This window comes from Reichenbachiella sp. (assembly GCF_965223055.1).
GTDB lineage: Bacteria > Bacteroidota > Bacteroidia > Cytophagales > Cyclobacteriaceae > Reichenbachiella.
Genome location: NZ_CBDCVM010000005.1, coordinates 115344 through 230686 on the forward strand (window position 1 = coordinate 115344; position 115343 = coordinate 230686).

Annotated in this window: 98 protein-coding genes (2 of these 98 cut by a window edge); 40 read left to right on the forward strand and 58 right to left on the reverse strand. The window is 40.1% G+C overall.

Annotation, left to right across the window (positions count from 1 at the left end):
- Positions 1–72 carry the end of a hypothetical protein gene (locus ACOQO5_RS03545; RefSeq protein WP_420580301.1) on the forward strand. The gene continues 324 nt to the left of window position 1, outside the view, so only the last 72 of its 396 coding nucleotides appear in the window; its start codon lies beyond the left edge, outside the window; its stop codon occupies positions 70–72.
- Positions 73–76: 4 nt separating this feature from the next.
- The gene (locus tag ACOQO5_RS03550) at positions 77–2008 is read left to right on the forward strand and encodes a tetratricopeptide repeat-containing sensor histidine kinase (protein ID WP_420580302.1); all 1932 of its coding nucleotides are present in this window, start codon (positions 77–79) and stop codon (positions 2006–2008) included.
- A gap of 621 nt (positions 2009–2629) precedes the next feature.
- Here ACOQO5_RS03550 and ACOQO5_RS03555 read toward each other — a convergent pair.
- Positions 2630–4414, reverse strand: a complete 1785-nt coding sequence (locus ACOQO5_RS03555; RefSeq protein ID WP_420580303.1) for a glycoside hydrolase family 15 protein — start codon at positions 4412–4414, stop codon at positions 2630–2632.
- Between the two features lie 171 nt (positions 4415–4585).
- On the opposite strand from ACOQO5_RS03555, the gene tpiA reads away from it, so the two are divergent.
- From tpiA to ACOQO5_RS03575, 4 genes are all read left to right on the forward strand, one after another.
- Entirely contained in the window at positions 4586–5341 is a 756-nt protein-coding gene (gene tpiA, locus ACOQO5_RS03560) for a triose-phosphate isomerase (protein WP_420580304.1), read from the forward strand.
- A 27-nt stretch (positions 5342–5368) separates the two neighbouring features.
- Positions 5369–5707: a DUF6150 family protein gene (locus ACOQO5_RS03565; RefSeq protein ID WP_420580305.1), complete on the forward strand. Its 339-nt coding sequence runs from the start codon at positions 5369–5371 to the stop codon at positions 5705–5707.
- On the forward strand, positions 5708–6541 hold the full coding sequence (gene prmA / locus ACOQO5_RS03570; RefSeq protein WP_420580306.1) for a 50S ribosomal protein L11 methyltransferase: 834 nt from the start codon (positions 5708–5710) through the stop codon (positions 6539–6541).
- A gap of 63 nt (positions 6542–6604) precedes the next feature.
- Positions 6605–11575, forward strand: coding sequence for a hypothetical protein (locus tag ACOQO5_RS03575; RefSeq protein ID WP_420580307.1), 4971 nt, complete (start codon positions 6605–6607; stop codon positions 11573–11575).
- 1 nt (position 11576) lies between these two features.
- On the opposite strand, the gene ACOQO5_RS03580 is transcribed toward ACOQO5_RS03575, so the two are convergent.
- From ACOQO5_RS03580 to ACOQO5_RS03590, 3 genes are all read right to left on the reverse strand, one after another.
- Complete coding sequence (locus ACOQO5_RS03580; protein WP_420580308.1) at positions 11577–12134, reverse strand: EF-hand domain-containing protein; 558 nt, start codon at positions 12132–12134, stop codon at positions 11577–11579.
- A 12-nt stretch (positions 12135–12146) separates the two neighbouring features.
- Positions 12147–12680 (reverse strand): peroxiredoxin-like family protein, encoded by a 534-nt coding sequence (locus ACOQO5_RS03585; RefSeq protein ID WP_420580309.1) that lies wholly within the window; start codon positions 12678–12680, stop codon positions 12147–12149.
- A 145-nt stretch (positions 12681–12825) separates the two neighbouring features.
- Positions 12826–13953 carry a hypothetical protein gene (locus ACOQO5_RS03590; protein ID WP_420580310.1) on the reverse strand — a complete coding sequence of 376 codons (1128 nt, stop codon included), beginning with the start codon at positions 13951–13953 and terminating at the stop codon, positions 12826–12828.
- A 94-nt stretch (positions 13954–14047) separates the two neighbouring features.
- Between ACOQO5_RS03590 and ACOQO5_RS03595 the strand changes: the two genes are divergently transcribed.
- Both ACOQO5_RS03595 and ACOQO5_RS03600 read left to right on the forward strand, forming a co-directional pair.
- Positions 14048–14620, forward strand: coding sequence for a DNA-3-methyladenine glycosylase I (locus ACOQO5_RS03595; RefSeq protein WP_420580311.1), 573 nt, complete (start codon positions 14048–14050; stop codon positions 14618–14620).
- Positions 14621–14668: 48 nt separating this feature from the next.
- A complete protein-coding gene (locus tag ACOQO5_RS03600) occupies positions 14669–14800 on the forward strand; it encodes a hypothetical protein (protein WP_420580312.1) in 132 nt (43 codons plus the stop codon).
- Positions 14801–14874: 74 nt separating this feature from the next.
- Here ACOQO5_RS03600 and ACOQO5_RS03605 read toward each other — a convergent pair whose 3' ends face one another.
- On the reverse strand, positions 14875–17250 hold the full coding sequence (locus ACOQO5_RS03605; RefSeq protein WP_420580313.1) for a GAF domain-containing protein: 2376 nt from the start codon (positions 17248–17250) through the stop codon (positions 14875–14877).
- 157 nt (positions 17251–17407) lie between these two features.
- Between ACOQO5_RS03605 and ppk1 the strand changes: the two genes are divergently transcribed.
- Positions 17408–19504 (forward strand): polyphosphate kinase 1, encoded by a 2097-nt coding sequence (gene ppk1 / locus ACOQO5_RS03610; protein WP_420580314.1) that lies wholly within the window; start codon positions 17408–17410, stop codon positions 19502–19504.
- A 3-nt stretch (positions 19505–19507) separates the two neighbouring features.
- Here the strand turns inward: ppk1 and ACOQO5_RS03615 are convergent, their stop codons facing one another.
- Positions 19508–20731 (reverse strand): Pycsar system effector family protein, encoded by a 1224-nt coding sequence (locus ACOQO5_RS03615; RefSeq protein WP_420580315.1) that lies wholly within the window; start codon positions 20729–20731, stop codon positions 19508–19510.
- Positions 20732–20861: 130 nt separating this feature from the next.
- On the opposite strand from ACOQO5_RS03615, the gene ACOQO5_RS03620 reads away from it, so the two are divergent.
- From ACOQO5_RS03620 to ACOQO5_RS03640, 5 genes are all read left to right on the forward strand, one after another.
- Positions 20862–21758, forward strand: a complete 897-nt coding sequence (locus ACOQO5_RS03620) for an SdiA-regulated domain-containing protein (RefSeq protein ID WP_420580316.1) — start codon at positions 20862–20864, stop codon at positions 21756–21758.
- On the forward strand, positions 21758–24307 hold the full coding sequence (locus tag ACOQO5_RS03625) for a metallophosphoesterase (protein WP_420580317.1): 2550 nt from the start codon (positions 21758–21760) through the stop codon (positions 24305–24307). The genes ACOQO5_RS03620 and ACOQO5_RS03625 overlap by 1 nt, the downstream gene beginning before the upstream one ends.
- Positions 24291–25418, forward strand: a complete 1128-nt coding sequence (locus tag ACOQO5_RS03630; RefSeq protein ID WP_420580318.1) for a BamA/TamA family outer membrane protein — start codon at positions 24291–24293, stop codon at positions 25416–25418. Before ACOQO5_RS03625 ends, ACOQO5_RS03630 begins: the two co-directional genes overlap by 17 nt.
- A 60-nt stretch (positions 25419–25478) precedes the next feature.
- Positions 25479–26945: a hypothetical protein gene (locus tag ACOQO5_RS03635; protein WP_420580319.1), complete on the forward strand. Its 1467-nt coding sequence runs from the start codon at positions 25479–25481 to the stop codon at positions 26943–26945.
- Between the two features lie 98 nt (positions 26946–27043).
- Positions 27044–27529, forward strand: coding sequence for a hypothetical protein (locus tag ACOQO5_RS03640; protein ID WP_420580320.1), 486 nt, complete (start codon positions 27044–27046; stop codon positions 27527–27529).
- A 9-nt stretch (positions 27530–27538) separates the two neighbouring features.
- Here ACOQO5_RS03640 and ACOQO5_RS03645 read toward each other — a convergent pair whose 3' ends face one another.
- Complete coding sequence (locus ACOQO5_RS03645; RefSeq protein ID WP_420580321.1) at positions 27539–28006, reverse strand: hypothetical protein; 468 nt, start codon at positions 28004–28006, stop codon at positions 27539–27541.
- Positions 28007–28041: 35 nt separating this feature from the next.
- Entirely contained in the window at positions 28042–28923 is an 882-nt protein-coding gene (locus tag ACOQO5_RS03650) for a hypothetical protein (RefSeq protein ID WP_420580322.1), read from the reverse strand.
- A 112-nt stretch (positions 28924–29035) separates the two neighbouring features.
- Here ACOQO5_RS03650 and ACOQO5_RS03655 point away from each other — a divergent pair, with 112 nt between their 5' ends.
- The 4 genes from ACOQO5_RS03655 (at position 29036) to ACOQO5_RS03670 (ending at position 34807) form a co-directional block, all read left to right on the forward strand.
- Complete coding sequence (locus ACOQO5_RS03655; protein ID WP_420580323.1) at positions 29036–29671, forward strand: hypothetical protein; 636 nt, start codon at positions 29036–29038, stop codon at positions 29669–29671.
- Positions 29672–29780: 109 nt separating this feature from the next.
- Entirely contained in the window at positions 29781–30107 is a 327-nt protein-coding gene (locus ACOQO5_RS03660) for a PadR family transcriptional regulator (protein ID WP_420580324.1), read from the forward strand.
- Positions 30104–32740, forward strand: coding sequence for an ABC transporter permease (locus tag ACOQO5_RS03665; RefSeq protein ID WP_420580325.1), 2637 nt, complete (start codon positions 30104–30106; stop codon positions 32738–32740). Before ACOQO5_RS03660 ends, ACOQO5_RS03665 begins: the two co-directional genes overlap by 4 nt.
- Positions 32741–32962: 222 nt before the next feature.
- On the forward strand, positions 32963–34807 hold the full coding sequence (locus ACOQO5_RS03670; RefSeq protein ID WP_420580326.1) for a hypothetical protein: 1845 nt from the start codon (positions 32963–32965) through the stop codon (positions 34805–34807).
- A 257-nt stretch (positions 34808–35064) separates the two neighbouring features.
- Here the strand turns inward: ACOQO5_RS03670 and nqrE are convergent, their stop codons facing one another.
- The 5 genes from nqrE to ACOQO5_RS03695 are packed head-to-tail and all read right to left on the reverse strand — an operon-like array spanning position 35065 to position 39775.
- Positions 35065–35676 (reverse strand): NADH:ubiquinone reductase (Na(+)-transporting) subunit E, encoded by a 612-nt coding sequence (nqrE, locus tag ACOQO5_RS03675; RefSeq protein ID WP_420580327.1) that lies wholly within the window; start codon positions 35674–35676, stop codon positions 35065–35067.
- Between the two features lie 25 nt (positions 35677–35701).
- Positions 35702–36385 carry an NADH:ubiquinone reductase (Na(+)-transporting) subunit D gene (locus tag ACOQO5_RS03680; RefSeq protein ID WP_420580328.1) on the reverse strand — a complete coding sequence of 228 codons (684 nt, stop codon included), beginning with the start codon at positions 36383–36385 and terminating at the stop codon, positions 35702–35704.
- 42 nt (positions 36386–36427) lie between these two features.
- The gene (gene nqrC / locus ACOQO5_RS03685) at positions 36428–37240 is read right to left on the reverse strand and encodes an NADH:ubiquinone reductase (Na(+)-transporting) subunit C (RefSeq protein ID WP_420580329.1); all 813 of its coding nucleotides are present in this window, start codon (positions 37238–37240) and stop codon (positions 36428–36430) included.
- The gene (locus ACOQO5_RS03690; RefSeq protein ID WP_420580330.1) at positions 37227–38417 is read right to left on the reverse strand and encodes an NADH:ubiquinone reductase (Na(+)-transporting) subunit B; all 1191 of its coding nucleotides are present in this window, start codon (positions 38415–38417) and stop codon (positions 37227–37229) included. The genes nqrC and ACOQO5_RS03690 overlap by 14 nt, the downstream gene beginning before the upstream one ends.
- 2 nt (positions 38418–38419) lie before the next feature.
- Positions 38420–39775: a Na(+)-translocating NADH-quinone reductase subunit A gene (locus ACOQO5_RS03695; protein ID WP_420580331.1), complete on the reverse strand. Its 1356-nt coding sequence runs from the start codon at positions 39773–39775 to the stop codon at positions 38420–38422.
- Positions 39776–40012: 237 nt separating this feature from the next.
- Here ACOQO5_RS03695 and ACOQO5_RS03700 point away from each other — a divergent pair, with 237 nt between their 5' ends.
- Both ACOQO5_RS03700 and ACOQO5_RS03705 read left to right on the forward strand, forming a co-directional pair.
- Positions 40013–40690, forward strand: coding sequence for a hypothetical protein (locus ACOQO5_RS03700; RefSeq protein WP_420580332.1), 678 nt, complete (start codon positions 40013–40015; stop codon positions 40688–40690).
- 41 nt (positions 40691–40731) lie between these two features.
- Complete coding sequence (locus tag ACOQO5_RS03705; protein ID WP_420580333.1) at positions 40732–42048, forward strand: tetratricopeptide repeat protein; 1317 nt, start codon at positions 40732–40734, stop codon at positions 42046–42048.
- On the opposite strand, the gene ACOQO5_RS03710 is transcribed toward ACOQO5_RS03705, so the two are convergent.
- From ACOQO5_RS03710 to cmk, 3 genes are read right to left on the reverse strand one after another with little or no spacing between them, the layout of a single operon-like run.
- Positions 42045–42941, reverse strand: coding sequence for a 4-hydroxy-3-methylbut-2-enyl diphosphate reductase (locus ACOQO5_RS03710; RefSeq protein WP_420580334.1), 897 nt, complete (start codon positions 42939–42941; stop codon positions 42045–42047). The two genes, ACOQO5_RS03705 and ACOQO5_RS03710, sit on opposite strands and share 4 nt — an antisense overlap.
- Positions 42942–42968: 27 nt before the next feature.
- On the reverse strand, positions 42969–43571 hold the full coding sequence (locus ACOQO5_RS03715) for a hypothetical protein (protein WP_420580335.1): 603 nt from the start codon (positions 43569–43571) through the stop codon (positions 42969–42971).
- Positions 43564–44247, reverse strand: a complete 684-nt coding sequence (gene cmk / locus ACOQO5_RS03720) for a (d)CMP kinase (RefSeq protein WP_420580336.1) — start codon at positions 44245–44247, stop codon at positions 43564–43566. The genes ACOQO5_RS03715 and cmk overlap by 8 nt, the downstream gene beginning before the upstream one ends.
- A 409-nt stretch (positions 44248–44656) precedes the next feature.
- Here cmk and ACOQO5_RS03725 point away from each other — a divergent pair, with 409 nt between their 5' ends.
- A complete protein-coding gene (locus tag ACOQO5_RS03725; RefSeq protein WP_420580337.1) occupies positions 44657–45760 on the forward strand; it encodes a hypothetical protein in 1104 nt (367 codons plus the stop codon).
- Positions 45761–45803: 43 nt separating this feature from the next.
- On the opposite strand, the gene ACOQO5_RS03730 is transcribed toward ACOQO5_RS03725, so the two are convergent.
- From ACOQO5_RS03730 to mazG, 7 genes are all read right to left on the reverse strand, one after another.
- On the reverse strand, positions 45804–46898 hold the full coding sequence (locus tag ACOQO5_RS03730; protein WP_420580338.1) for a prolipoprotein diacylglyceryl transferase: 1095 nt from the start codon (positions 46896–46898) through the stop codon (positions 45804–45806).
- Positions 46899–46904: 6 nt separating this feature from the next.
- Complete coding sequence (locus ACOQO5_RS03735) at positions 46905–48362, reverse strand: TrkH family potassium uptake protein (RefSeq protein ID WP_420580339.1); 1458 nt, start codon at positions 48360–48362, stop codon at positions 46905–46907.
- Entirely contained in the window at positions 48359–49699 is a 1341-nt protein-coding gene (gene trkA / locus ACOQO5_RS03740; protein ID WP_420580340.1) for a Trk system potassium transporter TrkA, read from the reverse strand. The genes ACOQO5_RS03735 and trkA overlap by 4 nt, the downstream gene beginning before the upstream one ends.
- 101 nt (positions 49700–49800) lie before the next feature.
- Positions 49801–50493 carry a tRNA (5-methylaminomethyl-2-thiouridine)(34)-methyltransferase MnmD gene (gene mnmD, locus ACOQO5_RS03745; protein ID WP_420580341.1) on the reverse strand — a complete coding sequence of 231 codons (693 nt, stop codon included), beginning with the start codon at positions 50491–50493 and terminating at the stop codon, positions 49801–49803.
- Positions 50486–50974 carry a 2-C-methyl-D-erythritol 2,4-cyclodiphosphate synthase gene (gene ispF, locus ACOQO5_RS03750; protein ID WP_420580342.1) on the reverse strand — a complete coding sequence of 163 codons (489 nt, stop codon included), beginning with the start codon at positions 50972–50974 and terminating at the stop codon, positions 50486–50488. The genes mnmD and ispF overlap by 8 nt, the downstream gene beginning before the upstream one ends.
- Positions 50971–52014, reverse strand: a complete 1044-nt coding sequence (locus ACOQO5_RS03755; protein ID WP_420580343.1) for an acyltransferase family protein — start codon at positions 52012–52014, stop codon at positions 50971–50973. The genes ispF and ACOQO5_RS03755 overlap by 4 nt, the downstream gene beginning before the upstream one ends.
- Positions 52015–52020: 6 nt before the next feature.
- Positions 52021–52821 carry a nucleoside triphosphate pyrophosphohydrolase gene (mazG, locus tag ACOQO5_RS03760; protein ID WP_420580344.1) on the reverse strand — a complete coding sequence of 267 codons (801 nt, stop codon included), beginning with the start codon at positions 52819–52821 and terminating at the stop codon, positions 52021–52023.
- An 84-nt stretch (positions 52822–52905) separates the two neighbouring features.
- On the opposite strand from mazG, the gene ACOQO5_RS03765 reads away from it, so the two are divergent.
- Both ACOQO5_RS03765 and glmM read left to right on the forward strand, forming a co-directional pair.
- Complete coding sequence (locus ACOQO5_RS03765) at positions 52906–53133, forward strand: hypothetical protein (RefSeq protein ID WP_420580345.1); 228 nt, start codon at positions 52906–52908, stop codon at positions 53131–53133.
- A 144-nt stretch (positions 53134–53277) separates the two neighbouring features.
- The gene (glmM, locus tag ACOQO5_RS03770) at positions 53278–54675 is read left to right on the forward strand and encodes a phosphoglucosamine mutase (RefSeq protein ID WP_420580346.1); all 1398 of its coding nucleotides are present in this window, start codon (positions 53278–53280) and stop codon (positions 54673–54675) included.
- 50 nt (positions 54676–54725) lie between these two features.
- On the opposite strand, the gene ACOQO5_RS03775 is transcribed toward glmM, so the two are convergent.
- From ACOQO5_RS03775 to ACOQO5_RS03785, 3 genes are all read right to left on the reverse strand, one after another.
- Positions 54726–55448: a dienelactone hydrolase family protein gene (locus ACOQO5_RS03775; protein ID WP_420580347.1), complete on the reverse strand. Its 723-nt coding sequence runs from the start codon at positions 55446–55448 to the stop codon at positions 54726–54728.
- Positions 55449–55460: 12 nt separating this feature from the next.
- Positions 55461–56345 (reverse strand): hypothetical protein, encoded by an 885-nt coding sequence (locus ACOQO5_RS03780; RefSeq protein ID WP_420580348.1) that lies wholly within the window; start codon positions 56343–56345, stop codon positions 55461–55463.
- A gap of 122 nt (positions 56346–56467) precedes the next feature.
- A complete protein-coding gene (locus tag ACOQO5_RS03785) occupies positions 56468–58876 on the reverse strand; it encodes a TonB-dependent receptor (protein ID WP_420580349.1) in 2409 nt (802 codons plus the stop codon).
- Between the two features lie 234 nt (positions 58877–59110).
- On the opposite strand from ACOQO5_RS03785, the gene ACOQO5_RS03790 reads away from it, so the two are divergent.
- Together ACOQO5_RS03790 and ACOQO5_RS03795 are read left to right on the forward strand one after the other, a co-directional pair.
- Positions 59111–60175, forward strand: coding sequence for a sensor histidine kinase (locus ACOQO5_RS03790; protein ID WP_420580350.1), 1065 nt, complete (start codon positions 59111–59113; stop codon positions 60173–60175).
- Positions 60156–60917, forward strand: a complete 762-nt coding sequence (locus ACOQO5_RS03795) for a LytR/AlgR family response regulator transcription factor (protein WP_420580351.1) — start codon at positions 60156–60158, stop codon at positions 60915–60917. The genes ACOQO5_RS03790 and ACOQO5_RS03795 overlap by 20 nt, the downstream gene beginning before the upstream one ends.
- Before the next feature lie 23 nt (positions 60918–60940).
- On the opposite strand, the gene ACOQO5_RS03800 is transcribed toward ACOQO5_RS03795, so the two are convergent.
- Positions 60941–62743, reverse strand: coding sequence for a YHYH protein (locus tag ACOQO5_RS03800; protein ID WP_420580352.1), 1803 nt, complete (start codon positions 62741–62743; stop codon positions 60941–60943).
- Positions 62740–63219 carry a DUF6702 family protein gene (locus tag ACOQO5_RS03805; protein ID WP_420580353.1) on the reverse strand — a complete coding sequence of 160 codons (480 nt, stop codon included), beginning with the start codon at positions 63217–63219 and terminating at the stop codon, positions 62740–62742. Before ACOQO5_RS03805 ends, ACOQO5_RS03800 begins: the two co-directional genes overlap by 4 nt.
- 477 nt (positions 63220–63696) lie before the next feature.
- Here ACOQO5_RS03805 and ACOQO5_RS03810 point away from each other — a divergent pair, with 477 nt between their 5' ends.
- The 3 genes from ACOQO5_RS03810 (at position 63697) to ACOQO5_RS03820 (ending at position 67357) form a co-directional block, all read left to right on the forward strand.
- Entirely contained in the window at positions 63697–65820 is a 2124-nt protein-coding gene (locus ACOQO5_RS03810) for a nitrite reductase (protein WP_420580354.1), read from the forward strand.
- 163 nt (positions 65821–65983) lie between these two features.
- A complete protein-coding gene (gene cobA / locus ACOQO5_RS03815; RefSeq protein ID WP_420580355.1) occupies positions 65984–66754 on the forward strand; it encodes a uroporphyrinogen-III C-methyltransferase in 771 nt (256 codons plus the stop codon).
- A gap of 12 nt (positions 66755–66766) precedes the next feature.
- Complete coding sequence (locus tag ACOQO5_RS03820; protein WP_420580356.1) at positions 66767–67357, forward strand: precorrin-2 dehydrogenase/sirohydrochlorin ferrochelatase family protein; 591 nt, start codon at positions 66767–66769, stop codon at positions 67355–67357.
- 371 nt (positions 67358–67728) lie between these two features.
- Here the strand turns inward: ACOQO5_RS03820 and ACOQO5_RS03825 are convergent, their stop codons facing one another.
- The 4 genes from ACOQO5_RS03825 to ACOQO5_RS03840 form a co-directional block, all read right to left on the reverse strand.
- Positions 67729–68361 (reverse strand): hypothetical protein, encoded by a 633-nt coding sequence (locus ACOQO5_RS03825; RefSeq protein ID WP_420580357.1) that lies wholly within the window; start codon positions 68359–68361, stop codon positions 67729–67731.
- A gap of 194 nt (positions 68362–68555) precedes the next feature.
- Positions 68556–68996, reverse strand: a complete 441-nt coding sequence (locus tag ACOQO5_RS03830) for a hypothetical protein (RefSeq protein WP_420580358.1) — start codon at positions 68994–68996, stop codon at positions 68556–68558.
- Between the two features lie 253 nt (positions 68997–69249).
- Positions 69250–70086, reverse strand: coding sequence for a hypothetical protein (locus tag ACOQO5_RS03835; protein WP_420580359.1), 837 nt, complete (start codon positions 70084–70086; stop codon positions 69250–69252).
- Positions 70087–70967: 881 nt separating this feature from the next.
- Positions 70968–72857 (reverse strand): DUF4153 domain-containing protein, encoded by a 1890-nt coding sequence (locus ACOQO5_RS03840; RefSeq protein ID WP_420580360.1) that lies wholly within the window; start codon positions 72855–72857, stop codon positions 70968–70970.
- Positions 72858–73048: 191 nt separating this feature from the next.
- Between ACOQO5_RS03840 and ACOQO5_RS03845 the strand changes: the two genes are divergently transcribed.
- On the forward strand, positions 73049–73414 hold the full coding sequence (locus ACOQO5_RS03845) for a hypothetical protein (RefSeq protein WP_420580361.1): 366 nt from the start codon (positions 73049–73051) through the stop codon (positions 73412–73414).
- A 44-nt stretch (positions 73415–73458) separates the two neighbouring features.
- Here the strand turns inward: ACOQO5_RS03845 and ACOQO5_RS03850 are convergent, their stop codons facing one another.
- Together ACOQO5_RS03850 and ACOQO5_RS03855 are read right to left on the reverse strand one after the other, a co-directional pair.
- The gene (locus ACOQO5_RS03850) at positions 73459–74658 is read right to left on the reverse strand and encodes a succinylglutamate desuccinylase/aspartoacylase family protein (protein WP_420580362.1); all 1200 of its coding nucleotides are present in this window, start codon (positions 74656–74658) and stop codon (positions 73459–73461) included.
- Positions 74651–76498, reverse strand: a complete 1848-nt coding sequence (locus ACOQO5_RS03855) for an HPP family protein (protein WP_420580363.1) — start codon at positions 76496–76498, stop codon at positions 74651–74653. Before ACOQO5_RS03855 ends, ACOQO5_RS03850 begins: the two co-directional genes overlap by 8 nt.
- Positions 76499–76739: 241 nt before the next feature.
- On the opposite strand from ACOQO5_RS03855, the gene ACOQO5_RS03860 reads away from it, so the two are divergent.
- On the forward strand, positions 76740–78224 hold the full coding sequence (locus tag ACOQO5_RS03860; RefSeq protein WP_420580364.1) for a 7TM diverse intracellular signaling domain-containing protein: 1485 nt from the start codon (positions 76740–76742) through the stop codon (positions 78222–78224).
- Between the two features lie 270 nt (positions 78225–78494).
- On the opposite strand, the gene ACOQO5_RS03865 is transcribed toward ACOQO5_RS03860, so the two are convergent.
- Positions 78495–81839: an amidohydrolase family protein gene (locus ACOQO5_RS03865; protein ID WP_420580365.1), complete on the reverse strand. Its 3345-nt coding sequence runs from the start codon at positions 81837–81839 to the stop codon at positions 78495–78497.
- 108 nt (positions 81840–81947) lie between these two features.
- Entirely contained in the window at positions 81948–82877 is a 930-nt protein-coding gene (locus ACOQO5_RS03870; protein ID WP_420580366.1) for a polysaccharide deacetylase family protein, read from the reverse strand.
- Between the two features lie 104 nt (positions 82878–82981).
- On the opposite strand from ACOQO5_RS03870, the gene ACOQO5_RS03875 reads away from it, so the two are divergent.
- The 3 genes from ACOQO5_RS03875 to ACOQO5_RS03885 are packed head-to-tail and all read left to right on the forward strand — an operon-like array spanning position 82982 to position 84619.
- Positions 82982–83404 carry an SRPBCC family protein gene (locus ACOQO5_RS03875; protein WP_420580367.1) on the forward strand — a complete coding sequence of 141 codons (423 nt, stop codon included), beginning with the start codon at positions 82982–82984 and terminating at the stop codon, positions 83402–83404.
- Positions 83405–83406: 2 nt separating this feature from the next.
- Positions 83407–83712: a DUF1330 domain-containing protein gene (locus ACOQO5_RS03880; RefSeq protein ID WP_420580368.1), complete on the forward strand. Its 306-nt coding sequence runs from the start codon at positions 83407–83409 to the stop codon at positions 83710–83712.
- 40 nt (positions 83713–83752) lie between these two features.
- Positions 83753–84619 carry a helix-turn-helix domain-containing protein gene (locus ACOQO5_RS03885; protein WP_420580369.1) on the forward strand — a complete coding sequence of 289 codons (867 nt, stop codon included), beginning with the start codon at positions 83753–83755 and terminating at the stop codon, positions 84617–84619.
- Positions 84620–84687: 68 nt separating this feature from the next.
- Here ACOQO5_RS03885 and ACOQO5_RS03890 read toward each other — a convergent pair whose 3' ends face one another.
- The 4 genes from ACOQO5_RS03890 to ACOQO5_RS03905 form a co-directional block, all read right to left on the reverse strand.
- Positions 84688–85305, reverse strand: a complete 618-nt coding sequence (locus ACOQO5_RS03890; RefSeq protein ID WP_420580370.1) for a hypothetical protein — start codon at positions 85303–85305, stop codon at positions 84688–84690.
- An 11-nt stretch (positions 85306–85316) separates the two neighbouring features.
- Positions 85317–86864 (reverse strand): YHYH protein, encoded by a 1548-nt coding sequence (locus ACOQO5_RS03895; protein WP_420580371.1) that lies wholly within the window; start codon positions 86862–86864, stop codon positions 85317–85319.
- A 145-nt stretch (positions 86865–87009) separates the two neighbouring features.
- The gene (gene speB, locus ACOQO5_RS03900; RefSeq protein WP_420580372.1) at positions 87010–87792 is read right to left on the reverse strand and encodes an agmatinase; all 783 of its coding nucleotides are present in this window, start codon (positions 87790–87792) and stop codon (positions 87010–87012) included.
- Positions 87793–87839: 47 nt separating this feature from the next.
- Positions 87840–88421, reverse strand: coding sequence for a class I SAM-dependent methyltransferase (locus tag ACOQO5_RS03905; RefSeq protein WP_420580373.1), 582 nt, complete (start codon positions 88419–88421; stop codon positions 87840–87842).
- 207 nt (positions 88422–88628) lie between these two features.
- Between ACOQO5_RS03905 and ACOQO5_RS03910 the strand changes: the two genes are divergently transcribed.
- Positions 88629–90182, forward strand: a complete 1554-nt coding sequence (locus tag ACOQO5_RS03910; RefSeq protein WP_420580374.1) for a M20/M25/M40 family metallo-hydrolase — start codon at positions 88629–88631, stop codon at positions 90180–90182.
- A 27-nt stretch (positions 90183–90209) separates the two neighbouring features.
- On the opposite strand, the gene ACOQO5_RS03915 is transcribed toward ACOQO5_RS03910, so the two are convergent.
- Together ACOQO5_RS03915 and ACOQO5_RS03920 are read right to left on the reverse strand one after the other, a co-directional pair.
- Positions 90210–90527, reverse strand: a complete 318-nt coding sequence (locus ACOQO5_RS03915) for a type II toxin-antitoxin system RelE/ParE family toxin (RefSeq protein WP_420580375.1) — start codon at positions 90525–90527, stop codon at positions 90210–90212.
- Positions 90524–90742: a hypothetical protein gene (locus tag ACOQO5_RS03920; RefSeq protein ID WP_420580376.1), complete on the reverse strand. Its 219-nt coding sequence runs from the start codon at positions 90740–90742 to the stop codon at positions 90524–90526. Before ACOQO5_RS03920 ends, ACOQO5_RS03915 begins: the two co-directional genes overlap by 4 nt.
- A 260-nt stretch (positions 90743–91002) precedes the next feature.
- On the opposite strand from ACOQO5_RS03920, the gene ACOQO5_RS03925 reads away from it, so the two are divergent.
- On the forward strand, positions 91003–91377 hold the full coding sequence (locus ACOQO5_RS03925; RefSeq protein WP_420580377.1) for a BlaI/MecI/CopY family transcriptional regulator: 375 nt from the start codon (positions 91003–91005) through the stop codon (positions 91375–91377).
- Positions 91370–93082, forward strand: a complete 1713-nt coding sequence (locus ACOQO5_RS03930; RefSeq protein WP_420580378.1) for a M56 family metallopeptidase — start codon at positions 91370–91372, stop codon at positions 93080–93082. The genes ACOQO5_RS03925 and ACOQO5_RS03930 overlap by 8 nt, the downstream gene beginning before the upstream one ends.
- 47 nt (positions 93083–93129) lie before the next feature.
- Here ACOQO5_RS03930 and ACOQO5_RS03935 read toward each other — a convergent pair whose 3' ends face one another.
- From ACOQO5_RS03935 to ACOQO5_RS04000, 14 genes are all read right to left on the reverse strand, one after another.
- On the reverse strand, positions 93130–93651 hold the full coding sequence (locus ACOQO5_RS03935; RefSeq protein ID WP_420580379.1) for a DUF3124 domain-containing protein: 522 nt from the start codon (positions 93649–93651) through the stop codon (positions 93130–93132).
- 41 nt (positions 93652–93692) lie between these two features.
- A complete protein-coding gene (gene bla, locus ACOQO5_RS03940) occupies positions 93693–94427 on the reverse strand; it encodes a subclass B1 metallo-beta-lactamase (RefSeq protein ID WP_420580380.1) in 735 nt (244 codons plus the stop codon).
- Between the two features lie 17 nt (positions 94428–94444).
- Positions 94445–94822, reverse strand: coding sequence for a hypothetical protein (locus ACOQO5_RS03945; protein ID WP_420580381.1), 378 nt, complete (start codon positions 94820–94822; stop codon positions 94445–94447).
- Positions 94823–94831: 9 nt separating this feature from the next.
- Positions 94832–95413 carry a nicotinamide riboside transporter PnuC gene (gene pnuC / locus ACOQO5_RS03950; RefSeq protein WP_420580382.1) on the reverse strand — a complete coding sequence of 194 codons (582 nt, stop codon included), beginning with the start codon at positions 95411–95413 and terminating at the stop codon, positions 94832–94834.
- Between the two features lie 2 nt (positions 95414–95415).
- A complete protein-coding gene (locus tag ACOQO5_RS03955; RefSeq protein WP_420580383.1) occupies positions 95416–96192 on the reverse strand; it encodes a 2OG-Fe(II) oxygenase family protein in 777 nt (258 codons plus the stop codon).
- Between the two features lie 6 nt (positions 96193–96198).
- Complete coding sequence (locus tag ACOQO5_RS03960; protein ID WP_420580384.1) at positions 96199–97767, reverse strand: amidase; 1569 nt, start codon at positions 97765–97767, stop codon at positions 96199–96201.
- A 25-nt stretch (positions 97768–97792) separates the two neighbouring features.
- Positions 97793–98824 (reverse strand): adenylate/guanylate cyclase domain-containing protein, encoded by a 1032-nt coding sequence (locus ACOQO5_RS03965; RefSeq protein WP_420580385.1) that lies wholly within the window; start codon positions 98822–98824, stop codon positions 97793–97795.
- Between the two features lie 182 nt (positions 98825–99006).
- Complete coding sequence (locus ACOQO5_RS03970; RefSeq protein WP_420580386.1) at positions 99007–99477, reverse strand: YybH family protein; 471 nt, start codon at positions 99475–99477, stop codon at positions 99007–99009.
- Positions 99478–99489: 12 nt separating this feature from the next.
- A complete protein-coding gene (locus ACOQO5_RS03975; RefSeq protein WP_420580387.1) occupies positions 99490–100419 on the reverse strand; it encodes a hypothetical protein in 930 nt (309 codons plus the stop codon).
- Entirely contained in the window at positions 100419–100910 is a 492-nt protein-coding gene (locus tag ACOQO5_RS03980; RefSeq protein ID WP_420580388.1) for a nuclear transport factor 2 family protein, read from the reverse strand. The genes ACOQO5_RS03975 and ACOQO5_RS03980 overlap by 1 nt, the downstream gene beginning before the upstream one ends.
- 83 nt (positions 100911–100993) lie before the next feature.
- Positions 100994–101317, reverse strand: a complete 324-nt coding sequence (locus tag ACOQO5_RS03985; protein ID WP_420580389.1) for a winged helix-turn-helix transcriptional regulator — start codon at positions 101315–101317, stop codon at positions 100994–100996.
- Positions 101318–101350: 33 nt separating this feature from the next.
- Positions 101351–101848 carry a DinB family protein gene (locus tag ACOQO5_RS03990; protein WP_420580390.1) on the reverse strand — a complete coding sequence of 166 codons (498 nt, stop codon included), beginning with the start codon at positions 101846–101848 and terminating at the stop codon, positions 101351–101353.
- Positions 101824–102171 (reverse strand): 5-carboxymethyl-2-hydroxymuconate Delta-isomerase, encoded by a 348-nt coding sequence (locus ACOQO5_RS03995; protein WP_420580391.1) that lies wholly within the window; start codon positions 102169–102171, stop codon positions 101824–101826. Before ACOQO5_RS03995 ends, ACOQO5_RS03990 begins: the two co-directional genes overlap by 25 nt.
- 165 nt (positions 102172–102336) lie before the next feature.
- Positions 102337–103707 (reverse strand): M20/M25/M40 family metallo-hydrolase, encoded by a 1371-nt coding sequence (locus tag ACOQO5_RS04000; RefSeq protein WP_420580392.1) that lies wholly within the window; start codon positions 103705–103707, stop codon positions 102337–102339.
- A gap of 221 nt (positions 103708–103928) precedes the next feature.
- Between ACOQO5_RS04000 and ACOQO5_RS04005 the strand changes: the two genes are divergently transcribed.
- The 4 genes from ACOQO5_RS04005 (at position 103929) to ACOQO5_RS04020 (ending at position 109006) form a co-directional block, all read left to right on the forward strand.
- A complete protein-coding gene (locus ACOQO5_RS04005; protein ID WP_420580393.1) occupies positions 103929–104576 on the forward strand; it encodes a hypothetical protein in 648 nt (215 codons plus the stop codon).
- A gap of 98 nt (positions 104577–104674) precedes the next feature.
- The gene (locus ACOQO5_RS04010; protein WP_420580394.1) at positions 104675–105106 is read left to right on the forward strand and encodes an RrF2 family transcriptional regulator; all 432 of its coding nucleotides are present in this window, start codon (positions 104675–104677) and stop codon (positions 105104–105106) included.
- A 70-nt stretch (positions 105107–105176) separates the two neighbouring features.
- On the forward strand, positions 105177–107183 hold the full coding sequence (locus ACOQO5_RS04015) for a hypothetical protein (protein WP_420580395.1): 2007 nt from the start codon (positions 105177–105179) through the stop codon (positions 107181–107183).
- Between the two features lie 32 nt (positions 107184–107215).
- Complete coding sequence (locus ACOQO5_RS04020) at positions 107216–109006, forward strand: hypothetical protein (protein ID WP_420580396.1); 1791 nt, start codon at positions 107216–107218, stop codon at positions 109004–109006.
- A 68-nt stretch (positions 109007–109074) separates the two neighbouring features.
- On the opposite strand, the gene ACOQO5_RS04025 is transcribed toward ACOQO5_RS04020, so the two are convergent.
- Together ACOQO5_RS04025 and ACOQO5_RS04030 are read right to left on the reverse strand one after the other, a co-directional pair.
- Positions 109075–111453 carry a penicillin acylase family protein gene (locus ACOQO5_RS04025; RefSeq protein ID WP_420580397.1) on the reverse strand — a complete coding sequence of 793 codons (2379 nt, stop codon included), beginning with the start codon at positions 111451–111453 and terminating at the stop codon, positions 109075–109077.
- A 146-nt stretch (positions 111454–111599) separates the two neighbouring features.
- Positions 111600–115343: the 3' portion of a putative Ig domain-containing protein gene (locus ACOQO5_RS04030; RefSeq protein ID WP_420580398.1), read on the reverse strand. 972 nt of this gene lie beyond the right edge of the window; the window shows 3744 of its 4716 coding nt (coding positions 973–4716); the start codon falls outside the window, past its right edge; the stop codon is at positions 111600–111602.

The window sequence follows — 115343 nt, forward strand, 5'->3', positions numbered from 1 at the left end:
ATAAAATTTAATGTCGTGGGTAACACTAACAGTCCGTTTACTCTTGATCCAGAAGTAGAAATTTGGCCATAGCCGAATGAAATACAAAAAGAAAATATTGATATTGGCCTATGTTCTTATAGGCCTTTTTCTTTCATTCTCAACACAAGGTCAACAAATATTGGTCGCTGACAGCATTATTAGCAGACTTGACGAGTCAAAAAGAAAGAACGATTCTTCTTACTTTGAGGTCTTATTAGAAATCTGTAAAAGCCACCCAAGCCCAAAATTTCGAATTAACTGTGCGAAAAAGGCCAAGGAAATAGCGAAAAAAAAGAATAATCTCTTATGGCTTAGGCAAAGTACGCTGGGTTTAGGATATGCATATAAACTAGCTGGAAATCTAAACGAAGCTCTTAAAAGCCACTTTGAAAGTCTTGAATTTGCCAGTCAACTAAATTCTCCACTTTTAGAAGCTAATTCGTACAATGCGATTGCAAGCGTCTACAGACTACAAGGCAATTATGCTTTGGCATTTAAATATTACGACAAAAGTATCCCGATTTACATAAATCAACGTGACACATTGAGGTTAGCTAGCTCAATTCTGAACAAAGGTGAGCTATTCAGAATAGTCGATAAATTGGATTCAGCAGAAATCGCCTTCCAAACATCAAGTCAATACTATACGATAGTAAATAATAGAAAATACAAGGCATACGCTGATGGCAATCTTGGCCTCGTTTATGCAAAAAGAGGTGAATTTCTTAAGGCCGAAACTCAAATCGCTGAAGCCATTTTGTTATTAGAAAAATTTCAGGACTTCTATCCAATTGCAGCTTACCAAACCTCTCTCGCCGAAATCTATGCCGAAAGAGGAGACTTAAAAAGAGCTTTAAACTACGCCCACAGTGCCCTCTCTATCGGTGAAGAGGAAGGCCTTAAAGAACAAATCCGAGACGCCAGCATCAAACTTTCTGAACTTTACCAAACTCAAGGTGACTATCGAAAAGCTTACGATTACCAAAGCCAGTACATCACCTATCGCGACAGTATCAATAATGAAGAGGTGATCCGCAAGATGGCTGACCTCCGCACAGAATATGAAGTATCCCAGAAACAAGCTGAGGTAGACCTCAAGCAAACAGAAGTAGATCTACTCAATGAGCAAGCCAGAAACAATCAAATAGTTCTTTGGAGCGTGATTGTAGTTTTGGTGTTGGTCCTATGCCTAACGTATGCACTTCTTAAGGTATATCGCGTTAAAGCTCGTGCAGTCAGAATCGTGCGACAAAGGCGAAGGGTCATCGCTGCACAAAGAGATCAGCTCGAAGATGTCAATCGCACCAAAGACAAATTCTTCTCCATCATCTCTCATGATATTCGTGGTCCTATTAGTAATTTTCAAGGGGTCTCTCAGCTGATTCAATTATTGGTAGAAAGTAAGGACTATGACGCGTTACTCAAACTAGGTACCATGCTAGATACTTCCACAAAGGAAGTTTCTTCTCTATTAGATAACCTCTTGGAATGGGCCATGAGCCAACAAGGCCGAATGCCCTACAAACCTGAAGAAATCAAACTCCATGAACTTTGCAATTCTAATTTGAAAATCATGGAGAATTTGGCCACTGCCAAACAGATCTCGTTGACCAAAAAAGTAAAAGAAAAAGTAGCCATCACCGCCGACAAAAACAGCGTCTCTACGATCATCAGAAACTTGCTTAGCAATGCCATCAAATTTACCCCTGAAGGCGGACGAGTAGATTTAGATCTTTCTTACGACCTGAATATGGCAGTACTGACCGTCAAAGACTCTGGAATCGGCATACCCAAAGAAAAGATGCAACACCTCTTCGACTTCAAAGGCGAACGTAGTCGCTGGGGTACGGGTGGTGAAAAAGGTGTGGGTCTTGGTCTTACGCTCATACACGAGTTTGTAGAGCTCAACAAAGGCAAGATCGAGGTGGATAGTGAGGAAGGAACGGGCACTACTTTTAGAGTTTATTTGCCTTTGGTTATCGAATAAGATGACTTCGTCATTCACGATGACCTCTGTTCAGCGTATTATCACCACACGCCATGACTCGAGTCTTCACGAGGCATAATCAAAGTAATATTCGTGATGACATGAACTTGAGCTGTTTACATATTCTTAGGGGATTATCTACAAGTACTCTGCGGATAGCCATCAATCTCCCCAACCCTCTTCTCCAAGAGGGAGTTTTCGCTCTCCGTTGTGCGATCTGACAGAAAATATAGCAGTTGTCAAAGAAACAGATGCAGCAAATAGTGCGACAAATAATTTCCCCCTTAGTAAAAGGGGGCTAGGGGGATTATCAATTGTCTATGGCTAAAGCCAGGAAAATCATGCTACTCAAAAACACACTCTCGCCATGGCTCGTGAGTCACGAGCCATAATCGAAGTAAGGTTCGTGAGGACACAAACCTGGGCCGTTGGCTAAAATCAGCAAAATCGATCTGCCCAAAAACAACCCTTTGCGGACCCCGTTCCACGACGTGCCTGAAGAAATTGCTGTCGTATCACCAGGGTTGCTGCAAGTATTTTCTCTTTAGAAAATAGGACTAGGAAGGTTTTCGGAAGATTAACATTTCCAAATTTTAAAACTTTGGAAATGTTGTCTCGTCATTATCTAAAATCAGGCTTATCCAATTTTTTGGCAATTCGGTGTGCTGCATTCAATAGACCTACGTGACTATAGGCTTGCGGGAAGTTACCCCACATACTGCCGTCCTTTTCATTGACGTCCTCACTGAGTAAGCCCACATGGTTAGAATACCCCACCAGATTGTCGAAATATTCAATGGCCTCGTCCAGTCGACCCACACAAGCCAAAGCCTCCACGTACCAGAAAGCACAGATCAAGAAAGTAGTTTCAGGCTCACCGAAATCATCCTGATGTTTGTATCTATAGAACAGTCCATTAGATGCTTTCAGGTCTTTCTCCATGGCCTTAAGATGCTCTTTAGCCCGATCTGAATTATTGTCCAGATAGCCCATGTTGATCAGCTGCAAACAGCTCGCATCCATCCTGTCCGTACCAATCGCCTGGCTGTACCCTTTTTTAGCAGGGCTGTAACATTCTTCAATCTTGCCTTTGGCAATTTTGCCTAGCTTCTGAGCCAATTTGCCCATCTTTTCATCCTTTAGGACAACGGCAATTTTCTCAGCAGCCATACTGCCTGCCCAGTGAAACAAATAGGTATAACAGTGGTGCTGACTCAGGTTTCTAAATTCCCAAAGCCCCGCATCGGTTTGCTCCATTGTTTTTTCTATCAGACCCAGCGTTTTGTGAATCAAATCTCCCGAATCGTACCTTTCGGTAAACAAAATTCTTTGATCATAGTAAAGCGGTAACAGAGAAAGCAGGACCTGACCATATACATCATTTTGTATATGCTCATAGGCCTGATTCCCAACTCGTACAGGTTGGTTTCCTTTATAACCTTTAAGGTTAGTTTCTATCTCTACTAAATCTTTTTCCCCACCAATACCAAAAAGCGGCTGATACCTATCGTTTTCTGCACTGGTGATATTCATGATGTAATGAAAATACTTTTCTAATTCCTCAAAGTGACCCGCATGATTGAAGGCATTGAGGGTGTAGTAAGTGTCGCGCATCCAGCAAAACCTATAGTCCCAGTTTCGGGTGGAGCCTGGAGACTCGGGCAAGCTGGTGGTAGTAGCGGCCACAATAGCACCTGTATCCTCAAACTGATGAATCTTTAGCGCAAGTGCAGAGCGAATCGCCGCTTTCTGGTAGAAATTGGCAATGCTGGCCGTTTTCACCCATTTGTGCCAGTAGTTTACAGTACGATCCAGAAATAGCTGTGCTGTTTCCTTTAAATCTGATTCCATTGGGGGACCAAAAGTAAGTACCAGATATTTGGTTTCGTTCAACACAAAATCCTGATCCTTCATCAGATAACTCAAAGAAATATTTGTGGTCAATCGAACTTGAGCTTCTAAACCAGTGTAGCGAATGTGATTACTACCGAAGCTTCTTTCAGGTCGGATATTGCCATAGTCCCCCACAGGATCGCACACCACTCTAATATTGGGGTGGTCGGATATAGGTTCGATTTTTCTAATAAGCATGAGTGGTTTATAGCTACGCCCATGTTGCAAATATCTTGGAGCAAAATCCGTCACTCTATATTTCCCTGTGGCACAGGCGATTTCTGTGACCAACACATTGGTGTTTTCGAGGTAATACTGTTTCGAATCATAATTACCTTCAGCTGGCAAGGCCGAAAACTCACCTCCTTTTTCGTCATCCAGTAAATTGCCGAAAATGAAACTGCTATCGAATCTAGGCCAGCACATCCAAGCGATATTGGTATCTGTTTTGATATGAGCGGTATATGCACAATTGCCGATTACACCATAGTCATAGGTATGTCTTTTTTCCATTGGATCAGAAATTAAGGATTCAAGAAAATTGTTTTGGATCGTGCGTTGTAGAGATTGAATATTATTCTGGCCAATTCAATCAATACGCTAAAATGATGAAATATTATCAATTAATGCCATAATTATTGCAACTTTGTTCAGCGAAAATTCACATTTATTAATAAACACACAATGAGAAAGAAAATAGTAGCGGGAAACTGGAAGATGAACAATGACTTGGCGGCGGGCAAAAAACTAGCACAAGAAGTGCTGGACAAAGCCACTGGAAACGAAGAAGCGCAAATCGTTTTGGGTACTCCATTTATTCATCTTACATCTTTAGCAGAATCTGTTGTTGGAAAGAAAGGAATAGAAGTAGCTGCACAAAACTGTAGCGACAAAGCATCAGGAGCATACACAGGCGAAACTTCTGCAGAGATGATCAAATCTACTGGCGTCAACTATGTGATCCTGGGTCATAGCGAAAGAAGAGAATATTTCAATGAAACCAACGCACAACTGGCGGCAAAATTGGATTTGGCTTTGGCCAATGGATTGACGCCTATCTTCTGCTGTGGAGAGCCTTTGGAAATCAGAGAGGCAGATACACAATATGACTACGTAAAACAGCAATTGACTGAAAGCTTGTTTCACCTGTCGGCAGAAGACTTTGCTAAAATTGTAATTGCTTACGAACCAATTTGGGCAATTGGTACAGGTAAGACGGCGACTTCGGCACAAGCACAAGAAATGCATGCAGAACTAAGGAGCCACTTAGCCAGCAAATTTGGACAAGAAGCTGCCGATGCATGCCCGATCTTATATGGTGGTAGCTGTAAGCCTTCAAATGCCAAAGAAATTTTTGAAGGTGCAGATGTAGATGGCGGACTCATCGGCGGAGCATCTCTGAATGCAGATGACTTCTTAGCCATCGTCAACTCATTCTAAAAGTGAATTAAGCAACATTTTCCCGTTATGATTTCATTTATAATTTCGCTGTTAATATGGAGCTGGGGTAGTACCCCTACCTTGAAATCCCAAATTGACCCTTGTGACATCTATGGTAAGATATATATCGAACCTCACCCTCGTTTTGCTCACTTTCGAGTATATGAGGATGAATCGGAAGCTTTTGCAGACATCATCGTGTTCGAAGAAGAAAATTCTTTGTTTGCCGATGAGGTAGGTCACTGGTCTTTTGTGGATGACCGAGATTTTGCTGATGTTTACATATACTTTGAAAAAGACAGAAACATGGCGGACTTTTCGGTGTACTATACCGAGTATGCTTCCTTTGCCGGCTGCAATAGATAAATGACCTTTACCAAAATAATATTCCAAACTAACCAAGAATTCGCTGACATCCTTACGGCGGAACTGGCAGAAATGGGCTTTGATACTTTTGAAGAAACTGAAAAAGGAATTGACGCCTATATTCTTACCGAGAGATATTCGAGTCGTGGCGTAGCTGAAATGGTGGAAAAGTATAAGTCCCTGGCCTCTATCGAATACAAGGTAGAAACCATTGAAAAGGAAAACTGGAACGAAGAGTGGGAAAAGAACTACGATCCTATTGTTGTCGATAGTAGGTGTAGAGTAAGAGCCACTTTTCATGAACCTGAGGATGCTTATGATCACGAAATTGTCATCACTCCCAAAATGTCTTTTGGCACAGGTCACCACGCAACTACACAGGGCATGTTGGAGCTTCAACTCGATGGTGACTTTGCAAATAAGTCCGTACTCGACGTGGGTTCTGGCACAGGAATTTTAGCCATCATGGCTGCAAAGCTTGGCGCTACCTATGTGGAAGCCACTGACATCGATCAATGGTGCGTGGAGAATGGTCTGGAGAATTTTCAGTTAAACGACCTTCGAAATATTGATTACCACAAAGGTGCAATCAGTACCCTCCAACTCAACAAACCGAAATATGATGTGGTCATTGCCAATATCAATAAAAATGTGTTGTTAGATGAAATGTCTTATTATACCAACCTACTGGATAAAGGAGGACAACTTTTTCTAAGTGGCTTCTATGAGGAAGACATCCCAGACATAAAAAATAGCACAGACACTTATAATCTTTTGCTAGAAAAATCAGTTATTAAAGATAACTGGACGGCGCTGATGTTCAGTAAATACTGATAAAGCCCTTAGCATATCGCCATCGGTTTACTATCTTTAGCCGTTGATTCAGAATAGCATTGAATGGTCTGGCATAGGCGTATATATTTTCTTCTTTTTTTTACCCTTTATACAGGATTAGCGCAAGCACAATATTTCAGGTTTTCATCTGAGCCAGATCAGTTTGTGGAAGATGTAGTGAGTAACATTTCGGGCATCGGTACTGAGCCTGCAGAAAAAGTGTCTTACGATTTTCGAAATGTATGGACCTCGCAACTCACAGACGATCAAAAGGCTTCAATCATTGAGCTTTGCCGCAAAATGGAAGACCGTAGATTTGGCACTCGCCCATATCACGAATACTTCTTCAGCCTAATCACATATGCGCTGACGCAAGAAAACACCAGTACAGATCAGATGTCTGAAATTTTAAACATCTGTCATTACGCTGTAGATCACTTTGGCAAGGACGAGGTTTCAGAATTCTTCAAATCCCTCACTTTCTTCTTTGCTAGAGGAGCACTTTATCATTCTCATTACAATAAGTTATCTACTACGGGTGGCTCATACAAAGTGGTACTCCTAGAGGAAACATTGCCCGAGCCGGAACCTGGAGAATCAGAAGAAATAACGGAAGAAGAATTTATCTCTGAAGAAGAAATCGAAGATACTCAGGAAGAAGAATATGTGGAAGAAGACACCGGTTCTGATGACTGGGCTTCGGACGACGGATGGGGAAGCGATGACAGCTGGGGCTCTGATGATGGATGGGGAAGCGACGACAGTTGGGGCAATGACGATAGTTTCAGCAGTGAGGATAGTTTTGGAAGTGAAGATGCTGCAGAGGAATCTTTCGAAGAAGAAAAAAAACCACTCGTGCTAGAGCGTCAAACTTTTTCTCTTGAAAAAGTAGATCACGTAGCCGAAATGCAAAACAATGACGTAGACCCCATACTGGCTGGCCCAGCATTGGAATTAACTGGGATTGATTTTAAAATCTCTACTCCGTACGACACATTGTCCATTACCAATGCATCAGGTACTTTTCTTATAAAAGATCAGGTTTTTGTAGGCAAGTCCGGGGAGGTAGATTGGCCTGATGACTTGCGAGGTACTGATGGAGCTGTGGTCAGTTTGGAAGGCTATTCATTCAATGTGAGATTACCAAGGATAAAGACATCTAGAGCAAAATTGAAGTATCCAGCATTGTTCAGCGGGGAAGCACCTGGAGCTTTCTCATTCAAAAGCGGAAAGCGGCTGGAACATGAAGAAAAATTGTTCCCGCAATTCATTTCTCATTACTCAGATTTGGAGTTGAATCTTCCGGACGACCATCTTAAATACAAGGGTGGATTTGCCATGAAAGGGGCAAGAAAATTTGGCACTTCGGTTTCAAAAAACCCTTCTGTAGTAGAGGGAACAGGCAAAGGAAGGTCTTTCAAAGTAGAAGCTGAAGAATACATTTTTAAAGACTCCCTTATTCTATCAAACAAAGCTGCTTTTGTGCTACATCACGGTGAAGACTCTATTTACCACCATGTAGTTCGTTTTGATTATGATCAAGCCATTTCCAAACTCACATTGCTCAAAGATCGGGGTGCTTACAAAAACACCTACTATTACTCTTCATTCTTCAAACTAGAATTCAAAGCTGATCTGCTTCAATGGATGCTCGAATCGGACAGCGTTAGTATTTCAATTTTAAATGCCAAAAATCGAGTGCCTGCTCTATTTGAATCAGAAGAATATTTCAATCCTCTTCGATACAAAAAGATGACAGGTATGTATGAATTTCATCCTTTGCGGGCAGTTGTAGAATTTGCTCGATTAGTTCAAAGTTCAGAGTACAATTTATTGGAAATGCAAGAACACTTTGGACTTAAGCCTGAGCTAGCACAATCGGCCATGATCTTCTTAAAGCAAAACAATTACATCCTGTTTGATGAAGAAAATTTACAAATCAAAGTACTGAGAAAGGCCTTCCACTATGTGATGGCCTACACCCGTCAAAAAGATTTTGATAATATTCTGATTTCTTCTCTTAACCCTCCAGGTGCAAATGCAATATTGAATTTTGAAACCGGAGAAATGGAAGTTCAGGGAGTGAGTAAAATTGTGGTTACGCCCGACGAGGATGTACGTATCACACCAGATTCCACCAGGATCACGTTGCTTCAAGACAAAAACATGAAATTTAGTGGAGGTGTAAATGCCGGAGACTTCAGCTATCAAGGCAAAGAGTTCTTCTTTAATTATGATGAGTACCTGATTGAAATGCCTGTGATTGATTCGATGAGGATTCAGGTCGATTTTCATGACGGAGAAGATGAGGAAAAAACGTCACTGAACAATCATCTGACGCAGACCTCGGGCACTTTGTATATCAACCACCCCAAGAATAAGGCCGGGGTAAGAAATTTTGCACAATATCCTTTCTTTGTATCAGACTCCGAGGCTATCGTCTACTTCGACAGTCCAGGTATTTTGGATGGAGCCTATGACAAGTCCATCTACTTTGTAGTTCCTCCATTTGAAATGGATAGTATCAATAGAGATGATCCAGATGGCATTGCTTTCAAAGGAACTTTCATCACAGGAGGAATTATTCCACCAATTGAAGAAAATCTAGTGATTATGCCCGATCGATCTTTAGGTTTTGAACACATTATTCCAGCAGAAGGGTATCCTTTATACAAAGGAGAAGGTGTGCTTTATGATAGTTTGACATTATCTGCCGATGGATTAAGAGCTGATGGGCGCATCGATTATCGAACCACAACTGTGAATTCTGATGATTTTATTTTCTACATGGATTCCGTTTCTGCGGTAGGTCAGGAAGGAGTCATTCGCGAAGGTAAAATGGATTTGGCATCATACCCAGAAGCTGTATTAGCGGATTATAAAATGCTGTGGAAACCACTTAAAGACAGCATGTACATTGCCAATAGAAATGAGCCATTCCAATTTTATAATGCTACTGCATCTTTGGATGGAAAGGCGAACATAACCGCAGGAGGTGTCTATGGGTCCGGCACTATGCTATCCCGAGGGTCAAAATCTATTTCTGACGAATTCCATTTTAGTCAAACCGAATACTCCGGAAGACATGCAGAGTTTGAGATCCTTACGGATAACCCAGAAAAGCCAGCAATGAAAGGCGATGACATTGCACTCAATTTTGATTTGTTCGAGAACATAGCAACTGTAAGGCCTGAGCAGGAAGGTGTAGCCGCGATAGATTATCCCTATGCACAAATGAAAACATCTATAACTGAAGCCACATGGTATTTGGATTCGGACCGTATCGCTATGGTAAAACCTGATGAAGTAGATATCATGTCTTCTTATTTCTATACCACACGTGAGGAATTGGACTCTTTAGCTTTCAATGCTACCAACGCTATTTATGACATCAACACATATGAGCTTAATGTGCAGGGAATTCCTTATATCAAAGTAGCTGATGCTGAGATCACTCCCGATAATAATGAAACCACAATTTATGAAAACGCCGTTTTGAGGACATTTGAAAATGCTAAACTCAAAATAGACACACTGAATGGTTATCACCATTTATTCGACGGTAATATCACGATCATATCTAGTAAGAAGTTTGAAGGCTATGCCACCTACGAATTAGTCAATGCTGCGCAAGATACGTTCGCGATCAAATTTGATAGTTTTGAACTCAAAGGGTTTCAGGTCGGAAGAAATGAATATGATAGTATGACCGTTTCTGGCGGAACAGTACTAGAGTCGCAAAAGGTTCAGCCATCACCTGGGTTTTTCTTTGCTGGTGATGTCACGATGTACGCTGACAGAAAAAACTTGGAAATGGAAGGGCAAGTACGACCAAACATTACCAGTTTAGGCGAATTCGACTATTGGATCAACTACAATGTTCCAGAAGGGCAAGATGAAGTAATCATAGATATAGATACCGCCACTACGACAACAGGACAGCCAATCGTAGCTGGGCTATTGTACAACAGTGTAACGTATGATGTTTACATGGCTTATGTGCATGATAAAATTCGTGCTGCTGATGAATACATATTTAAAGCAGGAGGATTGTTCACTTATACAGATTCTTTGTCAGAGTTCAGAATAGAAGATCCTTTGAAGACAACGAATGAATCTTATTCCGGAAGGAGTTTTATTTATAATGATAAGTCACGTCAGCTGCTATTTGAAGGGTCCGTCGATCTAATTAAAAATATTCCTGAGTTTTCGATGGAAGCCACAGCTATAGGAATTGCTAAACCAGATTCCAATTCATACTTCATGGACGCCATGCTGGCTTTAAACATGAAATTGCATCCTACAGTCATCACTGCCATGACTAATGACATCACAGATGTTGTAGCTCAAATTGGTCCCGATGTAGCACATAGCAATAGCATAGAAGTGATGTACAAGCTAGCAGACATGATTGGCGACCCTGCTACAAAGAATTATGAAAACAACTCTATGAATGAGTACATGGCTTTAGTGGAAAGCTCACCAAAGCTCACTAAAACACTATTTATTTCTAATGTTAACTTATCGTGGTCTCACAGACATCGAGCTTTTTACAACACATCCAAATTAGGGTTGTCTCATATTTTGCAAACAGACATAAATGCGCTCTCAGATGGATTCTTAGAAATAAAGAAGTCTGATGATGGAGATGATATCGTTCATTTGTTTCTACAAATCGCACCCTCTACTTGGTACTTCTTCAGTTATGAACATGGTCGATTGATGATGTTTTCTTCCAATACCGATTTCAATAACTTCGTAAGTGAAAATTCGACTGTTTCCAGTGCAGGATTGGGTGAGTATACCACCGTTGTAGGTGATGAGTTCGAAGTACTAAAGTTCGTGAATGACTTTAGAAACAGATACTATGGAATCAATGAAGCCTATAGTCTGGAATACCCTGAAGAAACCCATCTGGAAGAAGACAGCTATGAGACTATTGAAGAGGGAACAGACCCTCTACAAGAGGAGCCTGTAGAAGAAGATTATAATACGTTCGAAGAATTAGATGAGGACGAAGATGATGGATTCTAAATTAAACCTTGCTTTCTTCCCATCCACCAAATAACCAGTTGCCTGCTGCATTGGGGTTGTCACTTCTCATAAATTGATCCACAGATCGAATCATTTCTTCTTTTGACAAACGACCATCTTGGTTCGTGTCTAAATTTCTAAATGCCTTTGGCGCAAAACGAACTTCAATCCGCATACCAATAAACAAATCAATATATTCCGTTTGAGAAATGTATCCATCATCATTGATGTCAAACATCTTGAAAATTGTCGTCACAAAATTATTCAAGTACTGTTTATAAGTTTCAATGTTTTTAGGGTCTAACAAAACAGTCATAAACTGTAACCACTGCTGTTCTGTTCCTTCACCATTTTCAACATATGGAGTTAATTTATCCCAGATACCATTCGTCATTGCCATGACAACTTCATACTCTGGAGTATCTAAATCAATGTCTCGAATGATGGCCAGGTTCTCGCCGATTGCTTCAAAATCGTCAGCTTCGATAGATCCATTTTTATCAAAATCTAGGATGTTGAAAAAATGACTGAGTTTCTTTATTTGTAGTGGTGTTAGCATAATACTTCAAACTTATAGATTCTGTAAGATTTTACCTACGGTTGCTCGTTTCTTATAGTCGGGATCAAAGAATGCGTACATGATTTTTTTATCCTGGCCAATGATATAGGTAGCAGGAACAGGCAAATTCGGCCCATTGTCTCCATTAGCTGCATCCAGGTCAATCCCCCATTTTTTATACTTTTTTAATAATACCTCTTCCATCTTGAAAGCCACGTGATAAGTGTTCATGATGGACAAGTCTTTATCATGAATGATCTTGAATGAGGCACCGGTTTTATCTACTGTCTTAGCAATACTTTCCGGTTTTTCAGGTGTTACTGCAACCACGATACCCCCTTTTTCGGTAATAAAGCTGAGTGAGTCTTCCATTTGCGAAAGTTGTTTGTTGCAATGTGGACACCAGAAGCCACGGTAAAACATAAGTACTACCGGTCCTTTATCTAATGCTTCATAAAATTCAAATGACTTTCCATTCTGGTCTATGCCCTGAAAGTTTAGTGCTTTGTCACCTTCACTGAGTTGGAAAGGTCCTTCCTGAGCCATCAAGGGTAGGGATAGGAAACAGACAAATATTAGTATGGCACAATTAAATTTCATTCTTATCAGTAACGCCTTATTTATTAAGCTAATATAGCCTTTAATCCTCTTCATTAACAAATTTTCAGATGATTTGAATCATTGAGGGTAGCTATTGAACTTTCAAAATATCCTTCATGTGGAAGATAAAATTTTGAAGCGCCTGTTCCCAAGTCAAATCAGCATCCCATCGGGATCCCAAGTAGGCATCTTGAGTATAGACATGCTTGACATAATATTTATAAACTACTGCATCCACTGGCAAAGTATTAAGTGTACTTCCCGCGCGAATTGTCACATAGTCGGTTTCATAAGGCTCAATTTCATAATTCAACATTTCCTTAATGGTCTTACCTGAACCTTGCATCATCAACAACACAAATTGATGTCCTTGATTGTAAATATCAATATCCGAAGAAGTTTCCGAAAATTCATAACCCAACGGATAATCTAGCATGATCTCTTCTAGCCTCTTATTCTTTCGTTCAACCTCAGCATTGTATGCTGCTATTTTGCTCAACGCAACGGCATCAAGGGCCGAGCTATCTTCCATGATATATTTCTGAAACCTGGGAACTACCAATTTATCCACCTTTAGATCCATGGCATAAGTAGGTATTCTTTTGCCCTTGAGAATTTTGGCGTCAGTGAAGAACTCTGGAATATCTGGGATCAGATAATTTTCCCTTTCCATTTCTGCTCGGATCACATCCTTTCTCATTTCACTTAAGAGCACCTCTAAATCAGGCCCTTGGGTCTGCCAAGCTTTCTGCCTTTCAGAGATAAATGAGGGTTTGTCATTAAACCCGCTGATAGATATCCGATACGACTCTACCCCTGCAAGATTGGACGCAGATTGCTCAAGTACTATGATGTATTTGATCTCGCGTTTTTCCATTTCCTTGGCGAAAGACTCATTGGCATCAGGGCTAGCAAACATGTCGTCCAGGTAGTAATAGGCCACCGCATCGATTTTCATTTTTTTGAATGCCTTGTGCACTGTTCTAGAAAGGAGTTTCCAGTCAGCTCTAAGGTTTGGGTCGTTTTTGGATCTAGGGACAGATACCAAAACAACTGATTTTCTTGAAAGTAAATATTTAGGAAGATGAGGTTGGATATCCAGACTTTTCATGTCCAACCAATCTTCTCCGCTAGGCTGCGCGTTTAATGTACCGCTTAACGGAATTAAGGTAAGACAAAAAATCAGAGAAACAAATAGAGATTTGGTGCGTGTTTGCAAGGGTCAATTTTACTTTTCTAATGAAAAATGAACGTTGAAAATTAGCCAAATTGGTGCACAACGCCGTATTTTTATTTGAAATAATCTAAACAACATGAGTAAAACAAAATGTGAGTGGGCCTTAGGGCATTTTGAAGCCTATGAACAATATCACGATGAAGAATGGGGAGTGCCTATCCATGACGATCAAGTGCATTTCGAATTTTTGATTTTAGAAAGTTCACAAGCCGGACTCAGTTGGAGTACTGTTTTGAAAAAAAGAGAAGGGTATCGAGCGGCATTCGCTAATTTCGATGTCAACAAAGTAGCTAATTATAGTGAAGAAGATATCCAAGCATTGATATCGAATCCTGGCATTATTCGTAATCAGCAGAAAATTCGAGCAGCTGTAAATAATGCGATCAGGTTTATTGAGGTTCAAAAAGAATTTGGCTCCTTTTCAAAATACATTTGGTCATTTGTTGGTGACAAGACTATTGTTGGTCATTGGTCCACTAAAAATCAAGTTCCTGCTACGAGTCCTGAATCCGACAAGTTGAGTAATGATCTAAAAAAAAGAGGATTCAAATTTGTTGGGAGTACCATCATGTACGCCCACATGCAAGCCACCGGTCTAATCAACGATCACACCACAGATTGCTATAGATACAAGGAACTTTTGAGTTAATTGTATTCTTACTTAACTTCGCCATGTTAATTAAAAAGAACTAAGATTATGTTTAATCCAGCAGTTACTTCAGGAGTTGATTTGTTTGTGAATATTGTTATTGTATTGGCAAGTTTTGCTGCCGCCGTCTCATTTATCGACTTCAGAAACACAAATAAGAAAGAGGAAAACGAGGCTTAATAAAAGTCCATTCTAAAAAATATTAATCCCACTTCTCCTTCCAAATAATTATCAGGAATGAGAAGTGGGATTTTTTATGCTACTTCCAGCAATTTCTTTACTTCGTCCATGATGGATGTGGAGCCTGTGTTCACAGCTATTCTTAGTGCCTTTAGGCCACTTACTCCTTGTAATTCCTCCAGTTCCAACTTCTCGATATTTCCAGTCAATAGATCCTTGCTCTTTAGATAATCGATGTATTTCAAATATTCATCAGCCTCTTTTTCCTGAGAATATATGATGGCAATTTTTCCTGGTTGTGTTATTCGTTCGTCGGAATCTTTCACAAGCGCCTTATCTATTCGTTTCTTGGTTATTTCATATCGAATATTATACGCACCGTCTACATCAAATTTTTTTTCCTCTTGCCTAAATCGAATAGACAATGGGTTAGAATGAACCAAAATAAGGTGAGTGGTTTCCAATGGCTTGGCTAAGTCTTTGACCATAGTGGCTGTTCGATTGGCAATTTCTGCGGTAACTACCAATTGCCACAACCTTAAATTTCTAAGGTAGACTTCATCAAAATCTAAGTGCTCAACCATAGAAGCACCTATATAGATATTGTGCTCTACTCCATCCGTTTTGTACTTTTCGAAATAATGCGGAAACATCTTCTGTGCAGATTTCTCCTCTTCATCTAAAATACTTCCAATTGCATTATTGATGGCGGTCAAACTATCTTCGAAATGCTTTCTATGTTCATATACCACCCCTATTGTGGGATCCAACGCTTCCCAATAAGCTTTAGAAAACACTTTGTCTTGAGCATGATTCGATTCTATGTTTTTAATGATTGGCTCAACTTCTTTTTGTAAAAATTCCAGAATGATAGACTCATCGCCAGTCACCAACTTGTTTTTGATCTTTGTTTTGAAACTTTGCAAACGGAAAATAGTCTCATCCAAAATTGGCAAATTGGTCAATTCCATGGCTTTTCCCAGAACCTCTTTTGCCAATTGAAGCTGACGGTTGAGATCTTTGTATATACATTCATGTCTTTCGACAGAAGAGTTTCTAATATCAGAAGCAGCATACAAAGGGTACACATCGTTAAATACGATTTGTGGTGCAACAGTATTTTTTTGCTGGGCTATTTGATCCAACATCTGATGAGCTGCATCATTGAACTTCCACTCTACTGTCGGGTGAATCGAAGTATATTTTTCTTTGATGAGGCTCTGAATGGTATTCTCTAATTCTTCTGAACTTCGCTTGACAGCTATCGCAAATAGAGGTAATACTTCTCTGATTTTTGTCAGTGTCAGTGTATTAAGGTCTCCCTTGTTTGGAGACGCCAATTCCAACAAACCGACAAATTCATCATTATAAAATAATGGATTAAGAATGAGGTTTTGAACTCCACTCTCTTGGAGTGCTTCCGATTGTGGTTCCAATGGCATGCAACATGCTGACATGTCTTCTACCACCATGGGCTCTGCTTTCGCTGCAAATCTCTCAAACAAGTTGGCTGTTGCATGAGGACATTCTATTTTATCATGATCTCCAATGAGTATGCTTCGCCTTGTATTTCGTCCAAAATTGAAAAACTTGTTTTTACTTTTTTGATATGCTGATATGCCCAATCGAAGATCTGAGAGTTGAAGCAGTGATCTGAATTTCTGTTCCAAATCATCAAAACTCTTTTCTTCAGTGATGCTATCCTTTTCTAGTAGATTCTCTTTCATACGAGAAAGCACCTGATCTTTGGTCACCTCGGTCAATTTGAAAACTATCAGCCCCTGAAACTCAAATAATTCAGTTGGCAATTTTTCCATCCAGACATCCACGTCTTCTACGTGATCTGTTAGATACTTTAAATCATCTTCTGTCAACTCAGGCAAATCACCATGAAGAACAATTTCACAGAATTTTGGATTTATTTGAATTTTGAAATATCGCTTGAGACCAGTGCGCTGATCGGATAGTGTATAGATGATATCCTTATTCAGTTCTATAGTTAGTCCATAATAGACCTGCATAATGGCAAAATAGGCCGCCATTGTCTTATGTAGCATGATTTGAGCCATTTCCTCCGGGTCTAGTAATGCTTCATAAGATCCGGCCTGAGTCATCAAGTCTCTATAACCTTTAGTAGAATGAACATCCTGTTTTTTGAAGGGGGCCATGGCAGACACCATTTCTTCTTCTTCAACAAATGGCGAAAATATAGCCGTCATTAGAAGATCAACGGTTTCTCTATGTTTATCAAGAATTTCAAGGTCTACTATAGGCGCAAGAAGCTCGGGTGCTTGACTCACTTGCTCCATGATAACTTTAGCTGTAGAAGCCAGGTGAGCGTTTGGGTCATTTATTCTCATCCCCCAATACCCTATTAAATTAGCAAGGCTCAATTTACATTCAAAAGGGAATTCCAATCCCATATCGCACCGGTCTAGTTCCGCGTCCATAGTTATTGTTAAAGCTCCTAATTGCGAACGAGAGCGCATATTTTTTAGTTTCATTTAGATGAAAATACATTTCCATAGAATTAACATAGATATCACAGTCATCTCAAAGGAATTGAATTCCGTTTGACTTATATTTCTTACTCAATTGGAAAAGGCATTGGAAGCAAATCAGAATACCGAACAAGAAAAACAGGAAGTTGTTAACACTTATTTCAACAGAGATTTAAGTTGGCTCACCTTCAATTATCGTGTCTTACAAGAGGCGCAAAGCAGCGAAGTACCACTTTTTGAAAGACTTCGATTTTTGGCCATTTATTCTTCAAACCAAGACGAATTTTTCAGGGTTCGGGTAGCCAATATTCGCCGCTTAGTTGAGATTGATAAAAAGAAAATCAACAAAGCACTGGATATCCTTCCCAAAATATTACTCGACAAGATTCATGACAGAATTCAAATTCAGCTGGATGAATATGGCAATACGCTTCGAAATCACGTGCTGAAGGAGTTAGAGAAAAATGGCGTTTTCATTTTGGACCCCAGCCAACTCAATGAAGATCAAAGAGCGGCCTGCCTCTATTACTTCAAGACTAAAGTGCTTTCCTTTTTACAGCCGTATCACTTTGATTTGGCTATAAGAGAACCGTTTCTAAATAATCGGGAATTGTACTTTGCACTCAAGCTGAAAAACAATTATTCACAAGGTATCAAGTTTGCTTTTCTAAATATTCCATCAAACAGATTACCTCGGTTCTTCAAAATCCCGTCTCCAAATTTCCAATTTCATTACATATTTTTAGATGACATCGTAGCCATGCATTTGGACTTTGTATTTCCAGACTATGAAGTATTAGAATGCAAGAGCATTAAAATGAATAAAGACGCCGATCTGAATATTGAAGACGAATTTAGTGGCGATCTGGTAGAGAAAATTCAAAAGCAGATACAAAAGAGAAATTTGGGAGTCCCCTCTCGTTTTTTGTATGATCGCACCATGTCCCCAGAACTATTAGGGAATTTTCAGGATGTATTTCATCTATCCGAAAATGATTTGGTATCCGGCGGCAGATACCATAGTCTTTTCGACTTTATGGAATTTCCTAACCCTGTTGGCCAATCGCTGGAATTCGAACCACAAGAGCCTTTAAGAAACCACAAGATCGACCGACACAGATCCATATTCACTGCCATTGATGAGTCCGATCAAATGCTGCACTTTCCTTATCACAGCTACAACTATATTCTTCAGTTTTTCAACCAGGCAGCCATTGATCCTCACGTAGCTGAAATAAAAGTGGCTTTTTATAGAATGGCTTCTGATTCTCTGATTGGAAATGCATTAATTTCCGCTGCTAAGAATGGTAAAAAAGTGACCGTGTTCATTGAGCTAAAAGCTCGATTCGATGAAGAAAACAATTTGCTATGGGCAGAGAAAATGCAAAAAGAAGGAATACGAATCATTTACAGTATTCCTGGACTAAAAGTTCACGCCAAAGTAGCATTAGTCAAAAAGAAAACGGATGAGGGGTTGAATAAAATATATTGTTTCTTCGGAACGGGTAATCTTAACGAAAAAACAGCGAGCATCTATTGCGATCATGGCATGCTCACCTGTCATGATAAAATGGGTCAAGAATTAGATGAGCTGTTTAAGTACCTATATAAAAGAAAACAACCAAAGGCGTTCAAGCATTTGCTTGTTTCACAATTCAACATAGTCGATGAATTCAATAAACTCATTCAAAGAGAAGTCGACCATGTGAAAAATGGAAAGGAAGGTAAGATCATTATCAAACTCAACAACATCGAGGAGCGTGGCATGATAGACAAGCTCTATGAAGCCAGTCGCGCAGGAGTCAAGATTGAGATGATTGTAAGAAGTATCTGTTGTTTGATACCGGGAGTTGAAGATATGAGTGAAAACATCACGGTGCGAAGAATTGTAGGGCGATACCTCGAACATGCACGAGTTTTTTGGTTCAATAATAATGGCAAGGATGAACTATTCATGGGTTCAGCGGATTGGATGAAGCGAAACCTCAAGAGCAGAGTAGAAGTAACGTTTCCAATCTATGATGATCAAGTGAAACAAGAAGTAAAAGAAATATTGGGCCTTCAGCTACAAGACAATACCAAAGCAGTGATGCTGGATAAAACGCTCAGAAATATTAAGGTAGAACCTATAAAGGGTGAGAAATTATATAATGCCCAAGTGGATACTTACGCAATGGTGAAGAAATGGGAGCAAATTTCCTGAAGTTTAATACATATACTGATTCTTGAAGAACACCTCAGCGACAATAAAAGAGAGCACAGCTACGACAAAACCAAACATAAAAACGGTATAAGCAACTCTTAGCCTTTTGTATTTCTTACCCAACACAGCTCCCAAGTAATAAATATCCTTGATCAAACTTCCGTATAGGTAATTGCTGTTTTTCATCAACTCATTCATACCCCACTCATATTCTTCCAAGCTCATTTTGTGAAAATTGCCAAAGAAGAGCAGATTAGTACGTTGGTTCTTAATATCACTTTGCGTGAATTTGCCATTTGATATATTCGGCCTGGTGGCCAATATGCTCAACACGATAGTCACTAAGCAAATAACCGTCATAATCATTGTGGGGATGATAAAATGAGGGTACTCTTCCAGTTTTCTTATTAAAACAGAAACGATGATTGACAAAATGATTGAATTGATAGAGATCATGATGTTGGCTTTATTATCAGCCATAGCACTCAGATCCAAGTGGTTTTTTGAAGTGGTCCGAAACATGGTTTCTATACCACGGGTCGGCTTATTATCTTTAGACGTTGCCTTTTCCAGTTTCTCTTCAAGGCTCGCAATTTTTTTCTTTAGGTCTGCATTTCGCTCTCTCTTCCCTTGCGCCATTTGCTCTTTTAGAATGGCCAGGTTCTTTTGTTTTCCTTCTTCAAAATGCGTACGTGCGTATACAGTAAAATATTCATGGCCTTTTAAGAAATCGGCATTAATCTTTCTCCATGAAGAATTTTTAAATTCCTCCTCTTTGATGTCTTCCCACTCCTTTCTTAACAATGTAGCCCTTGCTTCAAATTGGTCCGTAGAAAGGTGATATAAATCCGCATCACAAAGCACTTCCTCAAGTTGATTGAGTGGGCGTTGGGGCATCATAGTCGCCATTATACATCCTTCCACTTGAGAAATTCGTTCGGCTGGAAAATTCTGTTTCTCCAAAAATTCTCTCGCCATTTCAGCGCTTCTTTTTTCATGGCAATCACAATCGTCCACATGTCCCATGTCATGAAACCATGCCGCTATCTCAACTGTTTCCTTTTCTTCCTCTTTTAACCCTTCGCCTTGGGCAATCAATCCTACAGCGTTTACCACTTCCTCCGTATGAGTCAAGTCATGGTACACGAAGCTTTTAGGTAGGGCTTTATTCAAAGAATCCCTAACATAGGCTTCCACCTTTGACAAGATTGAATTATTTGTTGCCATGATTTATCGGTTAAACTACAAATTAACAAAAAGGAGTTGAAACAAATTCCTTAGAAATGATGTAACATACCAAACGCATTTCATAATTTTAGTGTGAGACTAAACAATCACTCAATATAATCGAGAATTCATGCCAAAAGCAAAAATCATCCTGTTGGTCTGCTGGACCTTTACTTTAGGCTGTCAATACAACTCTCGACCTACAGCAGAGGCATTATTTCACCAAACAACGACAGGTTTTGACCATTATGACCTCAAAAAACCAGACGCCAAATACTTTCTTCCTTATGTTCTAGAAGAAATTTCCGGCATGACCTATTATAAGCCAGGAATAATTGCATGTGTACAAGACGAAGATGGAAAGGTTTTTTTCTATAATCACAAAACACGAAAAGTAGATAATACTGTGCGGTTTGCAGGCTCAGGAGATTATGAAGGCATCGCTTCTAATGAGGAAAAAATTTATGTGGTCGAAAGCAACGGCCATATTTATAAGTTTGAAGAAGCTGCAGATGGCAAAGTAAAAAAACTGAAAAAATATAAAACTGACCTAAAAAAGAATAACGATGTAGAAGGGTTGGCCTATGATCCATTGTCTGATAAACTCTATGTGGCCTGCAAGGGCGATGCAGGCCTCAAAGGGAATAAGAAAAAAGGTAAGTCAATTTATTACTTTGATTTAGATGAGAAAGAAATACAAAAAAAGAATGCATTCAACATCTCGAAGAAAAACATAAAAGACTTTCTAGAATCTTATAAAGACTTTGAGTATGAGGTCAAAAGAATAAATTTCAAGCCTTCAGGAATAGCTGTTCACCCCATCAATGGTCACCTTTATATCATAGCTTCAATTGGTAAATTGATGATCATAACAGATCGAAAAGGAGGAATCAAAGCCACCATTCCACTTGACCCTAGATTATTAGGCCAGCCAGAAGGCATCTGTTTTGCACCCAATGGGGACCTTTTTATCTCAAGCGAAGGACAAGGGGATAAAGGTTACATTCTTAAGTTTAACATGAACTGATGCTCAGGTCAATCACAATATTTATCTTCTTAGGCTTTGCGACTTTTTTTGCAAAATCTCAATCTCCAAACTCTAAGCACCAGGTTTTTTTAATTGGAGATGCTGGTGAACCAGCGCTCGCAAAAGAAAATCTTTCTCTCCTTAGAGATCAACTTTCATCAGCAGGAAAAGATGCTACTCTTATATTCTTAGGCGACAATATTTATCCAAAAGGATTGCCACCTCAAGGTCACCCTCACCGAAAAGAAGCTGAAGAAAAACTCAAATTACAATTTGACATTACTAAAAATTTTCAAGGTAGAACGATTGTGATACCAGGCAATCACGATTGGGCGAAGGGCCAAAAAGAGGGCTGGACCCACGTCAACGAACAAGAAAAGTTCGTGAAAAAATATTTTGACAGTAAAAAGGTGTTTTATCCAAAAAATGCCGAACCAGGTCCTGAGGAAATTAAATTGGCCGAGGGACTATATCTCATTGTTTTTGACATGCAATGGATCCTGCATGCCTGGGAAAAGCCTTTAGAAAGTGACCCACTGAACAAAACTGAACCAACAGATGTACTTGTTGATATTTCTTCACTTTTAGAGAAACATAAAAACGACCATGTCATTTTAGCTTCTCATCACCCAATATATAGTTATGGGCCACATGGGGGAAAATTTCCCTTTAAGGCACATCTCTTTCCTTTAACTGAATTAAACAAAAACTTATACATTCCTATTCCAATTGTCGGATCAATCTATCCTGGTTATAGAGCCACTGCCGGATCTATACAAGACATTCCACACCCTGAATACAAGACTATTCGCAACTCATTAGAAGTACTACTTCAACAATATCCGAATACTATATATGCAGCAGGGCATGAGCATTCGTTGCAACATATTCGAAAGGATGGTGTCAACTATGTGGTGAGCGGGTCAGGTTCTAAAACCACATACCTCAAAGAAACAGGCCAATACTTAAGCTTTGGGAGGTCGACCGTCGGATTTGGCGAGGTCTCCTACAAAAGAAGCAATGTTTCTTTGAATTTTTGGTCTCCTAGTGAACAAGAGAATGGGGGGAAAATTTACTCTACTGAACTTTATAGGTTCAAACACCTGATTGACTCCAATGCCAACTACCCAAGGTATGAATTTAAAGAAAATTCAAAAACTACTTCCGCCTCTTTGCAATATCAGGCCTCAAAAAGCAAACGTAAGTGGATGGGGGCTAACTATAGAGATGTTTGGAGTTTACCTGTTGAAGTCCCGATTTTTAATATCTCCGAAGAAAAGGAAGGATTGGAGGTCATCAAAAGAGGAGGAGGTATGCAGACCAACTCACTGCGACTTGAAGCTAAAGACGGAAAACAATATGTCTTACGCTCAGTAGAAAAATATGCTCAAAAAGCGCTTCCACATGTGTTGCAAGAAACATTTGCTGTGGGAGTTGTGCAAGATCAAATTAGTTCGAGCCACCCTTACGCTGCCTATGTCATTCCTCCTATGGCTGAAGCCGTCGGTATTTATCATACCAACCCACGCTTGGTATATGTACCGGACGATGGCGCCTTTGGCGAGTACCGAGAAGTTTTAGCCAATGAGTTGGCCTTATTTGAGGAACGACCGAGCAGGAATTGGTCTGATGCTAAATTCTTCGGTTTTTCAGATGATTTAATCAGTTCACCGGATGTTCAAGAAGAACTGATGGAAGACAATGACAACGAGGTAGATCAGGATTTTGTACTTAGAAATAGATTGTTTGATATGGTCATAGGTGACTGGGATCGACATGAAGACCAATGGCGCTGGGCAACGTTCGAAAAGGACAAAGGAAAAATGTACAGGCCTATCCCAAGAGATCGAGACCAGGCATTTTTTATGAATGAAGGAATTCTGCCGAAAATAGCCAGTAGGCGATGGGCCATGGCAAAAATCGAGGGCTTCAATGATGAAGTGAGGTGGTCTCCAGGATTTAATTTTAATGCGCGATTTTTCGATCGTATTTTCTTGAATGAGCCTGACAGGGAAGATTGGCAAAAAATGATTCATCTGATACAGGATAGCTTAACAGATAAGTCCATCGAAGATGCCATCAAACTTTGGCCTGAAAATGTCTATGCACTTACTGGAGAGAAAACCATTCACACCCTGAAAGCTCGAAGAGATAATCTTGAGGATTACGCTATGGAGTTTTATGAAAGTCTGGCTAAAAATGTGAACATCACAGGCACAGACAAAAAAGAACTATTCTTAGTAGAGAATTTGACTAAGGATGAGGTAAAAGTCACTGTTCACAAAATCTCAAAAAAGGGTCACACAAAGCAAATTATATATCAAAGGATTTTTCAGTCTGATGATACCAAAGAAATTAGAATCTATGGCATGGGAGACGATGATCATTTCAAAATGTTAGGTGAGACAAAAAGTAAAATTAAAGTCAGAATAATCGGGGGAAAAGGCAGTGATGAATATTTTGATAATTCTTCAAATACAGCTAAAAATGTTCGTGTTTATGATCGAAAAAGGTCGTCACTCATTGTTACAGATGACTATAGTTTTTAAATCCAGGTTGAGCAAGAATCCTGCAATAAACGACTATAATAAATATGAGTTTAAATACGACGTGCTCCTCCCGCTCATTTACGGGTCATATAACCGCGATGACGGTGTATTTTTAGGAGGAGGCTTTCAATATACCCAACATGGGTGGCGGAAAGAACCATTTGCATCCCGTCATCGACTGTTGGCTGATGTGGCAGTCGCTACTGGCGCGTTCAATATCGAGTACAAAGGAGAATACACTAACGTAATTGGCAATTGGAATTTGGAAACGGTGATAGATATTCAACAACCAGTGGTAAACAATTTCTTCGGAATAGGTAATGAGTCAGTGTATGATCTAAGCCAGGATATAGACTATTATAGACTGAGGATAAAAGACAACTCATTCTATTTCGCCTTATATAACAAAATAGGCAATACTGGAAAATTTCTTTTAGGAGTGCATCAAAAGTCTATAGAGATAGATGAAAGAGAAAATACTTATATCACATCACCAGGCTTTAATGAATTCCCTACAGATGTATTGTTTAATGACAGAAGGTATTACGGTGGTTTTTTTACCACATTGGAGTTTGATACTCGTGATGAAAAACTCTTGCCTACTCAAGGTCTATATTGGGATAACGAAGTATCGAGTTATCAAGGGTTAAGCAAGAATGCTAACGACTTCACTCATTTTCATTCTAATTTGGCCCTTTATTATAGCTTTCAGTTTCCTGCTATTGTAACATTAGCCTCACGAACTGGTTACGCACATAATTTTGGAAAATTTGTTCATGATGAGTTTTATAATGCAAACACACTTGGTGGAAGAAGCAACTTAAGAGGGTATAGAAAAACCCGATTCTATGGTCGTACTACTTTTTACCAAAATGTTGACATGCGTATCAAATTGTTGGACTTCTCTTCTATCCTATTTCCTGGAAAATTCGGCATACATGGATTCTATGATATAGGTAAAGTCTGGACAGATGTTCCATCCAGCATTTGGCATCGATCGGCAGGGTTTGGAATTTGGGTAGCGCCCCTTAGCAAAGCAGCCGCATCACTATCTTACGCTTTCTCTCCTGAAGAGAATTTGATCTCCTTCGATTTTGGGTTCTTCTTTTAGAAAAAAGGGTTTGTAATGGCTTTATTTTACTATTTTTAACTTAATAAACTTAAAAATAGTATGCCTCTCAATATGCGATTCTTCCTTCTACTATCACTTTTTTTTATTGTCCATTTCAGCTTCGCTCAAGACGCTCACTATTGGACTGAACAATATGGTAACAAGTCCACGCTGATGTCTGGATCGGTAGTCGGCAGTGTCGACGATTTGGGAGCTATGTATTACAACCCTGCTCGGCTAGCACTGCAAGATGACCCAACCTTTTTGATTAGTGCAAAGGCTTACCAAAACGTATCACTAAAAGTAAAAGATGGTGTAGGACAAGCTGATTTAGGATCTTCAGTTTTTGGTTCCGCCCCAACTTTAGCAGCCGGATCTTTTAATTTGGATTCGGTAGAATTTTTAAGCTTTTTTCATGGTCATAAATTTGCCTATGGGTTTTTGTCAAGAACTAATATGGACTACACCTTGAATCTTTCACAAGTTGAAACTCTAGACTTCAACGATGCCTGGATAGGAGAAGAGACTTACCTATCGGATGTCAATTGGAACAAAAGAATAACGGAAGAATGGATGGGACTTACTTGGGCCATTCCATTAGATGATAAGAAAAAATGGACTGTTGGACTTTCGCAGTTTCTAGCCATTCATAGTATGTCTGCTAAATATTCGCAAAATATAGTAGCTAAAGAAGATGGAAGTGGCTGTATAGAATGTGAAGTCGTTACTTATGAAATGACAAGGGACAGGAGTATTACTAGTTATGGGTATGTCGCCAAGATAGGATTGAATTATAGTAGCAGGCTCCTTGAGATTGGTTTGACATATACGACTCCAAAAGCTTCGCTAAATGGCAAAGGCGACACCTATTACAGACAAATTCTCACCAACTATAATAATAGTTCGTCAGATCATTCCAATTTAGCAGAAATTGGGTGGGGTGATGCACAAAGTGCTACTCACAAGGCACCGATGTCTGCTGCATTAGGAGTTGGAATCAATATTGGAAAAAATGTGATTAGCTTAAGTGGAGAATGGTTTGATAAAGTAGATGCGCATTATGCCCTTGTTCCTACTCCCTTTGAAAGGCAAGCACCAGAAGATGGTACTGTGATTCTAAATCGATACGTCGACAAAAGAAAATCAGTAATCAATTATGGGATTGGAGTGGAATGGTATCTGAGTAAAAAAGTGAATGCGTATACCAGCTTTTCCACTGATTTTTCATCTTTGGTTCGCACATTTGAAGGAGATGCTTTTGAAGAAACAGATGGATTCGACAATAACTTGTTTTCTGCAGATATATATCATTATGGTGGTGGTTTCTCATTAGAATTAAGGAAAATGAATTTTACCATTGGCGCAGTGTACTCCAGAGGAACACAGGCTGTGGGGAGAATAGCCAGAATTCCGGGAGAAAATAATCCCGATTCAGGTATAGATAAAAATGCAACAACTGATATGCTCTGGGAAAGGTGGAAAATTCTCATTGGGTTTTCTTTGCCTTTCTATTCGTTTGGAAGCTAATTATATACCTGCCCCTCTCTTTGTAAAGGAGAATGAATCAACTGGGGGAATCTAAAGAAGGAGTTATGCGTAAGTACTAAGACTCAAAGACAATTAATATGTTGTGGAAAAAAATTTTCTTATTTGTAGCACTTTCATCCTTTAGTTTCAAGCCGGAACTTCCAGAGCTCAACGCCAAAATCATCACTTATGTAGATAGTGTGATGGGAACAAAAGTGGCACGCGGAGAATGTTGGGATTTGGCCGCAGGTGCACTTTCCTATTCGGGTGCTTATTTTGATAGAAGCTCTATGAAAACTGTAACCATTTATGGCAGAAGGCTCAATCTCAAAAAAGAAGAAATCCTACCTGGCGATCTGATCCAATTTGAAAATGTGCAAATGAAATGGACCGATGGAAATACAACTTATTCCTCTTCGATGGGCCAGCATACCGCTATTGTTTATAAAATTAATGGCCCAGGCGATTTTGAAATGGCACATCAAAACACCAGTGACTGGGGTAAGAAAGTAGGCGTGAGCAATTTCAACCTAAACCACGTTACTAAGGGCAAAGTGATGATTTATAGACCAATAAGCAAATAGGGATTTTGGTTATTCGATTTCTCCTATGAATGGAAGGTTTTCTGTAATAACTAAAGCTATTGTACTATTGAAATAATTTTCAATTTGATAGAACTGTGCAGCCACTTTGGCCCCACATGCTTTACTCATCTTCTTATAGTATTTTGTCATCATTTTAGTTTCCTGCTTCCTAATTGACAACGCTTTTTTCATTAATGTTCCAGCTTTTTCATTGTCGATGTCATAATAACTTTCGACATAATTATTCAAAAGTGCGTACTTCTCTTTGGCCAAGTTTTTTTGAACACTTGCATATTCATCGTAAATTTTATTAAAGCTTTCACCTTTCATTTTATCAAGTGGTATCAATTCCTTGACGACAGTTTTTCTGGCCTTACCAAAAGTGGATCTGAACACATCATTTTCTTCGTTAACCTGCTGAGCTTGTGTTGACAAACTTGTCAACATGGCTAATAGTATTAATATCGCACTTTTCATATTATGTGTGTCTTAAATGAATCTATACCTCAGAATTATTGATAGCTGAAATAAAATACTTGGCCATTGATGTAAAATTGATTATCTCGCTTTTCTAAAGGCAAAGTGACTTCAGGCAATTTAGAAAAGAGTAATACTAATTTAGCGGGCTCTCCATTTTTCTCATTATATATCAAATAAGAACCCTTTTTGGTTCCTTTGTATTTTCCTGTTTGTTCTTTAAACATCCCAGTACTCTTCATCTTACTTTTAAAAGTTCCATCTAGGTTTAACCAAATTTGACCTTCCTTTTTAGAAGCTTTATCTCTATCATAAGAAAACAAATATTTGCCTGTAAGTTCTTTTTGCCAATCAAAAACATCTAACTCGCTAATCGGAATTGGTTTCACGAATTCTATCTCAGAAATGACTGATTCCAATTTACCATAGTAATTGATCATTTCTGTTTTTTGACCAAAGACCATGGCTGTTATACAATACTCATACTCCCCACACCTTGCTTGTAAAAATCCTTCTACCATATCATTTCCAGCCACTATTATCTTGGCGGATAATATATCTCCTTTCTTTGATGTGCCACCATCCAATTCTATTGAAAGACCTTGAGCCAGAGGGAAACCTTTTTTCCAATTGGAAGCTAATTTTTTAAGAGTGGTTTGATTGGCGAAATACATACAAGTAATATCCACTGATGTATCGTTAGCCATAGTAAAAATTTCGCTGTTATGAGGGTAAAACCCCTTCCAATTCTGTGGAATTGTCACTTTCATCCCTGCAGCTGGAGCCAAGAATGACTCTCCTGCAAGATAAGGCCTGCCACCTTGAGTCGGTCTTGTGCCATAACCTGGCCAATAAGGAAGAAACAAAACAGAGTGAAATAATATCTTAACCTCATATTCATGATGATTTTTAACCATAATTTGGATAACGAATTAAGTTAACCTTAATTTTTCAATATGATCCTGTAACTGTTCAAATATTGTTGCTAACTTCTGTCTAAATAGAATACTCACTACTTACACTTTTGACATGAAACAATACTTTTTAACAATTCTCTTAGCTGGTGCCTTCTTTTCTAATCTTTATGGGCAAGCGATCGAACTTTCAGGATACGGTGGTTATATGGTGAGTGGTAAAGCCAACTATTACGATGGAGAAATCGATGTTTACGATGGACAAGTATTTGGAGGTACGCTGGGGTATGACATGGGAGACGGTATGCAAATTCAATTTCTTTATAATAGGAATAACACTTCGGGACGACTACTCTATTATAGACCGGTTGAAACTCAGCTCTATAATTTCAGCCTCATTTTAGAACACTACCATTTAGGGGTTGAGAAAATCTTGGGAGGAAATGAGCAATTTGTACCATATGGAGCGTTGAGCTTAGGTATATCGGCCTACAAGCCCGGAGATCTGGTGCCTGGAGGGCACAGTCTTGACAATGCTACGCGTTTTTCCATGGGTGCTGGACTTGGTTTAAAATATTTTGTGACTGATAAAATAGGATTAAAAATTCAAGCTAAAATGTTCATGCCTATGCTATTCAGTGGCGTAGGAATCATGTGTGGAACTGGTGGCTGTGGAGGTGGCAGCTCCTTCTACGTTCCTATAGTTCATGGTGAATTTTCAGGTGGAGTGGTCCTCAGGCTTGAGCAATAAATACTGCTAATTTTAGACTTCCGTACACAAATTCATATATCTTCTTAAAAATAGAAACTAATATCTATTACCTTCGTATGTAGTAATTGAAAATCAAAAACTCATACAAATGAAGGGACATATTGGCGAATTCGAAGAATTAGTTCTTCTAACGATTGCAGTATTAGGAGATGAAGCCTATGGCGTCGCTGTATTGGAAGACATCCAACAACGATCAGGAAGAAAAATAAGCATTGGAGCACTTCACTCCACTATCACAAGATTAGAAGAAAAGGGATTTCTCACCTCCTTTATGGGTGAACCCACTCAAGAAAGGGGAGGACGGCGAAAGCGTTTTTTCCATTTGACCGCGTCAGCCAAGCAAGCATTGTCGGACATGAAGTCGCTTCGTAACGAATTGTGGCAATTATCAAACCTTCAACTCTCCTCACAATGAAAAAACAAGGTCAAAAAACTCAACAACCACCTCGACTCGCAACAAAACTATTTTTCTGGTTCTGTGGAAGCGCCATGGTAGAAGATCTATACGGCGACATGGAAGAAATATATCTATCCAATGTAGCTTCTCACGGCAAGTCCAAAGCCAATAGAATTTTTTGGAAACAAGTGCTTTCTCTACTTCTTTCTTACGCACTCAAAGCTCGTAAAACCAACGCCGCACCATCATACAGAGCTAGTAGTCTTTCACCAGCGCTCCTGTACAACTTCTTCAAAGTATCCTTTAGAACATTAATCAGACATCGTTCATTTTCAGCGATAAACATTATTGGGCTTTCCCTAGGTATGTCCATCTGTTTACTCAGCATTACTATGTTTCACAGTATTCAGCGATTCGATCAATTCCATCTCAACAAAGACAGGCTCTATACCATTAATACACTAGTTATCAATAATCAGGTAAATGACAAATTTGCTACTACCGCACCCTTGGTACATGACCAATTGAAGGAGTATAGCAATCAAATTGAAGAAGTAGTAGGTGTCAATGATGGATTCTCCGGAGATGTAATAATCAATCAAAACACACTCCCGATATCCGGTATGTACGTTCCTCCAGAGTTCTTGAAAATATTCACATTCCCACTAATCGCAGGAAATGCTACAACTGCTTTGGCACAGCCTTTTAGTATCATCCTTACGAAAAAAACAGCACTCCGTATTTTTGGACATACTAATGTGATTGGGAATAATCTTGAAGTAGGAAACAAAGGAATATTTCAAATTACTGGTTTGATGGAAGACATACCTGGCCCATCTCACATGCAATTTCAATCATTAGTTTCTTACAACACATTGCATGCATTAGAACCACAATTGAATAAAAGATTTCAAGACTATCGCTTTTATACAAATAGCTACACCTATTTGCTTATGAAAGAAAATAGCGATCCGGAATCTCTTCGTGAACCTTTGAATCAAATAGCCCAGAAAATATCAAATGAAGATGAAACGATCACACTTAACTTACAACCAGTAACTAATATCGCTACTGGTGAAAACATTAATTACTCCATCGGACCATCATTTGATCAAGTATCGATGGCGTTTTTCGTATTACTTACTTTACTTATTCTCACTCCTGCATGCTTTAACTATGCCAATTTATCCCTGGCTCGATCTCTAAAAAGAGCAAAAGAAATAGGCATGCGAAAAGTAGTTGGTGGTGGTCGTCGAGACATCTTTATTCAATTCATATTTGAAACACTTATTATTACAACTATTGCGCTTTTTGGAGCTATTTATGTCTTCACACTAATACGAGAAGAATACTTGGCTATGTTAGCTGGTGCTAATTCCATTGACTTGACTATCACTCCTCAAGTTTTCTTGTCCTTTTTGGGTTTTTCTATATTCACCAGTTTGCTTGCCGGAGTAATTCCCGCCACGTACTTCGCTAAAATGAAAGCCATTGTCTCTTTAAAAGGCGGAGGTAAAGCTGGCGTCTTGTTCAAAACTAAACTAAGAAATGGCCTCACTGTATTCCAGTTTTGCCTTTCCACATTTTTCATTTTTGGTGCGATTGCTATGTTCTCTCAGTATCAACACTCTATGAATTATGACAAAGGATTTGACGAAAAAGGCAAAGTCATTCTCCCACTACACAACATAGATCCTGAAATTATATCTCATGAATACTCAAAATTTCCTGAAGTAAAAAAACTGGCTTTTTCTTCTGGCATTCCAGGGACGCGATCTCATGATGAAGTATGGGTGCAAATGAATGATTTTGCTGATTCTGTAGCAGTACATCAAATGTTTGTTAACAATGACTTCTTAGAATTAATGGACTTTCAAATTGAACAGGGTCATCTCTTTGTTGAAGAACTAAATCAAGACGAAGAATTTCAGATTATAGTGAATCATACTTTTATCAAGTCTATGGGCAAGGATATGGAGAACATCATGGGGCAACAGTTCAAGGTACGAGGCGGACTTTCCGCACGAGTAATTGGAGTGATAGATGACTTCAATCACTTACCAGTAATGAAAGCCATTCAGCCTTTCTTTTTCCGCTACGACCCAAGCAAATTTTCAATTGCTACGCTCAAAGTACATACTCAAAATGTGTTTGAAACAGCAAACAAATTTGAGGCAACCTGGGAATCTCTTAATGATTTAACGCCATATGAGTTCACCTTCTTAGAAGATAAGCTAAATGCCATTTATCAGTCACTTAAAGAACCCATTAAAATTTTCGGGTTTTTGAGTTTTTTGGCCGTTTCAATTTCCTGTTTAGGATTGCTAGGAATGGTAGTCTTTACCATGGAAAACAAAATCAAAGAAATTGGAATACGAAAAGTCATGGGAGCATCATCTAATCAGCTCACACATCTTTTATCAAAAGGATTCTTAAAATTGATGTTGATTGCTGTGATTATCACCATTCCATTAGCATTTTTCTTTTTTCAGTTCATGTTAGAAAGAATTGTATTCTACAATAGCCCCTTAGGAATTTTGGAAATTGCAACCAGTGTTTTCATTTTAGCTGTTTTAGGCGGAACTACTGTCTTTTCACAAACCATACGGGCAGCCAAATTAAACCCAGTAGACAATCTACGATACGAATAATCGTTAAAAATAAATATTAATTTTAAAGAAAGACCTCTAGCATTAGGGGTCTTCTTTTTTTATCTTTTTCTTTATTTGCGCAAATCAAATGGCGACCCATGAGCAAACCAAACTGAGTATTTTGTGAAGCCCTTTATCCGAATTTTCATTTTGATAATCTGCCTCCCGGCCTTACATGTGCATGGACAAACACGGACTTTCGGCACACAGCCAAAAGCAAAAATGGATACCATAAAAGTCAAAGCGGATAGATTCGTTTTTATCAATGACAGCGCCTATTATGCTAAAGTCGATACTGTTTTTATTCTCCCTGACACTACTGACTTTTATGTAAGAAAAAATAATATGCAACGCTCTCAAGAATTTTATCAACAAGTAGAGCAAAAAATGAGTAAGTCTAAGCTCTCTAACTTAATGTACGACTATATGTTCGTACACAACGAATCACCAAAAACAGAAGAATTACACGAACAGCGGTTCATGCCATATGAACGGGAGACCATCTCTTCTATTGGATTCAAGTCCCTTCCCATTTTCGGATCCACAGTCAAAGACACAACTATTTACAATCCATCCAAATGGGTGGCGCCATGGAACAAAATACATATTCATACTCAGAATTGGGTTATTAGAAAAAATCTCACTTTTAAAACTGGCGAACATATCAATCCCAACAGCTTTGTAGATAGTGAGCGATTGATTCGCCGATTAAAGTACGTTAAAGATGCAAGAATTATGCTCTTGGAGCACTCTAATCAAAAGAAAGCAGATGTAGTTGTTGTCACTCAAGATGTCTTTCCTTACAGTTTACTCTTAAGTCCAAATAATGACAATGATGCACTTTTTGGCATAAGTCATTCAAATATTGGTGGAATTGGACACGAATTCGAATATGACTATATCAGAGATGGCGGTTCAGATTTCTTTTATAGGGTGCCCAATATTTTAGGTACCTTCATTGATGGAAGGCTCAATTATGCAAAACATTTCAGACGGGATGGGGTAAGTGCCAACTTCGAACGGGACTTTGTTACTCAAGAAATGAAATATGCTGGCGGAGCATTATTTAGCAGATATATCTATGGCGAGTATAATTATGAGCCGATTTCAGAAGTAACATCCACTTATAAATATGATGAACAATATTCTAACTTCTGGTTGGGCCGTGCCTTTAAGACTAATATAAAAACAAATATGCTAGGCATCGATGCTGTTACAAATGCAGTTGCTTCAGCAGGAATTGAATATTCCAATTTCTTTGATCGCCCTATTGTCTCTGCTGATACGAATTATAGGTATCATGATAAAACCACCTATCTCATTAGTCTAGGTCTTAGTGCCAGAAACTATTACAAAGATCGATTCATTATTCAGTATGGCAGGACAGAAGATATTCCAACAGGTAGTGCCATCGGTGTGGTGGCAGGTTATCAACAAGCAGAATTTAATGACAGGATCTATTTAGGGTTTAACTATGCAAGAGGTGGTTATGTCAAAGGGTTCGGATATATAAATGCAATTGCTTCCTGGGGCAGTTTTGTAGGAGATAATGGTTTTGAAAATGGAATTATTCGAATGGGCGCTGATTATTTCACTTCATTAATATCCATCAATCAAATCAAATTGAGGCAATTTGTAGATATTACGCTTAGCCAGAGCATAAACCCCTATGAAGAATACATTCTAAATACAGAATCTGATCTAGGTATTAGAGGTGTAAGAAACTATTATCTACGAGCTACTACAAAATTCAATATAAAATTAGAAACCGTGGTGTTCACTCCGATCAACTTAGTTCAATTTAGATTGGCCACATTTGCATTTTTTGATTACACAGTTACAAAAAACATAAGAAACGACTTTTTTGACAAAGATCATTTTATGGGTATTGGAGGAGGAATTCGATTGAGAAATGACAACTTGGCCATTTCTACTATACAGATTCGCTTAGGGTATTATCCTAGTACACCCATCAACGCTTCCACTAGTACATTTGACTTCTCTACTTCCAGCTTACTCAATATCCGCGATTTTGATTTTAGAGCACCACAGATTATTCCATTTTAAACCCGATTTGTGCATTAGCATAATTGGAGTTAATGCTTATTAAGTTAAAAGGAGATTGATTTTCCTTTACAAAGGAACAAATCACAATTACCATTTTGGGTTTTACTGCAAACAAGTGATATCAACGTTAATCATTGAAAATTAACCTAATAGCTATAAACTACTGAATTGTATATTCCAGGTTAAACATCGGTACAAAAAAATCCAGCCCTCTTTCAAAGACTGGATTTTCTGTATGAAATTAATTTTTTGTTGTCTTAAAGCACAATTCCGATAAAGGATTTGAAGGCGATTCCCATCAATCCAGTCAGGATCATAGTGATACCCAATCCTTTCAAACCATTGGGAACATTGGAATACTTTAGCTTCTCTCTGATGGCTGCCAATGCAATAATTGCCAAGAACCAACCAAAACCAGAGCCAGCACCATAAGCTGTAGCTTCTACTATGGTATAGTCTCTTTGAACCATGAAAAGTGACGCACCTAGAATTGCACAGTTTACTGCGATCAATGGTAAAAAGATACCTAGAGAACCGTATAATGCTGGCGACACTTTTTCAATAATCATTTCTACCAGCTGTACCATCGCCGCGATAATGGCAATGAACATAATGAATTGTAAGAAACTCAAATCGATAGTTTCAAAACTACTATTGAGCCATACCAAGGCACCTTCTTTCAACACATACTCCTGAAGTAGCCAGTTGATCGGTACAGTAATAGTCAAAACAAAGATAACTGCCGCTCCTAGTCCAAGTCCTGTTGATACTTTTTTAGATACCGCCAAGAACGAACACATACCTAAGAAGTATGCGAACACCATGTTGTCGATAAATGCGCTTTTTATGAATATATTAAATGCTTCCATTTCTAATCTCTTTTAGCTTGTTGGCTTAGTGTTCTACGTATCCGTTTTGTGTTCTTTGAATCCAGATCAAAATACCTAGTACCATAAAGGCACCAATGGAATCTACCATCAATCCGTTAGTCTGAATGTTTACTAAACCTCCAGTCCAATCAGAAAGCGTGGCATAAACTGGCACGTCAAATACAGTACCTGACCCAAACAACTCTCTAAAGAAAGCCACAGTCAAAATAATCCATGCATATCCAAATCCAGAACCTAATCCATCTAATACAGAGTCATAGGCCTTGTTTGCCATGGCAAATGCTTCTAAACGACCCATCACAATACAGTTGGTTATGATCAGTCCTACAAAAGCCCCAAGCACTTTATACATGTCGAACAAATAAGCTTTCAGTACTTCACTCACAAGTGTTACCAACGTAGCAATAACAGCCAATTGCACTATAATTCTAACTCGACCTGGTATCAAATCTCTCATTAGAGAGATGATCAGATTAGAAAATACGATTACAAATACTACGGCTATAGACATAACCAAAGTAGGCTCCATTTTCACGGTAACGGCCAGGGCCGAACAAATTCCTAGTACCTGAATGGTAATTGGATTGTCATCGTTCAACGGGTCGGTGATGAACTTCTTCCTTCTCTTCGACAATAAAGGCTCAGATGGCTCTTTTACTACCGCTTGTTCCAAAGTTTCTGTACTCATTGTATTATATTTTAAATGGGCCAAGCCCAATCAATTCCTTAATTATTCTGCAGTTTCTTCTGATTCTTCCTCTGCTACAGGCTCTACTACTTCAGCCACAGGCTCTTTTGAGTTTTTAGTTTTCTCAATGTATGCACCATAGTAACCAAAGTAATCCTTCAACATCGCATTCAAACCTTTACCAGTTAATGTAGCGCCAGACAATCCATCAATATGATGATCATCTAAGGGTTCTCCTTTTTCGCCTTTAACCATGCTTACGGATTGCAAAGCACCTGATTGGTCATATAGCTTCTTACCTACGAACCTTGCTTTGACTGGTTCGTCAGTTATTCTTGCACCCAAACCAGGTGTCTCTGACTTGTGATCAAACGCTACACCTCTGACTGTATTCAAATCAGCATCTACGGCCACGAATCCAGAGATCCAATCCCAAAGACCTGCACCAAACATAGGGAAGATATAAGAGTCTACTCCTGACCCATCTTCTTTCATATACATGAAAACCGGATAAGGTCTAGACTTTACGTCTTTTTTGAATTTGTTGTGATTCTTTTGGAAATCAATTTTTTCCGCTACCAATGGATTCCCTTTTGCATCTGTTTCCATTGGCTCACCATTGATGTCAACTACAATAGAAGTTACTCGCTCTTTATAATAAGCTAAAATCTCATCTGGAGTTTTACCTTCTACACTTGTAGGGTCCACGGCGCCCAAAATTTTCTTTTTGGTATCCAATTCTACCTGCTTGTCTTGCAAAGGCTTCAGCACTACTGAAGTTCCAGACAACAATCCACCCAATACTATGGTCAGTATGGCGGAGAAGACTACTATATATAAATTAGATCGTTGCACGTTTCAACCTCCTTTTCTTGTTAGCTGCTACCACATAATAATCGATCAGTGGAGCAAATACGTTCATTAATAAAATTGCCAGCATAATTCCTTCTGGATAAGCCGGATTAAATACTCTTATGATTACGGTAAGAATCCCGATAAGGAATCCGTAAATCCATTTTCCAGTTTCTGTTTGAGTAGCCGTCACCGGATCAGATGCCATAAACACTGCCCCGAAAGCTAACCCTCCTATTACCAAGTGATAGTGAGCTGGCAGTAACATGTATTCATTGGCTCCTAGCATATTACAAATGGTACCCATTACAAAAGCACCAGCAAAAACACTTGTAATAATTTTCCAGCTTCCTACGCCAGAAAAGATCAAAATAGCAGCACCAATCAAGCACATCAAGGTAGATGTCTCTCCAATACTCCCGGGAATAATTCCCATAAATAAATTATTGAAACTGTATAGCCCTTCTGACCATGTTTCAGCCATCATACTAAGCATGGATTGATCAGCTTCTACTGCTGCTGCTCCGATAGCCAGAGGCGTCGCTCCAGAAAATCCTGCTACTGCTTGCTCACTACCTAAGTAAGACCAAACGTCACCAGAAATCTGTGAAGGATAAGCGAAATATAAGAACGCTCTGGCTGTCAAGGCCACGTTCAAGATATTCATACCTGTGCCACCAAATGCTTCTTTGCCTATGATTACAGCGAATGCTGTAGCCAGTCCTACTTGCCATAGTGGAATGGTAGGAGGCATCACCAAAGGAATCAACATTCCGGTTACAAGGAACCCTTCGTTTACTTCATGTTTTCTTATAGTAGCGAATGTAAATTCAATACCGAGTCCTACTGAGTAGGAAACAATCAAGATAGGAACCACCAAAGTCGCTCCTAATAAAATTTCGCTGCCTAGATCAGCCACTTCACCAATGGCCAAGTAATGCTGATGTCCTGCATTCCAAATACCGAATAATAAACATGGCAACATAGCGATGATCACTGTCATCATCATTCGCTTCATGTCGATCGCATCCTTGATCTGAACGCCTTTGGCACTTGTCGTGCTGTTTGGTGCTAGAAAGAGCGTCTCATGCGCTTCGTATATATAGAAAAACTTCTCCCACTTACCACCTTTCTCAAAGTTGGGGCGAACCTTCGCAAATATGTCTTCTATAAACTTCATTCTTAACTATTTTTTACTAGATCTAGTCCTTCTCTTAAAATGGCCTGAACATCGTTCTTAGACACGTCGATAAATTCACAAAGAGCCAAATCTTCTTCGATCACTTCGTAAATACCCAAACCTTCCATATCATCAAAATCCTCCGCAAGGATTGCTTTCAATAAATAAGTAGGAAGAATGTCCATTGGAGTTACTTTTTCGAAAGCTCCTGTCTGAACAAATGCTCTATGCTGACCTCTGTTGTTGGTATCGAGCACAAATTCTTTTTTCTTTCCGCCAAGGAAAGACAACAAACCAAAGGCTCTGTGGAAACTCAAACGATTGGTAGTAGGCAAAATCCATCCAAACAATTCATAATAATCTCCTTCAGGAATCACAGTCAATTGATTGTGATAAAATCCTAAGTATCCTGTAGAGTTCACTTGATTGCCTGTCAATACATTACCAGAGACATACCTTACATAACCATCTTTCACTGTACCATCGATCAACTTGTTGATCGCAGCACCTGAATATGTTTTGTAGTATTGTGGAGCCTTTACTTCAGAACCTGCCAACGCAATCACTTTAGATGCGTCGTATTTTCCTTCTAAGAAAAGTTTTCCGATTTGAGCCACACCATATGGATGAACCGTCCACGACACTTCTCCTTTATTAATTGGTGCGATGTGATGAATCTGAACACCTACATTCCCTGCAGGGTGTGATCCAGATACAGTGTTCACCTGAGCTTCAGTTCCTTTAAACAAATCTGATGAATCATTGGCTGCTACATTGACATGAACTTTACCTTCAGTCAACTTAGCTAACACACTGATTCCTGCCTCAAAATATTTTTTCTGTCCTTCTAAGATAAAGTTCATATCCGGAGCCAAAGGATGCGTATCGAAAGCCGACACGAAAATGTTTTTTGGTGAATCGTTTGGATCTGCCACCACACCGAATGGACGCTGGATGATATTTGGCCAAACACCACCTTTGGTCATCTGCTCTACGGCCGCTTCCTTCGAGATTCCCTTCACGTCGTCATGCTTATCAAACGACTCGAAAGACACCTCTTTGTCTGCCAAGATTCTGATTTCTAATATTTTTCTTTTAGCGCCTCTTACCACTTCAGCGATCTCTCCGCTCACGGGTGAAGCGTACATCACATTTTCGACCAGTTTGTCGATCATGATTGGCGTTCCTGCCTTCACGTTGTCGCCTTCCTTTACAAGGAGTTTTGGACGGCTCATACCAACAAAATCTGTGGGTTTAATGGCGTAAGTCTCCGCTGGTGGGAGCTCTCCGATTTTCTTTTCAGCTTTTCCTGCGAGATTGATATCGAATCCCTTCTTAAGCTTTATATTCTGAGACATATTTTAATGCAAAAGTCCTGTTTTATAAAACGAGGCAAAAATAATAAAAAATTGATGATAATGGGCTAGGAGCGCAATTATCGTAAAAGTATTTGAGGAAGGAAAGCGAAGGGAAAAAAATCGGGGGGAGGATCGAATCTTCAAATCCCTCTAACCCTCTTTATCTAAGGGGAAACTAAACTCCCTCTTGGAGAAGAGGGCTGGGGAGATTGATGGAAGATACTTTAACTTTATTCCATGAAAACAAAAATTCTACTCCCCATTCTTGCTTTAATACTCCTCAGCCTTTCAGCTAAAAGTCAAGGCGTATCTGCCTCATTTATTATCCCCAAAAATGGCTATTTCTCAGCTCCAGTTAGTCCCCTTTCTGTGAGAGGGCTTGGCTTGAGTTTCGGCTTGCTAGGTGTAGAAACAGGTGCCTCTTTATATAATATGCCTGGGCTACCCATGAATGGTTTGCCTTTTGAGGCTAATAAACCCCTAACTGGTCCTCATTGGTCAATTTTAGTCCCTCTTCAACTTTCCTTGACTTTGGACTCAGACGCCATGTCGGTAAAAATTCTTGGCGGTGGTTTTGCAATGGGTCATATTGCCCCTCAAATCAACTATGGTAATATGGATCGGGCCATCAGAGAATATGAAGGGTGGGATGTCGCTAATGCAGACTTAGATGTCGAAAACAAAATTGGATTCGGTTGGATGGCAGGTGTCGAGTTAGCTTTTCATGTCAGTGACAAGTTTTCTATAACTACAGAAGTTCAATATCTTAAAGGAGATTCTGGGGCAGCCATTACTGGCGAATACTCAGGTGGCACCATTGGTGGACCAATCGAAACCCGAATGGTAGATTACCCGGATGCAGTGACTGCATTGGAAGGAGTGGAGATTTCATTAGGGGTAAAGATGAATAGGTAATACTAATATACTTATTGGATTCATATCATTAGATTAGAGGTATGAATGACCCTATTCTGGACAAACTAATTGAAGAAGTAGAGGCCAATGAGGCCAGCCCTTTGGAGTTAATGTCGGCGTTTGTCAATATGGTTTCCGAAAGCAATTTTCAAAAAACTCGGTATTATAAACCACATGTCCTCAAATACTTGGATTCTGAAACTTATCGTGGCCAACACCTTGCTTGTTCGGGCGTTGCAGCATTCTTTCTAACAGAATTTGAAGACGCTAAAGACCAGCTTGTTGCGGCCATTGATATATTAAAACATGGGGATGTTTGTGGCTTGGCTCATATGGTACTGGGAGCTACTTATCGATCATTGGGAGAAATAGATCTGGCAGTAAAGGAATTACACTTATCACTCGATATGCTCAAACCTGACGGACATTTTCCAGTCTTTTATAGCTATGCATTTTATCAATTAGGAGAATTGCATCAGGTAGTCCTTGAATTCGAAACCGCCAAAAAATACTATAGTCAGGGTTTAGATTTCATTGAAAGCCACCCGCAAAAAACAGCAGAGTTTCGATTCTTAAATGGCTTGGCAAATGTTTATTCGAACATAGGAGAAATGAGTCTGGCAAAAAAATACCTCGATAAATGCTTGAATGTGAAAGACATTTCCCTCGCAGAAAAATCTCGTGGGCTTTGTGATTTGGGTATATATTTTTTCAACCGGGAGGAATTAGAAGACTCGAAAAAATCGTTAGAGGAAAGCTTGAAGCTAAGAAAGAAGGCCAGTTTGGAAGATGCTTCCGCTACCAGTATGATTGAGCTAGCAAGAACTTTAATCGGTTTGGATGAATATGATGAAGCTATTTCACTCCTCAAAAAGGCACTAACTATTGTTACAAAATTCAATAGTACGGCCAAAAAGATTAAATGCTATCTATTACTAGCCAATTGTTATACATACACCAATAAATATAAAGATGCCACGAGCTTTTACTCAAAGTATATACAACTCAACACCGAATTTCAAGCAGATAGAGAAAGGGAAGTATTCAAACTTAAGAACAAGCAGATTGCCGATCAAAAAGAAATTGTCGATGCAAAAAATATAGAATTGAAAGACACATTAGAAGAATTGGCAAGAGTAAAGAGGAGTAGAAAAGCGATATTTTTTTCAATCATAACGGCCATATTTTTGGTACTGCTTACCGAAGTTTTTTTAGATCCGATAATTGAAAGTAATTCTTATAATTCAATGATTAGCCTGCTGGTGAAAGTATGCATCGCTCTGCTTTTGAAACCAATGGAATCTATCTATGAGAAAATTTTATTCAAAAAAGCAATTAAACTGACTGACAATATTTAAACAGTATTGGTTTCAAATTGCTCTTGAATAAAATTCCGTACCTTTTCCATCAACCACATAGGTGTAGAAGTGGCTCCGCAGATTCCTATGGTGTCCGAAGGCTTGATCCATTCAAGATCTATCTCTTCTTCGCTACCTACAAAGTAGCTACGTTCATTGAAATTTTTGCAGACACCATAAAGGGCTCGGCCATTGGAGCTTTTTTTGCCGCTGACGAAAATGATGACATCGTGCTTTTGAGAAAATTTCTCCATACTCGGCTCTCGATTGGAGACTTGACGACAGATGCTGTCGTTGGCCTTGAAGTCCGTAACTTCTAATGATTGACCTTTGGCAGCTATAATACGCTCTTCTATCATGGATTTCAAACGATAGAAGCCTTTGGTGCTCTTGGTTGTCTGACTATAAAGAGTAACTGGTTTTGAAAAATCAATTTGCTCCAGGTCTTCATCTTCCATCACGATGATGGCTTTTTCTTTGGTTTGCCCTGTAAGGCCAATGACCTCGGCATGACCAGGCTTACCATAGATTACAATTTGACCCTCTCTTTCTTCCATTTGGTCGAAAGATCCTTTTACTCTATTCTGAAGTTTGAGTACTACTGGACAGGATGCATCGATCAATTCGATGTTGTTTTCAATCGCTGTTTTATAAGTTTCAGGTGGCTCACCGTGTGCACGAATAAGGACTTTACAATCTTTGAGGTTTTTTAAATCTTCATTACTAACTATGACCAAACCTTTAGCAGCCAACCGCTCGACTTCCATATGATTGTGCACAATATCGCCGAGGCAGTATAATTGACCGCTTTCATTGAGCTCGTCTTCTGCCATCTCTATGGCATATTCTACACCAAAACAATATCCAGAATTTTTATCTATCTCTATGTGCATGGTAACGCTTACCTCCTTTCTGCAAAATTAAATCAATTCCCTTTGAACTGAATTAAACAAACGGCGGTATTCTTTCAATTCCTCAATATAGAAATTAGATGTGTTTAAAGAATCTTCTAAATGTCTGAAATAAATGACTTTATCATCTACTTTCCACTTCAACTGATACTTTTTCAAGTACGGATTTAACCTATTTCCGTTCTCAGATTGAAGCACTATGCCCATTTCTCGGGCTAGAGAATCTGTAGCTCGATTGAGGGACTTATAACTAAGTTTACCATAGATTTTTGCTAGCTCATCCGCAATAGGCCTGTCCAGCTCATATTTTTTCTTGCAAAGCACACTGTCTATATAATACAACGTAACTTTTTTTACTCCAGCCTGATGCAATTCAAAATTAGGTTTGTCGATAATGTGGAATTCAATTCTATCATTATAAAACTTCCCAAACAGGTTTTCATCTGTTGGTGTTATTTCAGCTTTTTCGGAATTGATGTTAGTTTTATCCCAAACGCTAGCTGCAGTAATATCTCCAGAATTAGATCCATCAGCGTCTTCTAAAACTCTTGCCTTGTGGCGATCCAAACAGCCCCAGCTAATAATCAACAGGAAAAAAGTGATCCTAAGCATTCATCATTTTTCCAGTAGCCAATTGCACAATGTGATCCACCTGCTCTTCTAAAAACATATGTGTGGTATCAACATCTATAGCTCCCACCGGCCGAACCAAAGGGCTTTCCTCCCTTGAAGTATCTATTTTATCTCTCTTTCTGAGATTTTCTTTAACCTCGTCCAGATCAACTAAGTTGTCTTTATCGAACAGCTCTTTTTGTCTTCTTTCGGCTCGCACATCAAAATCTGCATTCATGAAAATTTTCAACTCTGCATCAGGAAAAACAACAGATCCAATGTCTCGTCCATCCATCACGATACCTTTGGATTTACCCATTTTTTGCTGCTGCTTCACCATCGCCTCTCTCACTGCTTTGATCGCCGCGACCTCACTCACCTTCTGGGAAATTTCCATTTCTCGAATCTTGCTCTCCACATTCAAACCATTGAGATAAGTCTCATTTTGCCCAGTAGATTCGTTGTGGTGAAAAGTAATATCTACTTCTCCCAGTGCCTTACTTATAGATTTCGGGTTGGTCAGGTCTATATAATGCTCTAAAAAATATAGAGTAACCGAGCGATACATCGCTCCTGTGTCCACATATCCATAATTGAGGGCAGCCGCTACTCGCTTTGCCGTTGAACTTTTGCCGCAGGCCGAATAGCCATCAATAGCAATGATAATTTTTCTCATGAGTGGTTTGGCTCAAGTGGGTTAATACTTTTTTTTGGGTGCTCTTTGACTTTAGCAGTCTTTAATTGGGCAAGGTATTGGTTTGCCTTTTTTAATCTTTCTTGGTTTTCTCTCCTTAGGGTATTGAGACGACTTGCATGAGCCAAAACTGAGAAGCAACCCTAATAAAATTAATGAAAAAGTTCGTGAAGTGAGTTTATAGCCCATGTATTTTTTTGTTTGAACAAATATAGCAACAAAGCTATTTCGAATCGAAAAATTGTATTGTGATATACAACGGTGTATCTTAAAGAATTGTATTTCTGCTGCCAGCTATCTTACCACTCAGTGATACTTTTTATTTCTTCCATAAATCCGGATAGGGAAGACACTTCGTATCTCTATCGTTTTTAACCAAACAATAAGCAGTATGAGTACTATATCAACTAAGGCAAACGACATCAAATGGCCGGAAATTTTTAGCCTGGGGGCATTAAACGTTTCTGTAGTTATCAGTTGGATTGCCTATCATGAATACCAACCTATCCTATTAGAAAATTTTAGCTTTGATCACTTATCAGATTTTCTGATCGTTTCAAAAGCAATTATTCTAGTTCTAATTCCTGCATTAGCCGGCTTGTTAGCTGATTATCTATTAGGGAAAAATGGAAAGTTTTTCACCTTATTCACTGTGGGCATTGGCGCTACAGCTATGATCTTTATGATTGTGGCATCTATAATTGGGGCAGGACCGGTAGGGGCTTTGACGCCTTACCTTCCTTATATGATTATTTTGTGGCTGATTTCGATGAACCTATTCATTAGTCCGGCTTATTCTATGATTGAAGCCTTTGCCCCAGCTCAAAAGCTTCCTATCGTTATGGGTTTTTTGTTTTTAGTCACTGAGCTTGTCTATGCACTTGAGCCGTTAGTAGTCGGGCTAGTTCAGTTTTTTGGGGATACACTTACTTTTATTGTTGGCGGGATTCTGATATCTGTCAGCGGCTATTTCTTTCATAAAATATCTTCTGATGAAGTTATTTCAAGAAAGAAAGAATTAATGGAAGGACAAGTAAAACCTCAGAGCTTTCAAAGCTATATAGCTATTTTGGTAATTGGTTTAGCCTTAGGTGTTGGCAAAGCCTTTTTGGTAGAATATATTCCAGCCAGCTTCGAAGCTAACTTTCCAGATTTAGGTAACACGGGAAACTATATTTCATTTGCACTTCTTGGCTTGTCAGCCATTCTAGCCTTTGCCATCAGTAAAAAAGTGGCCGTATTAGACTCAAAAAATACGCTTATCGCCAGTCTTATCATCATGGGAGTTGGTGCATTGGTCTTGCTGGCATCACCGAGTGTCGCCGTCTCTATTGCAGGAGGTATTATTACAGCGATTGGCTTCAGTATTCTAAATATTACTGGGTTGCCATTTGCTATCAATCAACTTTCTGTCAAACACATTACCTATGGAGTAGGCATCTATATCGGTGCGTCCGAAATTTGTGGTGGCTTTTTTGAGTATTACTTTAGGTAAAGTTCTCACTCATCTTTTCCAAAGATTCAAACTTTGGAAAAGATCACTTTTTCTCCCCAAATCCCCAATACTTCACCATAAAAGTCACGCCCCAAAGGAAAAGCGGAATACTCAACCACTGCCCCATATTGAGTGGAATGTCAGCTTCCCAAGCTTCCTGGTTTTCTTTGAAAAACTCAACAAAGAATCTTTCTGACCAAAGCATAGTCATGAAGAAACCGAATAGAAAACCCTCTTTAATCTGTGATCTGTGGTAGTACCACACATGTGCGAGAATTAAAAACATAAGCACACAGGCTATAGATTCATACAGCTGACCCGGGTGTCTGGGAATACCCAGTGTGTGAATTTTTGCATACTGCACACCTCCTTCTTTATATAGCTCATAGGGCACATTCATGCCAGACTTATAATAAACATGTTTGCTCACACTGCTTGATCTTGCAAAGGCATTGGGCACACTTCGCTCAAAGAAATTTCTAGAGGTTTCTTCATCTAAGTCGATCCCTCGCTTATACTCCAGCACCACAATCATTGGCACCAATCCTGCGCTATCACTCTCTGCCGTTCCACCTTTTTCAAAGGAGACTTCTTCGATTCTTTCATCCCCTCTCAAAAACATATCTTCTACACTTCGAGAAAAAACGATACCGTTATCTGTGCCTGTTGGCAGACCGATGATTTCAGAATTCATAAAATTTCCAAACCGGATAAATGCCCCAACTAGAACAGTCACAATCGCTACACGATCTAAAATCCATAGATAGGTGAATCCATATTTCTTAGCAAAAAGATACAACGCAATGAACATCCCTATGGCTCCTCCGTGACTCGCTAGACCACCTTCCCAAATCTTGATGATTTCGATTGGATTGCTTAAATAATAAGTGGGGTTGTAAAATAGACAATGCCCCAAGCGAGCACCCACTACCACCGCAATGACCAAATACATAGTCAACTGATCCACGTCTTTTGGGTTCTTATTTTCTTTTTTGAATACCCAATACATGACTTGCTGAGCCACAATAAAACCCATGGCAAAAAGCAACCCATACCAACGAACTTCTCTGTCAATTCCAGGTATGGTGAATATTTCCGGGCTCGGGCTCCAGATGATAAAATCAAGAATAGATGTCATGCGTAGTTATATTTTGCGCCAGAAATATGGCGTCAGTAAAATCAATACAGTAAATAGCTCCAGTCTACCCAGAAGCATCAAAAAGGATAAAAACCACTTGCCGGTATCTGGAATGACGGCAAAGTTATCCACAGGCCCAACTTGACCCAATCCAGGACCAATGTTCCCCAGACATGTAGCTACAGAACCGACAGCCGTAAGAAAATCTGTACCTATCCATCCCATGATCACTGACCCTACAGCAAAGATGGAAATGTAGATCATAATAAAGGCCAGAATGTTAAAAGTAATGTCTCGGTGGACTGCTTTTTTATTCAATCGTACCGGAATGATGGCCGATGGATGCAATTGTCTTTTGAGTTCAAGGATACTGTTTTTAATCAAGACGATGTGTCTAACGATTTTTACGCCTCCGGCAGTACTTCCTGCAGAGGCGCCTATGAACATCATTACAAACATGAGAATTACAATCGAAGAAGCCCATTGGCTATAATCGGCAGTTACGTATCCTGTGGTGGTAATTATTGAAATCACTTGAAACAGTCCATCTCGAAATGAACTTTCTAAACTTTGGTCTGAATGTGTAAAAACACTAACAGAACAAATGACTGTCAATAGAATACAGAATGAGGCATAAAACCTGAATTCTTCATTTTTGTAAACGGTCATGAATTTTCCATGTAAACCGAAATAAGTCAGGGTGAAATTAGTTCCAGCCAAGAACATGAAAAATGTAATCACATATTGAATGTACGGCGACTGGTAGTGAGCGATACTCGCATTTTTAGTAGAAAATCCTCCTGTGGCCATGGTAGTCAAGGCGTGATTGATCGCATCATAGAATGTCATGCCACCTATCCACAACAAGAGCATTTCTGTAAGAGTCAAGCCTACATAGATCAACCAAAGCCTTTTAGCCGTCTCGGTAATTCTTGGTTTCAATTTGTCCGGCGTGATACCCGGTGCTTCTGCCACAAAGAGCTGCATGCCCCCAATGCCCAAAATAGGCAAGATAGCCACTGCCAAAACAATGATCCCCATTCCGCCAATCCATTGGGTCAAACTTCTCCAAAACAAAACACCTTTGTCTATAGATTCTATATCCGTGAGAATAGTAGCGCCTGTCGTTGTAAATCCAGAAATAGTTTCAAAAAAAGCATCTGTAAAATTGGGTATCGATCCGCTAAGAATGTAGGGCAATGTTCCAAAAACAGACATGGTCAGCCAACCTAAGGTCACAATGAGATAACCATCTTTTTTCTTTAAGTCTTTGGTTCTGTTTTTTCTAGTCAGGGCAAATGTGATGTAACCGACTAGCATTGTGATGCCGCCAGATTTCAGAATCGGAACGATATCACCATCATTGAAATGCAAACTAAACGGAATACATAGCATCATGAAGGCACCATTGAGCAAAACCAAAAGCCCAAGGACATTGAAGATTACTCTGTAGTTAAATCTCATTTGAAGTATCCTTCTACTTTTCTAATGCATTCAGATCTCGACAATACCACCACCCTGTCTTTCACCTCAAAGTGAAAATTGCCTCTAGCAATAATCCCTTGTCCATTCCGGATGACTCCTCCAATAATGGCCGATTTAGGGAACTCAAGATTTCTTAATTCATGTTCCAGAATTTTTGAGCCTTCTGTGACCTCAAATTCCAAAATTTCAGCATCTACGCCATGTATGGTAGTCATATTGACTACCTGACCTTTTCTAATGTATCTGAAAATAAAACTAGCCGCAATCAGTTTTTTATTGATCATGGTATCCACTCCAATGTTCTGTGACAGGTGGATGTAATCCATATTCTCAACCAAGGAAATCGTTTTGCCTACGCCATGATTCTTAGCGACCAAAGAAGAAATAATGTTAGTCTCTGAGTTTCCCGTGACGGCAATAAATGCGTCCATGTCATCTATTCCTTCCTCTTTGAGCAACTCTACATCCCGACCATCACCATTGATGATCATGGTGTTTTGCAAGGTGTCAGCCAGTTCGAAACATTTGTCCCGGTCTTCCTCAATCAACTTTATATTGTATTTTTTGCTCAATTGGAGAGCCGCCTGAATACCGATCTTACTTCCTCCCAGGATCATGATATTCCTGATCTCCTCGCTTTGCTTTTTCGCCAAATCCAATACGCGCTCTACACCATCGGGCTGGCATATGAAGTATGCGTGATCGTTGTTTTTGAACTTATTGTCTCCATGAGGAATAATGGTTTCTCCATTACGGAGAATGGCCACAGTCGTAAAACTATGATCCGGATTGAGATAAGCAGCCTCCACCAGTGTTTTTTCACAAAGCTCCGAATGTTCGTCGATGGTGATCCCCACCAAGGACAAAGTGCCCTTTTCGAAATCAAACAAATCTGTCAAAGCTGTTTGCTTCAGCAGTCTTTTGATCTCTTTGGCAGCCAATGATTCAGGTGAGATAATTTCGTCGATACCGATATCTTTGAGATCAAGGATCTCTTTTTTGTGTAGATATTCAGTGTTAGTGATTCTGGCGATCGTTTTACGTGCCCCCAGGTTTTTGCCAATAATCGAAGTCGATATATTAGTCGCTTCAGATTCAGTGACTGCGATCAGCAAGTCGGCCTTAGCGACCTGAGCTTCTTCGAGTGTCCGAAAAGAAGTGGAATTGCCTTTTGTCGTATGTACATCGAGGTGGTTCGCAATATATTGCAGTTTTTCATCATCGGTATCAATGATATTGATGTCGTGTGCCTCGAATGCCAACAATTTGGCCAAATGAAACCCAACATCTCCTGCACCTGCTATTATAATCCTCATATCTGGCTAATCCCTTTTAGCGGTTGGTGTAAGCAAATATAAAAAAACCCTCATGTTGTGAAACGAATCCATCATTTTGTTAACCGAATTTCGACGAGTTATTATATCACTTCGACCTTCGTTCCTCTTGTCATTTCCTTTTTTCCAGGAGGACCTTTTAATTCTTCTGTTTCAAACCCTACGGCTTTTAGGTCTCTTTTAAATTGCCCTTGTGCACAATAAGTAACGAATACTCCTCTGTTTTTTAAAAGGTCATACATCTTTGTCAGAACATTTTGAGACCACATTTCCGGTTGTTTGGATGGAGCAAAAGCATCGAAATAGATGAGGTCAAATGATTCATTGGCTGGATTAAAATCGGCAATATCTGTTTGCTCTTTCGTTAAATCAAACCAATCTCTAATGGAACATTCTTTTCCCCAATCCGCACGATGAATGTTTTCAAATATTTTTCTAGATTCAGCAGTATCTTTTTTGTATTTGTAGTTGAGTTGGTCAATTAGATTTGAATCTAAGGGAAACTTTTCAATAGATGTGAATTTGAATTTTACTTTCAATTCTTCAGCTGCTAAAGCTGTAAGCCATGCGTTCAGGCCCGTTCCAAAACCTATTTCAAGTATTCGAATTTCGTTTTGATTAGGATGATTTTCGAGAAAATGGTCTACTCCCATTTTTAAGAACACATACTCGGATTCGGTGATCGCTCCATGAGTTGAATGATACGTTTCATTCATTTCGGGAATAAGAAGTGACGAAGATCCGTCTCTTGTTTCAATTACTTTGATGTCAGGCATTTTTATAGATTAATACTACGGCATGTGCTGACACTCCTTCTTCTTTTCCTACGAACCCTAGTTTCTCGGTGGTTGTGGCTTTGATGGATAAGTCATTCTCTTCTATCCCAATCACTTCGGCAAGTACCATTTTCATTTCTGGAATGTGAGGGTTGACTTTAGGTCTTTGCAAACAAATCGTGCAGTCTATATTGCCCACTTCGTAATCCGCATCTCGAATTAGTTTCATCACATCAGCCAATAGTATTTTGCTGTCAATTCCTTTGAATTTCGGATCAGTGTCCGCAAAATGAAAACCTATGTCACGCATATTAGCAGCGCCCAGCAACGCATCACAAATCACATGAATCAAAACATCTGCATCTGAATGCCCGACAGCTCCATGGGAGTGAGGTACTTCTATTCCTCCAAGCCAAAAAGGTTGCCCTTCAGCTAATTGATGTACATCATAACCATAACCTACTCTTATATTTGGCTTCATGTATTCTTACTTTTTTGTTCTTTGAAAAGAATGGTAAAAATCATGCTTCTTTTCGAAATAAAATAATCTTCTACCATATGAGTGGTAAAAACTGCTAGAGCAAACGACAATGTCGTATAGATCAAAAAGCCCATCCAGCTAAACCCCCAGTAATACACCACAGGTATAACCAAAAAATTGTGCCATAGATAGAGGTTATAGCTATAATACGCCAGTACCGTAAATATTTTTTGAAATTCGATTTCTAGCAGATAAATAAATACAATCGACAGCATGATAGGCGATAGGCATCGCAAGAGTAAACCATTGATTGACTGATCAAAAATTATTACTGTCCCAAGTATAATAATGGCAAGTATTGCGGCTATCAATTTCTTCACCTTGGGGATCGATATATAGCGGTCCTGGAACAAATACATAATTCCCCCTATGCAAAAAGCATCCAGTCGATTGTGTGTGTAGGTTGGGTACTCAGCGATTAGAGTGAACATCGCTTGAATTTTGGCCATAAGGCTCAGCAATAATATCCCAAACAAGATCCAAGGAATGCGTGCTCTAAAATCCATTCTGTTAAACCACAAGACAGAAATAAATAGCATTAAGAAATAGAAATGCTCCTCTACACAAATCGTCCAAAGGTGCTCGAAAGACCACCTAGGGGGCAAACCACCATAGTTGCGATAAAAGAAAAAGTACTGTTTCCACTCACTTAGAATGGGCAGATTTTCTCCATAAATATTTTTAAAAAATAAGCTGCCCAATAAAAATGCCACGATAACAAAAAAGAAATACGACGGCAAAATCTTAGTTATCCTCTTCACCAGATATTTCTTGTTGATGTCTAGAGATTCATCCTCGTACAAGAACTGGGTAATGAGATAGCCGGACAAAATAAAAAAAGCGTCGATATCAATACTTAAAGTATCCACAATCTCGAAATGCGTGATTAATACAGACATGGCAGCCATTGCTCTCACAAAGTCGAACGCACTTATTCTATCTGATTGATTTAAAATATGCTTGAGTCTTGCAAAAATCATTGACCATCAGGCGTCTTTCGCTTTCTCCCAGTACTCATCCATTTCAGCCAATGTCATTTCACCCATGGCTTTGCCGTCCTTTTTGCTTTCAGATTCCAGGTATTGAAATCTTTTGATAAATTTTTTGTTCGTACGTTCAAGCGCTTCCTCGGGATCTATATTTACGAACCGAGAATAATTGACCAATGAAAAAAGTAAGTCACCAAACTCGTCTCGAGCCTTTTCCTGGTCATTCTTTTCCACCTCTGTTTTGAATTCGTCCAGCTCTTCATGCACCTTGTCCCATACTTGGTTTTGATTATCCCAATCAAAACCTACTCCTCTTGCCTTCTCTTGAATTCGCATGGCTTTGACCATGGCTGGCAATGATTTTGGTACGCCTCCAAGAACAGAAACATTGCCCTTCTCCTTGAGTTTGAGCTTCTCCCAATTCTCTTTTACCTGCTTTTCATCCTTGGCTTCTACATCGCCATAGATGTGTGGGTGTCGGTGGACAAGTTTATCGCAGATGCCATTTAATACATCTGCTATATCAAACGCATTGGTCTCTGAAGCTATTCGAGAATAGAAAACCATGTGTAGCATAATATCACCTATCTCTTTCTTCACTTCCTGCAAATCATTTTCAAGGATAGCATCCGAAAGCTCGTAGGTTTCCTCAATAGTGAGGTGACGAATGGATTCGAGTGTTTGCTTCATGTCCCATGGACAATTTTCTCTGAGCTCATCCATAACAGTCAATAATCTGTCAAATGCGGCCAATTTGGCTGCGCGATTGTTATCTGGCTTACTTTTTGGAGAGGACATGAAAAGTGATCTTTGTCATTAATGTGGAACTTTTGACAAAGCTATTGGCTTTAATGTATAAATTTGCATTCAACTTTTGAAAATATGACTACTATATTATTAGGCATTGGATTTGTAGCGATATTCTTCATTTTTATGAGCGTAAGGCTCATTTTTTTAAAAAATGGAGAATTCAAAGGCACTTGTGCTTCGCAAAACCCATATCTCAATAAAGAAGGAGAAGCTTGTGGCTATTGCGGAAAGACAGTAGCAGCGGGGGATGCTTGTGGCAACCCTGAAAATGAAGTGGACAAAGTCATGAGTAAATTTTAATTTGTCGAAAACGCGACAACCAGCATTTCTAAAGAGTAATAATTAAAACGTATTAACGGGAGCTTAAGCAAAAATTCGATAGACATTTTTGAATCTCAATGGTTTGTCTACTTTTGCGCACCCCAAAACTTATACATCAAATAGATGACACTGATTAAATCAATTTCTGGAATTAGAGGCACCATAGGTGGCAAAGAAGGAGAATCCCTAACTCCAAATGACGTAGTAAAATATGCTGCTGCATTCGGACATTGGGCGAAAGAGAATTCTGGAATTAACAAAGTAGTAATTGGTAGAGATGCCCGCCCTTCGGGAGAGTTAATCACAAAAATAGCTGCTGGAACACTACAAGGCTTAGGTATAGACGTAGTAGATCTTGGTCTTTCTACCACTCCTACAGTAGAGATGGCGGTACCAGCTGAAAATGCAGGCGGAGGTATCATTATTACAGCTAGCCACAATCCGAACGGCTGGAACGCTTTGAAACTTTTGAACTCGAAAGGAGAATTTATCTCAGCAGCTGAAGGGGAGAAAATATTAGAATTGGCCGATTCAGGTGAAATTGAATTTGCCCTATCTAAAGACCTTGGTAAATACGAACAAAACGACACCTATATAGATTATCACATTGATAAAATACTTGAACTGGATTTGGTAGACGTAGAAGCTATCAAAAATCGTAAGTTCAAAATAGGTGTAGATGCTGTGAATTCTACAGGTGGCATCGCAATTCCTAAGCTGCTCGAAAAACTGGGCGTGACCGATTACGAAATCTTTTTCGGTGAACCGAATGGTTTGTTTCCTCACAACCCAGAACCGTTACCTGAGAACATCACACACATCTGTAATGAAGTAGAAGGCGGACATTTGGACTTGGGTATTGTAGTAGATCCTGATGTGGACCGTTTGGCTTTCGTTGGTGATAATGGTGAGCCTTATGGGGAAGAATATACCTTGGTGACTATCGCTGACTATGTAGTAAAAAACAAACCGGGCAATTCGGTTTCTAACATGTCTTCTACCCGTGCATTACGAGATGTGACTGAAAAAGCGGGAGGGAGTTATGAAGCTTCTGCTGTAGGTGAAGTCAATGTGGTAAACAAAATGAAGGCCACCAACGCCATCATAGGCGGAGAAGGCAACGGCGGAGTCATTTTGCCAGAGTTGCACTATGGACGAGATGCCTTAGTGGGAATCGCACTTTTCTTGACACATCTTGCAAAGTTTGGCAAGTCTGCTTCTTTGTTGAGAGCTATGTATCCAAACTATCACATCTCTAAAAACAAGATTGATTTGACTCCGGAGATTGATGTGGACATGGTGCTAGAAGAGGTAAAAAACAAGTACGCCAAACAACCAATCAACACTGAAGATGGAGTGAAAATAGAATTCGATAAGGAGTGGGTGCATTTGAGAAAATCAAATACAGAAACGATCATTAGAATCTACGCGGAATCTGACTCTAGAAACACAGCTGATGCCATGGCCAACAAATTGATCATGGATATCAAGGAGATTGTGACTGAGAAGGTGGAAGACTAAAACATCTTTTAACTTTTCCAAAGTTTCGAACTTTGGAAAAGTTATCAGAACTATTTAAAAACCTCTTCAAAGAAATTAGTCATCGCCTGCCAAGCTCTGCGGTTGGAGGCCTCTTGATAAAACATACCGTTTTCAGGAAATTTAGCAGCTGGATTAGTGAAGGCGTGTCCAGTATGACCAAAAGCCAGAATTTGCCAATCAGCTTTTCTTTCTGTGAGCTCATTACCCAAGGCCACCGTACTATCTGGTTTTGCCAGAGGATCATCCCATCCGTGTAAGACCAATACAGAAGCATTGATATTACCTTGGTGATCCAATCCCGGCTGATCATAGATGCCATGAAAACTGACTACGCCACTAATATCGGCCCCTGAACGAGCCAGGTCCAACATACATTTTCCTCCAAAACAAAACCCAATACCTCCACATCGAGAAGCGTCCACCTCAGGGTGACTTTTTAAAGTTTCAAAAGCCAATATGATATTATTGAGCAATAGGGCACGGTCATCTAAAAAAGGTTGCATCAGCGCATCCGCATCTTCTGGAGTAGTTGCCCGTTCTCCTACTCCATACATATCCAAGGCAAAACCTACATAACCCAAGGCTGCCAAATCTTGTGCCTTACCTATTTCAAAAGCAGATTGCCCCTTAAAGGTATGTGATACCAAAACACCTGGTTTTACTCCTCCTATAGCATCATCCCAACAAATAAATCCTTCGAAAGTATTACTGTTTTTTGGGTCCTTATAGATGATTTTTTCCGTCTGAATCATTAGTGCTTCTATTTAGTCATGGGTGATTTTCTTTCCTACTTTATCTCGGATTTTGTAGAACTCATACTGCAATTCGGTTCCGGTCTTTTTGTCAAACCTGAAGGTATTGGACTTCGAGTCATAAAGGACTTCAAAATACTGTTCTTCCAGTTCGCCAGACATGATATGAGTGCTTCGGACTTCCGAATCCCTGAGCGACAATTTGCTAGCATAACCTATCGGCATAGGCAAAATAATATAATCTTCAACGTACAAATCATGGTCTTCACCATACATCTCTATTATGATGCGATCCTTAGTTTTTTGAAATTGAGTTCGATACAAATACACCCAGCCCATGACATCCTGTTCCGCAGGCACTCTTTCGTCATGATTTCGTTTGTTGTAATAGCTGGCAACCGTTTCTATTTCTTTCCATTTGAACTTGAAGCCAGAAGAAGAAATATAAGCCATGGACTCGTCGTCGTCACTCACAAAAGATTTTAAAATATCCAATCGCTTCTGCTTTTCAGATTTTGATTCTGTTACGCTAAAAACCTTTTCGAACTTTCCATCCTTTTCGGCATATAAGCATTGATTATTGCCCGTGCTTTCGAAGAGCGATATTTTCCCCACGAGCACTCTTTTTAAGGTCAGGAAATGTCCCCAATTGTCTTCTTCCGGGTTGGGTTTGATGAAATAAGTTCGTTCTTTCATTCCCTCGCTATATCCATAAACTTCATCACAAGGAAAGATGTGAAACTCCTTGGTCGACCCATGTTTTATTTCAACCTGATCGTCATATATAGACATTCTTGTGTATGGAATACGCTTCCCTGTTTTGAGTACGAGGCTATCTTGTGCCAAACCTGAAAAATGAATGGAAAGAGAAAGTATGAGTAGAGAAAGTAGTCTCATAGATGTAGGAAAAAATAGAATAAGTCTTCAAATATATAAAAGGACAAGTGTTCCATTTCCCTACTCTCAACAAAGCATAAAAAAACCCCGATAAATCGGGGTTCAAATCCATACGCTCGTCATCAAAACTGTATTCTATACAAGATGTCCGGGAAGAATCCGATTTGCTCAACCACATTGATTTCATCCGTTACTTCATTGTATCTTTTCACAAATTCATTCTTTCTATTTGTCACGTTTTGTAGATCAATAAAGAATTGATGTGATACGTTCTTTTTGTCACTATTTATCCTAACTCCAAATTTTACATCCCATCTAAAGTAATTGCCATAGCGCATAGAATAGGCCTCATTATCAAACCTTACTTCTTCTCCTGCATTGTTTCGAGTGCCGTCTAAGTCAATAGGCGTATAGGGCTTACCTCCTGAGGTCGTCAGCTTTGTATCAAAAGTCCAGGCATTTTTATTGCCTTTACCGAATTTCCATTCTTTACCAAATAGCACATTGTACACGAAATGATTGTTGAAGGCTGTGTTTCTTTCAATTCCATCGCTGCCTTTGTATTTCGAATCAAATACAGAGGTTGTCATCAGTAGATAATAGTTGTTGCTAAAAAACTTCTCCAGTGTAATTTCAGCCCCATAATTACGTCCAGTACCTTTATTTACCAACGACCCTTTTTCTTCATAGACAAAGTCAGCACCTTCATTGATTATAGAATAACTACTTGGCGTCTGCTCTACAGGCACATTGAAAATGTGCTGATAATACGTTTCCGCCTTTAGTCTCCAACTCGGCCCAAGGTTTCTATCATAGCCAAGAACGAAATGATGGCTTTTTGTAAAATCCAAATGGTCATTAGTCATTTCATATACTCCTGGGCTCACCTCCTCCTCATAGAATAAAATCGGGCTAGGAACGGCTTGGCCATGCAGACCATAAGCTAAACTCAATCGCTGCAATGGATCAAACTGCCAACTGATAGCCGCTCTTGGTTCTAGCATTGCAGAACCAGTGTAACTGTGGTATTGACTATGAAAACCCGCCGTGACGCTTAGTTCATCTGAAATATTGTACTCAGCCTGTGCAAACCCTTGAGACACAATGTATTGATCTTTGAAGTCTCTGATGAGCACAAAATAATCTGGTATACCATCTCCATTATCATCAGGAATGTTGGCTTGGTTGTCTCGATCTTCTGCAAAAAAATTAGCGTCATATAACTCCGCCACAACTCCTGCTCGTAGAGACCAACTTGCATTGAATTTCTTATTGAAAGTCGAACTTATTGTGTATCTGTTTTCTGTATTTTTAACATTAGTAGCCCGATACTTTTGAATGGTATTTCCATCAGCTTCCTTGATCAAATTATCCTGCTCATACTTGCCATAGGTTGTTGAGGCTCCTAAAATAGTTTTGATAAAAGTAGTCTTATTCAATCTCAACAAATGAGAAAGGCCTACGATACCTAAAGTATTGTCTACATAGGCATCCTCAAACGGATTGGCAAATAGATCTGTTTCGTCGATTTCATCTCCAAAAAAATCGATTTTGCTCGTACCACCCAAACCAAACAATTCGAACCGCCCGATTTTGGTATCGCCAAGATTGGCCTTGAACGAAAAGTCATGGTATATCGGAACTGCGCTTGTGCCTGGCGCAGCAAAGCGGGCTATCCCATACCTATAAGAGGCTACAAACGAAGAATTGTTTTTTCTACTAATTGGTCCTTCCGCCATAAACTCCAGCCCGGAAAAGGCAGACAATTGGCCAGTGAATTCATATTTATCTGTATTTCCATTTCTAAAATTCACATCAAAAACAGCGGCATTGGCATTTCCATATTCTGCAGGAAAAGCACCGGTCATGAAATCAGAGTTTCGCAGAAGGTTGGTATTCAAAGCACTGACTGGCCCACCAGTTGATCCCAATGTATTGTAGTGATTGACAGTTGCCACAGGCAAACCCTCAATTCGCCAAAGCAAACCGCTAGGAGAGTTGCCACGTACTACAATGTCATTTCTGGAATCGTCAGGTGCGCTTACTCCTGCAAATGATGCTGCCATTCTTGCAACATCATTTCTGCCACCCGAAAATCGAGTGACTTCCTCCAAACTAAATGTTCTAGCACTAACTTTAGCCAACTCATTGATGGGCAAATCCTTATTAGCATCCGCTGTTATAACTATCTCTTCCATCTTCTCAACAGATTCTTCTAGTTTCACTTGTATGACTACTTCTTTTCCAGTTGTGACCAATACATTAGGAATTGTTTGGTTTTTGTATCCCAGGTATTGCACGAGCAGTGTTTGTCTGCCTATTGGCACATTTTCTAGTTTGAAATAGCCATCCACATCAGCGACTGTTCCTAGATATGGGTTGGATCCGATCAGTCCGACCGTTGCTCCAAAAAGAGGATATTCTGCTTGGGCATCGAGTATTTGCCCCTTTACCGTCTGAGTCTGTGCTCTGGCTTTTAGGCTAAGTAAGGCTACTATTAGGCCAACAGCAATGATCAAATTTTTATTCATGGTTTTGGTTTTGAATTTTCATTACAGACTCGAAATTAGAGTTAGGGTTTACATTATAGGATACAAATTGACTGAGTTGGGAATTTTATAAGATGAATCGGGCAAATGCAGGAATGAAAATTTCTGAAATTCACAGAAAGCTCATGGGCCATTTGGAAGGTTTCAGTGGTACAATTTCACGCTTCACTGGTAGGAATAGTCTAAAATGATCCGAAACCTAATAATATTGCAACTATGAAGTGGCCTAGCGAAAAAGTGATTCGATGGATAGGAATTCCTGTTGTAGGGTTTTTCATGTCTTTTATTGTAAAAGATCATGAGCATGAACAAAACACCATGCTGCAAAACATTCTAATTTCACTTGTTTTTACAGGGGTTCTTTGGAATGGAGCCGTCCTAATTATTTTTCAATTGCGAAAAAAATTTCCAGATCTACCACAGACAGGCCGTCGTCTGGTAGTGACTTACTTGGTAGTTACTCTGTTTTTGATTATCTGTCCCAACCTCATCCGACTCGCTTTGGGAATAGTGAGCCTGGATGACCTGGAAAATATCAAAAATTTATTCATGAATTCAGAAATCAATATGGTAGCTGCATTTATGGTTTCATCCATCTATGAAGGAGCCTATTTTTTTCAACAATGGAAAAAATCATTTGCTCTGGCAGAACAATTTCGGAATCAGCAAATAAGGACCCAATTCGAAGTGTTGCAAAACCAAATGAGCCCTCACTTCTTGTTCAACAGTCTTAATACACTGACCACTCTAATCGCGGAAGATCAAAAGCTTGCCATAGATTTTACACAGACCTTGTCGGAAGTCTATCGCTACATCCTCCAAAACAAGGAAAGGGAACTCGTGACATTAAAAGAGGAGCTCTCCTTTTCTAAATCGTACGTCTACTTATTGCAAATGCGCTACCCTGAAAACCTCGAAGTCAATTTTACAATTGATTCCGGATATGAAGAGCTCTACATCGCTCCTTTGACCCTTCAAATGCTTATCGAAAATGCCATCAAGCACAACGTTATTTCTAAAACTAAACCCCTTCAGATTGATATTTACATGGAAAGAAACGATGTAGTAGTCGTCAAAAACAATTTACAACTGAAAAGAACTCTGGAAAAGTCAACCAAAACCGGGCTGGCTAATATTCGTAAACGCTATGAATTTTTAGGTCAGCGTGACATTGAAGTGATCACCTCTCAAAACAATTACATGGTCGCTGTACCTTTGATTGAGATGTTCAGTGAAATCGAGTTAACAAAAAAACCTGCCCATGACGGTATTAATCATTGAAGACGAGGCTCCGGCGTTTCGCAGATTGCAGAAAATGCTAGAGGAAATTGATGATTCTATTCAGATTGTAGAAGTCTTTGATGGTGTAAAAGAGGCAGTCAAATGGCTGAATCATCATCAATGTCCAGATCTGATCTTCATGGACATACAACTCAGTGATGGCCTGAGTTTTGAAATCTTTGAACAGGCTGAGATAAACAAGCCGGTGATTTTCACTACTGCTTTTGATGAATACATGCTCAAGGCTTTTAAAGTCAATAGCATAGATTACTTGCTCAAACCCATCAACAAAAATGACCTACATCGAAGTCTGGAAAAATACAAAAGCTTAAAATCTCAATTTTCGGAACCGGATACTCCCTCTATTCAGGAGCTGATCAAAAACATTCGCCTCGATGACCGAAAATTTAAGTCACGCTTTTTGGTAAAAATGGGAGAAAAAATGATGTCTGTTGAAACTGAGGATATCCTGTGCTTTTTCGCCCAATCTGGTTTGGTATACCTAAGAACCAAAACAGAAAAGAAGTATCTGATGGATCAAACGCTCGATGAAATTTACAGAGAACTGGATCCTGAAAAATATTACCGAGCAAACAGGCAATACATCCTCAATTACAGTTCCATAGAAGCAGTTCATAAGTTTGGCAAAAGCAAGCTGCTGGTAGAAACTACCTTTGCTCATGAAGAACAAATCATCGTAAGTAGCGAAAAAGCCACTGCGTTTAAGCAGTGGCTTGGCTAACTTCTTCTCAAAAAGCCTATGTATTATTTTCCAATTTTGAAGGACTCGTCGGGGGTGCCTACAAAACAATTTGGGGTAACCGGAAAATCGGCGGTAATCACATAATAGTAGGTGCCATCAGGATATTCCGGAGTCACTCCTGTTCGGCCATTACATTCGTCCAAATCTCCCAGGCCATTCACATATTCAAAATCTTGAATATAAGTGCCATCATGGGTACCGTCAGGGTAATCTTCTCCTGCCGTACCAGTGCCCGTTCTAGAACCTGACTTTAGCTGATAGCTAGACTTCAATTCTTTGATAGCCGAAGATGGGTCATTTTCATTAGCATATCCATACTTATAATATATGGGGAATCCATCTGCCGCAAAACCATAAAGCAGTGAATGTCTGGAACCATCTTCTTCATCTGCCAGCGCTACAATGTCGCCATGATAATGATAGTTGCCTGCTGTAGTCACATGTGCTCCATAGGCATCAAGCCCTGTTTCATTTTCTTCAGTCACCTTGGCTTGCCATTCCCAGTTTTCTTCTCCTGTGTCCGGATGCTCCCATGGCTTCAAGCCCATGGGGTGAAATTCAATGCCATTCACTGCGGTACCAAACTGCCAGAAATTATCATTAGAAGGAGTCGGCCCGCCTGTTTCATCATACACATAAGTAATGCTTGCAGCTTGCGCGGGCGTTAGGTCAAAATCATGTGAGTCCTGAATGGCCGTAGGATCTGCATTTGGAAAACTGCCCACGGCATGGCTCGGATATTGATTGGATGAAATCGTTCTCACATCACCGCTGATAGAAAAACAAACCTCACTCACTGTAGTGCTACTGTATGAGCATGAAGTGGTAGAAGCCTCCTCGCCAGCATACTGGTGATCATATACGTGAGACCCTGTATAAGGCACCAGTTTGAAATAATATGATTTATCCATCTCCAGGATGGTAATCTCCAGTGACTTGATACTCGTTCCATTGTACACCAGCTGCTGACCCACTCCATTGTAAGTGGTGCTTCCATGCAAATCTTCTCCATCGGTCAAGTTTGTAAAATTGTCTTCCGTATTCATTAGTATGACATAACCATCTACTTCATCTATCGCCGTCCAAGAAGTTATGGTCAAACTGTTTCCATCTTGATTGGAGAAAGTGAAAATATCGGAAGACGTGTTCGAAGCAGCTATGGTGACCACAAAAGAGTCTGATACTTTTTGACCACTAGGGTCCGTGGCCGTCACATTTACATTAGTGGATCCAACAGCCACTTCGGTAATAGTTAACGTTGTTCCGGACACACTTACCGTCACAACCTCTTGATCGCTACTCGATGCAGCGTATGTTAAGGCATCGCCATCTGCATCTACAAAGACATTGGTCAGTTCGACCGTAGCGGCACCAAAACCTGCCGTAAGATTCTGATCTGAGATTTCATTGGCCACGCTTGGCGTACTGTTATCGCCAATAGTCAATGTAAAGCTTTCAGAAATACTAGCCCCATCCGTGTCGGTAGCAGATACATTAATAGTGGCCGTACCATTTGCTTGTTCTATCAAAGTAAGTGTAGTGCTTGAGATTTCGACCAAGACAACATTCTCATCACCGCTCGTAGCCGTCAGCACCAAGGCGTCGCCGTCTTCGTCGCTAAAGACATTGGTCAAGGAAACTTCATAAATCTCAAATCCAGAAGCCAACGAAAGATCATCTATAGCAGTAGTCACAACAGGATTGTTGTTCGAAGACCCCAACTCGTCCTCTGTACAGGCACACATAATAATTAGCAGCACGCCTGCAGTGAGTATTGTTCTCAATTGATTGTTAAAATTTCTCATAGCTCATATTTTATAATGGTAGAAATCCTGTCTTTGCTTAGCCGAAAGGACCTCTTCTTATTGTGAAAAGTGGCTTTTATAATATTGGTTTGATTTTCTATGGTTTCGAGTAAAACAGTGTTGCTCACCGTTATATCTGTGATTTGCGTGTGTGGCAAATCAACTTTGGCTGAAATAATGACTACTTCTTCGTGAAAATTTATTGCAGTGTATTCGAGCGAAGCACTTTGCCCATTGATCGCCAAACTCATACGATCATTGAGGTATTGAGACAGGGCACAATTCCAATCTTCCTTTGTGGTGCCTACATCGTTGCCTACCGCCTTTACCAGATTTACCTTGTCTAATCTGATTTCCATATAGTAGGCCTGTCCTTCTTCAAACAATTCGAACAACCCGAAGTTGAGATCATGGGCTTGAATGCTAAAAACCCCATTCATCAGCATCATACTAAGCGCAAAAAATTTCCCTCTCATAAAATTTTAATCGATAGATTTTACATGGATACAACGATGAGAGGAGTGCTTACCCTACCTACTATATTTTGCCAAAACATGGCCTCATATTCGGAGCAGAAATATTTCGAATTAGCCAATCCGCAATAATTCTCACGTTCTGTTGTGATTCTGTTAAAATATTAACCCAAGAATTATCTTTTTGCCAAAAACTCGCACTAAAACAAATTTCCCTTCTATCTTTGAACCCTGAATTATCAAACTCCGTTGAAGGAATCACATCCTGAAAGGACGAAATGAAGAAAACAACATTAAATAATATCTCAATAATGAACATCTGTTGGATGTGTTGTTGCTGTATGCTTTCATATAGCGGGAGATATACATTTAATGAATTATTGAAAAAGACTAGTTAATCAACATAACAATAAGACATTAAAAAGCCTCTCCCGAGAAATCAGGAGAGGCTTTTTTATTGGACTAAAATCAGAATATACCATGCAAAGTTTTAGATCAGAACTTGAAAATCTAGACAACCCAGTCGTCCAAAAAGACATCATTGCCCTGGCAGACAAAATTCAAATTTTCCGTGAAGGTAAAATTGACCCGGACAAATTCAGAAGTTTGAGATTAGCCCGTGGCGTCTATGGCCAACGCCAACCTGGCAACCAGATGGTTCGAATTAAGATACCATTCGGTAAAATGAGTGTACAGCAATTGAGAAGAATTGCCGACATCTCTAACGAATTTGGTGGTGGCAACCTACATGCTACCACACGCCAGGATATTCAGGTGCACTACGTGAGCCTCGACCGAACGCCAGAACTTTGGGCAAAGCTGGAACAAGACGATATCACCTTGCGTGAAGCTTGTGGAAACACACTCAGAAATGTAACGGCCTCTCCGGTGGCTGGTATCGACAAGGACGAGCCATTTGATGTTTCTCCTTATGCACATGCGCTGTTCAAATACTTTTTGAGAAACCCTGTTTGTCAGGAAATGGGACGTAAGTTCAAGATCTCGTTTTCATCGAGTGAAAAAGATACGGGTATCTCATTCATTCACGACATTGGGTTTATCCCAAAAGTGAAAACTGAAAGTGGTAAAGAAGTAAGAGGTTTTAAAGTAATGATCGGTGGTGGACTGGGTGCTCAGCCTGTTCCAGCTCAAAAAGCATTCGACTTCTTACCTGAAGATCAAATGATTCCTTTCACTGAGGCATTGCTAAGAGTATTCGATCGCTATGGCGAAAGAAAAAGAAGAATGAAAGCTCGTTTCAAATTCTTGATTTCTGAAATCGGCATCGACGAAGTGATGAGATTGGTAGAAGAAGAAAGAAAAGCTTTGAGTACACAGTCGTATGTAGTCAAAAATCTTTTGGGCCAGCCTAGACTTCCAGAGAAATTAGGATTCTCCGACAAGGCGATCAACGATCAGGAGAAATACGAAGCGTGGAGAGCCACTAATGTGTGGGAACAAAAGCAAGAAGGTTTCTTCGCCGTCTCTATCAAATTGCCAAATGGCGATATGAACTGGGAAAAGGCACACAAGTTTGGTGATGTAGTTTTGAAATATGCTGCTGATGATATCAGAGTAACTGTAAACCAGGGCTATATTCTTCGATTTGTAAAAGAAGAAAGCTTGAAGTCGCTTTATGCTGAGTTAGAGGCATTGAACTTGGCTGATCCAGGATTCAATAGTACCGGAGATATCATTGCTTGTGCCGGTACCGATACTTGTAATTTGGGTATTTCTAACAGTACAAGAGTAGCTTTAGAGCTAGAAAACGTCATTGAAAAAGAATATCCTGAGTTGATCAAAAACAACGACCTCCACATCAAAATCAGTGGATGTCCAAACTCTTGTGGTCAGCATGCGATTGCTTCAATCGGCTTTCATGGATCGTCTTTGAGAAACAAGGTGAACAAGAAAACCATCCCTGCAGTACAGGTTTTACTTGGTGGTGGATTGGGTAGCAATGGAGACGGCTTCATCGCAGAGAAGGTAATCAAAGTGCCAAGCAAGCGTACGCCAGATGTGCTTCGTGTATTGTTCAACGATTACGAAGAAAATAGCAACGAAGGAGAATACTACTACGATTACTTCAGAAGACAAGGCAAAGACTACTTCTACCAGTTGTTGAAGTTTTTGGCTGATTTGGAAACATTGAAGCCCTCTGACTACATCGATTGGGGTAAAGAAGAGCAGTTTGAAGTAGAAACTGAGGTGGGCGAATGTGCCGGTGTGATTATCGACTTGTTCTCGACTTTGATGCACGACGCAGAAGAAAAATTCGTGTGGGCACAGGAAGCATTCGAAGGTGGAAACATCGCCGATTCTATCTACCATACCTATAATGTATTCATCAATGCGGCGAAAGCACTGTTAATTGACAAGGGCATTACGGTAAATAATCAAGTGACTGTGATGAATGCTTTCGAAGAAGAATTTGGGCAAGATTTCAAAAGCCTAACTGGCGGAACATTCAAAGATTTTGTTTTGAAAATCAATCAGAACGAACCTTCTGAAGCCTTCGCTACGGCATATAGAGAAGAGGCTGCCAAATTCCTCGAAAGAGTAAAAGAAGTACAAAAAGATTTGTTGGTGGAAGAGCCAGCGTGATAAGAACGAAGAACAAAAAACAAATGTCGTCATTGCGAGGAACGAGGAACGAGAGAAGAAGCAATCTCATCCCTGCGATACAAAAATAAGATCACTTCAGTCGTGCCTCCTTCGTGATGACGCTATGTTTTTTGTCTTAGAACCCTACTAATCATAAGAAAAAATGAAAAATCTAAAAGCTCCTAAATTAACCTTGGTAGGTGCAGGTCCGGGCGATCCGGATTTGATCACTCTCAAAGGCATCAAAGCTTTGAAAGCAGCCGACGTCGTATTGTACGATGCCCTTGCTAATGAAGAGCTTTTAGATTTTTGTGCGCCTGATACCAAGAAAGTATTCGTAGGCAAGCGTGCCGGGCTGCACCATTACCAACAGCATGTGATCAATCAGATGATTGTAGATCATGCCATCAAGTATGGTCATGTAGTGAGGCTCAAGGGTGGAGATCCTTATGTCTTTGGAAGAGGCCACGAAGAGCTAGAATATGCCGAAAAACATGGACTGGTAGTAGACTTGGTGCCTGGAGTTACGAGTGCAATTTCTGTGCCTGCACTCAATCAGATTCCCCTGACACGTAGAGGTATCAACGAAAGCTTTTGGGTAATGACTGGTACCACACGGAGCGGACAGCTGTCTTCCGACATTGAGCATGCAGCGAAGTCTAGTGTAACGAGTGTAATCCTGATGGGCGTGAAAAAATTGCCTGAGATTCTTGCTATTTATTCTGCGAGTGGGAAGGCCGAAACACCAGCAGCCATCATACAAAATGGTTCTCGACCTGACGAAAAAATTGTGATTGGAAATGTCAGCAACCTACAAGAACTGGCATTAGAAAATAATATCGGTTCTCCGGCTATAATAGTCATTGGAGAAACTGTAGCTTTAGGTAAAGAAAAACTAAACAGCACCTTGGATAAAATCGTTATATCCAAATAAACCCCCAACACCATGAAGTCGCTCAAAAACGGTAACAATCTATTTCCAGTATTTTTCAAACTGGAGCAATTGCATCTCCTAATTGTTGGTGGTGGCCACGTGGGTTTAGAAAAACTCACCGCCGTGCTCACCAATAGCCCGGCGACCAACGTTCGATTGGTAGCCAAAGAAATCAGTGATGAGGTACGGGACTTTGTGAAAGATCATCCCAATGTAAAACTGATGGAAAGGGAATTCAGACCTTATGATCTGGAAGAGATAGAATTGGTGATCGTAGGGATAGACGATACACGCACCAGTGAGTTGATCAGGGATATGGCTAAAGTTAGGGGTCTCTTGGTAAACGTGGCCGACAAACCGGAGCTATGTGATTTCTATCTAGGCTCTGTGGTGAAAAAGGGCGATCTCAAAATCGCTATCTCAACCAATGGCAAATCACCCACCGTAGCCAAGCGCATCAAAGAATACCTCAACGAATCCATCCCGGAATCGATCGACGAGGTGCTTCAAAACATGAGCAAGATTCGAGAGAAACTACACGGCAACTTCGACTTCAAAGTGCGCACGCTGAATAGCATTACGAAGGATTGGTTGAAGAAGTAAGATTTTTCTCCCTCGCGAACCTGTTCCGCGAACCCTTTGCTTCAAGCTGACAGATCACGGAATAAATCCGCGAAGGTGATTAGAATTTGTTGAAGGATTTTGGGGCTTAATGGATGCTAATACCAGAGGGGTGAAGAAGTTAACGCCTGTGTAAGACGATGTGCCCTCACAGCTTGATTAAAGCAGAAAGATAGCCGATCCGAGCACAACCGCAAAAGCTTGTTTAGCCATTAGCCTAGATTTGGAATGATAAGGACTCCACGAATCCGTTATCGGTATTCTAGAGATTCCGCGAGGAGCGGTGGTGCTGATTCTGGCATTGATTCGGAAAGCTCGCAAGGTTATTCATGGAACACCATGTTACATGCATTTTACTTCCAAAATTGCCACCATGCTTTCTTTGAACCCTTTGTAATTCCATTTGATTCAGTTTCATGACCGAAAAAATATCCTCTCAAAAACATGCTATATTCTTCAACACTTCCATAATCAGGTCGCTTCTTAAGTTCCTTCAAAGTCTCCAAAAGTCTCGATGATTCAATGTTCTCATTCAGCTTAATGTCTTCTTCCACAAAATTAATTACATCTTGAACTGGGTGATTCAGATATAACATTTCTCTATCCAGAATAGTTGAAGTGTCCATGTCATTCGATTGATACTTAGCCTTGAATATGCGATACACATCTTCAAGATTACCTAGTTCGTATAAATAGAAGCACAACTGATAGAGATTGTCATGACGTCCTATTACTTTATTACATTTCAATTCTTCATCAAATAATGATCTAATAAGACGAAGGTCTGTAGAAGAAAAATCTTCCAATAGAGTTTCTACTAATTCAGTTCGTTGAATTAGATTCTCATCTTCCCCATTTGCATTTGAATTGAACTTATAATGATTGAGCGCGGATATTTGGATTTCTCCGTTTTTTCGCCTTATATCATTTATGAGTTCTTTAGGATTGATCATTGCATGTAACGCCCATGCATCTCTCGTATCCATGGAGCTTGTTTAAACAGCCAAGATAGCCGAACCGCCTCCAACTGCAAAAGTTATTTTTTTGAAATTCCTGTTAGTCGAGACTGCTGCGGTACTGCATGAGCCAAACCAAACTGCTGCCGATTATTGCGGATCGGCGAGGGTGTTTCTACCGTCGATTCGGTCACGCAGCTTTGGATATGAGAGATCGCATAATGTTAGAGATCCTTTTTTCTCATCTCAATTTCAGCTAATTTCTGTTGTAACTCTTTGACATCTTTGGTCGCCAAATAGGCTTTAACTAAACCCGACACAATTAGTACCTTAATTAATAAACCGTTAAATAAAGTCGACCAGTCAACGAGGGCCACAAGTACAATTGTTCCCAAATAGATACTTAGGCCAATAATAATTGCTTTATTAGCCATCTTGGTTGTTAGAATAGCCAATACAATAAAAACAACAACGTATATAAGAGTTATGATAACGTCAAGAGTAAAGCCAGATGAACTTGCAAAAAACAATGCAACGATATTAAGCAAGGCAATAGCAATTAATATTACTCTACCTTGTTTGATTTTCTCTTTACTACTTAATAGCATATTGTAATTCAATGCTTCATCTAAATTGTTTACTCTTTCCTGATTTGATTTTTCCATAATTAAGTTGTGATCTCTAACGACCAGCTATCGGGCGTATGTCCGCAGCTAGTGAATAGCACTAAAGTAGTGAAATCTGCCGAAGCTCACAACGGTTCCAAATGGCACTGCGTTCTGAAAGTGAAAAATTCCTGCGATCAGACGAAAGTAGAAAGCACTGCCATTTCTCAGCGGCAGATATCACGGTCGAATTGCACTGAAATCAGCCAGAAAGCACTTAGACATATGCCCGATCAGCGTCTGTTATGGCCTTTTATTTTGGCTCGTTGAAGATTATGTTCTTAGGAATTTCACCCAGTTCAGAAGTCAGCTTGGAATAGACCGAATTGAACATATTAGTTACGTTGATATAGGCTTCATATGATGCACCTCTTGAGGCTGTTAGCTCAATACCACGGGCTTCTGGTTCCGCTGATAGATAATCGTAAATGGCTTTTTTTGCACTTTCTATTGTAAGTGTTTTGTCTTCAATCAGGATTTGGTTGTTGGCATTTAAAATCACATGAATTGTTTGGATGTTCGGATTGTCCAGTCGTCCGAAATCAGGAAGTCCCAAATTCAATGATGGGGTTGGCGAAGAAATTCTGTAAAATGTTAGCAGAGAGGATATCCTGAAATATTCAAGATCAAAATCATCAGCAGTAAGGTTATCGAGTATTCGTTGAGCTACCAAACTAGGTGTTATGTTACCATCATAACTGCTAGAAATGCGTTGAGTCGCTTCAAGATGTCTCGGAGTAAGTTGATTAAGTTGTTCAGGGGTTAATACTTTATAAAAGCAACTGGTGTAGACTTGAAAATCCAAGTTGTCAAGCAGTTCAAAGGTCGTATCGATTTCAAAAATCAGGTCGTTCTCTTGAGTAATTTGCTTGTAAACATCTCGGTAGCTGGTTCCGGATTTGTCGTTCAAAAGTCCATGTGTCAAGAAGTAATCTTCAAGATTGGTCAGCTCCTTCCGAAGTTGAGTTGTTTGTTCGTCCGATAAGTTAGTGTTACAGAAGTCAAGTCCCTCTTGTAGAAAATTAGGAGATTTCTGGGCTACAAGAAGGTTCGAGGTTAAAACTGCAATAAAAAGGAAAATCTGTCTCATTGGAGGAATTGGCCATAATGTTGAGGTAAATATATATGATCTGGTGTTTTGAAAAACGAAGAGGGTTTTCATAATATGCCTTGGCTTGAAAATTCCTCTTAAGATCATTGAATTTACCGATTGTTGTGTTGAGTTTTTTTCTGCGTTTCTATAGCGCTTTAAATTTACGTTACGGCAGTATAAGTAATGACAGAAAAAAACGCAGTGACTTGCATTTCTCCTTCCAGCAAGGCCTCTAATATTTTTACTAAACTCAATGGATCGATTACGGCACGGTATCATCTGTTGAGGGTAGGCAGCAGAGCAAATAATAAAACGATGGATTGAAGTTCTTTTCCAGTTATCCGATTACAAACGTTTAATAACGGATATTGTCCTTGGAATAGGCTAACTTCATCAAGTCTTTGAGACGTTTCGACACGTCTACAAGTAGTCCCTACTTGCACGGTCTCACCGCTAAGACTTGAAAACCAGGCTACCCCTGGTTTCTAAATTCAATCCATCTCCGATTCTGCTGAAAAATATTTAGGCCAATACTACGAAATGAAAGTTATTCAATACAACATTTATGTAAGTGTAACGAGTTACACTTATTTCCAATATACAATTACAAAATACTTCTCAAACTGCCGCGGGAAGGCTCTGCTGAAAGCCTCTACAAGCAAGATAGAAAATCTGTGGGTTGTGGGCAAAATCAAATCCCCCTAACCCCCTTTTTCTAAGGGGGAAGAACTTAAGGCATCCGTTATTGCGAAAGCTGCTGCCTAATCAGGCAGATCGCGCAACAGGTGCGCGAAAGCTCTCTCTTGGAAAAGAGGGCTGAGGAGATTGAATGCCGCCAAGCAGACAGATCAAGGAATAAATCCTAGAAAGTGGTAAATCTAATTTTCTCTTAGTTTCAACAACAAATCACCACTCAGGGAAGTGGACTTTAGCGTGTCATTTTCTTGCTGAAGTTGAATGTCAGTGATGATAAATTTGATGTCAAATTCACCTGACAAGGCCTCCATTGTCATGCCCGCCGGATCAAGGTCTGACGTGTACTCTTTTCCATGAGCGGCTATCAGTTCCTGAACCTTTTGGTCCAAGAATAGATCGGTAGTATCATTTTCGCTGGCAAAAGAGAGTCCCAGAGAATCACCGGCATTGAAAAGTAACTGATATGATGTGCCTTCGATGCTAATGTTATGCTCCGAAGATTCACCCCGATAATCATACAAATAAATGCGGGTCAGGTAGTCAAACCGATCCAAGCGAATGGTCTCAGTCGTCTCAGTGGAATAACTAAAATACGTATCCGTACTGTTTATGTACTTATAACTATAATTCAACCCAAGGGATCTCATATAGATATCTGCTTCATTTCGATATTTGTTGGAATCCAGAGAAATCACAATTAGTGAGTCTAAGTCCTGCTGAAAAATAGAACGGATACTGGATAATCCATGATAATCGTCCAAATAGTTGACAATGGAATACACCTCATTGTGCAAAGAATCAGACAGTACACCTTCATTGGTATCTTCTTGCGTAGAATAAAACCACTCGGGCAAACTGTCGGCTTCCCAAATCACTTCATTGATCACCTTTCCATCTTGCAACAAATTTTTGCTTTCTAAAATTGAATGCAGGCGATTGGCCTGACTGCTTTCACTCATTGTAAACATGCCCCATGGGCCGAATGACATCAAGGCCAACGTAACGGCAAGCGACATCGGAATGAACTTGATGTTGGTTTTGCCGATGGTGAAGTAGGTGGCTACCAGCGTCAACCAAATGCCTAGTAGGACAATCACATACCGATTGATGGTAAGTCCATAATCCGCTATACGCATGCCAATGGCAAAAAAGAGTAATAAGATCAGCGGGTAGAGCAATAAGTAAAATACTTTCGATGCTTTCTTGATCCAACCATTTTCCTTCATTTCCCCATAGGGGTAAAACAATAACACAGTCAGTATACCCAATACAGAAACACACGAGATCAGATAAGAAACAATGCCTTTTGGCCAATCCCATAGCAAAGTGATTTTAGCTCCATAAGCGTAGAGAATAATCAAGTACAATACGAGCAATGGCAGCAAAACATACTGCGCAAATATTTTGAGGCTATTTGGGTAATCATGATTGGACTCAAGCTCCTCGATGTCTTCCGGAATGCCAGAAAGAAAAAACCAGGTATTAAAAAGGCCAATAATGACAATCCACAATTCAAAGTATAGCTCATCTTTGATATCAATATCAAACAGCAAATGAAGCGCAGACAATGCCAAGATTAACCCCACATACAGAAAGCCTGAATACAAGATCGAGGTCAGGATACGAATAAAAAGTGTCTTGTTGAAGTTCCAAAATCCATTCAATTGTTGGCCACTGAGATAAGGACTAAACGAAACCAGCAAATGAACAATGATATTGAATATCCCATATCTAATGTATGGAATAGCAGTATTGTGCGTGTTTTCGGCATCAGGCAACGTTGTAAAAATGGCTACTAATACAAGTGTAGCCACAACATATGAACCAATTCTTGAATTGGTGCCAAAGTCCTTTTTAGAACTGATGATGGTGACGCAGAAAAATAATGGAATACCTAATGCAAAAGTGATCAAGCTGTTGATATAAGGAAAATAGTTGGTGATCGTATCTTCAAACTCTACCATATATATGGCCAAGCAAACCCCACATAGGGCGCTTAATAATGTAAGCGGAAATCTCCTCAGAGATTCTCTAGCTGAACTGAGCAAGTAATTGATTGAAGGCAGGTGCATAGCTATCTTTTTTTGAGGTATCAGAAATGAAAAGATACTGCTATCCAAATTATTCTGAGAGAATGATTGAAGAAAAATAGAAGTAAGGTGTGCGCTAACTAAAATTAACCGAAAGTTTAGTATTTCTTTATTTCCTTTTTTGATGCCAGCAGATAATCCACTAGGTTTATTCGAGGAACAAACCACTAATAATGTCTATCCAACACATCACGCATGAAGGCAAGGCGATCATGTATGCCGATTATAGCGCATGTAAACAATCTGATCAGCAATTGGCTCTTTTAGAAGAAGTAGCAGTTGAAATTGCAAAAACTCCAGAACCCACTTTACTGCTGGTAAGTTATGAAGGGGTTTCTGGTGGTATTGCCTACATGAACCGATTGAAAGAATTGGGGAATACTGTGTTCAAAGAACATATGAAATGTTCAGCTGTTCTCGGAATTAATGGCATCAAAAAAATTCTCTTCAATGGCTACAATAGAGCCACAGGTGCTACCAATGTATCAGCATTTGATTCAAGAGATGAAGCTCTCGATTGGTTGGTGAAATTTGAGTAGACATTTATACAACGATTGACAAGCCTAAGCTGTATACTACTTTTTTAACTATTCCAGTTTGCAGTGTAATCTCTCGTTCGGGATGCGGCCTCTCGGTTTTTAATCACAAGACGATTCTTATCTACTTGTTTACTTCTATAGCCTAATAAATGAAGCATTGGCTTCGCTAGTAATTGGGCAACTTTTAGGTTTACCACCATGGCCTTGTGATCGGCTGATTGCCAACGAATGCCTGGTAGATATGGCAGAATATGACCAATTTTCGTTTTTCGCAAAACAGCAGATAACTTGAGAAAGAAAGGATGCACTTTCCGGATCTCAAAAAACCCTTCATTTCCTTGACTTTGGTAAAGTGGCATAAATACCCTACCGTCGTACTTTGCCAAAACCTTTCTCCCATTTCTAAGTGCTAACTCATGATTTTTCTTCACTCGCTGAAAATTCACAAAACCAGGCCGCATCTCAAATGTGTCTCCTTGATGAATTCTAAACCTGAAGACAATCTCAAAAATGTCTTTAGAGGTAGCCGAGTGTTTTGCCAGCTGTTCGTAATAGTGAAAGTAATCTATCTCTTTGCGATCAATACATTCAGCATAAGTCAAACACAAATAGATAAAGGCTGTTTGGTTTTGATAAGAAGCAAAGTCATCATGCTGTCCTGCTTCATAACCAAATGACACGTAACCTAATTCATTGATGTAACTTAAAATTGGGCCATCCAAAAACTCCTCAATGCCCAATATCATAGGGACTGGCAACTGTTCGGTAAATTTTCTGTTCAAGAGGCTATCATTAACAACAATAAACGGGATGGTTTCGCTCGAGGTGGTATGCAAATCCATGAAATAGAATGGACCAGACTCTTTACTAATAATTCTTTTGACTAATTGAAACAATTCCTGTTGTTCTAATTTTTCGTCTTGCAAATTTTCCACTTGCCCATTCTCCAAATTTTTCACTTGATCTTCAGACCAGAGGCGGTTGAGATCTTCTGAGCAATACCTTGCACCGTTCTCCAAGGCTTTCATGTTTCCAGCAATGGCATAAATGCTTCCATGGATGAATTCTTTTTTTTCCTGGAGTTCGCTTATCATCTGATATAAAGCAAATACGCCCGAGTTTTCATTACCATGAATGCCACCAAAAAATACTACGGTAGGACCGGGATTACTCCCTTTGATATGACCTATGATTCGATCTATTTTTATTGCCTTGTCTAGTGTTTTACTATAAACTTCAATCATGGTCAAAAGGTATTACATCTTTGATGGTGATAATACCCACCAGGTGCTTGTTTTCAACCACAGGCAAACAGCCATATTCCAGCTTTTTCATCAACACTATAGCTTTGGATATTTCTGTTTCCGGATGCACAGTGATGACATCCTTTGTCATAATATCAGCCACCAATAATTCATCATCCACCGCCTGCATTTCTTTGTAGTGCTCCATATGTGTCCAGGTCAGTAGTCCACAGAGATCTCCTCCACTATTCTCTACCGGGACATGATGTATGCCCTTCCACTCCATCACATGAGTGGCCAATTGAGCCAAATCATTTTCATTGACTATATACAAGCGAGTAGACATAATATGTCTAACTAAATGTGCCGTGCTCAATTTATTGACATCTGGTTTAATCATGGGCCATTGATGAACAGGTTCTGCCTTTCCCATTTGATTTTTATAAATGCCTTGGGTCAATGCCAATAATGCGTCATCTTGTTTAAGTGATTTTCTCAAGCCTCTATAATTTTTTACCATCCATTTGGATGCTGTTTGACCGTGAGCACGAGCCCCAATGATGGTCAGCAATCTTTCGATATCTCCTTTATTTATTCCCGTTTTTTCTAATCCCGCATAGGCCATGGGTAGTAATTCTTTTTCAAGCAACTCTGGAACGGGTATTTGATTTCCATTCCAGTGCATGGTCGAATCTTTACCTGTTCTTGCTGCTTTGATGAAGTTGGCTTTTGCATCGCGATAATCCATTTGTGAAAGCATGTCATCATATTGTGTAGGCCTCCCTTTCATCAATCCTACCCAAAAAGCAAAATTTGCCATTTGGTCTAATACGGTTGGGCCAGCAGGGATATATCGGTTTTCTATTCTCAGGTGCGGCTTTCCTCCTCCTACACCATAACACGCTCGGTTCCATCTGTATATTGTACCATTGTGTAGACATAATGCCTGGAGTTTGGGGATTCTTCCTTGACTCAATACTTCCAACGCATTTTCTTCAATTTCTTTGGTCATTATCACATTGTACAAAGCCACGTCGTTTTTAAAAATATCAGCAGCCGAGCCACTCGCCCATTGATTCCCGATCGTCACTCTGGCTTGCCGATCTCTTAATGCCCTGGATGCTCCCCTAGTATCAATACTTTGCTTAAAAAGCGCAATTCGAGTTTCACTCCACAGTTCTCTGCCAAGGAGCATAGGAGAATTAGTACAAACGCTAAGCACCGGTCCGGATATGGCTTGTGCCCAATTGTAGCTCGAAATGAAATCTGTGGACGGAATTTGCAGATGCATTTGAAAACTGGTATTACAAGCCTCAAAGAGTACCGAGTCGTGATGAATTGACAATTCATCTACACCACTAAGGTGCAATTCAAAATCTCCTCCTCTTAATTCTTTGGCTATTCTATTCAGGCTATGATACCTGGGTGTAGGAGTCATGTAATCATACCCTAATTCCTTCTTTCCGATGGTGGGAAGAATTCCTGTGAGTAAAATCGAATTATTATGAGTTCTGGCTCCTGCTTCCGCTTTCTCCAAATATGATCTAAGTTGTTCTTCCGTTTGAATAAAGCAGTCAGCTTTTAGCTCCACGGGATCAAGATTAATTTCCAAGTTGTATCTGGCCAGTTCAAAGGTGAAGTGATTATCATCAATCGTTTCAAGCACTTTGTGAGAAAGCTTCGAAGGCCGCCACTGATCCGTAACCAAACAAAATTCCTGTTCTGCACCGATTCTGACAATATCATCCTCGATCAGCCCCTGATTAATCATAGATTCAAGCGCTTCAATATCGCTTAATAGATGTTTAATAAAATTTGAGCGGGTTTCATTGTTTTTCATGTCACCATATGGCTATGATAGGCCGTCCTTGCTCCTCAAGCTGCCAAATTTGGCCATTCTCAATTTACAGACAAATCGAAGGTGTAACGTCCAATAAAAACAGACCTTGATCGGAGTAATTTATGATTTTGATCATGTCGCTCGTAGGATAAAAAATATGTGATTCGTTCAGACTTAATCCGAACAATTCAAATCAATAAACTTTTTATCTCGTATTTTACAGCCTACTGATACGACCATATTGAGAAATTACATTTACTTCATTCTTTTTTGGCTGAACATTGCAAATGTTCCACTGACTGATGCAAAAGAAACGTCGTCAGTGTCCATCACGGAATCATATTATCTGGTAGACCCAACCGGGAAAGCCACTATCATTGAAGTGACTAGCTCATTTCAAAAAGGCCATTTTCAAAACACATTCAAAAAACCAATCAACTTTAGTATCATGGATTCGGTGGTGTGGTTTTCATGCTATGTCAACACGATACAAGAGGATAAATACATAAGCCCAGGTAATGAATCAACAGCATGGGAAGTAGAACTGTATGCTCAAAGCGAATCAGGTCGATTTGAAAGACAGCTTTCATACGATCACTTAGAAGGGCAGAATCAGGAAGGAGTGCTGCCGTTTCGAACGCTTGGATTAGCGCTACCGCAAAATTATGATGGACAAATTCTTCTTCGAATTGCGGGAAGGAGGCACAAAAACTATGCACTGAAAGTAGGCAATCTGACCTCCATGACTAGCTACCTGATCCAAAAACAGATGATCCCTATTGCATTCATGGCTATCATGCTTTGTATTTTTGTTTACAACCTATTTCTGCTCATTTCTACTCGAGACCTGGTTTTCATTCCCTATTTACTCTATGTTCTTTTCATTTCATTCGCCATTCCGTTTCATGGTGGTTATGTATTGTTTAGTGCCAAATGGATGTGGCAAGGCATGCCATTTTATACTTTGTGGACAAGTATTGGTTATCTGACTGCTGCTTTTTTTACTATTTATTATCTTGATCTACGGAGAACTTCTGTCCGCTTTTTCTATTTGATCGTCTTTTTGTCGTCCATCCTTGTTGTTGTCATCCCAATTTTAGATGCTACAAGCATGCTTCTTTTCGGTACCATATCTATTATCCTTTCTATTACGTCCTTTTTATTCTATTTGAGTTTATGGGCTGCAGGTATCTACGCTTGGGTCAGGGGACAACAAAACGCAAGATTTTATGTCATCGGATGGTTGTTTGCACTATCTAGTATGATTCTATTTATTTTATCCGTCAATGGTTTGATTGCCTATACCAATTTTGTAGAGCAGTCCTTTTACTATGGTTTTGCGGTCGAAGCAGTATTATTTGCTTTTGCCATTGGAGGCCGAATGAAAATTCTTCAGCTAGAAAAAATCGCCCTCGAGGTTGAGCACGTCAACTACATCACTGAACAAAACCGTCTATTGGCCAAACAATCATTTATGAACTCGCATTTGCTCCGAGCTCCATTATCAAGAATATTAGGATTAATCAACCTTCTAAAATCCCCTTTGTCGAAGAAGGAAAATGAAAGGTATGTATCTCTGGTAGAAGACTCAACCATTGAGATGGACGATATCTCTAAAAGAATATCAGCCATGCTAGAAGAAGGAGGGTATTTAGATGAATATCAAGAGGATTTTGAAGAGGTTAAACAAAGCATCTATAAAGAACTCAAAAGAAAAAAGGAGTAAAATTTTTTTCCTTTCAATGTCTTTTTAGCCAAGTGAATTTCGTCTTATGCATAACAGTATCTGTTTTGCTCACTAATTGTGCAAAACATGTCACTCTGTTAATTAATTGACGTAAATCAGAAAGAGATGAAGACACAAAGAAATAACCACAACTTGAAGAATAGAAACGTTCAAAAGTCTCCAGTATGGAGAAATTTAACTTGTTATGAAAAATTACATTTGACTCTTTGCAAGAAATAGTCTTTATTTCTTGCAAAGAGTCTTCTTATATTACTTCATGCCTGGCACGTTTACTGGCTTCTCAATTTCCCATATCGATCGATCCAGCTTTTTAGCGTCAGGATAAACCTGGTCCAGCTCATCACCCGTGTATAACCTGCCGTTTTTCATTACCTGATAAATCGTATTGGTATTTCTAATATCATCCAGCGGGTTTTTATCAAAAATAACCAGGTCGGCTAATTTTCCCGGCTCTAAAGATCCCAGGTCATTGTCTAGACCTATGCCTCTGGCTCCTTGAATGGTGGCCGCTTTCAGCGCATCATGCGCTGAAATACCTCCACTTTGCATCGCCCAAAGTTCCCAGTGATAACCCAGCCCCTGCAACTGTCCATGACTTCCTACCGCCGGATGTCCACCTGCAGCATCTAAATCTTTCACAAACTCGGCATGCCGTTCGAAGATGTGCTCTTCTTTAACAAACCAAGCACCTCTTCTTCTTGATTTTTGATCTAGTTCTTCTTGCGCACTGAATCTTTGCAATTTCTCATCATTAAGCACATCCTCAGTGGCATAGAAATATTCCTCTGCCCAAGGCCCTCCGTATGCTACCAATAAAGTAGGTGTATAGGTGGTACCGGCTTTGGCTACAAATTGAATGACATCATTGTATAATGGATAAATTGGGAAACTATGTTCATGTCCAGGAAAACCATCCGTGATTTGCGTCAAATCTAATTTCATATCTAATGCTCCCTCTGTCGTAGGCATTAGTTTCTGCTCTTTGGCGGCTTGAATGATCCACTGGCGTTGTTGACGATTGCCGGTGATGTACATCTTGATCGTCTTGGTGTCATAATATTCGCTATACTGTTTCAATACTTTTCTGGCATGTGCCAGGCTTTGTATGTTATTGGCCCAAAAGCCTACGCCCGGTCCGGTAGAATATATTCTTGGTCCAACCATATTATTGGCTCTTACATGGTCGGCGTATGTCAGGACATCATCTGACCCAGTTTGTGGATCTCTTGTGGTAGTTACTCCATATGCTAAATTGGCCGCATACATCCATACTTGCGCTTTGTGAATGCCCCACTCTGGCCACATGTGCGCATGTGTGTCAACAAATCCAGGAGCAATTGTCTTTCCTTCTAGATCCATTGTCTTCGTACCTGACGAAACGGCGAGCGATCCAGATTCTCCTATAGACGTTATTCTATTATTTGTAATAAGAATATCGCCCTTTTCTATGATTTCATCCCCTTTCATGGTGATGATTCTTGCATTTTGTAGCAAGACTGAACCTTTAGGAATATCTCGATCAATCATTACTTTCACCCGAACTTCTGAGGCTTCATATTGAGGGTCTTCCTTGTCTTTTTCTTTGCCCTTTTTTTCCTCTTTATCACCTTCTTTCTTTTCGTCTTTCTTTTCTTTTGCTTCGGCCTTTTTTGCTTTTTTCAAACTATCCGCAAAAACTATAGCCTCTGGTATATCATAATCGAAAAAGGCGTTTCCTAATGTGAAATGCACATTCTTCCCATTGGCATTCCATGTAGCAAAATGTCCGCCCATACTGGTCACTTGTCTTGCAGGAAATTCTGCGTCTTCTGGCTTTGCCACCGAAATTTCCACCGTTTTTCCTCCTTTGTATGGAACTGTTACTACATAAATATCATTGTTGATTTGCACCAAAGCCTCCTCACCATTCGGTGACAAACGAATCATTTCGGCTTTCGAAGGATCTTTTGCACCGAAAGTGGTGATTCCTTTCACCTTTAGATGCTCTTTGGCATCAGAGCCATCCCATCTAATGGACACTAATCCCTTTTCATAATTGGTGAAGTATATTCTGTCATTCACATTGGTAAAGTGAGGTGTGAATCGCCCTTTTGTTCGATCAATCACAGTTGTTTTTCCCCCACTTGCTGAAACCCAGGCTATTTCGGCATCAATACCTATATGGAAAGGACTATAGGCATCATCAAATTTCTGCGCTGCACCTTGAATAAAAACGATACGGTTAGATTTAGACCATGCTGGCTCCATATATACCGCGGGTAAGGTTGTCAGCTTTATTGGCTTAGGCTTGCCTGTTACATTAACTTTATTCACACTCCCTCCTCCTTTTTTCCAAGAGGTGTAGGCCACCCATTTGTTATCCGGAGACCAAGCAGGATACCCTTCTGAATCAGTTGACTTCGTTAGTCTTTTTGGTGTACCCGATGGGTAATCCATCACGTACAATTTATCCAATACTGTAAATGCCAACTTAGACCCATCAGGTGATAATTTTGCATCTCTTATTTGTCTAGCTACAAACTGTGGTTCATCAGAAACAGGATAGTCAAAATCCAATTCTGGACCTAGATCGAGTTGAACGTCAACAGAAAAAGGAATTTCAATGGCTTCTCCTCCAGCAACAGGAACTTTGTAAATTTTCCCACCATATGAAGTAACCAAATATTGATTATCTGGTGTAAATGACATACCAGGCAATACATCCATTGTGGCAATAGATTCTTGTTCATCTCTCTGCACTGGATAAGCCAACCACCGTTCTTCTCCACTTTTTAATTCTCTTAGAATCAAACCAGTTTTAGTTTCAAATCGAGTGCCATAAACTAACCACTTCCCATTAGGTGATATGGTGGGAGTGAATGCCGAGCCATACCTATCCGTTATCACTTCTGACTCTCCCGTTTCTCGATCATAAACGACCAATTGATACTGAGGCAATTGTGCATTATAATGCCAACCTCTATGTCTTTGAGAATACCAAATATATCTTCCGTCTGGAGATACAGCTGGCTCAACTGTTTTCATTTCCTTAGGATCTTCAATGAGTTGAACTCCGCCTCCTCCGTCTTTGTGGTACATCCATAGTTTGGTTTGTCGCAAGGCCAAAGCACCCCCTTTAGACACGATCAAATAGTTACCATCAGGAGTCCAATCGGTTGACTGCATACTGTTGCTACTTCCTTTTGTAATTTGTTTTTGTTCTCTAGATTCCAGGTCGATGCGCCACAAGTTTTCACTTCCGCTTTTATCAGAAATAAAAGCTACTGATTTCCCATCAGGACTAAATCTTGGATGAGTATCATAAGGCATACCTGAAGTAAGTGTATCTGCTTTACCTCCAGAGATAGGCATTAGATACAAATCTCCGAGCATATCAAAAACAATGGTTTGTCCATCAGGGCTTACATCCAATGACAACCAAGTCCCTTGATTAGTAGTAAATTCAATTTTTCGAGTGGGTTCTAAGGGTAATTCCTTAGTCGCTTTTTTTACAGTGTCAGACTTTATCGTATCCGATTGGAAAGTATAAGCATGTAAGTTTAGAGTCAGGCACAAAATGAATGTGCCAAGAAAAGTGGTTTTTAGAAACATCATTGAGAGTTTTAGTTTCTATAAAAATGCCCTTTTATATCTCGACCTCCAAATTGGTTGTTATGAACGGTGATTTTTTAAAATGATTTGCTGTATGGAATATCAGGCTTTTTACTCTATGAATTCCGGTACTTTTGGCTCATCCTTAAAAATATCCCTCGATTTTCCTTTACTCAAATTCCATCGATCGATCCAAGATATACCCCAGTTATCAAAATAGGTAACTTCAGTCTGGTAAGCCGGGTCTTTCAAAGCCTCCTCTTGAGAAATAAAAGAATATCCATGTTCCACATACTTTTGCATAACCTTATCCAGGTATTGTGCATTGAGATAGCTGGCATGGGTCAGCAAAGTCTGAGCAATGACCCGACCAAATAGGTCCATAGATTGCTTTTCATAGTAGATAAGTACTTGTTCCATATAGTCTACGTAGGCCTCACCAATCTTTTCCATCAATGCCCTATCATCTTTCTTAAAAGCATCGCTATATGCCTTGGCAAATCGCCAATCCGAATTGTCTATGCTGACGGGAGCCACCACATAACCGTGTTCAGCCAAAAATTGATTCAAAGAATCATAGGCCGATTGAGTCAAGCCTACCTGTAAGTAAGGGTGCCTGAAATATTTTAGTTCCTTTCCATATTGCTCCAAAAGAGGTCTTGTGATCAACTCTCCTTTCAAAATTCCAGCTGAATATTCATCGAATGGTGATTTGTGATAACTCAAATGAGCAAAGGTATGATTCCCAAGATCATAACCACTGCTGGCCCACATTTCCAGATGTTTCACCTTTGAGACATCCACGGTATCGTTAGTATACACTTTGCTTTCATTGACAAAACCAATGGCTGGAATATCAAATCTCTCAAAGGTCGCAATTAAGTCTCGGGTAATTTCATAGGTGAATGCAGTATCCATGATTCCATAGCTCACTACAGTCAAATCATCCACGGACACATTTACCTTCTTATGTTGCGCAGAAAGATTCGCGCTATATACCGAAACGATAATTAGCAAGAAGGAGAAACTCCAGTATTTCATATATATCAAAACTTAATTTGACCCAATTTCACAAACCTTTGGTCTTTTTCCAAAACTCACTTTTACATGACTTTAAGAGTTTTGGAGAAACAAAATATATAGTCATGAAAAAATCAAGTTTCAAAGTAGAACAAATAATTAATGCTTCTCCTAATCAAGCATGGGAGGTAATTGGAGCCGTTTCAGGAGTTGAAAAATGGCTGGGGCCGATTACGGCTTGCCGCATCGATGGGGGCAAACGATTCTGTACTACAGAAGACGGTACATTCGAGGAAGACATACTCAAGGTAGATCATCATTCAAAAGTGTTGGAATACGCTATCCCGAGCCAGCACATGATTCCTGTTGAGAATATTTTTGGTACAATGGAAGTAAGTCAAGCTTCTGATGGAAAGGCACTCATCACTTGGCATTGGAATTTCGAAGTACTTCCAGAAAATGAAGAAGTAGCTAAAAATACTTTTGAAATGCTCGGAGGGATGGGGCTATCTGGCATAGATTCATTAATCAACCAAAAAGCTGCTTAGTGATGGAGAAAGTAATATTGGTTGTATTGGCAACGATCAACCCCTTAGAAAAAGAGGCGGCCAATCACTACATGACACAAGCCAATGAAATGTTTAAATCTGTTGGTGCAAAACCATTGTACAAATACCCATTGGAAAAACAATTCATAGGAAAACTGAATATTCAAATGACAGCGGCCATAGAGTTTCCAAATCAAAAATCATTCGATGCTGTTTTTGAATCTGAAGCATATCAGCAGCTTATTCCTGATAGGGAAAAAGGATTTTCTTTCTTGAATGCTTATATCTCTAAACCTGCAGCGAAATAGTTAAGATTAGATTTATATCTTTAGCACCTAGCCTTAACGAATGATATTAGAACATCATACTTTTGAACTTTTTGGTAAGGAGGTGTTTGTGAGAGCAGTCTTGCAAACACCTTTTTCTCAGCCAAACCCTATGCCGGATGAAGCTTGCTTTTTATTCGTCCGAAAAGGCGTGGGTATAGCTTATTCAGAAACTAATCAAGTCACTGCAAAAGCAAGTGAAGGAATTTTGATGAAATGTGGTAGCTTCTTCCACAAAATGGAAGGAGACCAGGAAGATACCATATATGAAGCGATCGCCGTTCACTTTCATCCGGAAGTCTTATCTAAAATTTATGGACATGATTTGCCGAGTTTTCTAACATCTAAAAACATCGGTACGCCAGTAAATCCGGCCAAGAAAATCGAACCAGATGAGTTGTTCGAAAAGTTTTTTGATAGTCTGTTGTATTATTTCTCTAATCCTCAATTGGTAAATGAAGAGCTGATGGCATTAAAGCTAAAAGAATTGTTGCTACTGTTAGAAAATACGCCAGAGTCGGATAAGCTTCACCAAATATTGTCCAGTCTGTTTTCTCCTCAGCAATATTCTTTCAAATCAATTATTGAAGCACATTTATTCGAACCCTTGAGCCTTGACGGGCTGGCCACTATTTGTGGTATGAGTTTGTCTAGTTTCAAACGGAGGTTCAAAGAAATATTTAAAGAAAGCCCTGCCAAATACATCAAAGAGCAGAGATTGAGTAAGGCATCAGACCTATTGAAAGACCAGCATCTTTCAATTTCGGAAATTGCCTACACTTGCGCGTTCAGCGATGTAGCTCTTTTCTCCAATAGTTTCAGGCAATTCTTTGGACAATCTCCAACCGACTATCGAAATGAAATGAAACAAAGGTTAAATTATAATTAAAAAAACCCGCAGGTCAGGCCTTCTGCCTTTTTCCTGCGGGGTCTACTTGAAAAGGTATCTTTTGATTTCTACGCTTTTAGCTTTTTCCTTGAAAATGCAATAACCATAACTATGGCTAGCATAATGCCTCCTCCACTCAACATGAAAAACTGATCTGGACGAGGTTCTTTCTCTACGGCAACAATGCCCCGTGAGGTAAAACTCAGATCAACATTGAACCCATTGTCCTCGCTTAGAAAAAACTTAGTAATATTCTTACCGCCCCGATAGATTCTAAACAAGTTGGTATGGTTGTAGGTGTTGCCGAACATAGGAATGTATACCTGTGCCTCAGCCGGATGCGGTGGCATTTCAGGAAGCACAAACTTTAGGTCTGTTTGATGCGAACCCAACATGATGCCACCATTTCTTAATTTAATGATCTCTCCATCCACTGTTAAGTGGAAATTCGATTTCACGTATTCCACTATTAAATTTTGATAGGATTTCCTGTCCAGTTTTTCTAACTTTTCTGAACCATGGGTTTCAATCATGGTAGCATCGATTCCTGCCTGCGCAAAATTCATCTCTACTAGCCAACCTGCTCCGGTATCCCGCAAGGTGAAAGTCGCAATCTTAGCATTGTGAGCTACGGCACTGAACACCATAGATCCAATCAGTAATATGATAGCAACCAATCTTTTCATCACAGTCATAATCAAGAAGGTTTAGCAAAAGCGTCCACCGACTGCTTACCGACGATACATGGAGGTACATTGGTCACATCTGTAGAAGCATGGTAGTGATAGATTCCATCGGGATATTCACCAGTTGCCGCCATATGCCCGTTACACGAATCCAAGTCTGTCGGGTCCACGCCTTCCGAATCTTGTCCCGAATAGATGGGGTACCCATCTCTTGCATAGCCCATGAGTACGGTAGCCTCTTGATCTTTCTTGGAGCATTGAATGTCATTGTCTTTGTCCAACAATCCCTGAGCATCCAAGGTGGCATCCATGTAAGCTGCTATAAAGTGCCAGTGATAGTAGCCTGATGGATCATGATGTCCACCACATCTATCCAAAGATGGGATTTTACCGTTGTTGGAGACTACTGATGGTGGCGCTCCATTGATAGGCACGCCGTCCAAAGCCAAACCTACAAACTCAACACTTTCAATGTTATCTGCCGAGCTTAGGTCTGTAGGAACTACAGGTATTTCAAAAGTAAGCGTTAGATTGTCGTCAGGTGTAGGTTCTAGGCAAGCTGCTGAAGCTGGCATGGCTGTTCGACCTCCTCCAGGAACCACCGTTTCAATAGTAATATCATAACTCCCATCTCCATTAGCCACATCAGCAATGATGTCATAACCATCCGTTTCCATCGCTTGGAATAACGCCGCTTTCATTACTTGAAAGCCCGGATTGGTTGTTCCATCATAGTTTCCAAAACCTCCAACATCAAAAGTGGTTTCTGGACAATAAGGTCCTTCATCATCTATCGGATTACTAGAAAACTTGATCTGATAGCACTGACCAGAACCCCCTTCGCTATAGTTGCAATCCACCAAGGTTGCACTTTCGAACCCAAACATATCTTTATACAAAGAAATATCGATCACATAAGAAGTGAAGCTAAAGGAAGCCTCTGAAGTTCCTCCATTTCCATCCGATGCAGTCACTTTTCCAGAGAAAGCCATCCCCGAAGCCAAATCAGTCAAGCTATAGCTCGTAGCACTTTCTGCAGACTCAAGCTCATCAGAATCTAAAGTAATAGCATAGGTAACCGCATCGCCATCTGGATCCGCAGCAGCTGTCCAAGACAATTCTGCTCTGTTGTGAGTTAGATCAGAAACTGTAACCGTAAACGAACCTGGGTTTTCATTTTCATTTGAAGACCCATCTTCATTGTCGGTAGTAAAAGAAAATGAGGCGTTTGATTCTCCGCCGTTACCATCCATCGCCACCACGCTACCGGAATAATCTGTACCGGCTGTTAAGCCTGAAAAGGTAAAACTGGTACCTGGCTGACTTGAAGCAACTTCATCAGAACCCAAATTGACATCATAGGTCAGGGCGTCTCCATCAGCATCTTCCGGCGCTGTCCACGATATTACCGCAGATGTCTTTTCAATGTCACTAGTTGTTATGGTAAAGCTTCCAGGCGCTGAGTTTTCTCCGGAATCTGTAGACTTGCTCTCTTCGCAAGCTGTGGTATAGAGTATGCATACCAACAGCATGAGTTTAGATAATAAATATGGTCTCATAGTTCATCGTTTTTTTCTGACACACCTCCACATGAAGGTTTGTGTTATATCAAAACGAACGAACAACCAGATTCCCTACCCGAGATTAATCATAAAATAAAAGTGGCCTATTTGAACAAAAGGGGAAACAAGCATTTGAGTACTCTCACTTAATTGACATTTTTCCTAAAATTTCCTTCATCAACTTGGCCGCCAAAAAGGCTGTCATTTGCTTGTGGTCTCGATTAGGATTGTATTCTACAATGTCAGCTCCTATGACTTCTCCCTTTATATTGTGAATTAAATCCAGCACTTGTCGAGTAGACAACCCTCCCGGTTCATGGTGAGAAACTCCCGGAGCATAAGCCGGATCCAGCCCATCCAAATCCAACGAAATATAGACCGGGTTATCAAACTCGGGAATTCTATTCAAGTCTAGGCCCTTCATTTGATGAATCTCTACACCAAACTTATCTGCTTGTTGGATTTGATGATCGTTTAGGGTTCGAATACCAACTTGAACAAGCCTTGTGGCCAAACTGTTTTCCATAATTCTGGCAAAGGGGCAGGCGTGGGAGTATTTGTCTCCTTCAAATTCATCATACAAGTCTCCATGGGCATCGATATGCAAAATATCGAGCTTTGGATATTTCTCATGATGAGCCTTAATGATAGGATAGGTAATGGAGTGGTCTCCACCTAACGTCAGAATCTTTGACCCATTGCTGAGGTGATTGAGAGTAATTTTCTCAATGTCAAAATAATCTTTGATTTCAAAATCTCCTTGATCCGCTATGGGTTTATCTTCTATGGCGATTCCTGTTTCTGTAAACAGATTCATCGACCCGCCATATAGTGCCTCGCGAATTAATGGAGGCGCCAAAGCAGGCCCTTGTTCAAAGGATGACTTTTCGTCGAACTGGATACCTTGAATTATAATATCGGTCATGTGCATGATAGTTTCTCCCGATTATCAATATAGCCAAATATGACGCGTCATTTGGTGATCAGATATATTTTAATCACTGGATCGAAAGTATTTACCTCTTCCATCCGCACGTTTTCAAGTGATTCTAATATGCCACTCATGTAACCACCTTTTTGATAAGAATTGAAATGGGAGAAATGGCCAGAAAAGCGCTGATCTAACCACAAAAGAAACCGCTGCCACCAATTAGTCGGGGCGCAAAAAGCACAGATGATCATTTGATCCGCGCTGTTTAGTAATTGATGAACTAGCTCATGTGCTTCTTCAGGCTTTAGCACATGAAAAACCAAACTTGCAATGGCATAATCAAATGGTTTTGCGGGCATATGTTCGTGCACGACATCTGCTACTCGAAAATTTAGGTTTTGAACACCTTCCGTTTCTTTTCGATCATTGGCATAAGCTATTAACCGCCCATCGATGTCAAGGCCTGTTCCTTGTTTGATTTTGGAAGCTAATCTGAATAGCAAGTCCCCATTGCCGCAGCCGATTTCAAGCACCCGAGCATCCTCAGCTACCAAATCACAAATTTGCTCTCGGATAGGTCTGAGATACTTATCAACCGTGTTCGCTTTTATTTTTCCTTTCAATGAAGCTCCTTGAGTTTATTGAGTTCAATTTATAGAAAATATGGATTAGCAAACTGATTCAAGTAGCTAAGGACAGTGGTTGGTTGGAGACAACTCCAACGAAAGCAAAAATACCATCGAAAACTTGAGTCTTGGAAAGTATTACTGTCGTCTTAGTCAAAAAGTTTTTTTCACTACCTTGTACACACAACATCTCATTCTCATCTTATGAACACAATAATTAAACTCCTATTTATTGGATTATTTGCCATTCCAATTTGCTCCTTTGGACAGACTAATTCTCAAGATCTTGCCAAGATTAACACCGAAGGTTTTCAAAACTCTCAAGTGATGAGTCTGATAGCTGATTTGTCTGATGTCTATGCGCCTCGATTGACAGGAACGGATCAATATTTGGCAGCCGCGGAATGGGTAAAGCAAACCATGAATTCTTGGGGTATGGACGAGGCTTATTTCGAGAATTACTGTGATGATTGTATGGGTTGGGAAGTAAAATCCTTTAATGTAGAAATGGTAGCTCCTGCCTACATGAAAATTCAAGCCTATCCTTATGCCTGGACTGAAAGTTCGAATGGCGTACAGGAAGGTGAACTCGTTTGGATAGAACCATCTCCTGACTTGGATCATGTGAAAAATAAATGGACTGGGAAACTAAAAGGGAAAACCGTACTCATTGGGTCTGCGCCAGATCAGAATATGTTGTTTGATGCCCTTTCGACTCGATTGACAGAAGAGGCAATCGCCGAAGCTGAAAGATCCATTCACCCTGCTCCAGATAATCCCTTGGGACCATCGGCTGGAAATGTGGATTTGATCGAAGATTTAGAAATTATATTCGAACAGTTTATGCAAAAAGATGATGCTTTCTTTGCCTTCTTAAAGGCTGAAGGGGCACTAGCTATTTTCGGCACTACACCCTTATTCCCGGGTATTGTTCACCCAAGCGGCACCTATAATTTTAGAGAGAGTGATGAGAAGCCTATTCCATACTTTGCGATTTCGCCTGAGAACTTTGGGAAGTTGAGTCGCTTAACTAAGAGAGAGAAGACGCCTAAAATTAAATTTCACTTAGATTCAGAACTCTATTTAAAGCCAGAAAACAATGTGAATGTCTTAGCCGAAATCACTGGGTCAGATCCAAAACTAAAAGACGAAGTGGTGATGATAGGGGCGCACTTCGACTCCTGGCATCCGGCCTCCGGAGCCACAGACAATGGTGCTGGTTCCGCAGTAATGATGGAAGCGATGCGGATCATTAAAGCATCTGGCTTAAAACCAAAACGAACCATTAGAATGGCACTGTGGGGTGGTGAGGAACAAGGCTATGTGGGCTCCCTGGCCTATGCGGAAAATCATTTCGGTAAAGTGAAAGAAACAGCCAGGAAAAAAGAGGTAGAAAAGATTTCGGCTTATTTGAATATGGATAATGGTGCGGGCCAAATGCGAGGAATTTATCTACAAGGAAACGAAGCGGTCAAGCCCGTTTTTGAAGAAATGTTAGCGCCCTATGAACATTTGGATGTAAATCATCTTACGATTCAAAATACCAATATGACTGATCACGATGTATTTGACTATTACAATATCCCCGGATTTCAGATCATACAGGATCGATTGAACTATATGACTGTAACGCACCACACCAATTTGGATGCCTTGGAATATGTGCCAGAGCGAGACATGATGATCAATGCCACTGTCATAGCAGCACTAGTTTATCAAATTGCTGAGCGAGAGGGGATGATGCCTAGGAAGGATTAGCGCCTGAATATGATTTTTGACAGTTTGTTATCTAAATTTTCTAATTTCTTCTAGCAGTTCATCTGGGTTTTGCCTGTTGTCAGTTAAGGTAATAATTTCAATTTCATCGTTCTTGATTCTATAATAGAATGAAGTAAGCTTTGAGACTACGCATTTGAAAATGCCATTGAAAGAGTCAGACTTAGGGCATGATTCGGGAAAACTCTCTATTTTAGAAACCGACTGAACAAGTTCATTAAGGAATTTTTGTTTTGATTTTTCCCCCCACTCAGCGTTTAGGTATTCAGTAAGGGATTGTAGTTTAAATTCTGCCACTGGAGAAAGGTAGACTTTGTAATTCTTCATGAAACCTTTGCAATGAAAGAATCAAAAGATGTCCTTTTACCTTCGTTCAGTTGAGTTATGGCAATTTCAATCTCTTCCTTTTCTGCTGCCGTAAGAGTGTTTCCAAAATCCTTTTGAGTTCCAACAATCAGTTCTTTAATCTTCCTTAGAATTGCTGGATTGTCAAGATTCAGAATCAACTTGGCAAGTTCTATTTTAGATGTTTGAATGTCCATACTCAAAGATACAAAATATGTAAACAAAGGTAGTTTTAGCTACCATAGTGATATCAACACCTTAGTGTTTGATACTAGCTAATATCAGAAATATCAACCACTAATGTATCAGATATCTCTTATTAGAATAGCGTTGAACTGCGTTCTTTGAAGAAAAAGCACCTATAACTTAATATTAAGTTAAATAACTTATCAATAAGTTTGTAAACTTAAAAATAAGTTATACTATTGTGTAGCTGATTAAAATTAAACTCAATAGTATGGTCACTTTAACTAAGGCAGAGGAGAAGATTATGAAGATTCTCTGGGGTATCGAAAAAGGTTTTATCAAGGATATTATCAATGAGTACCCCGACCCTAAACCTCCCTACAATTCGGTCTCTACGATTGTGCGGGTATTGGTGCAGAAGGAGATCGTGGGCTATACGGCTTACGGCAAATCGCATCAGTATCATCCGCTGATCAGCAAAGACGAATATAGCGAGGGGCAACTGTCGCGGCTGGTGAAGGACTATTACAGCAATTCACTTAGCAAAGTGGTCAACTTCTTCTCTGAAAGCAAAGAGCTGGATGAAAAGGAATTAGACGAAGCCATGAAAATGCTCGAAGCAATTAAAAATCAGAAAAATGGATAAGCTCATTTGGTATTTGATGGAGTCCAGTGTAATGCTGGCCTGCCTATACGCACTGTATGTGCTGATATTGAGAAAAGAGACATTCTTCTCTCTCAATCGATTTTATCTGATTGGAATTGTCATTTTCAGCCTCGTCTTTCCGCTTTTGAGTTTTGATTTTAATCCAGCCCCTGTTGCCAAACTACCTATACAAGAAATCAGCAAAGCACGCATGAATTATTATGATGCATTTGCTGATTGGACATACGTCCAAACCCAAGCTTCTACCACGCCCACACAGGATACAAGCCACTGGTTTAGTGAATTGAATTGGACGAAAATCTTTTTGTGGGCCTTGGCAGGTGTTTATTTTATTGGCGTGGTCGTTTGTCTATCTCGTACGGTCTGGACGGTGCAATGGATCAATGGCTTGATCCGCAGTCACCCAGTCGTTGTGCAGGACCATGTGAATGTAGTGAAGGTAAAAAATCAGTTGGCACCTTTTTCCTTTTTGAATTATGTCTTTGTGCATGAAGAAATGATGGGTACTTCTGAGTTCGATCACATTCTGGCGCATGAACGTACGCATGTGAAACAACGTCATTCGATAGACTTAATATTTGTTCAATTGTTGGCGGCCTTTTTCTGGTTCAACCCAGTGATCTGGCGGCTGATTAAATCCCTAAAAACAACACATGAATATATAGCAGACAACCACATCCTAAACGAGGGTTATTCCTTAGTTGAGTATCAGACCTTGCTTTTGAGACAATTGATCAGCAACAACTCTTACGGGTTGGTACACAATTTCAATTTATCATTTATAAAAAAGCGAATAACCATGATGAAAAATAAAAAATCAGGCGCAATGGGTAAAGTAAAAGTAGCCCTGGCCTTAGTTGTAACCTTAACCTTTAGTGTAATTATGATTCAGTGCAACTCCGTAGAGGATGAGCAGGCTGTAATTACGTCTGAAAAGTCATTGAAGAACGGACATGATGAAGGAGTTATCCTCCCTGTCATTTCGGGTAGAGAAGGTACATATTATGCTTCCGAATCTGACCTATTGAACTTCACAGTAGTGAACGACCAACTAACTATTGACGGGGTCGAACATGAAGTAGGCGAAATAGCACAAGTCGTTGTGGCATCCGGTTTGACCAACAATGGAATCATTGCACTCAGAGTAGATCAAAATCAAAAGATGGGAATGATTCGTGATATTCAAACCGAATTGAGAAAAGCCAATCGACGTAAAGTACTGCAATTGGGTCAGTCACCTCTCGGGCAACCAGTGGAGTCTCCTATGCTTTTGCCTCCAATGAAAGGTCACAATTTACCTGGCGTTCCTCAGCTTCCGCACATCGATGATGCGTATGCAGCCAAACATGATATTGACATCCTTAAAATTTTCCTTGGAAAACAAGCGGATGTTACCAATCACAAAAAAGTATATGATTTTGTGAAAGATCAGATGGCGCAAGGCAAATCCAACTATGTGGTAAGTACTAAATATAGCAATACCGACACTTATGAGGCATACCTCAAAAATTGGGTCTATATACAGGAAGGTTTCAATCAAATTTATGAAGAGAGAAGTCAATCCATGTTTGGCAAATCTTATTTGGATCTAAATAAAGATATTCCAGAAGAATATGAACAATACATGACGGTCAAAAAAGGAATCCCAAGAGCAATATCCATTGCAGAACCTGAAGGCTGTTAAAATCTATTCATATCGAACATAGGTGATCAATTACTTGGTCACCTTTTTTATTTAATTCTCCTCCCTTGAGTAGTAAATGAAATCCCCTGCTGGCCTGATGTAGAAATCATCACCGCTTCAAAATAAGGTTCAGGTGTTCTCTTCTTTTTCTTCCAATAAAACAAAAAGTTCGCTCCCGTTCCACCCTTTAGATTGTCTTCACTCAATACGATTTCGATGGTCTCCATTGGTGAAATGAATACTGACTGCTCGATAAATGTTTTAATCAATTCTCCTGCCGTATTATAGTATTCCACTTTTTCGATATAGACTGAATCCAAACTATTGGTATTTCTTACACTTATTGTTGCAGTCAAGTCATGGGTTCTTTTTTCCTTAGAGCTATAGATTTGAGAATAGACAGACAAATAAGTCTGGCCAGACATTAGAGAGTCTACCACTTGTGCCTTTACCGTGCGTTCGGACCAATCCACACTGCCTGGGCCATGTTCAGGCTCCAATTCTCGGCAAGACCAGATGATCAATGCCAAAACTGAGAAGATCAAAAATGTTTTAAATATGCGAGTCATCCGTGTCGGTTTGGCCACAATTTAAGCAAAAGGTGGGTGAATTACTGGCGCGTGGTTTGGAACATTTCCTGGGTATAATCCAATAGAGCTTGATCTCCAGCAGATCCGTGACCCGGCAACACCCATTCCGTCTCTGGGTATTTGGTTTTGACCTTTTCTATTGTGTTAGACCATTCTTCCAAATTGGCGTCCTCCAAATTACCTTTCCCAGCATTCAGCTTTTTCACCAAACAACCGCCAAACAAAACCTGCTCACTTGGGAAATAAGCAATTACATTATCCGCAGTATGTCCTTCACCAAGGTAGTCAACAATTACTTCCTGCTCTCCAACAGTGAGGTTGATGAAATCATCAAATCCTTGCCAGGGCAATATCGCCGTTGAGTCGAGTAATTGAATGGTTCTGTTGTTCGCAATGGAGGGTATGCCTCTTTGGTGAAAAGCAGCCAGTCCTCCCAAACAATCCCTATGAAAATGAGTAGGAACCATTGCCGTCACTCGACAGCCCAACGCCCTGCCCAGCCAATTGATTAGCTCTACAGAAGACTCATCATCTGGCGGCGTGTCGAACACAATGGCTTCGTTTTGGTCAACTACGATCATACCATTACAGCCAACTTTGCCATAGTCATCTGTTTGGAGATAGGTGATGTGCTGGTAAGTGTGATCAGAGATTTGTTTGATGATCAGCGTTTCGGATTGGTATAGATTTTCTGGTTTGGATTGGCAATTAGCAAGTGTTAGTCCAAGCAACAAAAAGGTAATATATGTTCGCATGTATAAAATAATTGTAACTATTGTTTAGGCTCTATGATCAAAAAGACAGCTGTAGTTTCACCGATGTTCAGCACCTGATGCCAGTCTATCCGGTCATTGAAAAAATCATAACCCGTAGGAACGTTCACTTCTCGAGTACCTGTGGTATCTGTGATTTGAAATTTTCCTCCTGCCAAGGTATAACCAAAATGTGCGGCATGAAAATGTTTGTCGTGCCCCACGCCTGGTGCAAACGTGCATTTCAAAGCCCTGACTTTTTCGTTTTCTTCCAGCACTTTGCAGACGGGATTTCCTTTCCAGCCAGCTTTCAAAGGATCAGGTAATTCTGATTTTGTCTGTCCATAGCCTAGTGTGGAAAAACTAATCGTCAAGATCACGCAAATACATATTCTCATAGAACAAATTTATTTAACAAACATTGGTTCTTCCAATTTTCGATTCCATTGTGAAAAGCCAATGAAAGAGAATACCAAATACAAAAAGGTAAGTAGTAAATAGATATTCAAATCTATATTGAAATAGAGCACTAGTGTGGCCATATTAATCACTATCCAAAATAGCCAAGCATCGATGAATTTATTGGCTTCCAGGTAGCTGGCAATGAAACTGAAAACTGTTGTGCCAGCATCCAAATAAGGTTCATTGGCATCGCTATACGTTTTGAAGTAATATCCGAGGACACCGGTGAACAAAGTACCCAAAAGAAAAATATTCAAGTACATTTTTGACGAGATTTGCCTTACAGAGAGCCTGTTTTGGTCGGGTTTTGGTTTTCGCCAAAGCCACAAACCATAAACACCAATTACCACATAATAAATGTAGAGGATACTTTCTGAATAGAGCCCTGATCTATAAAACAATCCGATACTTACTATGGATGAAGCAATGCCAAAATACCAGCAAATTATGTTCTCCTTGATCAAAAAATACAAATAGGCCAGTCCTAAAACCACGGCTATAGTCTCTAATATCATATTCAAATACATGATCAAAAAAGGTTTAAATATTGCTCATAGTATGACTCGCCTGTCAATTCCAAACCAGCAAAATCAATCTTGCTTTCTGGCTTAGGAATAGAGAAGAAGGCAAATGAATAACGCTCCACATTATCTTTAGGAAGTTCCACTTGATGTTCTACCGCTTTGTATTTTCCACCAGAAATCAATTCTAAAAAGTACCCAGGAAAAATCACTACGCGTGATCGTTGCCCGAGTCTTTTTTGCTCTCCTGATTCAATTTCATAAGATAAACCATCATCAATTCCGAAGATAAAAACACTGAACAAAGAAACGTCTTTATGTCTGGATAGACGCAAATCCAAGCCGGCTCTGTTTTTCAGCTGGTCCAAGGCAGGATAGTAGTTGCATGATACCATGTGATCCATATGCCTATCATGAAAAACAGAGAGTCCGGGAATGTCCAACGTTTCGATCACCTCTTTTTCAAGGGCACGGACTAATTGAGTGAGTATCTTCCAGTCATTGATTAAAAATGATTGAAACTCAGTGGGATATTTGTGAATGGGAGAAAGCCCTGAAATCACAAATGAATGCAACAAGTCCGTTTCATATTGATTCGAACTGTCTTTCTGTCCGAGGTAAGAATAGCCATCAAAGGCTTGTGTAAAGTTCTTTTGGAGATAGTTTTTTTGATAGGCTCTGGGTTGATAAAGAAAATTTCTAAATGAAGATTGAATCACTTTCGCCGATTGGCTGGGGCAGTCGGTGACTATCAAACCACCATCGTATCGCTTATTGGTACTCACGACTATTTATTGCTGCGCTAAAGATTGAGGCACAGGAGTCTTTCTATGTTTAGTGCCTTGTTCATATGCATATGACAACTTGATCAAAGTGGGTTCATCATACATTCTACCTAAAAACTGCAGGCCAGCTGGTAAATTGCCAGCACTCATTCCCATCGGCACTGTAAAGGCAGGCTGTCCTGTGTGAGGTGATATTATTTGGTTGTTGTCTCCTCCATATTGCTCTTCAAAGTAGGCTATTCTTGCAGGTTTTTGATTCCAACTGGGGTAAACGATAGCATCTAACTTTAAAGAGTCCATCATAGATTCTATGGCCATTCGGAAAGCTATTCTTTTCTCATCGTGATACGCATCCAAACAAGCTGAGTCTCCTTTGCCCCATCTACCTTCTTTGCTGGCATAGGCTTCTAGTCTTTGCTTTGAGATTGGTGCCGAAGTACCTATTCGTATTATATCCTCTAAAGTTTGAATGCTGTCATTTTTCACGTAGTCCTGTAAAAATTTTTCAACATCCTTCCGGAAAACGGAACACCAGTTTCCTTCACTCAAAGATTCAAAATCCGGAACCCATACGGGGTCTATTATTTTTGCTCCCAAAGCATCCATATCTGCTAAAGCTTGCTCAAACAGGTGTTTGACCTCTTCGTCTATTTCAATATCACTTACTTGCCTAAACACTCCAATTCGTGCCCCTTTTAAACCGTCTTTCTGCAAATACTGGATATAATTTTCTGAAGTCCTATCTTTCGAATTGAAAGTCACCTGATCCAAGGTATCAATCCCAACCATGACCTCCATCATTCTTGTGGCATCCTCAACCGTACGACACATAGGCCCTACTACATCATTTCTCAAAAACAATGGAACAATTCCTTCTCTACTTATCAATCCTATGGTCGTTCTAAAACCAACTAGCGCACAGTGAGAAGATGGCCCCCTTATTGAGTTTCCAGTATCGGTTCCTAGCCCTCCAACACCGATATTAGAAGCTATGGCGGCTGCTGTACCTCCACTCGATCCAGCAGGCACAAAATCTAGATTATAAGGATTCCTAGTCGTGCCCCCTAACGTACTTGTAGTATGCATAGGTGAAAAAGCCCATTCAGCCATATTTGATTTGGCCAATACGATCGCACCTGCATCAACAAAGCGATCAATGATAAAAGCATTCTGTTCCGGTATGATGTCCTTGAGCGCCGAGGCTCCTGCCGTGGTGGGCAATCCTACTGTATTAATGTTGTCTTTGACTATGATCGGGATTCCGTGCAGTGGTCTTAGTTTTTTAGTTCTGGCATATTCCAGATCCAGAAACTCCGCTATGGCCATGGCCTCTGGGTTGACAATAGTAATGGCATTGATTGAGCCATTCTTTTCTTCTATTGCTTTTATATAGGCATCAACCAAATCTTGACTGTTATATATTCCTTGAGTATATGCCTGATGAATCTCGGCAATGGTAAGCTCATCCAGTGGGATTGGCTTATCTGTGGATTCCTGAGAACTAGAAACACAACTGCTAAAAAAAACAACACTTAGAATAAAATTGAAAGTAACAATTAGGCTTTTGACAAACATTTTTAGATCTTTTGAGTGGCTTAATTTATCTAGAAACAGCGTATATGGAAACGGCTTGTTGTTTTCCTTTTAGTGCAATACTATCCATTTTGCTGAATTCAAATGCAATATCACCAAACATCTCTTTCAAGTTTTCAGCAATCAATAACTCCTGTTCAAACTCGTTACACTTTTCCTGAATTCTGGCCGCGGTATTCATCGTATCACCATGATAGGCAATTTCTCTTTTGTATTTACCTACTTCAGTTACTGTCACAATTCCCACATTGAGGCCCGCTTTAAATTCAGGTAGGCAATTATACTGCTTTTGATAATGGGCCATTCTCTTCTTCAATTGGGCCTTGAAAGTGTAGAAGGCTTTCAGGCAATTTTCGTTTCTCAAGCCATCATCTAATTTCCATGTCAAAATAACTTCATCTCCCACGTATTGATAAATTTCCGACTCATTTTCAACCACTACACCTAGGTCAATAAAACAATCCTGGATCATTTTGCTGTATTGGATATGACCCAATCGCTCAGCGAGCTGAGTGGATGACTTGAGGTCAAGAAACATAAAGATACGTTCCTCTTCTATGGGCGTGTAGAACTTGGCAGTCAAAAGCTTTACTAAATTATTCCCGCCGAAATACATGCTCACTTGCATCAACCCAAACATGAAGATGTCTACAGTTAGGATATAAAAGTAAATGGCAAAACTACCTGGCTCGAAGGCGAAGGCCATTAGCTGCATTTCACCGCCGTAAAAGACGAAGGCCAAAAGGACCATGGAAGTCAAAAATAGCAGCACATAAACTGCACGGATAATAATCAACTTCAATAAAGGCACCTGTTTGTACCCATACTCCATCATCAAAATATGAGAAAACCCTGAAATAGCACCAAACAGAGGACCCATCATCAGTGAAGTAATGATAGAGTCCCAAAACTCAAACTGAACAGACCCTTGTTCTATCGTGCCCTCTCCTCTAACGATACATAAGTATACAAAAGCTAGCGTCCAGCCCAGACTATAGTCGCGTACGGTTCGCCAGCGGCGTTTAATTTTGAAGGTCAAAAGGTAATTGATTCAGGTGATCAGAATTTGGCTCTAAATTAAATAAAAGAGAATTGATTGAGCAATAACGAATCTCTGATACCTAATATCCCCAGACTTGTTCCAAGGTTTGTTGCTAAGTGCTCCAAGTTGTTGGACACCGCAATAAATGCGGTGAGTAGGCATTTTTAATCACTTGATATTCACCTCACAAACTCATCTGGGATGGGCGATCGGTGGTAGTGCTTTAGATGCCAATCACCATTTTGCCTCATAAATACCAGCGAATGACGACCATAAACGGTCCTTTTTGGGCCATTGAGTTGCTGAGTCGTTTGCTCGTAGTAGCCATCAATAAACCCCACTCCATCTATGATTCTAATATTGGAAAAGTGCTCGTCATAAGAGATACCAAGCATCGAATCCATATAGCCCTGGATGCCCTTTTGGTAGCTGTGCTTGTCTGAAGCCCCTTTTCTGAGAAACGCCGCATCTCGCCCATAACCATAGGTGCCCCAGGCGATTTCTGCTACCGTCGGTGCGTCCTTTTCGTTCCAGGCCTGGATCCATCGCTCGTAAGTTTCTTTCAGGCTTTGAAGTTCGGTGTTCTGACCAAAAACAGGCATAAGGCCAAGCAATTGAACAGTTAAAACCGCGGCTATTAGATTTTTCATAGGAATAAAAGTTTAGAGTTTCACTTTGCGGATGATCACATGCTCAAGACTATCCATCGGTTTGATGACATGCTCCTCTCTATTTATACCACTCTGGAGCTGAGAATTGACGATATAGTAGTAGTGGCCATTCCCAATCTCGCCTGTGGTACTGGAGTCAACAGCACCTCCTGAATCAAAGGTTTCGATACGAGTGATTTTAGAGATGTCTTCGTCGAAGTAAAATTTTGAAACCTTGCTGCTCTGATGCCCAATGAAGTAATTGTCATAAATGGCCAAGCCGTCGATAACCTTTGCGTCTATTGCAGCTTCAATTAGCACAAGTTCTTTCGTTTCTAGGTTCAGCTTGAGAATCCCTTCATCTGTAGCTATGAAAAGGCAATGGTTCGCTTCGTAATAGACAATGCCATTGGGGTGATGATAATTATTAAGCTCCAGGAAAAGGCTAAGCTTCTCATTTCCTTTTTCTACCTGATAAATCTTATGCTGATAGGTTTCAGTCGCATAAACATTTCCTTCGTGATCCATCGTCAGGTCATTCAGCATCGCCGGAGACTCCGTATCCAAAACATATTTTTTTATCAACCGGTTTGCGGATGGATCAAATGCCAATATTGCAGTTTGTCTTTTTACATCGGGGGAATGTTTCACGATGGGAGCCACTGCAGCACACACCCAAAGCATATAAGTCTGTTGATCCATTTCCATGCCTAATGGGCTGAATATTCCGAAATTATCTGAGGTGATTATATCCACTTCGATTCCGTCTGGTTGGATGCCCAAGATCTTTTGCTTGTAGATACTTCCGATATAAACCGTACTCGTTTCTTCGTTGAAGGCTGTTCCCTCAGGGATCAAATCTTTTTCTTTTAGAGTAAATTCTTTAGTGTTGGAACAGGCACAAGTAAGGCCGACAAGAAAAATTAAGCAGCGTATTTTCATTATTCTTCGTCTGGAACATTCGTAGAAGTAACGCAGTCAATTCTCCACTCATCTCCATATTTTTTGTAGATGGTCGTCCAGGCAAAGTGGGTACTTCCCTCTATCGTTGAATCATTTTCATCTTGATAGGTCAGGGTTACGATTTTGTCCACAATGGTGTACGCCATACTGCCATCGTCAGAAAATTTGATGATCGGCTCAGCGACATCGTCCCATTTCACAAATTCTACCATTGAAAAGTAGCCGTGGTATTTCGAAATATTCGCTTCTCTTTTTGGCTGGCTAATCACTCCTCTGTTGACCGAGATGAATTGATCAGACATCTGATTGGCGAAAGCGATCGAGTCTTTGTTGAAATGATAATCGCGCTGTGCGTGATGCATAGCAAGGATCTTCTCTTTTTCTTTCTCTAAATCAACTGAATTAGAGGAACCGCAAGCCTGGAAGAGGAGCATTAGTAAAACGAACGGGATGAGGTTTTGACTTTTCATGATTTGTCTTATGATGTTAAACAAATCTACGAGTCGCAACTTTTAATCACAATAAGGGGCAAATTCACCCCCATAAAGAAGTCTTAAAGGTTCTCCCCAAACTCACCCATTTTCTGAATGACGCTGAATAGTTGTCTTCCTAGTGGAGTCAGTGAATATTCTACTTTTTTGGGATACGTTTCGAAGTCTTTTTTCTGCACCATACCATCCTCTATCAATTCGCCCAATTGCTGCGCCAGCGCACGCTTTGATGCCTCTGGGTTCTTCTTTTCAAAATTTGTAAGTCGAGCCTTATTTCGATTGAGCTCGCACAACAAAGCAATCTTCCACTTCCCTGAGATAACGTTGAGAGTCTTCTCCATGGGACAATCCGCTTTGGGTTTCGTTTTTCGGGTGTAGTTGCTCATGAAAGAAATACTACGAAGCTATTCTCCTACAAGTTATACAAACTTCCGAATCGCCATCATGGCACCTAAGTGCATGGCCTCGTGGTAGTTGTTGAATTCCAAAGCGTCTTGAATTGAGGACAAATGAAATCCCGTACCGGTAGTTCGCTCTTTGTACGATTGGGATTGAAGGACGCCATTGTTGAAATCTGCTTCTGTCTGCTCAACCAGAGATTTCAATAATTGCTTCAGTTCATCAACCTCTTGCTGCGTTGCTTTCCCTTCTGGTTTGGTTCCACCTTGGTACTGTTCAAAATACTCGGAGGAAACATGAGGGGCCAGGCCAGCTCCTTCGTAGGCAAGTCTTTGCTGAATGACCACAATATGTCCAATGTTCCAAATGAGGTTGTTATTAAACCCTTTAGGAATATAGTTGAGCTGAGTTAAGCTGTAATCGTCTAAATATTTCACTAACAATGCTCGACTTGTTTTCCAGGTTTTAAAAGTTGCTTCCATCATTTCATTCTTTATTCCACCATGGCTTTGTTGCAATAGCTGTCTTTTTCGAAGTCTCTGATGTTCATCGATACAATGGGCACCTGTGGAAAAAGACCGTTGAGTGCGGCTACGATTCTTTGAGAAAGGTTGGCCCTTTGCTCGGCCGTTCGACCTTGCATGATATTTCCAAAAACATGGATAAAATCATCCGATCCCTCTCCGGCGATGAACTCGTCGAATGACTGAACGCGAACCTTGATGTCCGTTTTTACAAACAATTCACTGGCAATAGCCTGTGCATATACCGTTTGCATGATCTCCTTTTTGCTATGAATTCTTGTGATGTTTTCGGAACAGTGTATGATAAAGTGTGGCATTTTTTAATTATTAAAATTATTTATGTAGGAAGTCTCAAATGCCTAAACCACCAAGAGCTGTCACATTGAGCCACGTCGAAATGTTGTCTGCTTCTAGCAGCAAGGCTTCGAGACCCTCAGCCTGACTGGTTATTAGGCTTTTGAGACCACCACTATAGGAATTGATTACAAACCTTCCTGATCGATCAAATACATCAAAGCAGCCATGGATGCAGCACCCAATTCTAGCTCACGCTTGTTGACTTTATCGAACGTATCATCTGCTGTATGGTGATAATCGAAATATCGCTGTGAATCGGGCATCAAACCAATCAACGCAGGCCCTTGATCTTCCAGTGGGTTGATATCAGCACCGCCGTAACCTTTTACCAATTTTCTCAAATCATAAGGTGCTAACAAATCTCCCCAACTTTGAATTTTTGCCAAGGTTTCTGGCGTGGACTTGATTCCAAATCCTCTAGGCGTAAACCCTCCTGAATCTGATTCCAGCGCAGCGATGTGTTTCTCTCCTTTTTCTTTAGCCACACGAGCATATTCCAAACCACCTCGAAGCCCATTTTCTTCATTCATAAACATCACTGCTCTCAAAGTTCTTTTTGGACGAATGCCTGTAGCTTTGAAGATTCTTACTGCCTCGATAGCCTGGACGCAGCCTGCACCATCATCATGTGAACCATCGCCCACATCCCACGAATCCAAATGACCTCCCACAACGATATATTCGTCTGGCTGCTCTGATCCAGTCAATTCACCGATCACATTGTACGAAAGTACATCCGGCAGCATCTCACAATGCGTCTCCATGTAAAATTTCATGGCCTTGTTGGCCTTGATAGCTCGGCTGAGATAGTCTGCCCCAACTGTACTAATAGCCACCGCAGGAATTTGAGGAACGCCCTCTTCATAGATCAATGTACCTGTATGTGGTGTATCATTGTTGGCCAATGTCAATGACCGGTTGATAGCTGCTACTGCACCATATTTCGCAGCTTCGGATGGGCCTTTAACCCGCTGGTCGCCAGCCCCTCCATAGGCATGTCCTGTATGGATGTGCTTCGGGTCCATGGGTCTGTTGAAAAATACGATCTTACCTTCAATTTTCTTTCTTCCCAATTCGGCCAATTCATCGAGACTTTGTACTTCTATTACTTCTGCCAGCAGCCCTTCAGGCCCAGTTCCGACACTGTTACCCAAAGCAATCACATTGACATCTTGCGAACCAAACTTAGAATTTACGATCCTTCCTATTTCCTTCTGCCCACGTACCCAGTGAGGAACCATTACTTCTTGCAAATAAACCTTGTCGAATCCATAAGAAACCATCTGCTGTCTTGTGTATTCTACAGCTGCGGCAGCAGAAGGTGAACCTGTAAGTCTGTGTCCAATATTGAGTGATAAATACTCAAGCATAGGATAAGACTGTCCATTAGTTAAGGCCTCATCAAATATAGTTCTAAGGTTTTTTTCATGATTTTGCGCTTGGATTGTAAGCGCTGAAAGAAGCAACAGAAGTGCTGCTGATATTATTTTTTTCATTGTTGGATGTGTTGATATGTCCAAAAAAATTATTCGATAACAAGAATACGTCTAACGAAATAGAATCGCCTAAAATCTTGATGCAAATTTTTAATCAATTCTGTTACGAGGAGTAATAGGAGGATAATCGGTATTTAAGAAAGTCGAATGAATTATTCTAAAAATTAATTTTGTGCTCTCGTCTGATGGAATAAGCCATGAAGTGATTAATTTCAACATTAATGGAAGGTCAACTAAAAAAACCAGGGATTCTGTGCATGTTTTCAGGGGGATTGGATTCTACAGCCGTTCTCCATAAACTGATCACGGAAGAAGAATATCGTGAGTATGAACTGATCATTCATCACATCCATATGATCAATCGTGAACAGCGGGCAAGAGCAGAAATGATGGCCGTTAAAAATATTCTCAATTATTACGTTGAAAACTACAAAGTTCCTTTTGTTTACACTCAATGTGTATTCAATACCAACGGGTTTGACTCTCTACAGACCAGCCGGTTTCCGTATGATGTGGATGTCTGTTCTTTTGTGGCAGGAAATGTATGTACCTCACACGGGAATATAAAAATTGTAACACGAGGCAGAACAAAAACTGACCTCGAAAGTCGTACAGATTCCAACGAAGAGCAGCATCTCAAAACTTATGGCATCTTCGAACTAGTACTACAACTAGCCAAATTGGAAAATCCAGAATACCATTATCCTGTCATTGACATGACAAAAGAAGAGATCTGGAATTCGTTACCTGATAAAGTAAGAAAGATGGCCTGGTGGTGTCGCCGGCCGATATACAAAGATGAAAACACACCACTCCCATGCAATAAGTGCAAACCTTGCTTGGATATGGCAAAGATTGATTCTTTTTAAGCCTGACTAATAGAAAAATGAAATTTCAAAAATATTAATTCGGATAAACTTATCCTTTATTACTGTTTCATTACATTTGTTTAAATGTTGAATTGAGCATGTTTTCGAAAACCTGTGAGTACGCCATAAAAGTCATGATATATATTTCGTCGATAGAAGGACGAAATGACAAAGTTGGTTTAGACGAAATTGCCAATGCTATAGATTCTCCCAAAGCTTTCACAGCTAAAATTCTCCAACAGCTCGTCAGAGCTAAAATCCTGGATTCAATGAGAGGACGCAGTGGGGGTTTTTCGCTTCCGTCAGCAAAACAGGTTTGTTTTTCAGACATCATAATTGCCATTGATGGTGACAAATTGCTCAAAGGATGTGTGCTTGGATTTAGAGCATGTTCAGATGAATCTCCGTGCCCTATTCATCACAAATTCAAACCAATTAGACAATCAATGACACAGACTTTTGAATCTACCAGTCTGGAAGAATTGAAGGGAATCATGGAACAAAATGAAGTATATCTGGTAGAACCATAAAAAAATTTACTCTATATAAGGATATGTTTATCCTTATATCTTATTTAATGACAAACTAAAATGTACCCTTATGAACTTAAACTTTAAACTTACCGACGACTTCATCGAGCAGTACCGTGATATCGACCCGCAGTTTGGTTTCAACGGTCTAGGATTGCTGACCTATTATCGCACCTACTCCAGACTTAAACCTGATGGCACTAATGAACAATGGTATGAAACTGTAAGGCGGGTAGTAGAAGGTTGCTATAGTTTACAAAAGGAATATATCCTCAACAATGAATTAGGCTGGAATGACTATAAAGCCCAACACTCGGCCCGAGAAATGTATGATCGCATGTTCAAAATGAAGTTTCTGCCTCCGGGCCGGATGCTTTGGGCACTGGGCACACCCATCATTCACGAAAAGAAAGTGGGCCAGGCCCTTTTCAACTGTGCTTTTGTTTCTACTGATCTAATTGGAAAATCATTGGATGATGCCACCCGACCTTTCACCTTTATGATGGATATGAGCATGGTAGGTGTGGGTGTAGGTTTCGATGTGGAAGGAGCACAAAGCATACAGATACACCAGCCATCAGACGGAGAAGAAACTTATATTATTCCCGACACCCGAGAAGGCTGGGTGGAAAGCTTGAAACGATTGCTCAATAGTTACTTTCTCCAAAACTTTACAGGAACGCCAGCCAACACTATTCTATTTGACTACAAAAATATCAGGCCTGCCGGCCAGCCTATCAAAGGGTTCGGAGGCATTTCATCAGGAGCAGAACCACTCAAAACGCTCCACAAACAAGTACAAAAAACCCTAGATCAACTAGACAACCAGTACCTCAGTATCACAGCGATTACCGACATCATGAACATGATCGGGCAATGCGTAGTAGCCGGCAATGTGCGTCGCACCGCTCAAATAGCACTAGGTGATGTAAACAATAAAGAATACAGAAAACTGAAAGATTATCAGTGGGACAACGACAAGCAATCTTATGTTGGTAGCATGGCACATCGAGCAGCTTATGGTTGGGCTTCAAACAATAGCGTATTGGTGAATACCACGACAGATTTTGAAGATGTAGCCCAACAAACTGCTGTAAATGGAGAACCCGGGTACATTTTTATGGATAACATTCGCTCACATTCGCGTATGTGTGATCCAGCAGACTATAAGGACATCAAAGCCAAAGGCACCAATCCGTGTGGAGAGCAGTCACTCGAAAGCTATGAATTATGTTGCTTGGTTGAAACATTCCCTTCAAAGGCAGAATCCAAAGAAGACTATATGCGGACTTTGAAATATGCTTACATGGTGGGAAAGACTGCCACGCTAGTCTCCACTACTTGGCATCAGACCAACCGTGTGCAAAAAAGAAACCGACGGATCGGCACCTCTGTCACAGGCATTACCAATTTTATAGATAACCATTCATTGGACACCCTAAAAAATTGGCTGGAAGACGGGTATCAGGAAATACAGAAATGGGATGAAATATATTCCTCTTGGTTGTGCGTGCCAAAAAGTAAAAAAACTACTAGCGTAAAACCTTCCGGAACGGTAAGCCTACTGGCCGGAGTTAATCCCGGTTGTCATTATCCAGAGTTTGAATTCTACATCAGGAGAGTTCGCATTGCAAAAACTTCATCATTATTACCTGCTTTGGAGGCCGCCGGCCTTGATGTGGAAGAAGACAAAATGGATTCCTCCTCGGCAGTGGTCTCTTTTCCGGTTCACAACCGGGGCAAATGCTTAAAAAACGTGAGCATTTGGGAGCAAGTGAGTCTGGCAGCCTTCCTTCAAACCTATTGGTCCGACAATCAGGTGTCTTGCACTGTCACGTTCAAACCAGAGGAATCATCTCAAATCGCTCCCATTCTGGACTATTTCAAATACACCCTTAAATCAGTCAGTTTCTTGCCTAAGCTAGAAACTGGAGCTTATGCCCAAATGCCCTACGAGGCCATTTCAAAAGAAAAATATGAAGAATTGAAAAAGCGCATGAAGCCTTTTCAAAACATGAACAGTAACGAAGACGTGGAGCCTGAAAAGTTTTGCAACAACGATGTATGCACTGTTTGATGTCAGATTATTAACTATATAAACGATTCTAAATGAAAGTACATTCATTTCACATCCCAGTGTTGGGATTGGCCTTTTCTATTGATACACCTATTAAAGTAGCTCACTTGGGCATTGACTCTGTCATGTCTATTGTGGACGACACTTTGCTGGAGCAAGTCAGAAAGTTTTATACTGAAAAGCTAGGTCAGGAATTTATACCTATCTCCAAAAAAGCCACTGACTTCAGAGCCAAGAGGGTAACCAAATTCCTCAATTTGGTCAAACAATTGGTTGATGAGAAATTCGAACAATTCAAAACATCCTGTTCGATGGAAGACGCCATGAGATATTTCAACGGTCTGCCCGATCATTTGAAGTTGAAAAAGCAGTTTGAAAAACTGAAAGAAACGGCTAGTTCGGCTGCATTGATAGAATTTGCCAGAAAATATGCACAAAAGGGCAGTATCGATGTCAATATTATGACCAAGGTGGATCGTGTAAACTTCAAAGGCAAAGAACCATTGGCGAAAGAGTACAATGACGCTCATGCTGCTTTGCGTGGTTTTGCGAATAGCGATTTGGATTCTTCTTTGGTGCTCTCTGCCGGGCTCAACCCCAGTTTGTATAGCTATATGAGCTCTTTCGATGATTTTTTCCCTGACATTCAAGGACGGTTCAGAAAGAAAATTATTCTTAAAGTAAGTGACTACAGATCGGCCCTGATTCAGGGTAAGTTTTTGGCTAAAAAGGGATTGTGGGTTTCAGAATTCAGAATAGAGTCAGGGCTCAATTGTGGCGGACATGCCTTTGCTACTGATGGTCATTTGATGGGTCCTATATTGGAAGAATTTAGTCAAAACAAGATTGAATTGCAGCATGTATTGTTTGAAGCCTATCAGGCTACACTCAAAACATTAGGAAAAACCGTACCTTATATAGTTCCTCAACTGGCAATCACTGCTCAGGGTGGAGTAGGTACGTCCAGCGAACACTCCTTTTTGCTGGAGCACTATGGACTCAACGGCGTAGGTTGGGGGTCTCCTTTTTTACTCGTACCAGAAGCTACTTGTGTAGACCGGGAAACTCGCGAAAAGGTGAAATCTGCGACTGAAAAAGACTTATACTTAAGTGAGATTTCTCCGCTGGGTGTTTCATTTAATAGCTTGAAAAACAACTCCAAAGACAAGGAAAAAGAGGAGCGAATAAAAAAAGGAAGACCTGGCAGTCCATGTGTAAAAAAACACCTTGCATTTGACACGACCTATTCGAACCAACCACTCTGTACAGCATCCAGTAAATATCAGCGAATCAAGATCAAGGAATTGGATGAAAAAAACTTGTCCGTAGAGCAACATCGTCAAGCGTATCAGCGAATTACCGAAAAAGCCTGTATTTGTACCGGCCTTGCTTCTCCTTTTTTGTTGGCCAACCAATTGGACACCAAACTATCCGGAGAAGGGGTCTCCATTTGCCCTGGGCCAAACACGGCCTACTTTTCTCAGAAGGTTTCTTTACAAAAAATGATCGATCACATTTATGGCCGTACCAATATTATTGAACGAACCGATCGACCTCACATGTTTATCAAAGAATTGGGACTTTATCTTGACGAACTCCAAAGAATGCTGGTCAGGCAAACGGAAGATTCCTCGGGAAAAGCGCTAAAAAAGATCGAAAACTTCATTAGCAATCTGAAAGGTGGCATTGGCTATTATCAAAAGCTAGCACAACAATACGGCAAATCTTTAGACCCGTTGTTGGGTCATTTTCAAGAGGCACTCAAACACGCCAAGATCCGACTTGAAAGATATGAGGGAGAGTTGTATAGTATCGTGGTTTGATCTGTCATTGATATAGAGGGTCTATTAAACTTATCCAAAGTTCTGAACTTTGGATAAGTTAATGGAACTTAAGGCTTTAACCACAATACGCCTCCAGACACCTTCATAATTTCTTCTTTGTTCATCAATTGCCTTCTGTACTCCCCATTCACATACATCTCTGCCTGATCATTATAGTGGGGAGAGAAAATATTGCCAGAGTTTCCGGTGGGTAGTATGCTCCAGCTATTGCCTTCCACATCGGCAAAGTCTATGATTCGCCTGGTAGAAGGTCCGGCTGTGACTTTATACTCTCCGTTTGCCGTCCATTTGTAGATATAGTTGTTAATCACTTCATTGTTTCCCGGCACAGGAAATGGACCAACATTAAAATATTTTCTAAGCAAATCAACTGCTCCAAGGACATGGCCGTTTTCGAGACTATGTACTTTACCCCACTGCCACTGGCTCAGGTCATTTCCTAGCTGATTTTCAAGTTCTAATAACCCATCCACAAATGCAGTGGTAACGACGTAAGGTCGACTTTCAACTTCCGGAGTTGAAGGATTGTCCCACCAAACCGAACTGTCATTGGCAAAAAGTGGCTGAAAACTGCGCTTCATCAAGTGTGTTTTCATGTAGGCATCAAATCCTGCATCGCCCAGTTTATTCACAAAAATACCCTCTTGGATTTTATACACCAGTTTGTTATAAATGGTGGGAGCAATATCTTTTAGCTCAAATGTTCCATCCCACTTAGATAAGATTTGAATCGCTTTTTCCTCATTCTCAGAATTAATCAATTTAGGATCAATCGCCTCCAATATAGAAGAGACCACTTCCGGAGAATTGTTTGAAGTCACATCTAGCATCATTTCTTTTGTATCTTCTACATCCCATTTTTTGTCCATATCGAGCAGATGCTTGATCCTTCGAGCACGATCCTCTGGCAGATAGTATCCCGGCACCAACACTCCATTGGTGGTGTCTGCTTGATTGTTGGCACTATAGGCATAACCCCATGGTGCGTTTTCAGATTTAGGGTTGTAGCTGAAGTCATAATAACCCTGTACCTCATGCTGGCCCGATGTACCATCTAATATTAGCTTAGAATTGACTGAGTCTGCTCTTTTCAAGAGATGTGCAGAGGACCATCGTGCATAGTTGTCATCAATATCTCCATACATCACATTGAGGCCCGGGGCATGGATTTTGGAAGTGTTTTCACGAGCTTCGGCCAATGATTTGGTATGTGAAAAACCATACGTCACTTCCAAAATCTCTCCTGGTTTTTGGGTATACACCCAAAACAGAGAAACCGGTGGCCAGTTTTCATCAAGCTCCAAGGCTTCATTGATCACGGGTCCATGATGGGTCGTTTTTATATCCATTTCTACCACCGTGGAGTCTTTTACAACAATGTGCTCTTTTCTCAATTGGTAATCTCGAGATTCATTTTGAAAAATATATTGGCTAGGGTTATCAGGATTATCCTTTTCCCAATAGAGATCAATATCGTCATTTTCAAACATGGTGAGGCCCGTGGCATATTCTCTGTTGTGGCCAATAATAGCAAACGGATAACCGGCCAGATAATAACCATAAAAACTGGTTTCAGGCGTTTCGATATGCGCCTCATACCAAACGGCCGGTTGAGAATAGGCAATATGCGGATCGTTGGCCATGATCACTTTTCCTGATTTCGTTTTTTCGGGACCGATCACCCAGCTATTGCTGCCTATGAGTGGTGCAGCAGGAAGGTCTGTTAGAATTTTATCAATCTGCAAGGCCAACTCCTCCGTAGCAAGGGGAGTTGAATGAAGTAAAGCACCTGTGGTGTTCGGATCAACATCCAGATCTTTTAGATATTCTTCCCCCAAATCCTGAAGGATCTTGGTCACCAATGGTTCGGTCTTTTGTGCCGCAGCAAAGCTGAACGACATATATCCCATGGTGTTATAGACATCTATCATGGAGAAAGGTGATTTTTCTAATCCTACAATTGAAAACTCAATGGGCGTAGCGCCATTAGCCACGAAAGCATTCACCCCATCCAAATAGGCACTAGCGGCCCGCTTAACTTTCTTATCTCCATTCGCTTCAAATTCGGCCAACATTTGTTCTGAATATTGTTGAACACCTAAAGCCCTGAATAATTTGTCTACTTTGAGCAACTTGCTTCCGAATATTTCTGAAAGTCGTCCCGGAGCTATTCTTCTTACCACCTCCATTTGCCAGAGTCTGTCTTGTGCATGGGCATAACCCAATGCCCGGTAGGCATCTGCTTCGTCTTCGGCATAAATATGGGGTATGCCATAATCATCGAAATAGATTTCTGCTTCTGATGAGAGATCAGGAAGATTAATTTCTCCCGTGTATTTTGGTTCCAGAGAGCCCGCATACCAATAGGCATAGGCAACTAGCACAACAGCAATAGCTAAAAGCGATAGAAAGATCTTCTTAATCATAGTAGGAAAAATGAGTTAAGCTATCAAGTTAGTCACTCTAACTTTTTCGAACAAATTGATGATTTGTTTTAACTCTTCTACAGAAAACAAAAACAGCCATAGAATTTACTCCATGGCTGTTATTAGCATTCAAATTATGTTGTGAATTACTTCTTATTGAATTTAAATGTTGCTGTAGTGTTTTCGTTTACCAGTTTCAACAAATAGAGACCTCTCTTCAGTTGAGCTACATCTAAGTCTATGACCATAGCTGTTCGATTTTTCTCTATTCGGGTTTGCTCCATCAATTGTCCGGAGGCGTTGAATAAATACATCTCTATTGTCCCACTCATTTCTGACGGTAGGTTCAAATGAACTTGTCCTGACGCAGGATTTGGATAGAGTAGAGCACCATTCGGATTGTTTTCTTCAACTGACAACACGGAAGCGATATTGATTTTGAATTCATCAGAAATCGAGGCTTCGCCATCAGAAGCGGAGACCTTGATATTAATGGTTCTATCAAAATCTGGATCATTCTCCACCATTCCGCTGAAATTACCAGTTGACGGGGTGAAATTTAACCAGCTTGGTAGGGCTGAATCATCAGCCAACGAAGCAGATAAAGTCAAGTTCGATGTTTCTATGTCTGAAAATGTATTCGCTGGTACCGTATAACTAAATGCTTTAAATCCAGTTGTATTTTGATCTGGAATGGCATTAGCCAATATAGGCAAGTCATTCACCGGATTGACTATGATATTCAAAGTTTGGACAGAAGTTTCAAATCTTTCATTGGCTACTGAGAAAGTAAATAGATCTGAGGTGGATTCATTGCCATCGTGTGCATAGCTCATAGCAAGCAAATCTGCTCCAATGATGGATTGCCCAACGGATATTTCTCCTCCACTAAGACTTAGTGTTCCTTCGGCCGGCAAAGATTTAATAGCTAGAACTATTGCATCTTGGTCACCTCCTAGATTCTGTATATTGAAATGTTCAGCAGTAAGTGTCATTTCTTCTCCTTCATCCAATGTCAAGCCATAGACATCTATAATAGGTTTGTGTGAAATAAATTGTTTGGCCATAACTGTCTCACCGTCTCCATCTGCATACTCACTTTGCCATGCAATGGTATAACTTCCATCGGGACTAGAGGCTAAAGAGTTGTTGACGGATCCACTAGCACTGATATCATTAATTTTCATCTCTGGGCCGATAGGGTCTAGTTCACTAGAAATTCTCCTTGAATAGACACTATACAGATCAGCATCCACGTCATATTGTGTATAACTAATCATAAAATCACCGTCATCCACTGAAGCAATATTTGGACTTATTTCACTTTCGAGCTCACCAACAATTTCGGCATCAGCTTCAAAAGACGACCCCGATGAATATTTTCTCGTCATTAAATAATAAGCCTCCTCTCCCAAATCATATTCTGACCATGCCACTATAAAATCACCGTCCAGACTTGGAGCAATACCGGGTGGGTATGCATCTACGTAGCTACTTTCACTAAATGCCAAATTACTGACTAATGGGTCAAAGGAAGCATCAAAAATATAAAGCCCATTGTTGGTTCCGTCATACTGATAGACGTAAGGAATTGCGATATCACCATCATTATTAATAGCAATAGACGCATGAATGGTCACATTGGAGCTTTCATTGATCTCGAACAGGTTTTGGTTCCCACTAGCGTCTGCAACTCCTACCGGGGACAATTCTTGTCCGTAAACTCTGTCCCATGTATCTCCAATTGAATTCCTGGAGGTCCATATCACTTGAAAATTTCCTTCAGGATTGATGGCAATATCAGGCCTTCTTTGATTGTTACTTTTTTCTTCGTTGATGATGAAATCACTTTTAATTACATTACCATCCCAATCAAACACTTTGCCGACAATGTCGTCTAACTCACCTCCTATATCACCTCCATCTGAAGTCCAAACTACCATAAAATTGCCACTATCATTTAGCGCTAATGCCGGATCATCCACAGGCAACCCTCCATCATTTACGGTCATCTCTTGCCCTACACGGATTCCTTCTTTATTGTATCGCTGAGCTTTGATGTTGAATGCGCTAGCTGAACCATTATAGTGATCCGTCCAGACTACCACAAAATCACCGTCGGCATTTTGGGCAATGTCCGGATCATCTTGATTATTGGTGTAGATGCCATTTACGACAAATTCATTGCTCGCATCGATATCGATTTCAAGAGGTCTGCCTACAGTTTTTGAATAGACATTATAACCTCCTGAATTGTGCTCATAAACTACCGTGGCATTCCCTTGGTCATCGAGCGCAATGGTCGGGCCAGTGTGACTTTCACTTGTTGCTCCATTGTCTATATCGTCCCAAGTGTACAGCAAGTTGTCATTAGCATCTATGTAAGAAAAGACAATGCCTTTGTCTGAATCTTCATAGTCGTCCCATACCACAACGAATTCGCCCTTGGCATTTCCATCAACCTTAGGATTTGGGAAAGTATACCCTCTGGGGGCCAATTCCATATCTTCAAAAATGACACCTCCATCTCCATCATATTTACTCGCTAAAATTTTGGCGAAGCTATTGTCCTCAGAGTAGGCAACAAGAAATTCGCCTGACTCTCTGTCCATTGAAACACTCTGGTATCTTTCAAAATAACTGCCAGTGGAAACAGCCACATCATTTGCATCTAATGGATTCGAATTTCCATCGAATCGGCGATAATAAGATTGGCTATTTCCAATAGCGTCATCACCTTGCCAAACCACAACAAAATTTCCTAAATTATCTATTCCCACATCCGGTCGAGTACGATTGTTAGAAGCTGTACTTGCATCAACTCTAAATTGACTGCCGCCAAACTCACCATCATCTAGTAGGATTCTACCATAGATACTATAAGTATTATATATGGAGTTGTTTCCTTCCCAAACCACTACAGCATCTCCGTCTGCATTCATGTCTACAGAGGGCTTCAATAAGCTCTCGTAGTACTCATCGGTTTGATCGATTTCAAATTCGGTACCATTCTTAGAAGCATCTGCGTTAAACCGCTGCCCTTTAATGTCGTAGGCTGTGTAATCATAAGAGTCATAGCTGGACCAAACCACAAGAAAATCACCATCTGGATTCATGGCGACACTGGGGTGAATTTGGTCATAATCAGTAATCGTATTGACTTGAAACTCTGGTCCATTTTTTGAGCCATTTGCATGATACAATTGGCCTATTATTCCTTTACCATCTTCTTCTGCAACCTTCCATTGAGCTTCCCAAACAACAACGTAGTTTCCATTAGCATCTGTATCAACGGAAGCACTATTCTGAGCACCTGTGCTATAGGTGTTTACTTGATTCTCATCATTGATGCTGTAGGGTTGATTCGGGCTGTTATTATATTGTTTAAAATAAACCCCGGTGCCTTCACAATCCTTATCTTCTTCGCAATCAAAGGAATGTTCGGCGTCATCCCATACCACTACAAAATCTCCTTTTGAGTTCATTCCTATAGCTGCGTTTCCTGCTCTTTCTTCACCGCCAGAATCTTGAAAGACCAAGTCTTCATGGTGGCCAGCCAATTGATTATATCTTTTACCCAAGATTTCGCTGTATCCACCAGATCGTTCTAAGTCATAAACTACTGTGAATGCCCCATCTTTATCGGCGTCGATTGCTGGTTCGAATAGATCGACAAACGTGTCGTTTTCGACAGTAATCTCACATAACTCATCCCCTTCGCTATTGAATTTTTTTACATATATATATTCTTGGCTAAAATCATCGTATTCATCATGCCAGACTATTGCATAACTTCCGTCTTCATTTAGAGCAACATCTGGATCGTTGAGACGATCGGAAGAAAATTCCTTAACTGTTTGGTCAGATTCTAACTCTTCGTTTTCGTGGTA

Excerpts from the sequence above, each read along its gene's own strand:
- ACOQO5_RS03550 (WP_420580302.1), top strand. The coding sequence starts at position 77 with ATGAAATACAAAAAGAAAATATTGATATTGGCCTATGTTCTTATAGGC.
- ACOQO5_RS03555 (WP_420580303.1), bottom strand. The coding sequence starts at position 4,414 with ATGGAAAAAAGACATACCTATGACTATGGTGTAATCGGCAATTGTGCA.
- tpiA (WP_420580304.1), top strand. The coding sequence starts at position 4,586 with ATGAGAAAGAAAATAGTAGCGGGAAACTGGAAGATGAACAATGACTTG.
- ACOQO5_RS03565 (WP_420580305.1), top strand. The coding sequence starts at position 5,369 with ATGATTTCATTTATAATTTCGCTGTTAATATGGAGCTGGGGTAGTACC.
- prmA (WP_420580306.1), top strand. The coding sequence starts at position 5,708 with ATGACCTTTACCAAAATAATATTCCAAACTAACCAAGAATTCGCTGAC.
- ACOQO5_RS03575 (WP_420580307.1), top strand. The coding sequence starts at position 6,605 with ATGGTCTGGCATAGGCGTATATATTTTCTTCTTTTTTTTACCCTTTAT.
- ACOQO5_RS03580 (WP_420580308.1), bottom strand. The coding sequence starts at position 12,134 with ATGCTAACACCACTACAAATAAAGAAACTCAGTCATTTTTTCAACATC.
- ACOQO5_RS03585 (WP_420580309.1), bottom strand. The coding sequence starts at position 12,680 with ATGGCTCAGGAAGGACCTTTCCAACTCAGTGAAGGTGACAAAGCACTA.
- ACOQO5_RS03595 (WP_420580311.1), top strand. The coding sequence starts at position 14,048 with ATGAGTAAAACAAAATGTGAGTGGGCCTTAGGGCATTTTGAAGCCTAT.
- ACOQO5_RS03600 (WP_420580312.1), top strand. The coding sequence starts at position 14,669 with ATGTTTAATCCAGCAGTTACTTCAGGAGTTGATTTGTTTGTGAATATT.
- ACOQO5_RS03605 (WP_420580313.1), bottom strand. The coding sequence starts at position 17,250 with ATGGACGCGGAACTAGACCGGTGCGATATGGGATTGGAATTCCCTTTT.
- ACOQO5_RS03615 (WP_420580315.1), bottom strand. The coding sequence starts at position 20,731 with ATGGCAACAAATAATTCAATCTTGTCAAAGGTGGAAGCCTATGTTAGG.
- ACOQO5_RS03620 (WP_420580316.1), top strand. The coding sequence starts at position 20,862 with ATGCCAAAAGCAAAAATCATCCTGTTGGTCTGCTGGACCTTTACTTTA.
- ACOQO5_RS03625 (WP_420580317.1), top strand. The coding sequence starts at position 21,758 with ATGCTCAGGTCAATCACAATATTTATCTTCTTAGGCTTTGCGACTTTT.
- ACOQO5_RS03630 (WP_420580318.1), top strand. The coding sequence starts at position 24,291 with ATGACTATAGTTTTTAAATCCAGGTTGAGCAAGAATCCTGCAATAAAC.
- ACOQO5_RS03635 (WP_420580319.1), top strand. The coding sequence starts at position 25,479 with ATGCCTCTCAATATGCGATTCTTCCTTCTACTATCACTTTTTTTTATT.
- ACOQO5_RS03640 (WP_420580320.1), top strand. The coding sequence starts at position 27,044 with ATGTTGTGGAAAAAAATTTTCTTATTTGTAGCACTTTCATCCTTTAGT.
- ACOQO5_RS03645 (WP_420580321.1), bottom strand. The coding sequence starts at position 28,006 with ATGAAAAGTGCGATATTAATACTATTAGCCATGTTGACAAGTTTGTCA.
- ACOQO5_RS03650 (WP_420580322.1), bottom strand. The coding sequence starts at position 28,923 with ATGGTTAAAAATCATCATGAATATGAGGTTAAGATATTATTTCACTCT.
- ACOQO5_RS03655 (WP_420580323.1), top strand. The coding sequence starts at position 29,036 with ATGAAACAATACTTTTTAACAATTCTCTTAGCTGGTGCCTTCTTTTCT.
- ACOQO5_RS03660 (WP_420580324.1), top strand. The coding sequence starts at position 29,781 with ATGAAGGGACATATTGGCGAATTCGAAGAATTAGTTCTTCTAACGATT.
- ACOQO5_RS03665 (WP_420580325.1), top strand. The coding sequence starts at position 30,104 with ATGAAAAAACAAGGTCAAAAAACTCAACAACCACCTCGACTCGCAACA.
- ACOQO5_RS03670 (WP_420580326.1), top strand. The coding sequence starts at position 32,963 with ATGGATACCATAAAAGTCAAAGCGGATAGATTCGTTTTTATCAATGAC.
- nqrE (WP_420580327.1), bottom strand. The coding sequence starts at position 35,676 with ATGGAAGCATTTAATATATTCATAAAAAGCGCATTTATCGACAACATG.
- ACOQO5_RS03680 (WP_420580328.1), bottom strand. The coding sequence starts at position 36,385 with ATGAGTACAGAAACTTTGGAACAAGCGGTAGTAAAAGAGCCATCTGAG.
- ACOQO5_RS03690 (WP_420580330.1), bottom strand. The coding sequence starts at position 38,417 with ATGAAGTTTATAGAAGACATATTTGCGAAGGTTCGCCCCAACTTTGAG.
- ACOQO5_RS03695 (WP_420580331.1), bottom strand. The coding sequence starts at position 39,775 with ATGTCTCAGAATATAAAGCTTAAGAAGGGATTCGATATCAATCTCGCA.
- ACOQO5_RS03700 (WP_420580332.1), top strand. The coding sequence starts at position 40,013 with ATGAAAACAAAAATTCTACTCCCCATTCTTGCTTTAATACTCCTCAGC.
- ACOQO5_RS03705 (WP_420580333.1), top strand. The coding sequence starts at position 40,732 with ATGAATGACCCTATTCTGGACAAACTAATTGAAGAAGTAGAGGCCAAT.
- ACOQO5_RS03710 (WP_420580334.1), bottom strand. The coding sequence starts at position 42,941 with ATGCACATAGAGATAGATAAAAATTCTGGATATTGTTTTGGTGTAGAA.
- ACOQO5_RS03715 (WP_420580335.1), bottom strand. The coding sequence starts at position 43,571 with ATGCTTAGGATCACTTTTTTCCTGTTGATTATTAGCTGGGGCTGTTTG.
- cmk (WP_420580336.1), bottom strand. The coding sequence starts at position 44,247 with ATGAGAAAAATTATCATTGCTATTGATGGCTATTCGGCCTGCGGCAAA.
- ACOQO5_RS03725 (WP_420580337.1), top strand. The coding sequence starts at position 44,657 with ATGAGTACTATATCAACTAAGGCAAACGACATCAAATGGCCGGAAATT.
- ACOQO5_RS03730 (WP_420580338.1), bottom strand. The coding sequence starts at position 46,898 with ATGACATCTATTCTTGATTTTATCATCTGGAGCCCGAGCCCGGAAATA.
- ACOQO5_RS03735 (WP_420580339.1), bottom strand. The coding sequence starts at position 48,362 with ATGAGATTTAACTACAGAGTAATCTTCAATGTCCTTGGGCTTTTGGTT.
- trkA (WP_420580340.1), bottom strand. The coding sequence starts at position 49,699 with ATGAGGATTATAATAGCAGGTGCAGGAGATGTTGGGTTTCATTTGGCC.
- mnmD (WP_420580341.1), bottom strand. The coding sequence starts at position 50,493 with ATGCCTGACATCAAAGTAATTGAAACAAGAGACGGATCTTCGTCACTT.
- ispF (WP_420580342.1), bottom strand. The coding sequence starts at position 50,974 with ATGAAGCCAAATATAAGAGTAGGTTATGGTTATGATGTACATCAATTA.
- ACOQO5_RS03755 (WP_420580343.1), bottom strand. The coding sequence starts at position 52,014 with ATGATTTTTGCAAGACTCAAGCATATTTTAAATCAATCAGATAGAATA.
- mazG (WP_420580344.1), bottom strand. The coding sequence starts at position 52,821 with ATGTCCTCTCCAAAAAGTAAGCCAGATAACAATCGCGCAGCCAAATTG.
- ACOQO5_RS03765 (WP_420580345.1), top strand. The coding sequence starts at position 52,906 with ATGACTACTATATTATTAGGCATTGGATTTGTAGCGATATTCTTCATT.
- glmM (WP_420580346.1), top strand. The coding sequence starts at position 53,278 with ATGACACTGATTAAATCAATTTCTGGAATTAGAGGCACCATAGGTGGC.
- ACOQO5_RS03775 (WP_420580347.1), bottom strand. The coding sequence starts at position 55,448 with ATGATTCAGACGGAAAAAATCATCTATAAGGACCCAAAAAACAGTAAT.
- ACOQO5_RS03780 (WP_420580348.1), bottom strand. The coding sequence starts at position 56,345 with ATGAGACTACTTTCTCTACTCATACTTTCTCTTTCCATTCATTTTTCA.
- ACOQO5_RS03785 (WP_420580349.1), bottom strand. The coding sequence starts at position 58,876 with ATGAATAAAAATTTGATCATTGCTGTTGGCCTAATAGTAGCCTTACTT.
- ACOQO5_RS03790 (WP_420580350.1), top strand. The coding sequence starts at position 59,111 with ATGAAGTGGCCTAGCGAAAAAGTGATTCGATGGATAGGAATTCCTGTT.
- ACOQO5_RS03795 (WP_420580351.1), top strand. The coding sequence starts at position 60,156 with ATGACGGTATTAATCATTGAAGACGAGGCTCCGGCGTTTCGCAGATTG.
- ACOQO5_RS03800 (WP_420580352.1), bottom strand. The coding sequence starts at position 62,743 with ATGAGAAATTTTAACAATCAATTGAGAACAATACTCACTGCAGGCGTG.
- ACOQO5_RS03805 (WP_420580353.1), bottom strand. The coding sequence starts at position 63,219 with ATGAGAGGGAAATTTTTTGCGCTTAGTATGATGCTGATGAATGGGGTT.
- ACOQO5_RS03810 (WP_420580354.1), top strand. The coding sequence starts at position 63,697 with ATGCAAAGTTTTAGATCAGAACTTGAAAATCTAGACAACCCAGTCGTC.
- cobA (WP_420580355.1), top strand. The coding sequence starts at position 65,984 with ATGAAAAATCTAAAAGCTCCTAAATTAACCTTGGTAGGTGCAGGTCCG.
- ACOQO5_RS03820 (WP_420580356.1), top strand. The coding sequence starts at position 66,767 with ATGAAGTCGCTCAAAAACGGTAACAATCTATTTCCAGTATTTTTCAAA.
- ACOQO5_RS03825 (WP_420580357.1), bottom strand. The coding sequence starts at position 68,361 with ATGGATACGAGAGATGCATGGGCGTTACATGCAATGATCAATCCTAAA.
- ACOQO5_RS03830 (WP_420580358.1), bottom strand. The coding sequence starts at position 68,996 with ATGGAAAAATCAAATCAGGAAAGAGTAAACAATTTAGATGAAGCATTG.
- ACOQO5_RS03835 (WP_420580359.1), bottom strand. The coding sequence starts at position 70,086 with ATGAGACAGATTTTCCTTTTTATTGCAGTTTTAACCTCGAACCTTCTT.
- ACOQO5_RS03840 (WP_420580360.1), bottom strand. The coding sequence starts at position 72,857 with ATGCACCTGCCTTCAATCAATTACTTGCTCAGTTCAGCTAGAGAATCT.
- ACOQO5_RS03845 (WP_420580361.1), top strand. The coding sequence starts at position 73,049 with ATGTCTATCCAACACATCACGCATGAAGGCAAGGCGATCATGTATGCC.
- ACOQO5_RS03850 (WP_420580362.1), bottom strand. The coding sequence starts at position 74,658 with ATGATTGAAGTTTATAGTAAAACACTAGACAAGGCAATAAAAATAGAT.
- ACOQO5_RS03855 (WP_420580363.1), bottom strand. The coding sequence starts at position 76,498 with ATGAAAAACAATGAAACCCGCTCAAATTTTATTAAACATCTATTAAGC.
- ACOQO5_RS03865 (WP_420580365.1), bottom strand. The coding sequence starts at position 81,839 with ATGATGTTTCTAAAAACCACTTTTCTTGGCACATTCATTTTGTGCCTG.
- ACOQO5_RS03870 (WP_420580366.1), bottom strand. The coding sequence starts at position 82,877 with ATGAAATACTGGAGTTTCTCCTTCTTGCTAATTATCGTTTCGGTATAT.
- ACOQO5_RS03875 (WP_420580367.1), top strand. The coding sequence starts at position 82,982 with ATGAAAAAATCAAGTTTCAAAGTAGAACAAATAATTAATGCTTCTCCT.
- ACOQO5_RS03880 (WP_420580368.1), top strand. The coding sequence starts at position 83,407 with ATGGAGAAAGTAATATTGGTTGTATTGGCAACGATCAACCCCTTAGAA.
- ACOQO5_RS03885 (WP_420580369.1), top strand. The coding sequence starts at position 83,753 with ATGATATTAGAACATCATACTTTTGAACTTTTTGGTAAGGAGGTGTTT.
- ACOQO5_RS03890 (WP_420580370.1), bottom strand. The coding sequence starts at position 85,305 with ATGAAAAGATTGGTTGCTATCATATTACTGATTGGATCTATGGTGTTC.
- ACOQO5_RS03895 (WP_420580371.1), bottom strand. The coding sequence starts at position 86,864 with ATGAGACCATATTTATTATCTAAACTCATGCTGTTGGTATGCATACTC.
- speB (WP_420580372.1), bottom strand. The coding sequence starts at position 87,792 with ATGACCGATATTATAATTCAAGGTATCCAGTTCGACGAAAAGTCATCC.
- ACOQO5_RS03910 (WP_420580374.1), top strand. The coding sequence starts at position 88,629 with ATGAACACAATAATTAAACTCCTATTTATTGGATTATTTGCCATTCCA.
- ACOQO5_RS03915 (WP_420580375.1), bottom strand. The coding sequence starts at position 90,527 with ATGAAGAATTACAAAGTCTACCTTTCTCCAGTGGCAGAATTTAAACTA.
- ACOQO5_RS03920 (WP_420580376.1), bottom strand. The coding sequence starts at position 90,742 with ATGGACATTCAAACATCTAAAATAGAACTTGCCAAGTTGATTCTGAAT.
- ACOQO5_RS03925 (WP_420580377.1), top strand. The coding sequence starts at position 91,003 with ATGGTCACTTTAACTAAGGCAGAGGAGAAGATTATGAAGATTCTCTGG.
- ACOQO5_RS03930 (WP_420580378.1), top strand. The coding sequence starts at position 91,370 with ATGGATAAGCTCATTTGGTATTTGATGGAGTCCAGTGTAATGCTGGCC.
- ACOQO5_RS03935 (WP_420580379.1), bottom strand. The coding sequence starts at position 93,651 with ATGACTCGCATATTTAAAACATTTTTGATCTTCTCAGTTTTGGCATTG.
- bla (WP_420580380.1), bottom strand. The coding sequence starts at position 94,427 with ATGCGAACATATATTACCTTTTTGTTGCTTGGACTAACACTTGCTAAT.
- ACOQO5_RS03945 (WP_420580381.1), bottom strand. The coding sequence starts at position 94,822 with ATGAGAATATGTATTTGCGTGATCTTGACGATTAGTTTTTCCACACTA.
- pnuC (WP_420580382.1), bottom strand. The coding sequence starts at position 95,413 with ATGTATTTGAATATGATATTAGAGACTATAGCCGTGGTTTTAGGACTG.
- ACOQO5_RS03960 (WP_420580384.1), bottom strand. The coding sequence starts at position 97,767 with ATGTTTGTCAAAAGCCTAATTGTTACTTTCAATTTTATTCTAAGTGTT.
- ACOQO5_RS03970 (WP_420580386.1), bottom strand. The coding sequence starts at position 99,477 with ATGAAAAATCTAATAGCCGCGGTTTTAACTGTTCAATTGCTTGGCCTT.
- ACOQO5_RS03975 (WP_420580387.1), bottom strand. The coding sequence starts at position 100,419 with ATGAAAATACGCTGCTTAATTTTTCTTGTCGGCCTTACTTGTGCCTGT.
- ACOQO5_RS03980 (WP_420580388.1), bottom strand. The coding sequence starts at position 100,910 with ATGAAAAGTCAAAACCTCATCCCGTTCGTTTTACTAATGCTCCTCTTC.
- ACOQO5_RS03985 (WP_420580389.1), bottom strand. The coding sequence starts at position 101,317 with ATGAGCAACTACACCCGAAAAACGAAACCCAAAGCGGATTGTCCCATG.
- ACOQO5_RS03995 (WP_420580391.1), bottom strand. The coding sequence starts at position 102,171 with ATGCCACACTTTATCATACACTGTTCCGAAAACATCACAAGAATTCAT.
- ACOQO5_RS04000 (WP_420580392.1), bottom strand. The coding sequence starts at position 103,707 with ATGAAAAAAATAATATCAGCAGCACTTCTGTTGCTTCTTTCAGCGCTT.
- ACOQO5_RS04005 (WP_420580393.1), top strand. The coding sequence starts at position 103,929 with ATGGAAGGTCAACTAAAAAAACCAGGGATTCTGTGCATGTTTTCAGGG.
- ACOQO5_RS04010 (WP_420580394.1), top strand. The coding sequence starts at position 104,675 with ATGTTTTCGAAAACCTGTGAGTACGCCATAAAAGTCATGATATATATT.
- ACOQO5_RS04015 (WP_420580395.1), top strand. The coding sequence starts at position 105,177 with ATGAACTTAAACTTTAAACTTACCGACGACTTCATCGAGCAGTACCGT.
- ACOQO5_RS04020 (WP_420580396.1), top strand. The coding sequence starts at position 107,216 with ATGAAAGTACATTCATTTCACATCCCAGTGTTGGGATTGGCCTTTTCT.
- ACOQO5_RS04025 (WP_420580397.1), bottom strand. The coding sequence starts at position 111,453 with ATGATTAAGAAGATCTTTCTATCGCTTTTAGCTATTGCTGTTGTGCTA.